The 115,343-nt window shown below is 57.4% G+C and carries 88 protein-coding genes (2 of these 88 cut by a window edge); 52 read left to right on the top strand and 36 right to left on the bottom strand.

Annotated features, from left to right (window positions below):
• Nucleotides 1-51: the final stretch of a methyl-accepting chemotaxis protein gene (locus RCJ00_RS10120; protein ID WP_316221745.1), read on the top strand. Its footprint begins 1,635 nt before the window's first position; the window shows 51 of its 1,686 coding nt (coding positions 1,636-1,686); its start codon lies beyond the left edge, outside the window; the stop codon is at nucleotides 49-51.
• Between the two features lie 34 nt (nucleotides 52-85).
• Here RCJ00_RS10120 and RCJ00_RS10115 read toward each other — a convergent pair whose 3' ends face one another.
• Complete coding sequence (locus tag RCJ00_RS10115) at nucleotides 86-1,228, bottom strand: carbohydrate porin (protein ID WP_316221744.1); 1,143 nt, start codon at nucleotides 1,226-1,228, stop codon at nucleotides 86-88.
• 187 nt (nucleotides 1,229-1,415) lie between these two features.
• Here RCJ00_RS10115 and RCJ00_RS10110 point away from each other — a divergent pair, with 187 nt between their 5' ends.
• Nucleotides 1,416-1,787: a hypothetical protein gene (locus RCJ00_RS10110; RefSeq protein ID WP_316221743.1), complete on the top strand. Its 372-nt coding sequence runs from the start codon at nucleotides 1,416-1,418 to the stop codon at nucleotides 1,785-1,787.
• A gap of 92 nt (nucleotides 1,788-1,879) precedes the next feature.
• Here the strand turns inward: RCJ00_RS10110 and RCJ00_RS10105 are convergent, their stop codons facing one another.
• The gene (locus RCJ00_RS10105; RefSeq protein ID WP_316221742.1) at nucleotides 1,880-3,169 is read right to left on the bottom strand and encodes a methyl-accepting chemotaxis protein; all 1,290 of its coding nucleotides are present in this window, start codon (nucleotides 3,167-3,169) and stop codon (nucleotides 1,880-1,882) included.
• Nucleotides 3,170-3,546: 377 nt separating this feature from the next.
• Between RCJ00_RS10105 and RCJ00_RS10100 the strand changes: the two genes are divergently transcribed.
• Nucleotides 3,547-4,509, top strand: a complete 963-nt coding sequence (locus RCJ00_RS10100; protein ID WP_316221741.1) for an alpha/beta hydrolase — start codon at nucleotides 3,547-3,549, stop codon at nucleotides 4,507-4,509.
• A 90-nt stretch (nucleotides 4,510-4,599) separates the two neighbouring features.
• On the opposite strand, the gene RCJ00_RS10095 is transcribed toward RCJ00_RS10100, so the two are convergent.
• Nucleotides 4,600-6,171, bottom strand: a complete 1,572-nt coding sequence (locus RCJ00_RS10095) for an alpha-N-arabinofuranosidase (RefSeq protein WP_316221740.1) — start codon at nucleotides 6,169-6,171, stop codon at nucleotides 4,600-4,602.
• 74 nt (nucleotides 6,172-6,245) lie between these two features.
• Entirely contained in the window at nucleotides 6,246-8,183 is a 1,938-nt protein-coding gene (locus RCJ00_RS10090) for an NPCBM/NEW2 domain-containing protein (protein ID WP_316221739.1), read from the bottom strand.
• Between the two features lie 449 nt (nucleotides 8,184-8,632).
• Between RCJ00_RS10090 and RCJ00_RS10085 the strand changes: the two genes are divergently transcribed.
• From RCJ00_RS10085 to RCJ00_RS10055, 7 genes are all read left to right on the top strand, one after another.
• Entirely contained in the window at nucleotides 8,633-9,286 is a 654-nt protein-coding gene (locus tag RCJ00_RS10085; RefSeq protein ID WP_316221738.1) for a response regulator, read from the top strand.
• Nucleotides 9,287-9,321: 35 nt separating this feature from the next.
• A complete protein-coding gene (locus RCJ00_RS10080; RefSeq protein ID WP_316221737.1) occupies nucleotides 9,322-10,644 on the top strand; it encodes an ATP-binding protein in 1,323 nt (440 codons plus the stop codon).
• Between the two features lie 318 nt (nucleotides 10,645-10,962).
• On the top strand, nucleotides 10,963-13,251 hold the full coding sequence (locus RCJ00_RS10075) for a TonB-dependent receptor (protein ID WP_316221736.1): 2,289 nt from the start codon (nucleotides 10,963-10,965) through the stop codon (nucleotides 13,249-13,251).
• 55 nt (nucleotides 13,252-13,306) lie between these two features.
• On the top strand, nucleotides 13,307-14,053 hold the full coding sequence (locus tag RCJ00_RS10070) for a phosphatase PAP2 family protein (protein ID WP_316221735.1): 747 nt from the start codon (nucleotides 13,307-13,309) through the stop codon (nucleotides 14,051-14,053).
• A gap of 109 nt (nucleotides 14,054-14,162) precedes the next feature.
• Complete coding sequence (locus RCJ00_RS10065) at nucleotides 14,163-14,777, top strand: PepSY-associated TM helix domain-containing protein (RefSeq protein WP_316221734.1); 615 nt, start codon at nucleotides 14,163-14,165, stop codon at nucleotides 14,775-14,777.
• Nucleotides 14,778-14,839: 62 nt separating this feature from the next.
• Entirely contained in the window at nucleotides 14,840-16,993 is a 2,154-nt protein-coding gene (locus RCJ00_RS10060) for a TonB-dependent receptor domain-containing protein (RefSeq protein WP_316221733.1), read from the top strand.
• A 22-nt stretch (nucleotides 16,994-17,015) separates the two neighbouring features.
• Nucleotides 17,016-18,020, top strand: a complete 1,005-nt coding sequence (locus RCJ00_RS10055) for a YncE family protein (protein ID WP_316221732.1) — start codon at nucleotides 17,016-17,018, stop codon at nucleotides 18,018-18,020.
• A gap of 98 nt (nucleotides 18,021-18,118) precedes the next feature.
• Here the strand turns inward: RCJ00_RS10055 and RCJ00_RS10050 are convergent, their stop codons facing one another.
• The 4 genes from RCJ00_RS10050 to RCJ00_RS10035 all read right to left on the bottom strand — a co-directional run bounded on the left by RCJ00_RS10050 (nucleotide 18,119) and on the right by RCJ00_RS10035 (nucleotide 23,829).
• Nucleotides 18,119-19,387: a spinster family MFS transporter gene (locus tag RCJ00_RS10050; RefSeq protein ID WP_316221731.1), complete on the bottom strand. Its 1,269-nt coding sequence runs from the start codon at nucleotides 19,385-19,387 to the stop codon at nucleotides 18,119-18,121.
• A gap of 145 nt (nucleotides 19,388-19,532) precedes the next feature.
• Nucleotides 19,533-21,830: a TonB-dependent receptor gene (locus tag RCJ00_RS10045; protein ID WP_316221730.1), complete on the bottom strand. Its 2,298-nt coding sequence runs from the start codon at nucleotides 21,828-21,830 to the stop codon at nucleotides 19,533-19,535.
• Nucleotides 21,831-22,117: 287 nt separating this feature from the next.
• Nucleotides 22,118-22,942, bottom strand: a complete 825-nt coding sequence (locus tag RCJ00_RS10040; protein ID WP_316221729.1) for an SDR family NAD(P)-dependent oxidoreductase — start codon at nucleotides 22,940-22,942, stop codon at nucleotides 22,118-22,120.
• A complete protein-coding gene (locus RCJ00_RS10035; protein WP_316221728.1) occupies nucleotides 22,939-23,829 on the bottom strand; it encodes an alpha/beta fold hydrolase in 891 nt (296 codons plus the stop codon). The genes RCJ00_RS10040 and RCJ00_RS10035 overlap by 4 nt, the downstream gene beginning before the upstream one ends.
• Nucleotides 23,830-24,105: 276 nt before the next feature.
• Between RCJ00_RS10035 and RCJ00_RS10030 the strand changes: the two genes are divergently transcribed.
• A complete protein-coding gene (locus tag RCJ00_RS10030) occupies nucleotides 24,106-24,798 on the top strand; it encodes a TetR/AcrR family transcriptional regulator (RefSeq protein ID WP_316221727.1) in 693 nt (230 codons plus the stop codon).
• Nucleotides 24,799-24,820: 22 nt separating this feature from the next.
• On the opposite strand, the gene RCJ00_RS10025 is transcribed toward RCJ00_RS10030, so the two are convergent.
• Entirely contained in the window at nucleotides 24,821-25,984 is a 1,164-nt protein-coding gene (locus RCJ00_RS10025) for an alpha/beta hydrolase (protein WP_316221726.1), read from the bottom strand.
• A 190-nt stretch (nucleotides 25,985-26,174) separates the two neighbouring features.
• Between RCJ00_RS10025 and RCJ00_RS10020 the strand changes: the two genes are divergently transcribed.
• From RCJ00_RS10020 to RCJ00_RS10000, 5 genes are all read left to right on the top strand, one after another.
• Nucleotides 26,175-29,099 carry a TonB-dependent receptor gene (locus RCJ00_RS10020; RefSeq protein WP_316221724.1) on the top strand — a complete coding sequence of 975 codons (2,925 nt, stop codon included), beginning with the start codon at nucleotides 26,175-26,177 and terminating at the stop codon, nucleotides 29,097-29,099.
• 78 nt (nucleotides 29,100-29,177) lie between these two features.
• Entirely contained in the window at nucleotides 29,178-29,708 is a 531-nt protein-coding gene (locus tag RCJ00_RS10015) for an RNA polymerase sigma factor (protein WP_316221722.1), read from the top strand.
• Nucleotides 29,708-30,667 (top strand): FecR family protein, encoded by a 960-nt coding sequence (locus RCJ00_RS10010; protein ID WP_316221720.1) that lies wholly within the window; start codon nucleotides 29,708-29,710, stop codon nucleotides 30,665-30,667. The genes RCJ00_RS10015 and RCJ00_RS10010 overlap by 1 nt, the downstream gene beginning before the upstream one ends.
• Nucleotides 30,668-30,833: 166 nt before the next feature.
• Nucleotides 30,834-33,566 carry a TonB-dependent receptor gene (locus tag RCJ00_RS10005; RefSeq protein ID WP_316221718.1) on the top strand — a complete coding sequence of 911 codons (2,733 nt, stop codon included), beginning with the start codon at nucleotides 30,834-30,836 and terminating at the stop codon, nucleotides 33,564-33,566.
• 115 nt (nucleotides 33,567-33,681) lie between these two features.
• On the top strand, nucleotides 33,682-34,737 hold the full coding sequence (locus RCJ00_RS10000; protein ID WP_316221716.1) for a Ca2+-dependent phosphoinositide-specific phospholipase C: 1,056 nt from the start codon (nucleotides 33,682-33,684) through the stop codon (nucleotides 34,735-34,737).
• A 266-nt stretch (nucleotides 34,738-35,003) separates the two neighbouring features.
• Here RCJ00_RS10000 and RCJ00_RS09995 read toward each other — a convergent pair whose 3' ends face one another.
• From RCJ00_RS09995 to RCJ00_RS09985, 3 genes are all read right to left on the bottom strand, one after another.
• A complete protein-coding gene (locus RCJ00_RS09995; RefSeq protein ID WP_316221714.1) occupies nucleotides 35,004-37,880 on the bottom strand; it encodes a TonB-dependent receptor domain-containing protein in 2,877 nt (958 codons plus the stop codon).
• Nucleotides 37,881-38,190: 310 nt separating this feature from the next.
• The gene (locus RCJ00_RS09990; RefSeq protein ID WP_316221712.1) at nucleotides 38,191-39,768 is read right to left on the bottom strand and encodes a DUF5597 domain-containing protein; all 1,578 of its coding nucleotides are present in this window, start codon (nucleotides 39,766-39,768) and stop codon (nucleotides 38,191-38,193) included.
• Nucleotides 39,765-41,462, bottom strand: a complete 1,698-nt coding sequence (locus RCJ00_RS09985; protein ID WP_316221711.1) for a DUF885 family protein — start codon at nucleotides 41,460-41,462, stop codon at nucleotides 39,765-39,767. Before RCJ00_RS09985 ends, RCJ00_RS09990 begins: the two co-directional genes overlap by 4 nt.
• 539 nt (nucleotides 41,463-42,001) lie before the next feature.
• Here RCJ00_RS09985 and RCJ00_RS09980 point away from each other — a divergent pair.
• Together RCJ00_RS09980 and RCJ00_RS09975 are read left to right on the top strand one after the other, a co-directional pair.
• The gene (locus RCJ00_RS09980; RefSeq protein WP_316221710.1) at nucleotides 42,002-44,110 is read left to right on the top strand and encodes a beta-galactosidase; all 2,109 of its coding nucleotides are present in this window, start codon (nucleotides 42,002-42,004) and stop codon (nucleotides 44,108-44,110) included.
• A 64-nt stretch (nucleotides 44,111-44,174) separates the two neighbouring features.
• Nucleotides 44,175-47,384: an alpha-L-rhamnosidase gene (locus RCJ00_RS09975; RefSeq protein WP_316221709.1), complete on the top strand. Its 3,210-nt coding sequence runs from the start codon at nucleotides 44,175-44,177 to the stop codon at nucleotides 47,382-47,384.
• Between the two features lie 118 nt (nucleotides 47,385-47,502).
• Here RCJ00_RS09975 and RCJ00_RS09970 read toward each other — a convergent pair whose 3' ends face one another.
• Both RCJ00_RS09970 and RCJ00_RS09965 read right to left on the bottom strand, forming a co-directional pair.
• The gene (locus tag RCJ00_RS09970; protein WP_316221708.1) at nucleotides 47,503-48,375 is read right to left on the bottom strand and encodes a nuclear transport factor 2 family protein; all 873 of its coding nucleotides are present in this window, start codon (nucleotides 48,373-48,375) and stop codon (nucleotides 47,503-47,505) included.
• An 83-nt stretch (nucleotides 48,376-48,458) separates the two neighbouring features.
• Complete coding sequence (locus RCJ00_RS09965; protein ID WP_316221707.1) at nucleotides 48,459-49,925, bottom strand: MDR family MFS transporter; 1,467 nt, start codon at nucleotides 49,923-49,925, stop codon at nucleotides 48,459-48,461.
• A gap of 290 nt (nucleotides 49,926-50,215) precedes the next feature.
• Here RCJ00_RS09965 and RCJ00_RS09960 point away from each other — a divergent pair, with 290 nt between their 5' ends.
• From RCJ00_RS09960 to RCJ00_RS09950, 3 genes are all read left to right on the top strand, one after another.
• Nucleotides 50,216-50,671 (top strand): hypothetical protein, encoded by a 456-nt coding sequence (locus tag RCJ00_RS09960; protein WP_316221706.1) that lies wholly within the window; start codon nucleotides 50,216-50,218, stop codon nucleotides 50,669-50,671.
• A 516-nt stretch (nucleotides 50,672-51,187) separates the two neighbouring features.
• Complete coding sequence (locus tag RCJ00_RS09955; protein ID WP_316221705.1) at nucleotides 51,188-51,709, top strand: YciE/YciF ferroxidase family protein; 522 nt, start codon at nucleotides 51,188-51,190, stop codon at nucleotides 51,707-51,709.
• A gap of 236 nt (nucleotides 51,710-51,945) precedes the next feature.
• Nucleotides 51,946-52,521, top strand: coding sequence for an NUDIX hydrolase (locus RCJ00_RS09950; protein WP_316221704.1), 576 nt, complete (start codon nucleotides 51,946-51,948; stop codon nucleotides 52,519-52,521).
• A gap of 98 nt (nucleotides 52,522-52,619) precedes the next feature.
• Here RCJ00_RS09950 and RCJ00_RS09945 read toward each other — a convergent pair whose 3' ends face one another.
• Together RCJ00_RS09945 and RCJ00_RS09940 are read right to left on the bottom strand one after the other, a co-directional pair.
• On the bottom strand, nucleotides 52,620-53,567 hold the full coding sequence (locus RCJ00_RS09945; RefSeq protein ID WP_316221703.1) for a magnesium transporter CorA family protein: 948 nt from the start codon (nucleotides 53,565-53,567) through the stop codon (nucleotides 52,620-52,622).
• A gap of 44 nt (nucleotides 53,568-53,611) precedes the next feature.
• On the bottom strand, nucleotides 53,612-54,088 hold the full coding sequence (locus RCJ00_RS09940) for a DinB family protein (protein ID WP_316221702.1): 477 nt from the start codon (nucleotides 54,086-54,088) through the stop codon (nucleotides 53,612-53,614).
• A 595-nt stretch (nucleotides 54,089-54,683) separates the two neighbouring features.
• Here RCJ00_RS09940 and RCJ00_RS09935 point away from each other — a divergent pair.
• The 3 genes from RCJ00_RS09935 (at nucleotide 54,684) to RCJ00_RS09925 (ending at nucleotide 56,870) form a co-directional block, all read left to right on the top strand.
• Nucleotides 54,684-54,986, top strand: a complete 303-nt coding sequence (locus tag RCJ00_RS09935; RefSeq protein WP_316221701.1) for a hypothetical protein — start codon at nucleotides 54,684-54,686, stop codon at nucleotides 54,984-54,986.
• A gap of 152 nt (nucleotides 54,987-55,138) precedes the next feature.
• Complete coding sequence (locus RCJ00_RS09930; RefSeq protein ID WP_316221700.1) at nucleotides 55,139-55,393, top strand: GlsB/YeaQ/YmgE family stress response membrane protein; 255 nt, start codon at nucleotides 55,139-55,141, stop codon at nucleotides 55,391-55,393.
• A 145-nt stretch (nucleotides 55,394-55,538) separates the two neighbouring features.
• On the top strand, nucleotides 55,539-56,870 hold the full coding sequence (locus RCJ00_RS09925) for an oxygenase MpaB family protein (RefSeq protein ID WP_316221699.1): 1,332 nt from the start codon (nucleotides 55,539-55,541) through the stop codon (nucleotides 56,868-56,870).
• Between the two features lie 309 nt (nucleotides 56,871-57,179).
• On the opposite strand, the gene RCJ00_RS09920 is transcribed toward RCJ00_RS09925, so the two are convergent.
• Entirely contained in the window at nucleotides 57,180-57,926 is a 747-nt protein-coding gene (locus RCJ00_RS09920; protein ID WP_316221698.1) for a hypothetical protein, read from the bottom strand.
• A 620-nt stretch (nucleotides 57,927-58,546) separates the two neighbouring features.
• On the opposite strand from RCJ00_RS09920, the gene RCJ00_RS09915 reads away from it, so the two are divergent.
• The 8 genes from RCJ00_RS09915 to RCJ00_RS09880 all read left to right on the top strand — a co-directional run bounded on the left by RCJ00_RS09915 (nucleotide 58,547) and on the right by RCJ00_RS09880 (nucleotide 69,474).
• Nucleotides 58,547-59,593, top strand: coding sequence for an efflux RND transporter periplasmic adaptor subunit (locus RCJ00_RS09915; RefSeq protein WP_316221697.1), 1,047 nt, complete (start codon nucleotides 58,547-58,549; stop codon nucleotides 59,591-59,593).
• Between the two features lie 6 nt (nucleotides 59,594-59,599).
• Nucleotides 59,600-62,713, top strand: coding sequence for an efflux RND transporter permease subunit (locus RCJ00_RS09910; RefSeq protein ID WP_316221696.1), 3,114 nt, complete (start codon nucleotides 59,600-59,602; stop codon nucleotides 62,711-62,713).
• Nucleotides 62,713-64,104, top strand: a complete 1,392-nt coding sequence (locus RCJ00_RS09905) for an efflux transporter outer membrane subunit (RefSeq protein ID WP_316221695.1) — start codon at nucleotides 62,713-62,715, stop codon at nucleotides 64,102-64,104. The genes RCJ00_RS09910 and RCJ00_RS09905 overlap by 1 nt, the downstream gene beginning before the upstream one ends.
• A gap of 39 nt (nucleotides 64,105-64,143) precedes the next feature.
• Nucleotides 64,144-64,905, top strand: coding sequence for a response regulator transcription factor (locus RCJ00_RS09900; RefSeq protein WP_316221694.1), 762 nt, complete (start codon nucleotides 64,144-64,146; stop codon nucleotides 64,903-64,905).
• Nucleotides 64,902-66,263 (top strand): ATP-binding protein, encoded by a 1,362-nt coding sequence (locus RCJ00_RS09895; RefSeq protein ID WP_316221693.1) that lies wholly within the window; start codon nucleotides 64,902-64,904, stop codon nucleotides 66,261-66,263. Before RCJ00_RS09900 ends, RCJ00_RS09895 begins: the two co-directional genes overlap by 4 nt.
• A gap of 488 nt (nucleotides 66,264-66,751) precedes the next feature.
• Entirely contained in the window at nucleotides 66,752-67,552 is an 801-nt protein-coding gene (locus RCJ00_RS09890) for a hypothetical protein (RefSeq protein WP_316221692.1), read from the top strand.
• A 63-nt stretch (nucleotides 67,553-67,615) separates the two neighbouring features.
• The gene (locus RCJ00_RS09885) at nucleotides 67,616-69,220 is read left to right on the top strand and encodes a DUF4331 domain-containing protein (protein ID WP_316221691.1); all 1,605 of its coding nucleotides are present in this window, start codon (nucleotides 67,616-67,618) and stop codon (nucleotides 69,218-69,220) included.
• 11 nt (nucleotides 69,221-69,231) lie between these two features.
• Nucleotides 69,232-69,474, top strand: coding sequence for a hypothetical protein (locus tag RCJ00_RS09880; RefSeq protein WP_316221689.1), 243 nt, complete (start codon nucleotides 69,232-69,234; stop codon nucleotides 69,472-69,474).
• Nucleotides 69,475-69,535: 61 nt separating this feature from the next.
• Here RCJ00_RS09880 and RCJ00_RS09875 read toward each other — a convergent pair whose 3' ends face one another.
• Complete coding sequence (locus RCJ00_RS09875) at nucleotides 69,536-70,378, bottom strand: DUF4198 domain-containing protein (protein ID WP_316221688.1); 843 nt, start codon at nucleotides 70,376-70,378, stop codon at nucleotides 69,536-69,538.
• 66 nt (nucleotides 70,379-70,444) lie between these two features.
• Between RCJ00_RS09875 and RCJ00_RS09870 the strand changes: the two genes are divergently transcribed.
• The gene (locus RCJ00_RS09870) at nucleotides 70,445-71,113 is read left to right on the top strand and encodes a HupE/UreJ family protein (RefSeq protein WP_316221686.1); all 669 of its coding nucleotides are present in this window, start codon (nucleotides 70,445-70,447) and stop codon (nucleotides 71,111-71,113) included.
• A complete protein-coding gene (locus tag RCJ00_RS09865; RefSeq protein ID WP_316221685.1) occupies nucleotides 71,113-71,610 on the top strand; it encodes a hypothetical protein in 498 nt (165 codons plus the stop codon). The genes RCJ00_RS09870 and RCJ00_RS09865 overlap by 1 nt, the downstream gene beginning before the upstream one ends.
• Nucleotides 71,611-71,612: 2 nt before the next feature.
• Here RCJ00_RS09865 and RCJ00_RS09860 read toward each other — a convergent pair whose 3' ends face one another.
• From RCJ00_RS09860 to RCJ00_RS09845, 4 genes are all read right to left on the bottom strand, one after another.
• The gene (locus tag RCJ00_RS09860; RefSeq protein WP_316221684.1) at nucleotides 71,613-72,161 is read right to left on the bottom strand and encodes a cupin domain-containing protein; all 549 of its coding nucleotides are present in this window, start codon (nucleotides 72,159-72,161) and stop codon (nucleotides 71,613-71,615) included.
• A complete protein-coding gene (locus RCJ00_RS09855; RefSeq protein WP_316221683.1) occupies nucleotides 72,148-72,756 on the bottom strand; it encodes an RNA polymerase sigma factor in 609 nt (202 codons plus the stop codon). The genes RCJ00_RS09860 and RCJ00_RS09855 overlap by 14 nt, the downstream gene beginning before the upstream one ends.
• A 193-nt stretch (nucleotides 72,757-72,949) precedes the next feature.
• Entirely contained in the window at nucleotides 72,950-73,267 is a 318-nt protein-coding gene (locus tag RCJ00_RS09850; protein WP_316221682.1) for a hypothetical protein, read from the bottom strand.
• A 321-nt stretch (nucleotides 73,268-73,588) separates the two neighbouring features.
• Entirely contained in the window at nucleotides 73,589-74,422 is an 834-nt protein-coding gene (locus tag RCJ00_RS09845; protein ID WP_316221680.1) for an outer membrane protein, read from the bottom strand.
• 491 nt (nucleotides 74,423-74,913) lie between these two features.
• Here RCJ00_RS09845 and RCJ00_RS09840 point away from each other — a divergent pair, with 491 nt between their 5' ends.
• The 3 genes from RCJ00_RS09840 to RCJ00_RS09830 all read left to right on the top strand — a co-directional run bounded on the left by RCJ00_RS09840 (nucleotide 74,914) and on the right by RCJ00_RS09830 (nucleotide 78,570).
• Nucleotides 74,914-76,062, top strand: coding sequence for a helix-turn-helix domain-containing protein (locus tag RCJ00_RS09840; RefSeq protein WP_316221678.1), 1,149 nt, complete (start codon nucleotides 74,914-74,916; stop codon nucleotides 76,060-76,062).
• Nucleotides 76,063-76,129: 67 nt separating this feature from the next.
• Entirely contained in the window at nucleotides 76,130-77,827 is a 1,698-nt protein-coding gene (locus tag RCJ00_RS09835; protein ID WP_316221677.1) for a serine hydrolase, read from the top strand.
• A gap of 101 nt (nucleotides 77,828-77,928) precedes the next feature.
• Nucleotides 77,929-78,570, top strand: coding sequence for a TMEM175 family protein (locus RCJ00_RS09830; RefSeq protein ID WP_316221676.1), 642 nt, complete (start codon nucleotides 77,929-77,931; stop codon nucleotides 78,568-78,570).
• 253 nt (nucleotides 78,571-78,823) lie between these two features.
• On the opposite strand, the gene RCJ00_RS09825 is transcribed toward RCJ00_RS09830, so the two are convergent.
• Together RCJ00_RS09825 and RCJ00_RS20665 are read right to left on the bottom strand one after the other, a co-directional pair.
• Entirely contained in the window at nucleotides 78,824-78,985 is a 162-nt protein-coding gene (locus RCJ00_RS09825; RefSeq protein ID WP_316221675.1) for a hypothetical protein, read from the bottom strand.
• 1 nt (nucleotide 78,986) lies between these two features.
• Nucleotides 78,987-79,298: a DNA polymerase beta superfamily protein gene (locus RCJ00_RS20665; protein ID WP_411267536.1), complete on the bottom strand. Its 312-nt coding sequence runs from the start codon at nucleotides 79,296-79,298 to the stop codon at nucleotides 78,987-78,989.
• A gap of 108 nt (nucleotides 79,299-79,406) precedes the next feature.
• On the opposite strand from RCJ00_RS20665, the gene RCJ00_RS09820 reads away from it, so the two are divergent.
• From RCJ00_RS09820 to RCJ00_RS09780, 9 genes are all read left to right on the top strand, one after another.
• Entirely contained in the window at nucleotides 79,407-80,144 is a 738-nt protein-coding gene (locus RCJ00_RS09820; RefSeq protein WP_316221674.1) for a glycoside hydrolase family 16 protein, read from the top strand.
• 109 nt (nucleotides 80,145-80,253) lie between these two features.
• The gene (locus RCJ00_RS09815; protein ID WP_316221673.1) at nucleotides 80,254-80,847 is read left to right on the top strand and encodes an RNA polymerase sigma factor; all 594 of its coding nucleotides are present in this window, start codon (nucleotides 80,254-80,256) and stop codon (nucleotides 80,845-80,847) included.
• On the top strand, nucleotides 80,840-81,775 hold the full coding sequence (locus RCJ00_RS09810) for a FecR family protein (RefSeq protein WP_316221672.1): 936 nt from the start codon (nucleotides 80,840-80,842) through the stop codon (nucleotides 81,773-81,775). The genes RCJ00_RS09815 and RCJ00_RS09810 overlap by 8 nt, the downstream gene beginning before the upstream one ends.
• A 73-nt stretch (nucleotides 81,776-81,848) precedes the next feature.
• Nucleotides 81,849-84,938, top strand: a complete 3,090-nt coding sequence (locus RCJ00_RS09805) for a TonB-dependent receptor (protein ID WP_316221671.1) — start codon at nucleotides 81,849-81,851, stop codon at nucleotides 84,936-84,938.
• A 229-nt stretch (nucleotides 84,939-85,167) separates the two neighbouring features.
• The gene (locus tag RCJ00_RS09800; protein ID WP_316221670.1) at nucleotides 85,168-88,014 is read left to right on the top strand and encodes a TonB-dependent receptor; all 2,847 of its coding nucleotides are present in this window, start codon (nucleotides 85,168-85,170) and stop codon (nucleotides 88,012-88,014) included.
• A 169-nt stretch (nucleotides 88,015-88,183) separates the two neighbouring features.
• Nucleotides 88,184-89,812, top strand: a complete 1,629-nt coding sequence (locus RCJ00_RS09795; protein WP_316221669.1) for a tetratricopeptide repeat-containing sulfotransferase family protein — start codon at nucleotides 88,184-88,186, stop codon at nucleotides 89,810-89,812.
• A complete protein-coding gene (locus tag RCJ00_RS09790) occupies nucleotides 89,809-90,414 on the top strand; it encodes an aspartyl/asparaginyl beta-hydroxylase domain-containing protein (protein ID WP_316221667.1) in 606 nt (201 codons plus the stop codon). Before RCJ00_RS09795 ends, RCJ00_RS09790 begins: the two co-directional genes overlap by 4 nt.
• A 4-nt stretch (nucleotides 90,415-90,418) precedes the next feature.
• Nucleotides 90,419-90,829: a protein-export chaperone SecB gene (gene secB / locus RCJ00_RS09785; RefSeq protein WP_316221666.1), complete on the top strand. Its 411-nt coding sequence runs from the start codon at nucleotides 90,419-90,421 to the stop codon at nucleotides 90,827-90,829.
• Nucleotides 90,830-90,844: 15 nt separating this feature from the next.
• A complete protein-coding gene (locus RCJ00_RS09780) occupies nucleotides 90,845-91,774 on the top strand; it encodes a sulfotransferase family protein (protein WP_316221665.1) in 930 nt (309 codons plus the stop codon).
• A 552-nt stretch (nucleotides 91,775-92,326) separates the two neighbouring features.
• Here the strand turns inward: RCJ00_RS09780 and RCJ00_RS09775 are convergent.
• Together RCJ00_RS09775 and RCJ00_RS09770 are read right to left on the bottom strand one after the other, a co-directional pair.
• Nucleotides 92,327-93,826 carry a tryptophan halogenase family protein gene (locus RCJ00_RS09775; RefSeq protein ID WP_316221664.1) on the bottom strand — a complete coding sequence of 500 codons (1,500 nt, stop codon included), beginning with the start codon at nucleotides 93,824-93,826 and terminating at the stop codon, nucleotides 92,327-92,329.
• A 214-nt stretch (nucleotides 93,827-94,040) separates the two neighbouring features.
• Nucleotides 94,041-96,893 (bottom strand): TonB-dependent receptor, encoded by a 2,853-nt coding sequence (locus RCJ00_RS09770; RefSeq protein ID WP_316221662.1) that lies wholly within the window; start codon nucleotides 96,891-96,893, stop codon nucleotides 94,041-94,043.
• A 1,201-nt stretch (nucleotides 96,894-98,094) separates the two neighbouring features.
• Here RCJ00_RS09770 and RCJ00_RS09765 point away from each other — a divergent pair.
• The 5 genes from RCJ00_RS09765 (at nucleotide 98,095) to RCJ00_RS09745 (ending at nucleotide 105,013) form a co-directional block, all read left to right on the top strand.
• On the top strand, nucleotides 98,095-98,670 hold the full coding sequence (locus RCJ00_RS09765; protein WP_316221661.1) for an RNA polymerase sigma factor: 576 nt from the start codon (nucleotides 98,095-98,097) through the stop codon (nucleotides 98,668-98,670).
• Entirely contained in the window at nucleotides 98,645-99,616 is a 972-nt protein-coding gene (locus RCJ00_RS09760) for a FecR family protein (RefSeq protein WP_316221660.1), read from the top strand. The genes RCJ00_RS09765 and RCJ00_RS09760 overlap by 26 nt, the downstream gene beginning before the upstream one ends.
• A 106-nt stretch (nucleotides 99,617-99,722) precedes the next feature.
• The gene (locus RCJ00_RS09755; RefSeq protein ID WP_316221659.1) at nucleotides 99,723-102,767 is read left to right on the top strand and encodes a TonB-dependent receptor; all 3,045 of its coding nucleotides are present in this window, start codon (nucleotides 99,723-99,725) and stop codon (nucleotides 102,765-102,767) included.
• Between the two features lie 102 nt (nucleotides 102,768-102,869).
• Entirely contained in the window at nucleotides 102,870-103,850 is a 981-nt protein-coding gene (locus tag RCJ00_RS09750; RefSeq protein ID WP_316221658.1) for an alpha/beta hydrolase fold domain-containing protein, read from the top strand.
• Complete coding sequence (locus tag RCJ00_RS09745) at nucleotides 103,847-105,013, top strand: pectinesterase family protein (RefSeq protein WP_316221656.1); 1,167 nt, start codon at nucleotides 103,847-103,849, stop codon at nucleotides 105,011-105,013. The genes RCJ00_RS09750 and RCJ00_RS09745 overlap by 4 nt, the downstream gene beginning before the upstream one ends.
• A gap of 92 nt (nucleotides 105,014-105,105) precedes the next feature.
• On the opposite strand, the gene hemN is transcribed toward RCJ00_RS09745, so the two are convergent.
• From hemN to RCJ00_RS09695, 10 genes are all read right to left on the bottom strand, one after another.
• Nucleotides 105,106-106,485, bottom strand: a complete 1,380-nt coding sequence (gene hemN / locus RCJ00_RS09740; protein WP_316221654.1) for an oxygen-independent coproporphyrinogen III oxidase — start codon at nucleotides 106,483-106,485, stop codon at nucleotides 105,106-105,108.
• Between the two features lie 108 nt (nucleotides 106,486-106,593).
• Nucleotides 106,594-108,789: a heavy metal translocating P-type ATPase gene (locus RCJ00_RS09735; RefSeq protein ID WP_316221653.1), complete on the bottom strand. Its 2,196-nt coding sequence runs from the start codon at nucleotides 108,787-108,789 to the stop codon at nucleotides 106,594-106,596.
• On the bottom strand, nucleotides 108,786-108,932 hold the full coding sequence (gene ccoS, locus RCJ00_RS09730; protein ID WP_316221652.1) for a cbb3-type cytochrome oxidase assembly protein CcoS: 147 nt from the start codon (nucleotides 108,930-108,932) through the stop codon (nucleotides 108,786-108,788). Before ccoS ends, RCJ00_RS09735 begins: the two co-directional genes overlap by 4 nt.
• Nucleotides 108,933-108,934: 2 nt before the next feature.
• Nucleotides 108,935-109,459: a FixH family protein gene (locus RCJ00_RS09725; protein WP_316221651.1), complete on the bottom strand. Its 525-nt coding sequence runs from the start codon at nucleotides 109,457-109,459 to the stop codon at nucleotides 108,935-108,937.
• Nucleotides 109,434-110,846: a cytochrome c oxidase accessory protein CcoG gene (ccoG, locus tag RCJ00_RS09720; RefSeq protein ID WP_316221650.1), complete on the bottom strand. Its 1,413-nt coding sequence runs from the start codon at nucleotides 110,844-110,846 to the stop codon at nucleotides 109,434-109,436. The genes RCJ00_RS09725 and ccoG overlap by 26 nt, the downstream gene beginning before the upstream one ends.
• A gap of 2 nt (nucleotides 110,847-110,848) precedes the next feature.
• A complete protein-coding gene (ccoP, locus tag RCJ00_RS09715) occupies nucleotides 110,849-111,745 on the bottom strand; it encodes a cytochrome-c oxidase, cbb3-type subunit III (protein ID WP_316221649.1) in 897 nt (298 codons plus the stop codon).
• A complete protein-coding gene (locus RCJ00_RS09710) occupies nucleotides 111,729-111,887 on the bottom strand; it encodes a cbb3-type cytochrome c oxidase subunit 3 (protein ID WP_316221648.1) in 159 nt (52 codons plus the stop codon). The genes ccoP and RCJ00_RS09710 overlap by 17 nt, the downstream gene beginning before the upstream one ends.
• Entirely contained in the window at nucleotides 111,884-112,648 is a 765-nt protein-coding gene (gene ccoO / locus RCJ00_RS09705; RefSeq protein ID WP_316221647.1) for a cytochrome-c oxidase, cbb3-type subunit II, read from the bottom strand. The genes RCJ00_RS09710 and ccoO overlap by 4 nt, the downstream gene beginning before the upstream one ends.
• 10 nt (nucleotides 112,649-112,658) lie before the next feature.
• Nucleotides 112,659-114,146: a cytochrome-c oxidase, cbb3-type subunit I gene (gene ccoN / locus RCJ00_RS09700; protein WP_411267535.1), complete on the bottom strand. Its 1,488-nt coding sequence runs from the start codon at nucleotides 114,144-114,146 to the stop codon at nucleotides 112,659-112,661.
• Nucleotides 114,147-114,182: 36 nt separating this feature from the next.
• Nucleotides 114,183-114,884 (bottom strand): sulfite exporter TauE/SafE family protein, encoded by a 702-nt coding sequence (locus RCJ00_RS09695; RefSeq protein ID WP_316221645.1) that lies wholly within the window; start codon nucleotides 114,882-114,884, stop codon nucleotides 114,183-114,185.
• A 458-nt stretch (nucleotides 114,885-115,342) separates the two neighbouring features.
• Between RCJ00_RS09695 and RCJ00_RS09690 the strand changes: the two genes are divergently transcribed.
• On the top strand, nucleotide 115,343 holds a 1-nt sliver of the coding sequence (locus tag RCJ00_RS09690) for a BON domain-containing protein (protein ID WP_316221644.1). It continues 665 nt past the right edge of the window; a 1-nt sliver of its 666-nt coding sequence is all that appears in the window; its start codon straddles the right edge of the window (only 1 of its three bases is visible, at nucleotide 115,343); its stop codon lies beyond the right edge, outside the window.

Below are 115,343 nucleotides of genomic sequence, written 5' to 3'. Positions count from 1 at the left end.
AAACTGCGCTATGAAATGGATACGTTCCTCGCCACCGTAAGAGCGGCCTGATAGAACGGCAGTCCCTAGACCGGCCGCCGCCGGTCTACGGACTGCCCAGACTGATGCGGCAGTTGAGGCCTAGCACCAGCGCATTGTGCAAAGCGAGATCGCCCGACGGATGCACGATATATTGCACATCCGGCTGGAGCACGACGCCAGGCTTGACCTCATAGGCATAAGTGATCTCAAGGCTGGTTTCGCGAGTGGCCATTTCATGAGTGGCGCGATAAGCCCGGCTAAATCCAACGCTGGCTATGGCCACGCCGATCGTGTCCTGGTCCCGTCCATGCAAGGGGCCATTGTATATCAAGCCGCCGCCAAGATAATCGCCGACCGAAAAAAGCTTGTCGTCTGCCACCCCGGCCCGAAGCCAGCCGCGCAACCCCACATCCTCTTCTTCGCCCTTTGGTATAAGCGTCACCAGGACTTGACCATAGGTTCCCGAGGGGCGTCGAGTCTGACCGGATTCGTCGATCATGTCTGCGGCGACCGTATTTTCCCAATGACCGATCTTCACGTAACCGCCCTTGAAATCGGATTCGACTTCAAATTGATATTGCAGACCTTCACTGCGTCGTAATTTCACGGCCACGAAAGATCCCGGACGATCCGGATCGCCACCGACTGCATCGAATACACCAAGCCGCAGTCGAAGGGTCTCGCTAACGTGCCATTCCTCGATAAGACCCAAGGCCGGCAGAGGTTTAGCTGAGGCGCCGGATTGTGCAAAATCGTAGCCAAAGCCATGCGACGCATTGAGAAACAGCGCGCCCGCGTCCTGGACATCGAAAACATCATTAAGGTTGATAAGGCCCACCGTAGTGGTTAATTGGTCCGCCAGCGCCGATTTGCGCAGCCATAACTCCCCCAGATGAGTCCCGGTCAAAAGATCTATATTGGACACCATCTGGAGGTCGCCTGAATAGTTGCCGGAGAAACCCCGTCCTTGAACGGCCTGAAGGTCGCCGTACGCACTCCAACCATTCTCACCTGTCCAGGTCGAGGTCAGTTCCAGATCTGACAGCAAAGCTGTACCCGTTTTGACCCCGCCGCCGACATTATCCAGAAGATGCCCTGTCCAGATGGCACCGAAGGCCAACGCAGGTGGAGTCGGTTCGGCCGCGTGACTTGAGACCGGTACGGTGAGGCCATAAATGACGGTAGCGATACTAAAAGCTCGACCCAAACATGACACCACGCGCACACATACTCTCCCTATATTTCGGAAGAGTCTAACCTAAAATAACTTTGTTATCGTAAACCGACGCGGTTAACGCCATATTACAGTCGTTTGACGGCATTCCCCTTGCATTGCTGTGATGCGAAGGTGCAAACTGTCTCAAAATCGATCTGCATCGGCGTGGAGCGACATTATGAAATTTGTCTGGGCTATACCCGCGGCACTGCTGATTGTGGCCGCCCAAGCCGGAATCGTGGGGGCCGCCGGAATCGATCAAAGCCGCACGTTTGCGCAGTGCCTCAGCGAGGCGCAATGGCCGGCGCGCGCCTCTTCCGCCTATAAAGACGCCGGCGCGACCCGCAAGCAGCAGATATTGAACGCCTATAACGCCGACATCTCTGCGGGCCGTACCCTGTGCAAACGTCTGAACACGGATGCACCAGGCGCCGTTACCGATGCCCATGCCTTTCTGAATACACAGGTCAAGCGCTATGGCCACGCGGCAGACAGTCACGTCGAACGCATGACGCAGCTATTCAACGCGCTTTCGACGCCTCACCCTTAAACCGCACCGACCGTCCCTGTCACCGGTATCTGAATGGACAATTCTAAGGGAGGTGGCCAATCCTACGAGGAGTTGGCGCACACGACAGCAGACTAGGCCGCTCTTACGTTTTGCAAAAATGTCTCGACGTCCGTTCTAAGCCGTTCAGCCTGTTGAGACAGTTCAGACGATGCGGACAATACCTGGTTTGCGGCCACGCCCGTGTCTTCGGCAGCCCGCGACACATCACCCATATTAGATGTTACTTCGGTTGTGCCCCGTGACGCTTCGGAAACTGAATTCACAATCGCAAGTGTCGCTGCTCCTTGTTGCTCGACAGCGGCAGATATCGAGGAGGCAGCGTCGTCGATCCGGCGAATTGTCTGGGAGATACTGCCTATTGCGGACACAGCGCTCTCGGTTGACGCCTGGATCGCGACGATCTTCGAGGAGATTTCCGTCGTGGCCTTGGCAGTCAGGCTAGCCAGTGCTTTGACCTCCGAGGCAACGACGGCGAACCCTCGCCCCGCCTCTCCTGCACGTGCAGCTTCGATAGTCGCATTTAAAGCCAGCAAATTCGTCTGGCTGGCCAGACCGGTGATGAGTTCAACCACTTCCCCGATGCTACCGGCGACTGTACTCAATTGGGCCACAATGTCCGCTGTCGCCTCGGCTTCCTTGACTGCATTTTTGGACATGATAGCAGAGTGTTCAACCTGGCGTCCGATTTCGGAAACGGAGCTCCCGAGTTCTTCGGCAGAACCTGCGACGGAAGACACGTGGTGCCCGGCCTTCGCCGAGGCTTCCGATACCACGACTGACTGCTGAGAGGTTTGTTTAGCGGAGTTTGCGAGTTGACGGGCGGTAACTTCGAGCTCGGTTGCCGCCCCGGATACCATTTGTGTCGTTGCTGACATTTCCCGATCAAAGGCCGCCGTTAGAGCACTCAGCGCATCAGCACGCTTTGCCGCCTTTTCGGCGGCTATCGTAAACTCGTGAATATCGACAAGAGACCCACAGGCGCGGATCGCTTTGCCATGCTGGTCATGAACCACTCCGCCGGTCGCGCGAAACCAGCGATAGTTCCCGTCCGCCGTCTTAAGCCTGTAGCTGACGTCATATAGTGACTTTTGCGATGTCTTTTTAAGCGCATTGCCAAACGCGGCAAACGTCGGTGCGACATCGTCAGGATGCAATTTGTCCGACCACGATTGACAAACGTTCGGGAAATCCGTCTCATTTCGATAACCCAGCAAACGACGAAATTCGTTCGTCCAGGTCCATTGGCTTTTTGGATGCAGGGCGTCTTCATTGACGAGAATGGCATCCCACAGACCTACTCCGCAGTAATTGCCCAAAACCTCGATCAACTCGTCACTCTTGCCTTTCGAACGGCTAAACATCGTCCCTCCACTCCTGCAGATACAATTTTATACAAGCAGGGTAGATGTCCTGCCTTTGAAGCCAAGAGGAACATAGTTACGGTTAATCGCAGACTAATAGGGAACTACAAATATTTGCCATCGATGGGTGAGCGTCAGGGTTGGACGACGAAGGAACCCATATCGCTCGACAACCACGGCAGTCGGATATTAGTCGCCCCCTTTGCTCTTGGCCTCATTTATGTTAGCGTTATCATGGCTGACACATAGTCCTGTGGCTGTAGGGGCCGTCTTCGGCGTTGATTTTTCGGAGCTCATTTACCCCCAAGAATCGCCCCTGCGCGGCAATGGTTTTCACCGTCGGCCGTTTATAACCAAATAAAATAATAGGAAACGCCATGATCTTGACTCCCAGGATGACAACGCACCCACTCCTCAAAACCGTAAGTACGGCAACCGCCGCGCTGGTCATCGCCCTGACATGCACTTTCGCCTCTTCGGCGAGCGCAGCAGATGACAAGATGACGCCGATCGCCATTCCAGCGCAACCGGATGCCATTGTGCTCGATACGGGCCCGCTACCTGGGGCAACTGCCAAGGAGGCGTGGCACAGCCAGTATGGCAGCGTCTTCGCCCGCAACGTAACGGTTGCCACCCTTACCCCATTCCTGCCCGATCCGGCCAAAGCAACCGGTGCCGCCGTCATCGTTGCGCCCGGCGGTGGCTTCATGACACTTTCAATGGAAAACGAAGGTTGGGATGTCGCCCGCGCGCTGGCGGCCAAGGGGGTTGCGGCCTTCGTGTTGAAATACCGCCTCAATCCGACCCCGGAAGATATGGCTGGGTTTGAGCGATCAATGACAGCCATGTTTTCAGGCGCGGCGCGGCCACGACCGGCAATGCAAGATCCTTCGGTCGCTCTGGCGCCTCAGATTGCCGATGCACGCGCCGCATTCGCCCTCGTTCGCGCCCGTTCCAAGGCATGGCACGTGGACTCAGATCGTATCGGAATGGTCGGCTTTTCCGCCGGGGCCATGCTCACCCTGTCAACGGCGCTCTATGGTCAGGATGCAAAGCCCGCCTTTATTGGTGACATCTATGGCCCTCTGACAGCCGTAAATGTGCCGGCCGATGCGCCGCCCCTATTCATTGCGCTGGCCAGTGACGATCCTTTCTTCGCCAACAACGGGTTCGGCCTTATCGACAGTTGGCGCGGCGCGAAGCGCCCGGTGGAGTTTCACCTCTATGAACAGGGTGGACACGGGTTCGGCATGTATCAAAAAGAAACCACGAGCACCGGCTGGTTCGATGCCTTCACGCGCTGGATGGGCATGCATGGCTTCCTGAAACCTAAAGCCTAAGGCGGAGCGGGTTTTTTTTTGGCGGGTCGTGATAAGCCACGACCCGCACTGTCAGAAACCCCGATATCCTGTTTAGAGTCGCTCTCTGGATTATGGTTCCAGCGATACGACCGTCACGGACGCTGGCGGCAGGGTGAGCACAACGGCACCATTCTTCAATTTGCCGCTAATTGGCTTGGGCGTGACCACGTCAGGATGTTCAAACGTATTTATGCTGTCGACCTTGGGCGCGCTCAGGGTCTGGCCGGTCGCCGACTTCGCCTTGAAACCTAGGGCGGCGGCATCAACCACAAGCGATGCATTCGGGTCCAGGTTGGTCAGGGACAGCCATATCTTGCCATCCACACCCTTTGCCGCGATGGCGTCCAGGCGCGGCAAGGTCGTGTCGCCATGAACATAACTGTTCGCATCATAGGTCACAGGGATAAAGGTTGCCCCTTGGAAGGGGACATACATCTTGAAGACATGATAGGTTGGCGTCAGCACCATTTTCGGCCCGTCCGTCAGGATCATGGCCTGCAGCACATTGATCATCTGGGCGATGTTTGCCATGCGCACACGATCGGCGCGCCTGGAAAAGATGTTGATGTTAAGCGCAGCGATAATGGCATCGCGCTGTGAGTTTTCCTGCATCAGGAAGGCTGGATTGCTGCCTGGCGTCGGCGCCAGCCATGCGCCCCATTCGTCCACGACCAGTGCAATTTTCTTATCCGGATCGTACTTATCCATGACGGCGGATTGCTTGTCGATCAGCGGCCCCATCTTGAGCGTTTCTTTCAACACATGGGCATAGGCCGATTCATCAAAGCCAGTCCCCGGCATATGCGGTGGCCAGCCGTCGTAAACCGTGTAGGAATGCAGTGACAGGCCTTGTATATCGAACGACCAGCCACGGCGTTCCTTCCAGGTCTTCATGACCGCTTCAGTCCACGCCGTATCTTCGGTTCCAGGCCCTACGGCGATTTTCAAGGTCGGTTGTTTAGAGTTGTAGCTGCCGACAAAACGGGCGTAGCGGCGCAGTTCGGCCGTATATTCGTCCGGCGTCATAAGACCGCCGCAGTCCCAGCTTTCATTGCCAATGCCCATCATGGCCACGCGATAAGGCGCCGGATGGCCGTTGGCTGCGCGTTCCTGGGCCAAGGTTGTTGGCTGGTCCGCCGTCATGTACTCCATCCAGTCCTGCGCCTCGGCGACGGTGCCTGCACCCACATCAAGCGAAACATAGGCTTCCGAGCCTATCTGGGCGATGAAGTCCATATATTCGTCCGTGCCGAAGGCGTTGGAATCGACCACATTGCCCCAGGCCGTATTGACCCGTGTCGTTCGCTTTGCACCGACGCCATCGCGCCAGTGATAGCTGTCGGCGTAGCAACCGCCCGGCCAGCGCACATTCGGCACCTTGATCGCCTTAAGCGCCGCCACCACGTCGTTGCGGATACCGCGTGTATTGGGGATGCTTGAGTCCTTGCCGACCCAGATACCGTCATAGATGCCGTGACCAAGCTGTTCGGCAAACTGGCCGAAAATATGCCGGTCTATTGTCGCACCCGGCTTTGCGGTGTCCACTGTAAGCTCAATCGTCTTATCCGCGGGTGCCGCCCCAGCCGGTATGGCAAAGGCGGTTGCCAGCACGCAGAGGCTGGCGGTCATCAAAAGGCGCATGAAGTAAATCCCTGTCTGGTTGATCTCAGTCAATTAAAATGTGTGCTGTTCCATCCGGCTTTCGTCCTAGGTGGCTATCGGATCAGTGCGGCGTCGCCCCATGTCACTGCCGTCGGCTGCACGGTATCGGCACCACCCCCGCGGGCAACCAGCTCCAAGATCTTGATCCCTTGAATATCAGCAGCCAGGTGCTCAGGCGCCTGTCCGAAACGCATGGGCTTGGATGCCTTCAGAAGTTTCCCGTCGCCATAGATATAGAAGGTGACTGGCTGAGAGGGATTTAAGGTCGAATCGTCAACTCCGACGCTGGTTTCGAACCGTCGCTCATCGGTGATACGGACCTCAAGGCGAGACCCCGCCAGAATGCCGATACCATTTTCGAATACATGTCCGGCGACTTGGAGAGTCCGGCCATAGGGTGTGGTGTCGGCCTGAGCGCCGCCCCAACCGGCATACATAGGCAGATCGCCCCGCCCCTGGGTACCGCCCCACGGACTGACCATACGGTGAATGAACGGATCGGCCTGTGGTACGATAACACCATCAACAGCCGGGTTTACACGTCCCGGCAATTCAGACAGGTAGGCCCCGCCAGCCAGGATATGCTTGCCCTGAGCATCGAAAATGAGCGTCTGGTGCGGTTCGACCCGCAGCTTTACCTCGCCCTTGAAATCAGGAAGCGGGGCCTTGGTCCACAAATCCTTGAGCCGGATGTCGCCGTCGGCCGCGTATTTCAGGTGCGCGGCAGTCAGATTGACATCGCGGGCGACATCGCCTCTATTGAATATCGCCACGGCCTTGTGCGCCGGATCCGTCCCCAGTGTCTTGACGAAAATCTGCACATCGTCGGTGTCATAGGCCAGAACAGCCTGGTTGCCGGCGGGATCCTGGTCGATGGCGATGATGTCGGTATTGCCGAAAATATCCATCAACTGCGGTGGCGCCTTGCGCAGATCATACCCGATTATCAAAGGCGCATTGATCATGGCCCAGAGCGCGAAATGGGATTTGGCTTCGGTCAGATGATGTTCGTCGAAATCGCCATGGCCAACGAACAACATGTCCGGATCGTTCCAGCTTCCCGGATGCGCATACAAGGCTCGGGTTGCGGCGCTGTCGAAATTAGTCAGCATGCGTGCCCAGGTCGGCGTCAGATCGTCGCTGGTCCGTGACAGATTGCCGACATTCTTGCCCCATGCCCGCACATCTGCCGATCCCCAGGCACATATGGAAAAGACAAAGTCGCCATCCGGATTGTCACGTTTCAGCGTGTCGGCGATCTCGGCATACAGCTTTTTGACCTCTGCCACGTCGGTACGATTTACCGATTGAAAATCGATCAGCGGCCCCAGGGCGCGATACTGACCGCTCTTCACCTTTTCCGACTCCGGTGTAAACGCCCGAACGCCACACCCATCCACCTTGATGAAGTCGAAGCCCCAGTCATCGAAGTAGAGCTTTATGTCCTGCGATATATGGCCATAGAGCCCAACCTCGCGCTCGGCGACCGAGCCTTCGGGCAGATTTGGTGTACCCGGCCCGCCATAGGCCTGCGAGCAAGAATTCCGGCCAAGATCGGAGTAGATTCCGGCCTTCAGGCCCATGGAATGGATTCGATCGGTGAATGGTTTGAAACTGGTTTCCTGCGCCCCCCCGACCTGGGCGGATGGGAATATCTGACTGCGGACCTGCATCCGGCCGTCCGTCTGCCGACGCTTTAGCCACCAACCGTCGTCAATATTGATATAACGATAGCCTTTAGCCGCCAACCCGCTTTCGACGATGGTATTGGCCGAGTCGAGGACGCGCGCTTCGTTGACATCCGTGCCGAAGGCGTTCCAGGAACTCCAGCCCATTGGCGGTGTGGCCGCACGGCCGGCTGTGTAGCCGCTCCACCGACCGGTTGGCGCCAGGGGATCGGATTTGGTCCCTTTTGCCTCGACAGACAGGGCCGACAGCGAAAAGGCAAGAGCGAGCACACAGCAAGAGCTTAGCAATGGCAGAGATTTCATAGGCACCACATTTCAAATTTTCGGAAACTTTAAAGCGAGTCACATCGGTCTCGATGGCGAGACAAGGCCTGCGGATGCTACCAGAGTACTGCGGCGCCTACGGGCATGACACCCCCGCCCCCATGACCATTGGCACATTGAAAATATATAAAACGGGCGATGAAAAATTCGCAAAACCCTTTGCTCGTATGAGAGCTCTTACGACTAGTCATATGTCCTACCTGTTTTTATATTTGTCCGACTATTGATAACGCTACCATGGATATATACGGCCTACAAGACTGATTTCGGACCTGCCCCCCTCATGGTCGGCCCACAGGGTAGACCGTCCCACTTATGAGTATTCCCGACGTTTCGTCTGAAATGACAACGTGCCGCCGGCTGTCACAAAACTGGAACATTTCGAGCCGATAGAGGACGTTATTCGTTCAGAGAGCGGCCTGTGGATCATGCGTATATTATTGGTGGAAGACGACCTGTTGCTTGGCCAGGCTTTGGAGACAGGCATCCAGCAGTTCGGATACACGGTTGACTGGGTTACCAGTGGCGAAAGCGCGCTTGAAGCCCTTGATCTCGTGCCGTTTTCGGCTGTGGCGCTCGATATCAACCTCCCCGACCTCTCCGGCTTTCGCGTCCTTAAACAAGTGCGACGCACCTCAAAAGTACCTGTCGTCATAATGACGGCGCGGGATGCGCTGGACGACCGGATCGAAGGGCTGGACCTCGGCGCCGATGACTATATCGTCAAGCCCTTCGACCTTAAGGAACTTCTCGCCCGCATGCGTGCCGTCGTGCGGCGTAGCCACGGCCGGGCCGAGGCCCGCCTGACCCACCGCGATATTGAACTCGACAGCAGTGCCCGCACGGTGAAGAAGGCGGGAGAATGGGTCCGGCTCACCGGGCGCGAATATCAGATTTTGGCCCTGCTCATGGAGCGCACGGGGCGGATCCTGAGCCGATCCGATATCGAAACTCGGATTTACGCCTGGGACAATGACACCGAAAGCAATACGGTAGAGGCGGCCATATATACCTTGCGCAAGAAGCTGGGACGCGACCTCGTCACAAATGTGCGTGGCGTCGGCTACGTTATTCAACCGTGATGGTCCGGTCGATCGGCAAGGCGCCCAGGCTATCGATGCAAATCATGAAAGGGGTCGGCGTCCTCGTAATGCTGGTCCTGCTGGCGGTCGGCACCCTGGCGTGGCTGACCGCCGATGACGAAATCGTTGAGATATACGATTCCCAGCTCGTCAATTCGGCGACGGTCCTGTGGTCCCTGACCCGCGACGGCGCGCCTCATTCCGCCGTCGCATTGGAAGAGAGCGGCCTGCCCCTGAATAAGGCCGATCGAAAGGCGCTGGACATCTATGCCAAATGGCGCAGCTTCAGAGTCTGGCGGGATAGCCGGTTGGTTCGACGCTCCGGCTATTTGCCCGCCCCCGCCGCCCAGCCCTTACCCGCGGGGTTCATAGACAGGCAGATCAACGGCATATACTGGCGCACCTATACCCTCTACGTCCCAGACGACAAGGTGATCATCGAAGTTTCAGAAATGGCCAGGGCGCGCAACGTCCTCATCGAAAGGGTCGTGCGCGACCTGCTCATTCCATTGCTTATTGCCTTGCCGTTGCTCATGCTGGCCATCTGGCTTGGCATAAAATGGGGATTGCGCGATCTCCAAGACTTTGCCCAGGCTGTCCGTTCGCGCTCGTCCCGGGATCTGTCGCCTATTCATTTCGTGAAAACGCCGGCCGAAATCATGCCTTTGGCGGCTTCGCTCAACAGCCTGCTCACCGATCTCGGTCGTTCGCTGGAACAGGAGCGGCGCTTTACAGACAATGCGGCCCACGAAATGCGCACCCCCCTGGCAACTTTGGGCGCCCAAGCCAATGTCATCCTGAACGCCCGCAACGCCACCGAAAGGACAACAGCGGCCATACAGTTGTCGAAAGGCGTCAAACGTGCCTCTCGCCTGCTCGATCAACTGCTCATCCTGGCGCGCATCCGCCATGCCCCAACGGCCAATATTCCATTCAATCTTTACGACCATGCCCGAGACGCGATCCGAGACATCTTCCCCCAAGCTGCAGAAAAGGGCATAGACCTGTCCCTGAGCGGCGACGAAGCGGCGATGTTAACGTCGAAACCGGCATTGCTGGCCATCCTGCTCAACAACCTGCTCGATAACGCCATCAAATATTCACCAGAAGGCAGCGCCGTTACACTGACCGTCTCGACAGGCAGCATAACCCTGTGCGATCAGGGACCGGGCATTCCTGAAGCCGAGCGGGACCTTGTCTTTACGCGCTTCTACCGCATCCCTGGCGCTACCCAGACCGGTAGCGGCCTCGGCCTGTCGATCGTCAAAAATATCGCTGAGTTGTTGACAGCTGACATATCGCTTGCCACTCCAGTCCATGGCGGCGGGCTGTGCGTCACGGTCGCGTTCAAACCTTAAGCGCACACGCTTCATTTTCCATTCAGTTTCGACTGCTAACGGAGGGCTACCTGCACAGGCCCACGCCGCCACCTCCGCACGCCTGTATATAAATTTATACACCGCTACAACTTCATGCGTTATTTGACGCGTGAAGCTTTTTTACTTTTATATACTTGAATATTAAAAGTAAAAACTTCCAAATTATTAATTAAAAACCAAACCGTCACACAACAATAACAGCACCGTCACAATCGATTGCTATTGCCCGCCGCAAGACACCGGCTGCCTCCTCCCCATTCGGGCGGACCAGGATGTCGTAACCAAGGGGCATTACACATGTACACGAACCTGCGTCACCGCACGCTGCGCACCGCTTTCCTAACCACCACCCTGCTCGCGACCGCCATGGGCGCACATGCCTACGCCCAGGAGGCCAAGCCTCAGGACAATACGGATGTTTCCGATGAACAGGTGAAGACCGTCATCATCCGGGCTGAACGGTCACGCGCCGCCGCGACGTCGCCCTCCAAAGCATCGCTCGATCAGGGCGAACCACAATCGATTGTTTCGCGTCCGTTCATCGAAACCTCCACTCCGGAAACCGGCGACTTCACTACGATCGCCAATATCACGCCGTCTGCAGCATCGGCGGGATCGAATAACGGACCAGGCTTCGGCGAAAGCAAGGTTACCCTGCGCGGGTTCAAGGACGGCAACTATAATGTGACCTTCGAAGGCATTCCCTGGGGCGACAGCAACAACCCGACTCACCATTCCAATTCGTTTTTCCCTGCCTCGACAGTCGGCGCGGTGATCGTCGATCGCGGCCCGGGCTCAGTCGGCGATATCGGCCAAGCCAACTACGGCGGCAATATCAAGATGTTTTCCAACAAGGTTGCTGATGACTTCGGCGTCACCTTGCGCGAAACGGTCGGCTCGTGGAATTCATGGCAAAGCGTGGCCGTTGTACAGACCGGCAAGATCAAGGCCCTTCACGACCTGGCTGGCTTCGTCAACATTCAAATGAACGGCTCGGACGGCGCGCAAACCTATTCATCCATGCATTCCGGCAATGCCACGACGAAATGGACGCTGCCCATCAGCGAGACATGGAATTTCACCGTGTTCGCCATGTATAACGCAAACCTGTGGCACGTGTCGGACAATCCGGGCAGCACCCAGGCCCAGACCGCTCTGTACTGCAAGGATTTCGCCCTCTCAAACGATCCGACCAAGGCGACCTATTACGGCTACAACCAGTTCAACAAGCACACGGTATTTTCCTACGCCAAGCTTGGTGGCGATCTGCCGGCGGGCTTCAAACTGGAAAACACCACCTATAATATTTACTACGACAACACGACCAATACCGCGACCAACCTGTCTTCGGCCGACGGGATCAACAACTCCGCCGCGGCGATTGGCGCCTACGTGACCAATTCCCTGACCGTCAACGGCGTTGCGACCAAGAACAAGCCATCGAATCCCAACGATATCCTGGGCTACGAAAAGAAGAACCACTACATGACGTTGGGGAATATCACCCGCGTCAACCGTGATTTCGGCTTTGGTGTGCTGCATACGGGTCTGTGGCTAGAAACCTCGTCGACCAACCGCCACACCTACGACTATGATGCCACCTTGGGCCGGACGGTGTTCGACTATCGTGAAAAGCCGGTCTGCCTGGTCTATAACGGCGTAACCTGCAAGACGACATCGACCGACGCATTGTTGAACTACAAGTCTTACGAGGAACGGTCATCCTGGTGGCAGGTCCAGACCTTCGCTGATTTCGAGTGGCATGTCACGGACGCCCTGACCATCACGCCAGGGATCAAGGCTGTGTCAATGAAGCGCAACGTCAATGCCGACGTGATCAAGTCGCCACGCATGGCCCAGAACGCCGGCAACAAGAATACCAAGACGCTGAGCAATTTGTCGGTGAACTACAAGCTGGCAAAGAACTGGTCCGTCTATGGCCAATTCGCTGAAGGCATGTATATGCCGGATATCGCGGCACTTTATGTCATCAATGCTGCGTCGAACAGCGCCTCGCCGTCCCTGTCCACCAACTACCAGCTCGGCACGGTGTACCAATCGCACCACGTCGCGGTCGACGTTGATGTCTACCGCATAGACCTGACCAACCTTCTGGCCGCCGACAGCGCGCAGAACACCTATATCAACATCGGTAAAGCCAAGGCCAGCGGTCTCGAAGGTCAGGTCTCCTATGCTTTCGATAACGGCGTCACCCTCTTCGCCAATGGATCGAGCAACCGCTACATCGACGCCGTGACCCGGTTGCAGGTGTCCGGTGCGCCGCTGACAACCACGGGTTTAGGAGCCCTTTACCATCGCGGTCAATGGTCCGGTTCGCTGCTCTATAAGCAGGTCGGCAAGCAATATGCCGACAATGCCCAGGCCGTTCCGATCAATGCCTTTGATACGGTCGATCTGTCGGTCAACTACGAATTTGGCCGCTATCGCATCAAGGCGCAGATCAACAACCTGATGGACAATCGCGACCTGACCGGACTCAAGACGGACAAGACGTCGGCGCTCCTTAATACCTACACCTATCTGGTCGGCCGCAACGCCCAACTGACCCTCATCGCCAAGTTCTAAACTCTCAACGCGACGCCGGAACTTTTCCCAGTCCCGGCTTTTTCAAGGACATCCCATGCGCCTGATTCACGCCTTAACCGTTTCGATACTCCTGAGCACGTCGGTCCTGACCGGCGCCGTCGATGCCGAAACGGCTGCCCCCGCCCCCGCGGTAAAAGCACCGCTCAAGCCGATCTTCATTTCCCCGGACCGTCTTGACCCGGCGCCCCTGCTGCCGCCGCCGCCGAAGGTGGATTCGGCGGAAAGCCACGCTGACCTCGAGATCGTTCGCGCCGTCGTCAAGGCCAGTTCGCCCGCACGCATCAAGCAGGCAGCCGAGGACGATGAAAACGAGTCGGTCAATCTGTATTCAAATGTCTTGCCTGGCTTTGACCTCTCCAAGCTGCCCGCCACGGCCCTCCTGTTCAAGCATGTCGAGAACGACCAGAACTATGCGACCAAAAAAGCCAAGACCTTCTTCGCGCGCAAGCGTCCGTTCGAAGTGGACCAATCCATCCCGACATGCGTCCCCTCGCCCCTCGGCAAGGCGCCGACCAGCTATCCGTCCGGCCATTCGACCCTTGGGTTCACAGACGGCATCATCCTGGCGCACCTGATGCCGGCGAAGGCCGATATTATTTTCGCCAGGGCGCAGGACTACGCCCACAGTCGCGTCGTCTGCGGCGTTCATTTCGTATCGGACACGGTTGCCAGCCAGGCCTTGGCCACCGGTCTAGCCGTGGAAATGATGGGCAGCCCGCAGTTCCAGCAGGAATTTGCGGCAGCCAAGGCCGAATTGGTCGCTGCCGGCCTGACACAATAAGCATGGCTTCAAACAGAATGGCGCAGATTCAGGCTGGATCTGCGCCATTTCATTTTGCCTTCAGTTTGGTCTGGCACCCCTGCTTCACCTCAACGCGTGACGATTTTTCATGGCCTCTCCTTCCGCACTCAAGCCTTGGCGTATGTACGTCCGGCAAATACACTGGATTACGGCGGCTTTTTCCGTAACCTGTCTGTGCCTTTACGCCCTGACCGGCTTCTTTCTGAATAACGAAGGCCTGCTTGCCACTGCGCCGGTGACAACACGCGTCGAACGCCCCCTATCTTCGGCCCTTGCGGCCGAATTGGGCGGCGTGACGGACGGGGCGATCCTGTCGGCACAGGCGACCGACGACATTGGCCATCTATTCGGAATGGACGCGCGGGGCGCCAAGGTCCGTGTCTCGGGTGCGAAGGTGACGATAAACCTCCCCGATCCGGGCAAACGCACGACTATCTCGGTCGATCCCGCCAAATCGCGGCTCGTTCTGGATCGAAGCGATCGCGGCGCTATCGCCTTTCTGACCGACCTGCATAAGGGCAAGAATGTCCGTCCGGCCTGGCGTTACTTTATTGATGTCTTTGCGATTTCGGTTCTGCTCTTTTCGATCAGTGGCTTCATATTGCTCGTCATCCAGGCGCGGATGCGAAAAATGACCTGGCCTTTGGTGGCTTTGGGCGTGGTAGTGCCGATCGCGTTCCTCATCCTCATTCTGCATTTGTAATGTCTCGCTCTGCTATCGTGCGTTCCGCAAGCTTGAGACGTCTGCCCGTGGCCTTGGGCCTCATGCCTGCAGTTGCGGCGCTGTCCTTCGCGGTGCTGCCTGCCTATGCTCAGGCTCAGGCTCAGGCTCAGGCTCAGGCTCAGGCAGCGAATACCGACACCGCCCAAACCGTTGTCGTCCAAGGCAAGCGCGCGCCGGTCGTGCGTCGCATAGACCGAAAAGTCTACAAAGCCGACAGCGATATCCAGAGCACCTCCGGATCGGCGGCGGACCTGTTGAATACCGTCCCATCGGTAGACGTTGACGCTGATGGTCAGGTCAGCCTGCGCGGTGATCCTGGCGTGACGATTCTGATCAACGGCAAGCCATCCAGCCAAGTAAAGGGCGCCTCCGGTGCCGACGGTCTTAGCCAAATTCCGGCGTCCGACATCGACCGGATCGAGGTCGTCACCAATCCATCGGCTGAATTCAAGGCGGACGGGTCCGCAGGCGTCATCAACATCATCCTCAAGACGGCACGTAAACCGGGAACAACCGGATCAGCGCTGGCATATCTCGGCGCCGGCGGCCGCCATAATCTGGGGGGGACAATGGCGATGAACACAGGCAAATTGAGCCTGTCCGGCAGCGCCAGTCTGCGGCACGACAAGCGGTTGCGTGAGATTATTGACGACCGCCACCAGATCGATCCCCTCACCGGGCAAACGGTAGTCAGCCATCACGACCTCGCCGAACATATCAGCCGTCAGATCGCGGCGCTCAAGACGACGGCGGCCTATGATGTGACCGACCGGGACAAGATCGGCGCCAGCCTGTCGTGGATGGAACGCCATGGCGATCGCTATTTCCAGCAACAGGACGAAGCCTACGATACCGCAAGCGTGCTCGATAAAGCCACGACCCGCCACAGCAACGGCAAGGAATGGCGGCTGGACCTCGATCAGGGGCTAAGCTACGACCGACGTCTGGCCCGCGACGGGGAAACCCTGAGCGTCAATCTACGGCGCACCATAACGCGTGAGCGGGAAAACTACGCTTACCGCAATGTCTACGCCCTGCCCACGGCCGCAGACAGCTATGACACCCTGCATCTGGGGCTGGATCTGGTGACAACCGACCTGAGCGCCGACTACGTGCGGCCCATGCCCGATGGCGGCACGCTGAAACTGGGTTACGATTTCACGCGTGACGATAACGGCTATGATAATGCGGGCACGCGCCTGGATTCTGTAACTGGTCAGTACGATACCGATCCCAGCATTACCAATCACTTTCGCTATTATCAGGCGGTTCAGGCCTTATACGCCACATACGAAACGCAATCGGGTCCGTTCGACGTACTCGGCGGCCTGCGTGTCGAAAGCGCGCGGGTACGAACCCATCAGATCACCGGCGACCTGGCCAATCGCTCCGCCTATACACATGCCTATCCCTCGCTGCATGTCAGCTACAGCTTGTCCGAGGCCGACAAACTGTTGGCCAGTTACAGCCAGCGCGTCGAGCGTCCAGACCCGGAAGACCTAAATCCCTTTTCCGACCATCAGGACACCCGTAACCTGCGCGCCGGTAATCCGGACCTCAAGCCCGCCGAAATCCAGAGCCTGGAAGGCGGCTACAGTCACGAAGCCCCGGCGCTGACCTACACGGCGACCGCCTTCTGGCGCGACACTCGCAACGCGGTCAGCGAAATCACCCAGGTCGTCAGTGATGACGTCATTCTGCTGACCAAGACCAATATCCCCCGCACCCGGGCCGGCGGTCTGGAAGGGACGGCAAACGGCAAGTTTTCGCCGAAACTCAGCTACAATCTGAGCGGTAACCTGTTCTACAACGAACTGGATGTTCAGGCCTTCGGCGCCGACCATCCGCGCTCCAATATCGCCGCCAATCTCAAAGCCAGCCTGGATTTCAAGCCGACCTCTGCCGATACGTGGCAGGTCAGCAGCAACTACACCGGCAAGCGGTTGACAGCACAGGGCTACCTCCTACCAGTCCTGACGGTAAATATGGGCTATCGCCGTCAGATCAAATCGGGCCTGGCCATGGTCGTAACCGTGTCCGACGCCTTTAACGGTCAGAAATTCCGGCGCGTAATTGACACACCGGCTGTACAGGACCGCTACACTCGCAGAATTGCGGGACAGGTGGTCTATGTCGGCATCACCTATACCGGCGCCGGTGCTAAAAAAGTCAAGACGGCCTTCGACTATGAATAACTCCCAGCAGAAAGATCCGCATATGATCAAGACATCCGGCCTTATCATCGGCCTGGCAGCCCTTCTATCTTCTACGCCCGTCACGGCTCAAACGTCCGGGCTCAAGGTGATTGACCAGTTCAAGATCGGCGGTGATGGCGGTTGGGACTACATCACCCAAGATGCCGCCACCGGAAAACTGTATGTCGCTCACGGCACCTCCATTTCCGCATTCGCCATGAAAAGCGGCCAGGCAACGCCTCACCTGGCGGATGCAAAAGGGGCCCATATCGCTCTACCGGTCAATGGTGGCGCCGATCTTTTGATCACGCACGGCAAAGCGGACATCGTCACGATCAACGACGCCAATACCGGCGCGGTGAAGGCTACCATCAAGACCGACACCAAGCCCGACGCCGCCATCATCGAACCCGTCACGGGCAAGGCGTTCGTCATGGCAAACGCCGGCGGCGCCATGGACGCTATTGATCTGGAAACCCAGACCCTGTCTGGTCGCGTGTCCGTCGGCGGCGCCGCAGAGGCCGCTGCCGTAGACGGTGAAGGTCTGGTGTTCAGCCACCTGGAAGACAAGAACGCCTTTGTCGTCGTCGATGCCCGAACCCTGACTCTTAAGGCAACCCATCTGATCAAGGATTGCGAGGAGCCCTCGGGTATCGCCTTCATTCCGGGTCAGCGCCTTATTCTCTCCGCCTGTCAAAATGGCATCGCGCGTATCAGCAAAGCGGATACAGGTGAAGAGGTCGCCACCGTTCCTGTCGGTCCGCGCCCGGATGCGGCGCTTTATGACGCAAAGGCCAAATTGGGCTATGTCCCCAGTGCCGATGGCAAGTTGACTGTCATCAGCTTCAATGGCGTGCCCCATGTCATTGATGTCGTCGACACCAAGGCCAGCGCGCGTACGGCAACCCTCGATGCGGACACCGGCCGCATCTATCTGCCTGCGGCGGACTTAGGCCCGGTTGATGCCAAAACCGGACGGCCGACCATTTTGCCCAACAGCCTTGTCGTGATTGTCGTCGGTCGCTGATCTACCCCGATTACAGCGTCCCGTCGACAAGGGGCCGGCCGTAGAGATACGGCCGGCCCTGCCTTTAAGAGCTGTGCGAAATGTGAACGCAGGCGCGCCTAATCCACCCAATCCTTTTTCAAGGTGCGAGAGGCCAGAAGCAGCAAGAGGGCGGCCAGCACGTAGAAAGCCAGTCCGCAAATAAAGGCGTATTTGATGGAATCCGCGCCGTAAGCCGGTTTGAAGAGGTCCGACATCTTGCCGAAGAAATAGGGGCCAACACCGAGCCCGATCAGATTGTTGATCAGTAGAAACAACGCGGACATCTGACTGCGTGAGCGGGCAGGTCCGAGATGCTGAACGGCGGTCAGCACGGGCCCAAGCCACATCAAGCCCAGGGCCTGGGGCACGAGGAAGAGGAAAAACGCATGTTCGGGGGTGACCGCCAAAACGCCCAGCGCATACAAGGGCGCCGAAACAATGAAGGCCGCTGCTGGAATAAGCGGATAGGCCGATTTCGATTTTTGACCCAGCTTGTCGGCGAGCCAACCGCCGGCCAACATGCCAATGACGCCGCCAACAAGGGTTATGGTCGCAATGAAACGTGACGCTTCCGGCAGGGCGAAATGGAAGGATCTCACCAGGAACGACGGCAGCCAGAACATCAGCCCGTAGCCGACAAGCGACGAACAGCCCGCACCGATGGCTAAAAGCCAGAAGGAAGGCTTGGCAAACGCAATGCGGGCGACGGTGAGGATGCCGGGGGCCTTTTCCAAGGCAGGAGCGGTCGCCGCGCGTTTGGGCTCACGCACCAAAAGCCGAAAAAAGGGTGCAACCGCGATGCCGGCAATACCGACCGTAATGAAGGCACGCCGCCAGTCCGAGGCCAGCAATCCGCCGACGAAGGTGCCGGCGGCCGCCCCCACAGGGATGCCCAATGAATAGATGGCCAGCGCACGCGCACGCGACTTAGGCGGAAAATAGTCGGACACCAGGCTGTACGCCGGGGCCACGCCGCCGGCTTCGCCCACCCCTACCCCCATGCGTGAAATAAACAACTGCGTGAAATTGGTCGCCAGGCCGCAAAAGCCGGTGAAGCCGGACCAGACGACCAACGCGCCAGTCATGATCCAGGTCCGTGAAAACCGATCCGCGAGCCACGCCGCCGGTATCGCCAGAATGGAATACAGAGACCCGAAGGCCAGACCGCCCAGCCACCCCATTTGTGTGTCGGTGAGGTTAAACTCGGCTTTGATCGGCACGGCCAGAATACTAATGATCTGGCGATCGAGAAAATTCAGGATGTAGACCAGGATCAGCATGAACAGGACGAAATAACGCCGCTTGGATGATAGTCCGGCGGATGGACCTGAGGTATCGTCTGACATGTCTTTCCCCTATCGCACCACGCCAGTCGTAGACACGACTTGTGGCAAGCTGATGCATACGTGATTTTCCGACCCGTGTGCCGTATAGCCATAACAGAAACGACGGCTCAGGCCATGCCCGAACCGCCGCTTCATGGATATTGACCTAGTATTTGTATTCCAGCGAGACCATGAAGGTCTTCGGCGGACCGTAATAGGCGGTCACCGAATTGCCAAAGCCTGCTGTCGGGAAGTTGTATCCGCCGACGCGATAGCGTTCATCGGACAGGTTACGTCCGTAAGCGCCGATCTTGTAACGGCCATCCGGCGTCGTCCAGCTGGCGCCCAGGTCATAGAGCCAGAAGGCATTCTGGTCGAGCGCCGGTACGGCAAACTCGAACATCTGCATCTTGGAACGGTAGCTGGCCTGAGGGGCAATCACGAACTGGCCGCCGGCAATCGTGGTGCGATAGGTAGCGCCGAAGCTGTTGGTCCATTTGGGTGTGTTCTGGAACGATGCGTTGCCGGCCAGATTGGTCGTCACACCCGTGGTCACGTTGTAGCTGAAGAACTCATCGTATTTGGCGTCGATGTAACCGATCGACGTCGAAACGCTGAGGCCGTTGGTGATGCGAAGCGTGCCTTCGAACTCGGCGCCCTTGATCGACGCCTTGCCGGCATTTTCAACCTGGGAGGCGACGGTCGTACCGACGGTCGTCTGGCGCGTGATCTGCACATCGGTATATTTCGATGAGAAGATATCCGCCGAGAAGTTCAGACGGTTGTCAAAGATCGAGCCCTTGAGGCCGGCTTCCTGGGTGGTGACATGCTCCGGCTTGTACCCGTTGACCGTCGACGGCGTAACCGAGGCGTCGCCGCGCATATCAAAGCCACCTGACTTGAACCCGCTCGAGACAGATGCATAGCCCGTTACGGCCGGCGTAAAGGCGTAGGACAGGGACAGGCGCGGCGTGAAGGCCGAGAAGGTGCGCTGATTTGTATAGTTCGTTTTCAGGTCCGGTGCCGCCGTCAGGAACACCGTGCCGCCGAATGCCGGGCTGTGCGGGCCATAATAATTGGCCTTGTAGACAGAGCCGGTCTTGTGATCTTCGGTGTAGCGCCCCCCGACCGAGAAGGACAGCTTGTCGTTGACCTTGATGCTGGAGTCGAAGAAGAAGGCCCAGGACTGGGTCCGCACCTTGCCTTGGGTCAGCGCAGTGAGGCCGTTGGCGAACTTCGCATAGACCGGCCCCAACGCGGCATAGGCGTCATAGGTGCCCAAGATCGTGTCGAAGGCGCCTTCCGAGGTCGAGTTGAGATAGAAGAGCCCGGCCACCGTGTTCCAGTGCTGACCGGAGTAGATGGTCTGCAATTCCTGCGTCACCTGAGTGTCGGCATAATAGGCCTGAACGTCGAGCGCGTTCTTCGGCGTCCCATCGAAGTCAATAAGGGTATCGGTACGGCCCTTGCGGACTGCAGAAATCGATTTGACGGTCCAGGTGTCGTTGAATTTATAGGCCAGGGTCGCCGAGGCGCCCTCATTGGTCACCTTGTTCTTGTCGCCAATGCCGGCATAGGTATCGTAAACGCTGGCGGTTGGCAGGCCGAGGTAGGCGTTCGCGCCGGTATAGAGGGTACCGCCAAAGGCATTCTTGGCCGTGACTTCACGGTGGCCCTGCTTAGGCGAGGAGTTGTCGGTGAAGTTGTCATAGGCCAGCCGCGCCGAAAACTGCTCGTTCGGATGATAATCGGCGCTGATGCGATAGGCAGTTACGTCCTTGTCATATTGCTGAGCGCCCGTGAGGAGGTTTTTACCATAGCCATCGTGCTTTTCGCTCGCCACAGCGGCGCCGACGGTCAGGCTGTCCGTCAGTGGCAAGGCTCCCGACAGGATCAGATCGCGCTGATTGTACGAACCGAGATTGACCTTGGCATTGAAGGTCGGCTTGCGTCCCAACGGACGGGTCACATACTTGACCGCGCCGCCAATGGTGTTGCGCCCGTATAGGGTGCCCTGCGGCCCGCGCAGCACTTCGATACGCTGCACATCATAGATATCCAGCACGGCGCCCTGCGGACGCGCAATATAAACGTCGTCGACATAAAGCCCGACGCCGGGTTCGAAGCCCCATAAGGGATCTTGCTGACCGACGCCCCGAATGAAGGCGATGAGGGTCGAGTTCGAGCCGCGCGCCACCTGCAAAGTCAGGTTCGGCGTGGTCTGCTGCAAGGAAGTAATGTCGGGCGCGCCGGTGCGGCCCAGTTTTTCCGCCGAATAGGACGTGACCGCGACGGGCACGTCCTTTAGCGACTCTTCGCGACGGCGGGCAGATACGACGACTGTCACGGTATCGTCGGCGGGTGCGGCGCTTGGGGCCGCGGCCTGCGCGAAAGCGGCAGGCGACAGAATGAGGCTGGAGGAGGCCACCCCAGCAAGCAAGGCAAGCTTGAGATTCGATTTCATGGTTCGGTTCCCTGTAAGCGGTGCGCTTCTCATGTGTCTCACCGCATATTTGTAAGGTGTATTCAGTTTTTCTTTGTGTAAAGATAAAACGTAATTTTAGAAACGATCGCCAAAACTATAGTAAATAAAGCGGCAATTTTACAACAACAGAGCACTAATTGATTTTACGAACGCAGATATACGTGAAAATACACGAGTGCATTTTCATTTCTACATTTTAAAAACGATTTTTATGCCACTAAGCTAATACGAAAGCAGTGTATTGCTACCAGCAAAAGGAAAAATGCTCACTGCGCGGTCCACCCCCCATCGATCGGAATGGCGGTACCGGTAATATTGTGCGCCAAAGGCGACGTCAGCCACAAAGACAACAGGCCAATTTCAGACGGCGCGGACAGACGCTGCGTCGGCTGCTTGTCGGCCAGCAAACTGGCGATGCCTGCAACCCGATCCCCACCAAGGCTTGCGGCCCGGCTGAGTATCTGGGGTTCGATCAATGCCGTTTCGGTCCAGCCTGGACAGATACAGTTGACGGTGACGCCACCGCTGTCACGCGTTCCGGCGCGGGCATATTCCAGGGCGGCAACCTTGGACAAACCGATCAGGCCGTGCTTGGCGGCAACATAGGGGCCCTTGTCGGTCGAAGCGACCAGTCCGTGAACCGAGGCAATATTGATGACCCGCCCGTATCCGCGCCGGGCCATTTGAGGCAATGCCAAGCGCATGGTGCGAAAGGCGCCGGTCAAATTGACTGTAATCAGATCGGTCCAGATATCATCCGTGATCTCCGAAAAACTGACTGTCTTTTGTATGCCTGCGTTGTTGATGAGGATATCGGGACCACCCTGTCCGCCCGTCCATTGCGACACAGCCGTCATGAGCCCAGTGATGGCGCCAGCGTCCCGCAGATCCCCAGGGAAAAAACGAACGTCGGGCGCGCCCGCCTGGCGCATGATCTCGATCGCCGCCTCGACCTGCTCAGGCGCGGCCAGGCCATGGAGGGCGACGCGTGCACCGGCCGTCGCCATAGCGGTGGCGATGGCTAGGCCGATACCTTGAACAGAGCCGGTGATCAGAGCGGTGCGTCCATTGAGAAAAGCTTGTGTATTCATGCGGATACTCGCAGCTCCGCAAGAAAGGCATCAATGGCCGCAATCGCTTCGGGCTCATCCAGCATGGGCGCATGCCCCCGGTTTGGAACAGTGACCGTCTTCAAGCCGTCATGACGCTGCGCCATCTTTTCCAAGGTCCGTGCGCTGAGCAGATCGGACAGCGCCCCGCGAATGGCCAGGATCGGCAAGCCAGCCAGCGCCTCCCACATCGCCCACAGATCGGGCGGCACCACAGGCGTTTGTGTATCGGTTTTCAGCCCTCCCGATATAGCCGGGTCATAGGCCAGAACCGGCACACCCTCGGCATTTTCCGCGTAAAGACGGTGAGCAAACGCCATCCAGTCGTCAGGACCATAATTGGGAAAGGCGACACCATTGGTCATTTTCGCCAGTTCGGCGGCTTGCGCCCAATTGGCGGCCGGCGGGGTCTTGCCCGTATAGCTGGCTATCCGCTCCAGTCCGGCGGGGTCGAGTTCGGGACCGACATCATTCATGACGACCGCCGCGAGCCTGGTACGGGCCGTCGTGCCCAGTATCATCGCCATCAGGCCGCCCATGGACGTGCCGATCACGATGACGCGGTCGAGGCTCAGATAGTCGAGCAGGCGAACCATATCCGCCGCGTAGATCAATGGCTGATAATTGGTGACATCAGGGTCCCATTGCGACCGGCCGCGCCCGCGTTGATCGGCGCAGATGACGCGGTAGCGCCTCTTGAGATGCATGGCCAGGTCATGGAAATCAGCGCTGTTACGCGTCAGACCGTGCAGGCAAAGTATAGCGGGCGCCGTCTGCAGCGACCCTGGCTGCGGCAGCCCGTAGTCGCGGGCGTAGAGCGGCAGGCGTCCATCGCTGCTGGCATAATAGATATCGGAAAAGTCCGTCATCCTGTTTTCACCCCCGACCTTCGGGATGAAAACGCCAAAGGCTCGGCGCTTACGCGCTGACCCGTTTCGAGCTTCCCGTCCCTATACCGGCTCTGTGTCCGGCTTTTTGTCGTTTGAGTATTTTTCAACAAGCGTTGAATGTCAACACAAAGTTCAACATCTGTTGAATTTGACGACGCTCGCCTATCCATGCCACACAGTCACAAAGACGTCGTATTTGACGACACTGAACCGTCGGCCGCACGCGTGTGGCTGAGTTCATAAGGAATTTTCGATTTGCCGCATGCCGATTCCAGTTTCCAGAAGACGCCCGCTGCCAGAAAAGTGGCGGCACCGAAGGAATCGCCGCAGCGCCGGCGTCGCTTGCTTGATGCGGCTGAGGAGCTGTTTTCATCGCGCGGCTTCTATGGCGTGACGGTGCGTCAGGTCGCCGAAATGGCCGAGGTCGATGTGGCACTTCCCAACTATTATTTCGGCTCGAAACGCGGCCTGTTCGACGCCGTCTTCCATCGCCGCGCCGAGGTATTGAACGAAGCGCGCGGCGCCGGCATCGACGCCGTTATCGCGGCAGCCGGCGATGGACGGCCGTCGGTCGAAGATATTCTGCACGCCTTCATCCAACCGGTTCTGGAGGCCCAGGCCAGCAGCGACCCAGGTTGGCGCAACTATTGCCGGCTTGTCGCCCAGGTCAATTCGTCTGCCGTGTTCGCCGAAATGATGAGCACCCATTTTGACGAACTCATAGCCAAGCTCATAAGCGCGCTCCGGATCGCTCTGCCCCATGCCAAGGAACGTGAACTCTATTGGGCCTATCATTTCCTGACGGGCGCCCTGACCCTGACCATGGCCGATACAGGCCGTATCGACCACCTGTCGCACGGCTTATGCCATTCTGCCGACGCCCATGACGCTTACCGCCATCTGGTCACCTTCTTTGCGCGCGGATTTACAGCCGCCGCCAACGACTAAACGCCAGGCGTCGCCCGCGTTTCTATCTGCAGGTCCGTCCCTTGGCAGGGTGGCGAACTATCTCGCCGAACCGATGCGCCGTCTCAGTGGCCGCGGCGGCCGCATCGGGCACGTAACCGGTGGTTTGCAGGAAGGCATGTATCAAGGTGCCGTAGGTCCTCACCTCGACCGGGCGTCCCTTGTCTTTCAGGCGCGCGGCAAAGGCCAGTTGCGAGCCGCTCAACGGATCGAACCCCGCCGTCACGATCAGGCTTTGCGGAATCGGACACAGGTCCGCCTGCATGGGCGAGGTATCCGCCGATGTCGTCGCCGTCCCCGCCGGATAGACCAGACCGGCCAGGTAGGCGAGCGCATCCGCATCCAAACCATAGCCCGTCCCAAAGGTCTTCATCGAAGGATAAACACCCTCGCGGTCGACGCCCGGGTAGTAGAGCAGCAGAGCCGATGGAACGGTCTTTTTCGCCTTCGCCGCTCGCAGGGCGACCGATATGGCCAGGGTGCCGCCCGCGCTATCTCCCCCAACCGCAACAGCCCGGGCGTCTCCGCCGAACGCACGGATATGCAAGCGCGTCCACTCATAGGCGTCTTCGGCATCATTCCAGGCAGCGGGATACGGATGCTCTGGGGCCAGCCGATAGGCAACGGACACAACCACAACCTGCCCTTCGTTGGCAATCAGGCGCATGGCGCGGTCCCAGCCTTCAATACCGCCGAACATGAAGCCGCCGCCATGGTAGTAGACTAGAACAGGCAGCCGCTTTTCGGTCGACTTCGGCCGGTAGATGCGCACAGCGATACCATCGCCAGCGCGGCCCGTGACACTCTCATCGGACACGCTCTGCATCGCGGCCGTCTCCAGGGTGCGCAATGCCCAATAGCGATCAAGCGCCATGCGTGCGGCGGTCCGGCCTTGCGGCGTGGCATAGCTGTTGCGCAGATAGGCCTGAACGGCCGGTGCAGAGGCGGGGCGGGTAACGGTTTCCAAGACATATTGGAGGCGCGCATCCAGAGTGGCGCCATTGGCTGCTTCGCGTGGCCCTTTCAGGTGCGAAACGAACCAGTCTTCCGGTTGATGCAACGCGTCCAGTTGCACCTGTTCGGCCGGCGTGGCCGCGATCGGTTCCGCCATTGCGCTCCCTGCCAGCCCCAGGACGGCCACTGCGGCCAATAGAACGGATCTGATCATTATCCCTGCCCTTTTTTGTGTTTACCTTTACGCATACGTCAAACGCCGAAAAAGGAAAAGCGGGTTTCACGAGATCGCCCCCCTAGATAAAGGCCAGCAGCGACCATAGGCGTGGCTTAAGTCATCAAACTGTCATCGCAATCTGGTTTGTCGCGCCAAGTAACTCCCTTGCGATTGGCCTGAGGTTCGCATGATGCGCAGATCATCGCTTAAGCGCTACGATCTCCCGTCGGTCCGGGCGCCGATGGCAGCAAAACCGAGCCTTCGGCATCTGGCTCTGCTAACCCTGAGCCTTATCATGGCCGCAGGCTCAGCCGCGGCGAAACCGACCGAACCAATGCCTGCCCGGCAGGACCTGGGGGCCGGCCTTATCGACTTAGGTATAGCCAATCACGTTCAGATCGTTTTTCAGCCCCACCTCGTCAAAGGGCTGACCTGCAAGCATGACAAAGTAGGTGGCCTAGACGACCGACTGAAATCCCTTCTCACGCCCTACGGCCTGTCCTACCGCCGCGTCGCGTCCGACGTTATCGTCGTCTACAAACCGCCATCTCAACCCGCCGCTGTCACGCCGCCACCGGAGCCGGACCTGCCGCCCATAATCGTCAGATCCTATCGTCAGAGCCTGGTCAGAGCGGGCGACGTCAAACGACGCGCCGACTACACGGTCGATGTTATAGATGCAGAAGACATCGCCAAATATCCGGCGCGCAACGTCGCCGAAGCCCTGCAACTGGTGACTGGGGTCAGTCTGGAACGCCAGCGCGGCATAGGTCTGTATGTTAGCGTCAGGGGCATGGGGCCCCAGTTCCAGAACGTCGAGCTCGACGGCCACACACTGGCCGCCACCGAATTGATTGAAAACGCTGGTGTGCGCGGCCGTGATTTTCGCTTCGACATCCTCCCCGCCGAACTCGTCAGCCGGGTCGATGTGGTCAAAACACCGACTCCGGACATGGAAGAAGGTGCCATGGGCGGCGACATCAACATGCATACCCTGCGTCCCTTCGATGTCGTTCCGCAAGGACAGACCTTCAGAGGGCTGACAAGCCTACGCATAAGTCACAATGATCGCGCCCGCGACGCTAGCCCGGCCCTCCAGCTCATGTCTGCATGGACGACACCTGACCGACATTTTGGCCTGCTGGTCAGCCTCATTACAGACCGCCAGAGGGTCCGCAACGACCGTTTTTACAGCTACGGCTGGAACCAGGATCAATTTACTTCGGTTCTGGGCCCTGGCATCTACACACCGACCCGCACGCGCCCGACGATTGAGATCGAGGACCGACGGCATAGCACTCTGTTTGGTTCTGTGCAGTGGCGACCCGATGAGCATAACGAAACCGAAGTCAGCTTTCTCGCGACCCGATTGGACGTCGCCTACGACGAAATGGGGCTGGACATCTATCCCGACGACCAAAGCCTGGCCACGCCGACCTTCGTGCCCGGCACCGCGACCATCGTCGACAACACGGCGATCAAGGGGCGTATCGACACGGTACGGTTTATGGCATCGCGCGAAACCAGCCTGAACCGGTTCGACCTGCTGCTGGGCCACATCAAACATCATTGGCGCTCGGGTAGCTGGTCAGCCAACATATCCGCCGATCTGTCGCGCGCACACAGCTATCATCCGCCGGGCCGAGGCACGGCGCGGTCACGCGTCGCCTTTTTCGCCCCCCTTACCTACGACTTTTCCGGCGGCGGCAGGACGGTGCCAAGCCTGCTCACGCCCATCGACTATACCGACCCCAAGGTCTATGTCGGACAGAGATTCGATTATGCCACAAAGGACGCGCTCGATAGCGACGAGGCATTGAGCTACGACCTATCGCGCAGTTTCGATGGCGCTTTAAGTCGCTTGCAATTTGGCCAGCAATATCATCATCATAACCGCGAATATACTCGTCGCGACTGGAAACTCTACGACCTGGTTGGCTTAGGCATTGATGCCTTGGGGGCTGACAGCTTCGATGCCGGCCTATCGCCAACCTTTCTCAAAAATATCCCAGGGGACACCCCGCGCAATTGGGTCGTTCCCTCGGCGACCGCCTTCTTCGATCGCCTTATGACACCCGACGTCATGGCTCAGGCGCCGACAGCGACAGACGCTACAGGTTCGTTCAGTGTGGATGAGCGTATCTGGGCCGGTTTCGTTCGTAGCGACTGGCGGTTTCAACTGTGGGGAAAGCCGGTTACGGGCAATATCGGCGCACGTCACGTCGATACCCTGCAAATGTCCGAAGGCGCCGCGCTTGTCGGTGACCAGGCCCTGCCCGTACGGTACCGCTTCCACTATAGCGCCACCTTGCCCAGCACCAACCTGCGTATGGTCTTAAGACCCGGCGTCATTATGCGGCTGTCAGCCGCTCGCGTCATGTCACGCCCCAATATAATCGACTCTGCCCCCCGCCTGACCATTTCCAACGATGCGGCAACCGGCCAGGGCGGCAATCCGTACCTGCGTCCTTTCCTGGCTACCGACGTCAGCACGGGGCTGGAATTGTACCCGTCGCCCTCCTCAGCCCTGACGGTCGCCGTGTTCGGCCGTCGCTTTGACGCCTACATCACGCGCGAAAACACCCACATTTCGATCCCCGGACACGGTGACATTCTCCTGTCAACCACGGTCAACGGTGGCCGCGCCAGTGTCGTAGGGATAGAAGGCGCCTATAATCGGACCTTCGACAGGCTACCCAAGCCATGGAACCACCTGGGCGTTCAAGCCACCTTTACCCTTTTAGACGTGAAGGCGGACTATGCCTCTGGCACCCTGAGGATACATGACGCGCTGACCGGCATGTCGCGGTCGACCTATAATCTGGTCGGCTTCTACGAAGACGACCGCCTGATGATCAGGCTTGGCTACTATTGGCGCGACCGCTATCTCAGTTCCGTCGGCAGCTCCATTCAGGCGCCTTCCTATACCGACAGTTTCGGGTCGCTTGACGGGTCCGCCAGCCTTGAAATCGATGCCCGCACCACCATCAACGTGGAAGCGGTGAACCTGCTGAATACAACGCGATATGCATTCGCCATGACGAAAGACCGGCCACAGGAAATCCATCAATATGGACGCACCCTCAGCGTCCAGCTCCGAAAGACCTTTTAAAGATTTAATTTCAACGCCATGGAGGAATTCGCGTCCAAACGCGTTCTTCTTCATGATGCCCATTGTAAACCCCGGCTGATGACGACACCAGACGCTTCCTCCTTGACACCTCCGACCCAAAGCTTTGACGCACTGGTGGTGCGTTATCGCGCGCCTTTGCGCGGCTATTTTCGCCGTCAGGGCATAACGGACGACGCCGAGGATCTGGTCCAGGAAGTCTTCATCCGACTGGCACAGGCCCATGCCCGTATGCATTGGGACAATCCGGATGGTTATGTCTTTACCATCGCCAGCAATATTCTGACCGATCATCGCCGAAAGGGGTCACGGCGCGGCGCGGGACAGCATGACGAACTGACCGAAGACCTCACCGCACCTGGCGACACGCCGGAACGTAGCCTTCTCAACCGCGATCGCCTGCGTCAGGTCGTGGCCTCACTTAAGACGCTTCATCCCAACTGCTATCATAGCTTTATCCTGCATCGCTTCGAGAATATGCCCCAAGCCGAAATCGCCAAGCGGCTGGGCCTGTCGGTTAGCACCATAGAAAAACATATAATGACCGCACTGCATCACCTGAATACAACGCTTGGGGAGGAGATGGCCTGATGACCTCCCCTGATCCAACTTCGCCAGAGGGCCTGACCGAACAGGAACAGCTCTTCCTAGCTAGCCTCACACGCCCCTTGTCAGCGGACGAAAGCGAGCGCTTGAAAGACGGCGATGCCGCCAAAAACGCCGAATTGACCGCGACTTGGCTGGCCATGGCGGCCTTTGCCGACACGGCTGACATCCAAGCCCTGCGTCGGGAAGCGCTGGCGGCGGGAAAACAAACTCAGCAAAAAAGACCCGGATTCCGCGCCTTAGGCTTGGCCGCAGCGGCATGTCTGGCTCTGGCCATCGGCGCGGGCGGCCTCATACTGTGGTCCGCCAGCCGCCTACAGACCTATACGGCACCCGACCGCGGCATAGGCCATGTGACGCTGGCAGACGGCACGGAGGTTACGCTAAGCGCCGGCGGCCAGATCCGCAGTCGGATCAGCCGCAGCGCACGAGATATAGAGCTGGTGCGCGGCGATGCCTATTTCGCCGTCCGTCACGATGCCGGTCGCACACTGACCGTAACAAGTGGAAACCATCGTGCCATCGACTTGGGCACGGAGTTCAACATCTCGCAAACTGACACCCTGTACCGCCTGACCCTCGTATCGGGTGCCTTGCGGGTGGAAAACACCAGAAGCGGATACAGGCGCGACCTCGTACCCGGCCAGTCATATCTCGACCAGGGCGGGACAGAGCATATTGCCTTGGAGACGTCGCAAAATGCCGCGCGGTGGGCCAAGGGGCAGCTTGCCTTCGACGACGCCAGCCTGGCCGAGGTTGACGCGGCGTTTTCGCGCTTGACCGGCCGACGCATCCTGTTCAGCACGCCCGCTCTAGCCAAACTGCGATTGTCGGGCACGATTAGTCTCGAAAAACCCGATCGCGCCAGCCAGGCCATAAGCGCTGCCCTGCCCGTAAACGCGACACCCACCCCCGCCGGAGATATAAGGGTTTCGGCCCGTTAAACTTAATCCGTAAACGGAGCATATCAACACAACTCCATGTAATGTCACAAATATTTCACGACAAATGCATGGATGATTTTGAGTTTCCCGACGTTTTGCCCCACGTAGTCGGATGACGGATCTTTCGTGCATCCAGCTGCTCATATGCAAAGAAACTGGGGCACTCATGTCAAAATTCAGATCACACCTCTCATACGGCCTCGGCGCCATGGCTGCGCTGGCCTATGCCTCGCTGCTGGCGCCGCACGCCATGGCGCAAACCCAAACCACCGACGCGTCCGCGCCTGTCGAAGCCACCCAAGAAGTCATTGTCACCGGCTATTCGAAAAGTGTGCGCGCGGCGAACATGACCAAGAAGACCGCCGCCTACAGCGTCGATGCGGTTAATGCCGAAGATATCGGCAAATTCCCCAATCGTAACGCCGCCGAAGCGTTGCAGCTCGTGACCGGCGTCACCATGGATCGCCAACGCGGCGAAGGTCTGAAGGTCAGCGTACGCGGTCTGGGGCCTCAGTTTCAGAATGTGACGCTGAACGGCACGACCATCGCGGTCAATGACCTGATCGAAAATGGTGGCGCGGAAGGCCGCAACTTCCGTTTTGAAGTTCTGCCGACCGACTCGATTGCGCAGATCGCCGTCATCAAGACGCCGACCGCCGATATGGACGACGGTGCACTGGGCGGCAATATCGACATCAAGACTTTGAAGCCGCTCGACGTCGGTAACCGTACGACCTTTTCTGTTCGTGCCGCCTATAACGACCTGACCGAAAAAACCGATCCGACCCTGTCAGGCCTCTTTAGCTACGTGACGCCCGATCGCAAGCTGGGCTTCCTCGTCTCCGCCATGACCGACCGTCGCCAGGTACGCAACGACCGCTTCATGAACTTTGGCTGGAACAAGGACCAGTTTACGAGCGTGCTCGGCGCCGGCTACTACACCCCGACGCGTACGCGCCCGACCATCGAACTGGAAGACCGCAAGCGCAGCTCCATCATGGTGTCCGGCCAATGGAAGCCCACGGCTGATCTCAAGACCGAAGTCAACATCCTGGCCACACGCCTTGACGTTCATTACGATGAACATGGCCTCGACATATATCCCGACGCCGGCGTCAGCTACCCGAACTTTGCTGCCGAAAGCGCGCTCTATCCGTCGCTTAGCGGCCTTTACAGCCAGGCTCAGGCGCAAGCCAATGGCGCCACCGTCTATGCCAAACCCACCTTCGTCGCCGGTTCTCAGGTCATCGTCGGCGATACGGTCGTTGCCGGCACCATCAATAATGTCCGCTGGATGGCGTCGCGCGAGACGAGCTTCAACCGTCACGATCTGAGCGCCATCAATATCAGCCAATCCTATACGCCGGGCGCCTGGACCTTTTTCGGCAATCTGGCCTATTCAAAGGCCCATTCCTATCATCCGGAAGGCGGCGCTACGACCCGCAACCGCATGTCCTTCGTGGCACCGCTGCACTTCGACTTCTCAAAGGGCTACAAGGAAATCCCGGTTCTGACGACGACGGTCGATTACAACAATCCCGCCAACTACGTCGGCCAGGCATTCGACTACACGTCAAAAGACTCGCTCGATACCGACAGCTCGGCCAAGATCGACGCCGCCCGTCGTTTCGATGGCGTCCTGACCAAGATCGCCTTTGGCGCCGCCTATCAACACCGTCATCGCGACTATATCCGCCGCGACTGGTCGATCAACCCGGTCTTCGGCATTCCGGTGACAACGCTCGGCGCAAATTTTTATGAGCCGCTCCCGTTCTCGAACTTCCTGTCGGATTTCGCCGGCGATAGCCCGCGCACATGGGTGGCGCCCTCCAGCACCGCCTTCTATAACCTGATCTACAATCCTTCGGTCGCCGCCCGCGCACCGGACGCCGCCAGCCTGCGCTCGTCGTTCCAGGTCGATGAGAAGATCACCTCGGCCTATGTTCGCGCCGATTTTGCTCACGATGTCCTGCAATTCCCCGTCACTGGCAATATCGGCGTGCGTTATGCCACGACCGATCAAGTCGCTTCGGGAACGCTGGTCAATGGGTCAACGCCTCAGGACGTCTCCTACCCGGTCACCTATCATGACTGGTTGCCCAGCTTGAACCTGCGTGTTGAGTTAACAGACAAGCTGATCGGCCGTTTCGGCGCCTCGCGCGTCGTCAATCGTCCGAACATCACCGACATCGCGCCGCGGATCACTGTTTCCCGCGATTCACCGACGGCGTCGGGCGGCAATCCGAACCTGAAGCCTTACCGCGCCAATCAGGCCGACCTGTCGCTGGAATGGTATTTCAATCAGACCGGCGCCCTGACCGGTGCCTATTATTACAAGGCGCTCGACGACTATATTACTGCCCAGAACACCATAATCCAGGTACCGGGCCGCGGCGACATCCTGCTGTCGACCACGGTCAATGGCGGCGAAGCGAAGCTTCAGGGCTTCGAACTGGCCTATAACCAGCTGCTCAACTTCCTGCCGGCACCCTTGGATGGCTTGGGGACCCAGATCTCGGTAACGACGACCGACGTTAAATCAAGCTATAACGCTGGTAACCGGACCCTGACCAACATGCTGCCCGGCCTGTCGAAGACCAGCTACAATCTTGTCGCCTATTACGAAAAGAACGGCTTTGCCGGTCGTATCGGCTACTTCTGGCGCGATCGCTATCTGTCATCGAACGGCTCGACGGTTTCGACCGAGTCCTATGTCGCCCCCTTCGGTTCTCTTGATGCCTCGCTATCCTACGACCTCAGCCAAAATCTCGTCATCGGTCTGGACACGATCAATATCCTGGACGCGAAGAAATATGTCTATGGCGCCAACAAGCTCCAGGCACGAGAGATCAACAACTATGGTCGCACCCTGACCGTCAGCCTGCGCGCCAAATACTAGGCGTTTTTCGTCCCCTTGGTGGCGCCGAAACCGGCGCGGCCAGCCTTAGCCCCAGACCGCCCGAATATCCCAGGGCGGCCTGGGGCTCTTTTCCTTTCCAACGACACGGTGTCAGATGCAAAACAACATTTTTCTGTCCGGGCTGACCGTCCTCACCTTTCTGACGGCGCCAACCGCCTTTGCGGCGAACGGCCCCAAACTCAACGAGATTCAGATTCTGGGCTCGCACAACTCCTACCGCCCCGTCCCCGATACGGCGACGCAGGCCAATCTGGACAGCCTTCCAAACCATGCTGGCCAGGGTCTGGAATACGGTCACCCGGATATCACCACCCAGCTTAATCTCGGCGTGCGTCAGCTGGAGTTTGATCCCTATGCCGATACAACCGGCGGCCTTTACGCCGGGCCTTATGACAAGACCGCACCGGACTACGCCACGATGGCCGCGCCGGGCCTCAAGGTGCTGCACATCCCAACGCTTGATTATCGCAGCCACTGCATCACCCTGCGAGCCTGCCTGACCCAGGTTGCGGATTGGGCGAAAGCGCATCCAGACCATGACACCATCATCCTGTTCATCAACACCAAGGAGGAACCCGTCAACGACCCGCGTGTCACCAAACCGGCCCTTTATTCCGAAGCCGATTTGGCCGAGGTAGACGCCGACGCGCGCGACATCCTGGGTGCCGACAAACTGATCACGCCGGACACCATCCGTGGCCATTACAAAACCTTGCGCGACGGGGTAATGGCCGGCAACTGGCCGCTGGCCGCCGACGCCAAAGGCAAGTTCATGCTGGTCCTGGATTCCAATCCGCGCATTGCCGATCTCTATCGCCAGGGCCACCCGTCGCTGGCGGGCCGCGTGATGTTCGGCCTTTATGCCGAAACCGACGCCGAAGCGGCCGTATTCAATATCCAGGATCCGCGTCCAGAAGCCGCGCACATCACGCAATTGGTCAAACAAGGCTTTTTCGTCCGTTCGCGCGCCGACGCCAATACAAGCGAGGCCCGCACACATGACCTGAAACGGTTCGACGCCGCCGTAAACGCCGGTGCGCAAGCCATCAGCACTGATTATTATGAGGGCGCGCCTGATCCGTACGGCTTCAAGTTCGTCGTTCGAATGAAGCAGGGGTTTAAACAGACGAACCCGCTGTTCCAGAAATAGCCGCTGCGGCCCATTCCTAGCGCTTTTTTGGGGTCTCGTGTAAAACCCCAAACGGGCGAGACTCCAAGAAAACGAGCTAACGGATTGCGCGAATAGAGCTGAGAGCGGCAATCTGTCAGGTTTCTTTACGAGATCCTCCTGTGAAGCCGCACCTACCTGCGCCGGTCCTTTATCCGATCGACTTCGAAGCGACCTGACAGCTTATGTTATGAAAAGAACCCCGCCGAATGGCTCCGGCGGGGTTCGTCATGTGTCAGGTCGTCACCTTAGTTTTTATAGCTCAGACGAAGATATCCGAACTGACCTTGCAGATCGTAAGCCGCGTCGTAACCACCGCAGGCCAGACAGATCGGCGCTGTCTTGCCGAAGAGGTTGTTGACGCCGATGGCAAACTCGTACTTGCCACCCAGCTTTTCCGGCGTCCAGCCGAACTGGATATCGGTATAGGTGGTGGCCTTCATAGTGTTGTTGTAGTTAGGTTCATCCAGTTCGCTGATATAGCGGCCCGTCAACGAGCCGAACATATTGCCCTTCTGCCAGGTCAAGGTCACGTTCGAGCGATTTTCCGGATAGGCTTGGCCGTTGTTTTCGACACCTTTGTAGTCCAACACCGTAGTCCCCGTCGCCGACGGCAGCGACGTTTGGTATTTGTCGAGGAAGGTGGCTTGCCAGATCAAGCCGAAGCGGCCAAGAGCCGTTTGCGGTGCCCGATAGTTGAGCGTCAGGTCGACGCCGGCGCTTTCCAGCGTACCGACATTTTGCAGTATCCCGCGGATCTGGGTGATTGAGCCGGTCGCACTGCGCGTAATGGCGCCACAACTCGTGGCGTCGAGCGAGGTGACGCAATTGTTGAGCAGGACGTCAGCACTGATCGACGTAATAGAGTTATCGACCTTGATGTCGTAGTAATCGGCTTCCAGCGATATGGCATCTACAAATGGCAGGCTCTTTGCCCAGCTTGGGCTGTAGGCAAAGCCCACAACTGTGCTTTCCGAGGTTTCCGGCTTCAGAGCTTTGTTGCCGCCGGTAATGATCGGCAACTGACCGTTAAGCTGGACGTAGCTGCCATCGGCGGGAACGCCGAGTGTGATACAGTTGGCCTTGATTGTGGCCGAAACGCCCGATGTGTTGAAACCAGAGCACGGATCGGCGACACCGCCGTCAAAGCGCGACGGGGCGCCATACAGTTCGCCTATGCTGGGCGCGCGGAAACCTTCAGACCAAGTGGCCCGCAGACGCAGGTCATTGAACGGCTTCCAGCTCAAGCCGGCCTTAGTGGTCGAATCCGAGCCACTGGTGCTGTAATCAAAATAGCGAATGGCGAAGGTTGCCTCCAGCAAACGCACACCGGGCAGGTCTTTGAGGAGCGGTACATCTGCTTCGGCATAGATTTCTTTGACATTGTAGCTGCCGCGCGTCGGCAAGGCGGGAATGTCCGATCCCAGGCCGGCGGCCACGACCGGGTCCGGATCGAACGAGCCCGCCAGACGACGGTACTCGACGCCAGCGGCGACACCCAACGGGCCCGCCGGCAGTTCAAACAACGATCCGGTAATATTGGCCGAGAAATCGACCATGCTTTGCTCGGACGCGTCGTTCTGTCGGAACAGGACGTAGTTGAGCATGTCCTGCGTCACAGCGCCTTTGCCGCCGAAGATGTTGAACGGCACACAATCGCCTGTACAGTCCGCCAGCGGCCCCAAGGCCTTGGCGAGCTTGGCGGCGTTAATATTGCCCGACATGGTCTGTGTGGCCTTGTTGGTCGAATATATTCCGCTGACGTCCCAGTACCAGGTCTTGCCGAAACCGTCGAAATTGCCATCGAAGCCGGCGTTGAAGTAAGCGGTATTGACTCTCTGTTCGAAGTGACGCGGCCCCGCTTCGACAAGGCGCTTGCCTATGAAGGCATAGTTGGCGCCAGCCCCACCCGCGCCGCCGGCGCTTAAGGTGAAGCCAAACGGATTATAGGGATTGGTCTTATCAATAGAGATGGTGTCGAGCAGATTGCCATTGCCGGCATCCGGACCGACGAACAGCGGCAGGGGCGCCGCCTGGTTCGCAGATGAGCGCTCGTTGTAAGTCGCTTTGAACTTGAAATTTGCCCGATCGCCCAGGGGCTGCACATAGCTGACAAAGGTGCCGACGCGCTTGTTGGGCGTCAGGATGTAATTGTATGGGCTGAAGTTGAAGCGATCGGCGACGGTGAAAGCTTTGTAGTCGCTATTAGGGCCGGTCGGGTCTGTCAGATCGATGAAGGGCTTTCCGGTCAGTACCGGCGCCTTCAAGGTGATGTTCATGCTTTCGCCGGTCAGCGGATTGGTAACGATGACGCGGGCATTGGGCGTGCCGGAGGAACAGTTGGAATCGCATTGGGTCGCACCGGGAGTCGGGAAACTGTAGAGCGCGCGGTCGGCCTTGAAGATCGATCCCTGACGCGCATAGTTGCCGCCTATGATCAGGCTCCCGCCAGTTGACTCAAAGGTGTGACCATAGCTGTAATTGTACAGCTCGGTGACGCCATCACCCTTATCATAGGCGCCTGTTTGGCCGCTGAAGGCCCAGCCCTCCTGCTTCGTCTTGGTAATAATATTGACGACACCGGAAATGGCGTCAGACCCATAAACCGCCGAGGCGCCGTCGCGCAGGATTTCGACGCGTTCGATCAGGCTTTCCGGGATGGCATTGAGGTCGACGGCGGCTGGCACGCCACTGGCGGCTGTACCATTTATGAAGCGCTGGCCATCGACGAGCACAAGCGCGCGCCTAGAACCCAAATAGCGGATATCGACTTCGGCAGAGCCGGCACCGACGCCGCCGCCGTCGGGTGGATTGCCATTGTTGCCGGAAGAATTAGAGCGCGAATTGATGCCGCCGGTCGTACCCGGAAGGCGCTGGAGGATGTCGGTCAGGGACGTCAGGCCCGTTCGTTTGATATCTGCCTGATCTAGGTGGGTTACAGGTGCCGCCTGGCGTACGGGGTCACGACGGATGCGCGAACCGGTGACAACGATTTCAACCGCATTATCGTCTGCAGACGGCGCCGGATCGGCAGTTTGAGCATAGGTAACAGCCGGCATAACACTGGCGATAACAAGTAGACTCGCTGCCAGTTTCAGACTCGAATTTCCGTATCGATACTTCATTCCGCACCTCCAAAAATGAACTCAGAGGGAAAACGTATACGAAATACGGTTGCGGACAACGTGAACTTTCACAAATTCGACACATATGTTGCGATGCGACAATTGTGTCACAATTTTACCGTATTTTGCCCGTTTTTTAGACTTTGTAAGAAAATAAATGCTGCGGCGCACACATTAAATAGGCGATTCTTTCTAGGGAATTTCTAAATATACGAGTCCAAATTGAGAATTTATTTTTGCGTTGCAACACAAAAGGGTGCGCTTTTGCACACCCCTTCCAATACTTAAAAATACTACCGTTATAAATTGTCTAGTAGGTTCCGAGTGTTACGCGGATCAGTTTCTGGTCTTTGCGAAAGTTGATACCGTAATCGGTTTCATCGCCATTGAGCCAGCGCGTCGATTTCCACACGCCGTTCTCGTAGCTCCCCTCCTCCACACGCGCCAACCGGCCATAAAGACCATCCTTCGTCACGCGCTTGAATTCGAAGCGTACGTCGACACCGCTGATCAAATAGGTGGTAGCGTCGAGCTGGATGACAAGCGCGCGACCCAGTCCATCTTTGGAATTTGGCACGATGGCCGGCAATTCTCCCCAAGGCGGCGGACCATAGGACAGATCGACCCGCCAATCGCCGAAATCGAGTGCCTGGCGGCCTCGACCGGGTTCTTCCACCGATGCTTTTAAGCGCTTGTTCAGCAAGGCCTGCCCGAGCAGGTCCTGAATCGGCGCCAATAGTTTGTAATTGTCGCCGTGCGCTTTCGCCGCCGCCAGATGCGCCTCCGACGCCGGATCATTGTCGATGCCGAAGGTTGAGAATCCGACACCGCCACGATCAAGCACATAATACAAAAACGAAGCTGTATTGGCGTCAAAACCCGTCTCCGATACCCACGACGGATTATCGGGACGCGCATACTGATCAAGGACTTTGCGATATTCGCCGGCATCGCTGGTGTAGATGTCGGTGCCGATGAAATCGATCGCCGGACTGACGGAACGCCAGATATCGAACACATTGAACGTCGCACCGCCACTGGGATAGTCGATACCAGGATACTTCTTATCCTTGTAACGCAGCCACGTGTTGACATAAAGCGGCAAGGGATAGACGGCCTTGCCGGCCGCCGCTACCTCGTTGATATAGCGCGCCGTCGACCAGGCGCCGAAAGCTTCATCGGCGTCCGGTCCAAAAACCTCACGCCAGGTGCCAGGTTTCAGGGAAAGTTTATCGAGGACCGCCTGTGGTACGGCACCGTTGAATTGGCTTTGCGCCTCCGCCCCGAAATCGCGGACCGAGCCGATAGCGCCGGGTTCATTCTCGACTTGCACGACGATGACCGTGTGCTGATCGCCATCCACCTTTTTGAGGTGGCGCATCAGGGCGGCGAAAGCACGCTTGTCGGCCTCGACATTGGTACGTACGTTCGGTGACAGGACGCTGACCGGCTCGCCGCGCTCATTCATCATACGCGGATAGGTCTTGCGATCGGCCTGCATCCATTCCGGTACGTAATGCATCTCACCGTTCTTCCAGGTGCCAAACCACAGAAGTGTCAGGCGGACATGGGTGGCGCGCGCCTTGGCTATAAGCGCGTCGATATTGGTCGTATCGTAAACGCCGGGCCTGGGCTCAAACTGCTCCCAGTAGACCGGGGCCTGAACGACATTGGGTGACAGGGCCAGCGCGGCCGGCCACGCCTTGTCGAGATGCGTCGGCCAGGCGCTGGAATTGTGCAACTGTGCGGCCATCATAAAGAAGGGCTTGCCATCGACCATCAGGGCAAAACGATCGCCGTGCTTGACAAAGGTCGGCATGTCTTCGGCAAATGCCGGAGAGACCAGGGCGAAAACGGCGGCAATGGCCAGCCACAGGCGCCGCATCATTGTGCAGACGCCTTGGTCTCGACGCGCAAGGGCGCTCTGATCATATCCGCCTCAATAAGCGGGAAAGGAATAACCCCCGACGCATTCATTTTCGTGAAAAAGTCCGGGAGACTGAATGGCTTACCCTCTTTTTCCATCTCGAAGCTGTATTCGCTCATCAGGCGGTCGAGCTCGAGTTTGCCGGTGATATAGCTGGTGCCGTAGCCGGGCTGACGCAGATATAGCAGCTGCTCGAAGCCAACCAGATCGCTATCGGGATCGGACCATTTACGCGGCGTCCAGCGGGCATGGAATTCGCCGGCCTCCCTCAAGGTCATATCGTTCGACTGAACATAGAGTGAAGCCAGCCCACGCGCGGCGCGATTGGCCAGCATGATCCAGACGATTTCGCGACTACGCGGCGTGTCGTCGTAAAGTCCGGCATGCAGCAAAAGCTCCTCCACCGCCGTCGCCATGCCTTCGGATCGGCTGTCGTACATGTCGTAGAGCGGCACATTGGCGCGAATCTGACTGGCATTCGGTTCATGTTTGCGGCGTGCCAGTTCGATCCAGTGATAGTCGTGCGAAAACAGGCCTGACGGATCGAGGGCCATGCCGTGCGAGAAGAAGTTGCGCTTTTCCGGCGGCGTGTAAGCGCCGACCTGGTTCGCCATGGCCTCTCGGTAATAGGGCTGGTCATCGACCAGACCGCCCTTGATCAGAAAGTCGGTCAAGGTCCGCATCTTGGTCTTAGCCATGGCCATATAGGCGTCCGGATCATTGACCGGATCAAGCTGCGGCAGGTTACGGTTACGATACTCTTCCAGCGCAAGCGATGCCCGCGACCGCTCCAGTTCGCGCTTCAACAGGGTTTCCTGCTCGGCCCAGGTGTAGGGCACGAGGTGAACGTTTTTCATATACCAGTCGTAATTGTCCTTGCCCACACCGGAAGGACCCGTCTTCGACGGCGCTTCTGCATCAAGCCACTGCTGGAAAGCGTCGGTCGCGGCCTTGGCCTTCGCCACCGCCGTGATCAGGGCCTTGTCGGCGCCCTTAAGCGAGCCATGTACCCGGCCTTCGAGCGTTCGCATATCCAGCGTGCCATCCTGCAGCGCCGCCAGGGTGGCGCTTTGCTCGCGGAAGGCGCGCGTGCCGTAAACCCACAGATCGCGGGCGTTGGAATCCCTCAGATTGATTTTCGCCTGCTCAAGGATCGCCGGAATGGCGCCGATCTGACAAGTCAGGGTTTTCTGATCGGCTTTGGAGAGGGGATATCGATAGGTCTGCAAGTCGATGATCGGGAAGATCGATGGCCCTTCATGTTCGGGCACGTCGCTGTCCTCGCCCCAGACACTCGCATAAAAGCTTGGATCACGCGCCCATGGCTTGAGAACGCGCAAATCGAAATCCATGCCGTTCATTTCGGCGGCGACGAGCTTGGCGTCACCGATTTGCGCAGTTGTCCAGCCCGCCGTATCGATGGCGGTGAGCTTTTGTTGGAAGTCGGCCAAACCCCTGGCTTTTTCTGCCATGGCGCTTGCGCTGTAATCTGGAGCGCATGCCTTGACGGCCGGCGGCTCAAATGTGCGCCACTTCGCGGACAGTTCCGTCAGTTGCCGGTAATCCGTGGCAGCGAAGGTTGCCGTCGCCGCACTGCTCATCAGCAGGCTGGATATGATCAACGGCAAGCGCCAGGTTCGTATACAAAAAGCCATAGCCATCTCCGAACCAAATTATACGAATAAATTATACGATATTTTGGAAGCCTTAACCTGTCAAGTTTGGAGAACGATGTAGCAATGAAGTGAGCGAGGGTCGATCCTTCGAACGTTTCCACACCCCTACTAGGATCGCAAATTGTACGTTAAATCGACTAAGAGACAGCGAGGTCATGGCGCGCTGGACAAGGCCTGAGAGGATTAAATCAACCTTATTCTAGACTTTGCCGCCGACGACCGTCCGGTGTTGAACAGCGTGCTTCAAGTCTTGCCTTTACATGTGAGGCGGTTTGAAATCCATACTTAATAGCCTATCAAACATTTGATTTGTATGAAATATTTATCGTTTCAATTCGCACCCCAACGCCCATAGTATGGATTTTTCGGCAAATCAGCTTATCGACTGAGCCATTTTATTACAAACAACTGATTGTGATAAAGTGTGATTATTAGAATTGACGAAATCGCTCTGAGGCAGGCATACAATCGTCAGACAATTTAAAGACAACAAATAGCCCAAAAGGGGGGATTCATCTATGCTGCGCCCTGTGTCTTTCATCCTCGCGCTCGCCGCCACCGCCCTTAGCCTGACGGTTTTGGAAGCCAGAGCCGCACCTAAACTGCCAGGTACCGTACTTTACGGCGTTGCCTATTACGACGAATACACGCCCGTCGACCGCATCGACGAAGACGCCCGCATGATGAAGGCCGCAGGTATCTCCGTGGTCCGTATCGCGGAATCCACTTGGTCAACCTTGGAGCCCAGCGATGGCGTTTTCGACTTTACGCATGTAGACCGCACTTTGGCGGCCATGAATAAGCAGGGCATCAAGGTCATCATCGGCACCCCAACCTATGCCGTACCGGCCTGGTTGGTGAAGGCCCATCCGAATGTGCTGGTAGTCACCGCCCAAGGCCGGGCCAATTTCGGCCCGCGCCAGAATATGGACATCACCGATCCCCAATACCGAAGAGCCGCTGAAAAGGTCATTGTCGCGCTGATCGACCACGTAAAGGATAATCCAGCCGTGATAGGCTATCAGGTCGACAATGAAACCAAGGCCTATGGTACATCTGGTCCAAATGTGCAGGCGGGATTTGTCGCCTCGCTGCGCAAGACATATCCGGATCTCAATATGCTGAACAAAGCATTTGGCCTTGACTACTGGAGCAACCGTATCAACGACTGGTCCGAATTTCCGTCCGTCAACGGCTCGATCAATGCCAGTCTAACCAATGCGTTTGCAGACTATCAGCGCGGCCTGGTCACCGATTATCTCGCTTGGCAAGCCGATCTGGTGCGCAAGCATGCCCGCCCCGACCAGTTCATTACTCAAAACTTCGATTTGGGTTGGAAAAATGGCTCGTTCGGTATCCAGCCGGAGGTCAATCACTGGGAGGCTGCCAAGGCCCTCGATGTGGCAGGTGTCGACATCTACCACCCCAGCCAGGACAAGCTGACAGGCGCAGATATCGCCTTTGGCGGCGATCTTTCGCGCTCTATAAAAAATGGTCAGAACTATCTGGTAATGGAAACCCAAGCTCAGGGCTTCCCGGACTGGACGCCTTATCCAGGTCAACTTCGACTTCAAGCGTTCAGCCATCTGGCGTCCGGCGCCAACATGGTCGAATATTGGCACTGGGCTACGACGGCCAATGGCGTCGAGACCTATTGGCGGGGTCTCCTGTCGCAAGACTATAAGCCGACCCCCGCCTACGAAGAGGCCAAGACGATCGGTGCCGACTTCAAGCGACTGGGGCCAAAGCTGGTCAATATGACCAAGACGAACTCGGTCGCGATTTATGTGAGCAATACTGCACTTAGCGGATTCGACGCGTTCAAGATTGACGCCGACGGCCGAAAAATAAGTTATAATGATGTGATGCGGACCTTTTTTGACGCCCTTTATCGGCAGAACATCGAAGCCGATATACTGTCGCCGTCATCGACAAAAAAGTTGAGCGATTACAAACTCATCATTGTGCCCGCACTGTACGCTGCCAGCGATTCAGACATCCAGCGCCTCAACGATTATGCCAAGGCCGGCGGCCACCTTGTGTACACTTTCAAGAGTGGCTTTTCCGACGAACATACCAAGGTGCGCTACGCAGAGCAGCCTGGTGCCATCGCCGAAGTGGCAGGAGTCCGCTACAACGCGTTTACTCTTCCCGACGGCGTCACCTTAGAAGGCGATCCCTTTAAGGTCGGCGTCCAGGACAACAAGGTCCGCTGGTGGATGGAATTCCTGATCCCGACGACGTCGAAGGTGATCGCCAAATACAAGCACCCCTCTTGGCCGGATTATGCCGCCATGACGCGCAACACCTGGGGCAAGGGCGAGGTCGATTATATCGGCTTCATGCCGACCGATGCCATGGCTGAAAGGATCGTGGCCGATGAAGCCCAGAGGGCGGGTGTCGCTAATCCCTTGCCGGGCGTGCGGTTCCCACTCATCGTTCGCTCTGGCAAGCTACAGAACGGCCATGCGGTTCATTATGTCATGAACTATTCCACGACGGCTCGGTCATTCACAGCGCCATTCAAGTCAGGTCAGGAACTGTTGTCCGCCAAGCCCTTAAGCGGAGGTACTTCGGTTGAGCTTGGCCCCTGGGATGTGAAGATTATCGAAGAGCAGACCCCCTGATTCATTCACCCAACTATCCATTAATCGCCTAAACACATAGGCCTAACTACTTTAGGAGCATTTCATGCGCCTCACCCGTAGATATGCCCTGGCCAGCGTCGGCTCGCTGGCTGTTGCTTCATATGGCGTCGCCAAAGCACGGGTAACGAAGGATAGTCTGCGCGTTGCTGGGCTAAGGGTAAACCAAGTCGAAAACCCCGTCGGTGTTCAAACTCAGGATGTGCGGCTGTCCTGGCAACTAAATACTACTGCCCGAGCGACCAAGCAGACCCTATACCGCGTCATGGCGGCTTCGACGGCGCAGAATTTGGCATCAGGACATTATGACCTTTGGGATAGCGGCCGCGTGTCAGGCGACGGCAATCTCGACGTCGCCTATTCGGGAAAGCCGTTAGCCTCAAGACAACAGGTGTGGTGGCAAGTTCAGGTGTGGGATACGCACGGGCGCACGGCAAGAAGCGCTGCTGCGACCTGGGAAATGGGTCTGCTCGCACCTTCGGACTGGACCGCCGAATGGATTGCCATTGAAAATCAAGAAATGTCGGCAGACCGTGCGACAGGCTTGTTCTGGATCACGGCCCCGCCTCCAGGAAAAGGAAATACCAGTCAATTTCGGCTCAATTTTAGATTGGACGGCGAGGCAGACGTCGATCTTCTGACCTTAGCCGATCAGGACTACCTAGCCTTTATCGATGGGACACCCCTGGATTTACCGCTTTGGATGCCTTCGGCCTTCGGTAAACGCCCGGTTGCCACCGTTTCACGGCGCTTGAATGCGGGTTCACACACCTTGGCCCTCACACCTGATATCGACGGCGGATCATCCCGCGAGGGTGTCGCGCTGAAGTGCGGTATGATGGTCCGTGTTCGATATCCCGACGGTCGGACGCGCCGCTATGGCGACGAATTGGCGCGGGTATCATCGCAAAAGCCGGAAGGCTGGACGCGCCCGGACTTCGATGATCATGGCTGGCTGCCGGCGCAGAAGGTCGAAGGCCGTGGCCAACCGCTGCCGGGCAACGGTGCCTTCCTGGTCCGGCGGGAATTTGGCTTGCTTGACCATATCAAGAGCGCCCGGCTGTATGTCACGGCACTTGGAGTCTATGAAGTCTACATCAACGGCGCCCGAGTGGATGACCACCTCTTGGCCCCCGAAAGCATGGATTTTCGTAAAACCGTGCGCTATCGCGTTCATGACGTGACCAAGCGCCTTCAGGCGGGGAAGAACGTTATCGGTGGCTTGGTCGGTGATGGCTGGTACGGCAGCTATTCCGCGCCGCTCGGGAGGTATGCCTGGGGCGATCCGCCTCTGCGCTTCCTGGCGCAGTTGGAAGTCACCTATGCCGACGGCCAGGTGGAAACTGTGGGTACAGATCCGCATTGGCAGATCAGTCCCGGACCGATTACCATGTGCGAGATTTATAACGGAGAAGACTACGACGCGCGTCTGGAACAACCGGGTTGGGCGAAGGCAGGCTTTACCCCCTCCAAACCCTGGTTACAGGCGAGCTTCATCGCCCCACCGCCGGGTGCCCTGGTCGGCGCGATCAGCGCGCCGATCCGTCGGAAAGCTGCTTTGGCACCTAAGACCGTCACCAAAATCCGAGAAGACTACGTCATAGACTTCGGCCAGAACTTCGCCGGATGGGTGCGCGTCTCCGCCAAGGGTAAAGCCGGCCAGACCCTTACTTTGAAGTACGCAGAGCTTCTCAACGCCGATGGCAGCATCGATCAGTCAAACCTGCGCGCGGCGCGCGCTACCGACACTTACACCTTCCGTGGCGATCCCAAGGGCGAAACCTACGAACCCCGCTTCACCTATCATGGCTTCCGATATGTGCAGATTTCGGGCCTTGCCGCGGCTCCGACCAAAGGTGACCTCGCTGGCATTGTCATTCATACGGACTTACCAGAGACAGGGCGGTTGCGCGTCGCCAACCCGATCATACAGCAGCTGTGGCAGAATAGCCTGTGGAGTCAACGCTCCAACTTCATGGGCATACCGACAGACTGCCCGCAGCGCGACGAGCGGCTCGGCTGGATGGGCGACGCCAACGTCTTCTGGGACGCCGCCTCGTTCAACATGGATGTTGCGGCGTTCACACAGCGATGGACCGCCGACATTCGGGATGCACAGTACGATAACGGCGCCTATAGCAACGTCACGCCAAACACGTTGGTCGACATCGCTAGCAACACCGCCTCTCCCGGTTGGGCCGACGCCGGCGTTGTCCTGCCGTGGACGGCATGGCGGCGGTATGGTGATACGGCCATTATTGACCAGAATTGGGACGCGATGGTTCTTTACCTGGACTATATCCAGGCCCACAGCGAGGACCACATCTGGAACAAGGGCCATGGCTGGGATTTCGGGGACTGGCTCGCCTTTGACGCCAAAAATCCAGACGACCCGACGACCCCAAAAGACCTGATCGGAACGGCTATGGCCAAACACTCGACCGAGGCCCTGGCCGACATGGCCAAGGCCACTGGACGTGCCGGCGCCGCTGAGACATATGCCGTTCTGGCGAATGACATTCGTTCCGCCTTTATTGCACGTTTCGTCAAGGCGGATGGCACGGTCGGCAACGATTCACAGACGAGCTACATTCTGGCGCTCGCCTACGATCTGGTGCCCGAAGGGTTGCGTGCGGCCAGCGCGGGCAAGCTTCTGGAAAACATTAAGCGACGCGGCAACATGCTGACGACTGGGTTCCTCGGCACGCCGGCCAGTCTCGATGTCCTTGCCAATTTCGGTTACGACTCGACGGTATATGACCTGTTGCTCAGGACCGACTATCCGTCTTGGGGCCACATGATCGTCGCCGGTGCCACCACCACTTGGGAACGGTGGAACAGTGACGCTGGCGATCGATCAATGAATTCGTTTAATCATTATGCCTTGGGCGCCGTCATCGGCTTTGTCTATCGTCGGATCGCAGGGATAGAGCCGATTGAACCCGGCTTCAAAACCTTTCGTGTCAATCCGGTGTTGGATCAGCGCATAAAAAGCGGCGGCGGTGATTATGACTCGCGAAATGGACGGATTTCAACGGACTGGTCCGTTGAAACCAACGGCGTGTTTTCGTTGCGCGTGACGGTTCCCGCGAATGCCACGGCGCAGATATACCTGCCGACAAAGGACCCGACCAAGGTTTGGGAGAGTGGACGGGCGCTTAGCAACCGTCACGATTTGAGGCTTTTGGGATCTGATGAGGAAAGGCTTATTGTTGAGGTAGGGTCAGGCACCTACAGCTTTAAGACACAAATATAGCCCTGACTCATTCCGCCAGACCGCTTTGATGATGCCCGTTGTGCGGGTATGATTTCGCCGATCTCACCAAGGATGTCCACGCGGATAAAATCGACGACGGTCAGTCGCTTACATGCCCTCAATATGGCGTTCCGTCCTTATGAACGAAACGCCAACGGCCATCTGCCAAGATCGCTTTCAGGTCATCATCGGGATAGGTCCCCTCGTCACCCGGACTCCGATCACCGACTTCCAGATAAACCACGACATCATCGGTGGTGTTGATCAGATGGTGCCCGTTGCCTGTCCCGGCCTTGAAACCCGCGCACATTCCAGGCGTCAAGCGTGTCTCGCCTTCATCCGTAAAAAGGGTTGGAAAGCCTGCCAGGATATATACGAATTCGTCCTGCTTCGAGTGGGCGTGGCGAAGGGCGGACATGGCGCCTGGTTTTAGTTCCGTCAGATTGACGCCGAAATTACCAAGCCCGAATATATCGCCCAATTGCCGTTTCGCGCGGCCAGCCATGCGCGACGCAAACGGCTCTGGATAATTCGACGGTCTAACACGTACCGGCACCTCGTCCGCGATGACCGCAACGGGCTTAACGCTGGGCGGCAAATCTTCAGGTCCATTCATGCGGGCACCTGTTGGGTTGACGACGTCCGGAGGATAAGTGCCGTGCCCTTCGATCACCCGGCCAGCCCGCAGGCGAAGAACCTCACTGACGCGCACGCCGGCCTGGTTGGTGTAGAGAATAACGAGGTGGTCGACGCCGGCAAATACAGCCTCCACGGTGAAATGCAAATCCGGTATCGCCTCGATACCTGCGCTCCAATAATCTCGAATTTCGGCCTTGCCTTGCAACCGTCCGCCACTGTCGGGGCGAATGCGTGTGGCAAACGGCGACGTAAAGATGGCATCTTCATCGAAATGGGCCAGCACGCGCTCAATGTCGTGCGCATTCCAGGCCGCCACCCAATCGTCTGCGAATGCCTTCAAATCAATATTCATGCCCTCTTCTCCTAGTCTGTAAGGCACTTGCGCGCGATGTCTGCGATTTCTTCTAGATAACTACCGGTTAGGCCCATCAGACGTCAGTGGCTTGCGACCGCACCAGGTGCAGGCCCTTCTGGTTTTCTGATGAAGAAGGCGGCAAAGACGGCGCCAAGCGAGATAATGGCACCGCACAGGAAGGCGGCCTTTATCCCACCGGTCGTTACCGCATGCAGATCGGCGCCAGCGGCGGCCAAGCCTGCGCTCTCCAGCGTCATAATGGCAACAAACAAGGCCGTGCCTGCGGCACCCGCCACTTGCTGTGTGGCGCCGAGCATGGCGCTCCCGTGCGAATACAAATGTGGCGGCAATGCCCCCAGGCTGACCGTAAATAGCGGTGTGAACATCAGGGCGAGGCCGACGCTTAGGGTCAGGTGGGCAATCAGTAACAGCCAAACTGACGTGTCCCGCTGGATGAAGGTTAGCCCCCATAAGGCAAGGCTGAGCAGAACGGCACCTGGAATAACCAGTGGCGCGGGACCATGCTTGTCAAACAGACCGCCAACGGTCGGCGCACATAGTCCCATGACCAGGCCCCCCGGCAAAAGCAGAAATCCGGTCTGTAAAGTCGTCAAGCCCAGGACATTTTGGAGATATATCGGCAGGAGGATGAACGCACCGAACATGGACATCATGAGAATGGCCATCATCGCCATGGCGATGGTGAACCGGCTGTGGGTCAATGTGCGCATGTCGAGTAAGGCGCGGTTCTCTCTCTCCAAAAATCTCTGCCGCATGATGAAGATCGCGATGACGGCGGCACCTATCAGCAAAGGAATCCAGGGCGATATGATGGGGACATGGAGCGCCGCCTCCCCTAGTCCGCTCAGGCCGTAGACGAAACCTCCGAAGCCTATGGCTGACAGAAAAATAGAGAGTATGTCGATTGGCGCCTTGTTCGGAACGGACACATTCTGGATCCGTGCCGCTCCCAAGGCCAGTGCACCCAAAGCGATCGGTAGCACGAGGAGGAACATCCATCGCCAGCCCAGGACCGAAAGGATCAGTCCGGAAATGGTCGGGCCAAGCGCTGGGGCAACCGAGATGACGATGGAAATATTTCCCATGGTCTTGCCGCGGGATTCAGGCGGCACAAGGGTCATGACAGTCGTCATCAGAAGCGGCATCATGATGGCTGTGCCCGACGCCTGCACAATTCGTCCGATGACCAAGATAACGAAGCCCGGCGCCAAGGCCGAGATCAATGTGCCGAAGCAAAATAGAGACATGGCCAGAATAAAAACGGGTCGGGTGTTCAGGCGTTGCAAAAGGAAGCCCGTGATGGGGATCACCACTGCCATGGTCAGCATGAAGGCCGTCGATAGCCATTGCGCAGAACTGGCCGTAACACCCAGGTCTTTCATCAGATGTGGCAGGGCCACAATCATCAGGGTTTCGTTCAGGATCACGACAAAGGCCGAGACCAGCAGAAGACCGATCACAAGCGTATTGCGGGCACCGTGGTCTTCAGTGCTCCCGACCGGCTCTGGATCCAATGGGGATTGCATGTCTGGGGTCATGAGCTTTTGAGCCGTTCTCGTTCACATAGGGTTGCCGCCAAGGGGAACCACTGCCTGCCTCTACCGAGCATTCGTGCCAAAAGGCGGCAGTGACCGCAAGCTTTTGACCATCAATTTTTGAAACTTGCCTCGCGACTGGCAGCCGTCAGGGTCAGGCGCCCTTACCCGTTCTTTGTGCATCTGCGAACAAAGCCTGCCACGCCATTATCTCAGCGGTGCTAATCGTAGGCGGCAACAAGCCTCTGTATGAAACGGAAGGCATTTTTCAGGAGACCCACATGTCCGATACAGCTCCCCACTTCATCGATAGCACGAAGACCGACGCTCAAGCCACATTTGACAAAGCTTCTGATGCCGCACGGCAAGGCGCAGAGACGATCGAGGCCACCGCAAAAGACCTTTCCAACCAAGCGTCCGACGCCCTACAGTCGGGCAGTGCCGCGGCGAGCGACATGGGTAAACGCACACTGTCGACGCTGATCGATGTCAACAAAACCATTACCGACGCCTACAGCCAGTCAGTGTCGGAGATGAATGCCCTCGCCCAGCAGGCATTTCAGGTTCGCACGGCCAAGGACATGATCGCCTTTCAGAGCAATGTGCTGGCGCAGTTTCAAAGGAACTTGGCCGCGGCAGCGAACATTTATTCCGCCATTTGGCAAACCACGACCCAGTCCGTCTCATCGGCCACGGACCGCGTTCGGGAAACGACAGATACGCTCCGCGCTGCTTAAGCTTGATCGGCGGTGCGGTCGGATTCCCAGCCGCCGTGCCGCCTTTTAACCGTTTATATTCCTTATCAAACTGGCCGCGCTATAGGCCATGCAGGTTTTTGGCCTTGCCGACTTCCGGGACGAATTGAAAGGCATTACCGTGCCCCCCCCTCATCATTCACGGCGATGCTGACGGCATTGTTCCCTTCGCAAGTTCGGGTGCCCGGACGCACAAGGCAGTCGCCCATAGCCAGCTTCATGTGATTTCTTGTGGTCAGGATCGACTCTGACCAGGTTCTCGGACGAGGTCATTATTTTGTTGCACCTGTGTCGCCCCCTTCTATGCGAGTTTTCTTAGAAGTAGATCGAACGCCACTTGCAGAACTTCGGGTAAATCAAACGGTTATACGCGACCGACATCCATAACTCGCGCCGGTTTATTGAGTCCCTACAAAGCGTTCCATCTCCCGCATCCGCTTTTTACCGGGGCCTTTCTACGATGACGGCTCCACCCCATCCCCAACTCTGGAGCCCACAATGCCCAAGATCACGACCTTAGAGGACGCCTTCGTCCATGAACTTTCGGACATCTACAGCGCCGAGAAGCAATTGACCAAGGCACTGCCGAAGCTGGCCAAGGCCACCACAAATCCCAACCTCGCTGCGGGTTTCACAACTCATCTTGAGGAAACGCAAGGCCAGATCGAGCGTATCGATCAAATCGTCGAGGAGCTCGGCATCAAGCTCAAGCGCATTAAGTGCCTGGCAATGGAAGGCCTGGTGGCTGAAGGTCAGGAAACCATTGACGAAATCGAAAAGGGGCCGGTCCGTGATGTGATGCTGATCGCCGGTGCTCAAAAGGTCGAGCATTACGAAATCGCCAGCTACGGCGCACTCATCGCCGTTGCCAAGGCACTCGGCCACAAAAATGCGGCCAAGCTCCTCGCTGAAACGCTCGCTGAAGAAAAGGCCACGGATACCAAGCTTAACGGCCTCGCCATGTCGGAAGTCAATCAGCAAGCACTCGACGCGGCGGCGGATCTTACACCCGCTCAGTAAGTCACATTTTACACAACTATCAGAAAAGGCGGCCCATGACGGGCCGCTTTTTTTGTATAAGGCATTGGTCGCCATTGTAAGCGCTGCCCTCATTCGGATTTTAGTTTTTTGCCTATGATGGGCTCGCGCTTTTTTGCGCGAAATGTCTCAGTCTACCTGAACGTCAGTCAGAGGTAAAAAATGTCCGACACGCCCTTCGATCCAAATCGGGATCCTGATACCCTGCCTAATTTTCCGTGGACCACGCTCGTCATCATTGGAGCGATCGGCGCAATCGTGATTTGGATGGTCTTCGCAGCCGGTACGTCTACCTGATTACCGGAGGATTTATGGTGGTGGTTCGCAGAAGCGCCGGCATTATGCTCTACCAAGTGGATCAGAACGACCTTAAAGTCCTTCTGGTGCATCCGGGCGGGCCATTTTGGGCGCATCGCGATCTCGGCGCGTGGTCCATTCCAAAAGGGGAATACGATGGTGCCGAACCGCCTGAGGAGGCCGCCAGGCGCGAGTTTGAAGAAGAACTTGGCACACCCTACTTAGGTTCGCTGCTTGATCTCGGCGAGCTGAGACAGAACAGCGGCAAGCGAGTAACGGCCTATGCCGGCAATGGTCCGTTTGATATCGCCGGGGTTCGAAGCAACGTCTTTGAAATGGAATGGCCGCCGCATTCAAGAAAGCGCCAAAGCTTTCCAGAAGTGGACCGAGCTGAATGGTTTTCCGCCGACGAGGCAAGGCGGCGGATCATACCCGCTCAAACGGTGTTTATTGACAGACTGTTGGCGCGTCTGGATCTGGCCTCATCCAAGGGCTGAGCGATCGCACATCCCCAGAATGCAGCCCTATCCGGTTCTGAGAGCTGACGGTCGCGCATAGGGGCCGACGTGCCGGAACAACTGCTGGGCAGCATCTATTAAAACCATCGCCGCCAAATCGCGACGATCACGATCGCTACGGCGGAACCCACCATCACGCCCGTAACATAGGAAAAGCCGGAGATGCCGGAATGGAAAAACGGCGTATCGAAATTCATGCCGAATATGCCCGCCGTCGCCCCAACAATCCCGGTAATGACCGTTACGATCGTCAGCGCTTTTACCAGCTTATTCGTGTCCTGAGCTACCCGGGTGGTGTAAAGATCAAAGCTGCCAATCACTGTCTCGCGGGCATTCGACACCGAATCCTGAAGACGCTCTAAAATGCGACCCAGGCCTTCGAAATAGGCCCGGTCTGACGCCTCGATGTGGGCAAAAAAGTCAGGCCGCGTAAGCGCGTGAATAGTGTTGGCCGCCTCCGCCAGAGATTTTCGTAACCTAGACACCTGACCTCGCAATTTCGCCAAGGTTTCGAGCAAAGTTTGCTTTTCATTGGAGGTGAAAATTGCGCTGTCAAGTTTGTCGATCTCCGTTTCAATCCGGGCGACCTCTTCCCGGTACACCTCAAGGAGTTCGGCCACGAGCGCGACCGCAAAGGCCGAAGGCGTCAGGCGTCCGTTCAGCGTTTCGCCCCGGTCTGTTTCGACAAAGCGGTCCATGAATTTCGGGCGTGTCTCAGATACCGTCAACAGCCAGCTTTTGCCGACAATGAAGACCAATGAAGCCGAATTTCTGCCCTTAGACCTGTATGGGCATGGCATAACAAACCTGTAAAACGTGTCGAAAATTTCCAGATTTCGGGTTCCGCGGTCTTCAGCCAGCGCGGCTCTCATATCGGGCGGCAGATGCTTAAAGCCCTCCAAATCAACGCCGGAACCGTCTACCCAGAGAAGCTGGTTCTTGCCGATACGTCTAGGCCGGCTTGTCAGCTCGATCTCTTCGTCATGACCTTCGGCGTTGTAGAGAAAGGTTCGTATCGACGTCATGGCCCTATCTGAACTTTCCTAACGGAATCTATTATTGATCAACGTTACAAGTCACCGCACCGGGCAAGAGACAGATGTATCATCGCCAAGCTCTCGAAATCGTGAGCGCAGAGGCTATGCACCAAACCTAGGACCGACATCTCGCAATCGTCGAACCTGCCGGTTCGGGCCCACTGGTCATCGGTCAAGTCGTTCAAAACGCTCAGTGTCCGGCCGCGCGCAGTCTCAAACGCTTCCAACAGCGGGTCCAGTTCATCCCCTTCTAGCTCCGTGTCCGAGGCATCTTGTGTCGTTTCAGACCTGCGAAGCGACAACGCCGGACGCTCTTCCAACAGTACGCGCGTCAGGTCCGACTGAAATGTCTGTATCTCGAAATCCAGAATGTGTTTGAGGTGTTCGATCGCGTCATCTGGCGTGGAGCCCTCGGTCGCCTGGGCCGTTGGAGCAGACACCAAGGCTTTGATATGAGCGGTTAGACGGTCCGGAAATTCAGCCCGGGCTGAAAAAGTCACGATGCGCATATGGGATGTGCTCGCCTATCGTGCCTTGTTTGGCCAGAGCACAAGGGCGGCAAGTATAATCCCCACGCCAAGGGCTAACGGCGTAACCGGCAATGGGGCGTTATGCGTCGCGCGTAAGACGCGCCGACCGGTGGCCTGAAGCCGCTTTTCTGCACGAACGACCTCCTTGTCGAGCCGGTGCCGACCTTGTACGGCTCTGGTTTCCACGTCCTTGAGCGCCCGCTTCACCTCTCTATGGACAAACTCCGATAGTAGAGGCGCGTCCTCTGATATAGCGGCATCAGGCCTGTCATCATGGTCGTGTGGCAGTGATTTTACGGCAAGTGGCATGATCCATCCCCTTTGGTGTCATGGCACTTTAAAGCCGGTCTTATTGAGAAGCAGCGCGCTTCTCTGGTCAGTTTTATAATAAATACATACGCGCACGGACTGTCTGGTTAATTGCGAACATTTAGAGACGAGACGCCTTACCCTTTTTTGATTTCCTAGCCCGTCTGCCGTCGGCGTTTCTTACAGGTCGGCTGGTACCCTCGACCACATAGGAAGGTGTTGCCTTTGATCAAAATCGCAGACCTGCGCTGAATAGGAGATATCCATGACGATAACTGTGGCCAAAGGGGTTGCGATACCAAGCGTTGTCAAACCCGGTGACACGGAACTAACCGACGCCAACGGTGTCCCGTTTACTAGTGAAACGCGCGACCAGCACGGCGCGGACACGGTGCCAACCGGTATAGATGACGCACCTAAACCATATAGCGGAGCCGGCGTTGATATCGACTCTACGGATATGCCTGATGACGGTGTCATCGCGGTTCATGATACGGACGACGACCTTCTCGCAGAAGAACAGACACACAAGATCAGCGACATCCCCTCTCCAGATGGAAAAGACTGACGCTCAGGCTGATCATAGGCCGGCACCTCATAGAAACAACGCGAGCTCACCGTCAAAACATAAGGAAGCTGTATTTGGGAACTTATAAAAGCACCTGTAAGTCTATGGTTCCGATCTGCCGCAAAGGCCGATCCTAAACCAGGATACATCCCATGAGCATTGAAACCATCATTATCTGGCTAGTCATCGGCGCCGTCGCCGGATGGATTGCCGGCGCAGTCGTCAAGGGCGGTGGCTTTGGTCTTATTGGTGATATTGTCGTAGGTATCCTAGGCGCGTTCATAGGCGGATGGCTTGCGGGCGTTCTGGGCATTCACATCGGTGGCGGGATTATTGGCACGATCGTCACGGCAACCGGCGGCGCAATCGTTCTGCTTCTCCTGGCACGTGTGATCAGGCGCGCTTGATTTATACCCACTCATAAATCAGAATGCCCATGGAAATGGCGACCGAAGTTTTTACGCGCGTCATCGCGATGAACGCGGCCGAGCTCAGTTGATTTCGGCCGTTACCACGCCGATCTATGAAAAAAGCGTCGAGCAAAGGACATAGATGGAGCGGCATTTTCATCAAACGCTTTGGAACCAGGTCGAAAGCCAGGCAACGCAGGTACCTGCTATTTACGGCGACATGGACTTCGCCACCCTGCCTGAACGGTTCACAACGAATCCGTCTGGAGACGGTCTCCAGGGCTTTGAAAAACTGATCCCCGAGATTATGGCCGATGCCTCTCTGATCGAGATGATGGCGGCCTATACCATGACCGGAGACCCACTGGCGGATGCCTATGCCGCCAGAATTCCGGAATTTGGCTTTCGTCAGCTGATCTCCTGGCTTACGACCGCGTGCGACAAAGGCGTGGAGGCGGTTCCGGACGCGCCTGATGAATTGCGCGCCTTTCTTGCCGCAATGGAAGCAAGACCTAAGTGGCTCGATATGAATCTGGTCCGCGAAGGTGCCCGGATTGAACGCAATCACTACGCCCATTTGGTACCCTTCGCTATTCGCGGGGCGTTTCTCGCCACCTTCATGAATAAATATTCTGCCTTGCCGATGGCACTGACTGGGCAATTGTCGGATCAACTGGCTGCCAAACGCGTGCATGAGACGGCGACCTTCTTCACCCTCACCGTCATGCCGGGCGCCCTTGAACGACAGGGGGCTGCGTTTAAAGCCGCTGCAATGGTGCGCCTGATGCACGCCATGGTACGCTTCAATGTCATGAAACACAAAGGCTTATGGGATACGCGCGTCTATGGCGTGCCTATTCCACAGGTCGATCAGATGCCAGCCGGTCAGATCGGTTCATTCCTGATCGCGTTTCGGGCGCTGAAGGACGGCCGGGAGCAGTTTACCGCAGAAGAACGCGCGCGGATCGAGATCGGACGGTATCGCTGTTTTCTTCTGGGCCTGCCCGAACCCTTGCTAGGCGACACGCCGCGCTCCGTCGCCAGGTTGATGCTGGCGCGTCAAGCCACCCTGCGCGGTGGTTATGATGAAGCCACATGCGGCACCCTGGTTCGAGGCACTATGAATACAGAACTCTCTTTTGACACCTCCTTGCCAGGCAAGATCGACCGGGAACTGGAGCGAAGCTTTTCAAAAGCGTTCTTCATCAAGCACTTCTTGCAGGGCGATACGAAGCGCGCCGCCCGTATGGGCGTTACCTATACGCTAAAGGACCGAAAACTGGCCCTGATCGCTGCGACGCGCATTTTCTCCCAGCTAAGAGTGTTTGGTTTCCTCGCCGATATCCCGGTGGTGCGCAAATTCGCGGATCGCCTCCTGGTGGGCAAGCTGGAAGGGTTGCTCAAACGCTACGGTCAGGCCAGCTTCGAGTCCGACGCGGCCTCATATAAGAGCGGCCAGCGCGCGCATAATTGATCCCTCATAGTCTTATTCGCTAAACTTCCAGTTGGCGGAACTGCAGTCGGTAAATAGAATTTCGTCGCAAACGTTTCTCAACTGAGTTGACGAGGGCGTTCGCCATGCGTGTCGCCCTCCGAGCCGACAACCCTCATAAAATAGATCATCGGTTTCACAAATCTCGTTTTTATTCAGTTATAAAGAGATATTTTCTAATACGAAATCTTAGCTCTTAGTTGTGGTATGTTCCGCTCGATCCAAGCGTTAAAATAACAAGCCTCATCAATAGGAAGTTGTCCAATAGTACTGGACAAACAAGGCAGTAGATTATCTCAGCGGGGGCACGAAGCGTGCAGAGGGGTTACCGACAAAGTTATGGCTACCGACATGTGTCAGTTTGCCCACCGTATCCAGCCAGATTTCGCCGCCAATATCACGCCAGCGCTGGCAGAAAGCAAAGTCTTCACTAAGATACAGACCGCTTTCCGGATCAATCATGCATTCAAACAGGGCGTATTGCGAATCCGGCGTACTTTTGACGCGCGGATACGCATGGATATGCGAATAACGCAGAGTCGGATAGGCGGCGATCATGCTGACGATGACTTCACGCCGGATCAAGAGAAAGCCTGTACCGGCATAGTCCGCGGTGGCGAAATCGCCATCCCATTTCGCATTGTCGGCGGGATTGCCAACGTAGTGCAAAGCTTGCTCTTCGGGCGCTTCAGTCGTCTCAGCACGTGCCACCCGCTCCCAGTCCAGCGTCTTGAGTGGATAAATCCCGCCAACAACGTCCTTATTGGCCTTTAACATACGGATGAGCTGCTCCGGCTCAAAGGTGATGTCGGCATCTATGAACAGGAGGTGAGAGCATTCAGTGGCATTAAGGAACGATGAGACCAGCGAGTTGCGGGACCGGGTGATCAGCGCATCATTTCCAAGAAGCGCGAGAGTGAGTTGAATGTTATGCGGCCCAACGTATTGCATCAATGCAAGAACCGATTGCATAAACCCCTGGGTCACCAGCCCGCCAAAACAGGGCGTAGCAATGAAAACGGAGCGAATTTCGGACATGGCTGATCTATTCTGAAAGAGGTTACAAAAATTCACGAAAGATCAGATGGCGCGGCATTTAATTGTTCGGCATATGTCGAGATGCTTACACTGCCAGTGCCCATTTTTGTGCACGCTAGAATGGGCCGAAATCGACTAATTTATTGGCAAAGCCGCTCAAAACGACACTAAAACCATCCGTCTCAAGGGTGTGCTACGCCCAAAAATGAGCCATCAACTGGCCATGATTCCAGCTATTGTGTCGCGCCGGACATTTGTCACGACAAGCCGATACATATGCTTACACTTGCCGAATGTTTGGCTCTGCGTTGACAGTGTAAGGAAGACGCCTCGGCGAATAAGCGCCCCTCACCTTCGGGAGTGTTCGTTTTCGTCACAGGAATGATCGAGTAGGCAGCTATTCAAGCGTTCAACAGCCGTTGCTGGACATGTTATTTGGCTGCTTCTTCAGATAATGCGCCTATCCCGCTTTCCAGCTCGCACCTGTGGTTGATCTTGAACACACGCGAAACTCTTCTTTCGAGGCTTCAGTGTTCAAAACTACGTCCTTGGCGGTCACCTCTCTCGCCGCCTTTCTATTGCTCGCCTGCGCAGCCTGCTCACCTAAAGCCCCTCCCGGTATGCCTCAGCGGCAGGTGGAAGTCGGCTATGTGACGCTGAGCACTGAGCCGGTAACGCTGACATCCGAACTCACCGGCCGAACGACGGCCACGAAGACGGCCGAGGTGCGACCGCAGGTCGATGGCCTCATTAAGGCACAGCTTTTCGAGGAAGGTAGTATCGTCAAAGCCGGACAGCCACTCTATCAGCTTGACTCGCGGCTCTATACCGCATCGCGCGACCAAACCCTGGCCCAGCTTGAAAGTGCCAAGGCCACGGCGGCGACCGCCGATGCCAAAGTCGCGCGCTATCAACGCCTGGAAAGTGCCGACGCCGTCGCCAAACAGGATCTCGATGACGCCATCGCCACTTCACGCGAGGCCAGGGCGAGCATTGCCCAATATCAGGCCGCATTACAGACGGCGAATATCAATCTTGGCTTCACCCAGATCACTGCGCCGATCTCCGGGCGGATTGGTCGATCCACCTACACACAAGGCGCCCTCGTCAATGCGCAACAAAGCACGGCCCTGGCCACCATCCAACAGATCGATCCCATTTATGTCGATATCCAGCAATCTGCGGCCGACCTTCTCAATCTGCGTGATCATTTGGCCAGCGGAGACCAGACAAAAGGCGACGCCTCCGTTAAGCTGCGGCTGGATAACGGTACCATATACCCGCTGACCGGTAAGATCGAATTCGCAGAATCCTCTGTAAATGAAACCACTGGTATGGTCACGGTCCGCGCAAAATTCGCCAACCCGAATGGTATATTACTGCCGGGCATGTTTGTTCGCGTAGAGGCGGCGCAATCGGTCGTGCAAAACGGCAGACTGGCCCCGCAACAGGGAATTACGCGTGACAGCAGAGGTGGCGCAACGGCTCTGGTCGTCGATGCATCGGGCAAGGTCGCCCTGCGCCAAGTGACCGTCACTCAAGTCATCGGCAACAAATGGCTGGTGAGCGCCGGACTGAACGCGGGTGACAGGCTAATCGTCGAAGGTACTGACAAGGTCAGGGCGGGCGATAGTGTCAAGGCCGTCGCCACTCAGCTGAGCGAGTAAAAAGTTATGAAATTTAGTCAGTTTTTCGTTGAACGCCCGGTCTTCGCCTGGGTGATCGCCATCGCCATCATGCTCGGCGGGCTGGTTGGCCTGACCTCCCTGCCTGTCGCGCAATATCCAGATGTGGCCCCACCGTCGATCCAGATACGCGCCACCTACAACGGTGCTTCGGCTGAGACACTGGAGACCAGTGTCACCCAGATCATCGAGCAGCAACTGACCGGCCTTGACGGCATGGAGTACTTCAGCTCCTCGTCGGATTCCTCCGGCAGCGTGTCTATCACCGTCAACTTCAAAAAAGGCACGGATCCTGACACCGCGCAGGTGCAGGTTCAAAATAAGGTCTCGCAGGCTGAGTCACGCCTGCCCTCCGCTGTTACGGCACAAGGCATAAGCGTCACCAAATCGAACGCTGACTTCCTGATGATCGTAGCGCTCTATGACAAGACCGACAAACACTCAGGCAGCGAAATTTCTGACTATTTGCTGACAAATTTCCAAGACGAAGTCGCCCGCGTCGACGGCGTCGGCAGCACGTCCATCTTTGGCTCGCAGTCCGCGATGCGCATCTGGCTCGACCCCGCCAAATTGACGGCGCTGTCGCTAATGCCATCTGACGTCCAAAGCGCTATCTCCGCGCAGAACACCGACATCTCCGCCGGTCAGATCGGCGCTCAGCCCGCTGTCAATGGGCAAATGCTGAACGCCACCGTGCGCGCGAAATCACGCCTGACCACGGTTGATCAGTTTAAAAGCATTATCGTAAAGGCCTCGGACGACGGCTCGGTCATACGCCTTGGTGATGTGGCCCGGGTCGAACTCGGACAGGAAGGCTATACGACTTCGGCACAAATGAACGGGCACCCAGCCTCTGGTATCGCCATTCAACTGGCGACGGGCGCCGACGCACTCAAGACAGCCGCCGCGGTCAAGGCGCGGGTCGCAGAACTGGCTGCCAATATGCCTGAAGGCTACACGGTCGCCTATCCGCGCGATAACAGCGACTTCGTCAAGCTGTCCGTTGAAGAGGTTGTGCAGACGCTCATTGAGGCCATTATCCTCGTGGTGATCGTCATGTTCATCTTCCTGCAAAATTGGCGCGCCACACTGATCCCGGCGATTGCTGTGCCCGTCGTGCTGCTGGGGACGTTCGGTATACTGGCGCTCTTCGGCTATTCAATCAACACGCTGACGCTTTTCGCCACGGTTTTGGCCATCGGCTTGCTAGTCGATGATGCGATCGTCGTGGTCGAGAACGTTGAGCGGGTCATGGCCGAAGACGGTCTGTCCCCAAAGGAAGCGACGATCAAGTCAATGGACGAGATCGGCTCCGCCTTGGTCGGTATCGGTTTGGTTCTGTCGGCTGTATTTCTGCCGATGGCCTTTTTCAGCGGCTCCACAGGGGTGATTTATCGCCAATTTTCAGTGACCATCGTCGCCGCTATGCTGCTGTCGGTTCTGGTCGCGCTGGTCTTGTCACCTGCGCTTACCGCAACCCTCCTCAAGCCCGGCAACCATGATCCGCTAAAGCGCCGCGGTCTGTCAGGACGCTTCAATCGCTGGTTTGATCGTACCACCACGTCCTATGTGTCGGGCACAAAATCCGTTATTCAGCGTCGCTTGCTACATCTGGGCATATTTGCCGCCCTCACCATCCTCATGCTCCTGTTACTTAATCGCCTGCCGACCAGCTTCCTTCCCACGGAAGATCAGGGGCAAACCATGGTCATGTTCAACCTGCCACCAGGTGCCACGGCGGAGCGGACTGAGGCCGTGCGACACAGTGTGCAAACCTATTATTCCACCCAGGAAAAGCCGAACGTCGTTGACGCCTTTACCATCACTGGCTTTGGTTTCAGCGGTTCCGGCCAGAATACCGGCATGGCCTTTGTCACCCTCGCGCCGTTCGGCGAGCGTAAGGGCGCAAAAAACACAGCTTCTGCCATCAATATGCGCGCCATGCAGGCCTTTAGCAGCTTGCGGGATGCAACCGTCATCTCAATGACGCCGCCAGCCATTTCCGGTCTTGGCCAGTCGAATGGTTTCACCTTCGAACTTCTCAATACGAGCGGCATGTCGAGAGAGAAATTTATAGCCCTGCGGGACAAACTGATCGCCGCCGCCAACAAGAGCGACAAGCTTTCACAGGTTCGGGCCTCGACCCTGGCCGACACACCGCAGTTGCGCATTACCATTGATGACGCCAAGGTCGCAGTTCTCGGCCTGTCCGAAAGCGACGTATCGAGCGTGCTGTCAACCGCCTGGGGTGGGGCCTATATTGGCGATTTTGTCGATAGTGGTCGCGTCAAGAAGGTCTACATGCAGTCCGATGCCCCCTATCGCATGCAGCCCAGCGATCTCGACGCATGGCAGGTGCGTAATTCGCAAGGGGTCATGGTGCCCTTCTCTGCTTTCGCCACCACCTCGTGGGAAAAGGGTCCAAGTAGCGTGTCGCGCTTCAACGGCCAGTCCGCTTACGAAATTCAGGGCGAGCCGTCTTTGGGCGGCAGCTCTGGCGATGCCATGGCCGAAATGATCAAGCTGCAAAAGGAAGTGGCGCCCGGTACCGGCTATGCGTGGTCGGGACTGTCATTCCAGGAAAACCAGTCCAGCGGGCAGGCGCCTATTCTCTATGGTATATCCATGCTGGTGGTTTTCCTCTGCCTGGCCGCCTTGTATGAAAGCTGGTCGGTGCCTCTGGCCGTTCTCATGGTCGTACCCCTCGGCATTATCGGCGCCGTTTTGGCCGTCACAGTTCGCGGTCTGGACAATGATATCTATTTCCAGGTCGGACTGATCACCACCATTGGTTTGGCGGCCAAGAACGCCATCCTGATTATCGAGTTCGCCGAAGAGGGCCGTCGTAACGGCAAGCCCATGCTCGATGCCGCGCTGGACGCTGCGCGGCGAAGACTACGCCCGATCCTGATGACTAGCCTTGCCTTTATCTTCGGTGTGATGCCGCTGGCCTTGGCTTCTGGCGCTGGCGCCAACAGCCGCATTGCCATCGGCACGGCCGTTGTCGGCGGCATGCTGACGGCAACCGTCTTGGCCATCTTCTACGTCCCGATGTTCTTCTACGTCGTCTCCCGCCTGTTCCACCGTAAGGAGGCCAAATAATGAAACGACGTCTCATAGCCCTGCTATTATTGACGACGACGGCATTGAGCGCCTGTAGTCTGGCACCCAGCTATGTTCGCACGACCACGGATTTCGTGGCGCCGCAATGGCCAACTGGCGCGGCCTACCCGCAAGCGTCAGAAGCCGAAGCTGGCATGACCTGGCGCGAGTTAATAGAGGATAATCGGCTCAGGCAGGTTATCGATCAAGCGTTGACACACAATCAGGATCTGGCGGCCGCCATTGCCAACGTTGCTTCGGTTCGGGCGCAATATCGCTCGCAAAAATCATCTCAGCTTCCATCGCTGACGGCGGGCCTCGACGCCAATCAGGTAGAAAGCAAATCTGAAGACAGTACGTCCACACAGAAGAGCTTTTCTGCATCTATAGGCATATCAGCGTTCGAGCTTGATCTGTTCGGTCGCCAGCGCAACCTGTCGAAAGCCGCCTTTGAACAGTACCTATCGAGTGAAAGCGGCGAACGAGCCAGCCGTCTGACGATCATCAGCGAAACCGCCACCGCCTATGTTACTCTGGCGGCCAATATGGCGTTGCTGGAAACGGCACGGGCCCAAGTCACGAGCGCGCAGCGTACACTCACCTTGACGCAGGATCTGCATAAGCGCGGCCTGATCAGCGGCAGCGATGTCGCCAATGCCGAAACGACCTTGGCGCAGGCGCATGCGGATATCGAAAGCTACACAACGACGGTTGCACAGAACCGCAATGCGCTTGAGCTTCTGACCGGCGGGCCGGTCGCGGACGCACTCCTTCCCACTTCGCTCGATGACCTCGATAAGGCGATCAACAAGACGCCCGCCGGCTTATCTTCCAGCGTCCTTCTCAACCGCCCCGACGTTATTGAGGCCGAGCATACACTTAAGGCAACCTATTCCAATATTGGCGCCGCGCGTGCGGCCTATTTTCCGACCATTTCTCTGACCAGTACCCTTGGGACAGCGTCTGAGGCCCTGTCTAGTCTCTTCTCCGGCGATAACCGGACATGGACCAATGATATCAGTGCCAGCATGCCTATTATCGGTGGCAGTACAGGTGCAAATGTCGCTTACAGGAAGGCCCAGCGCGATTACTATCTCGCGCAATATCGTAAGGCGGCGCAAAACGCCTATAAGGATATTAGCGATGCTCTGGCCCGCCAAGGCACCCTCACCCGCCAACGCGCGGCGCAGTCGGATAGCCTGGCATCGGCAACGCGCAGTTACAAGATTGCCGACGCACGCTATCGCGAAGGCGTCGATAGTTTTCTGCCGGCATTGGTCTCGCAACGTACACTTTATTCGGCGCAACAGGCCTCCATCTCGCTGATGCTGACAGATCTCAGCAATCGGATCGCCGTCTATCAGGCGCTTGGCGCGGACAATTCGCTGTAGGGCAGGTAAGGCGGTTACATGTGGCAGACTGGACTTAACATGGCGGAACACGTAGTTTCACAGATGCCTGCGAACCTCATCGAGACATCGTTCATGCCGTCAAGAGACACACCCGCCCACCTCTTGATCGTGGATGATGACGCCGAGATCCGCTCTTTGGTCGTCAGCCAGCTATCGCGCGAAGGCTACATTCTGTTCGAGGCCGGGGATCTTGCCACCATCCGACATCATTTGAATAGCGCCCCAATCGACCTGATTGTCCTCGATCTCACTCTGCCGGATGGTGATGGACTGGTTTTATGTCGCGAACTCCGTGCCGAAGGTCACCACGGCGCCATCATCATGGTTACGGCACGCGACAGTGCTATCGACCGCGTGCTGGGGCTTGAACTGGGCGCAGATGATTATCTGACAAAGCCATTCGAACCACGGGAACTGACTGCGCGGATACGTAATCTCCTGCGGCGCACCTTGCCTGTCAGCCATCATTCAGCCCGGTTCGCCTACTTTGGCGAATGGACGCTCGATTTGACGAAGCGGCGGCTGATTGCTGGTGATAACAGCGTTGTTATGCTGTCAACGACAGAATATGAAATCCTGGACCGCCTTGTTCACAACGCACGAAAGCCGCTCTCCCGTGAGGCTCTGCTCCCGCAGCGCTCCGCCACGGTCGCCTTCGACCGGACGATCGATAACCAGATTAGCCGCCTGCGCCAGAAACTCCAGCCTGACGGTGAGGACCTCATCCTGACGGTGCGATCACAAGGTTATCTGCTTGCCTCAGACGTCGACTTCAAATGAAGCAGCTCTGGTCCTCAGTTATTAATTTCGTCTCTTCGCTCAAGGGACGCCTCACCTTGATACTGGTCATCGGCATGTCAGTCGCCGCCGTTGTTGCGCTCCTTGCGGCAGAAACCGCGCGGCAACAAGACTATCAACGCCTGTATAGCGAGAAGGTATTGGCCAGCGCCGCGGACGTGGCCTCGCGCCTGCAAAGCGATGCAGAACGCACGAAGCACAGTTTGCAGACGCAGCAAATCGTTGGCGCGCAGTTGCTAGAATTGCCGACCGACAAGATTATCCGCGACGATACCCTCACCCGGCAATTGACCGATCGCATTGGCGTCACCATGAAACCCGGTTTGTATCATCTGGAATCGGCGTCCTGCATCAAAGGGGACCCGTTTTGGGTCAAGTCGCATACCGCAGGCATTCTCGACATCAGGCCGCCGGACTGCTGGCTTCTGACGCTTGAAGATGCATCTGGCAAAATGAATATTGGATTGTCCCTGCCCAATCTCGGCAAGCCTCCCAGCGCCATAACCAGTCCCCTGTTCCTGACGCTTGTTTTCGCTTCCAGCCTCATCCTCTCACTTTTGACAGCGCGTCTGGCCAGCGCGCCATTGAGGCGCCTGTCACAAGCCGCCGACGCCTTCGCCCATTCGATCGATGCGCCTCCGGTCGTTGAAACGGGCCCCTCGGATGTCCGCGCCGCGTTGACGACCTTCAATTTGATGCAGGAGCGTGTCCGCGAAGGTGTGCGCGAACGCACGCGCGTGCTGGCGGCAATCAGTCACGATCTCCAGACACCGCTCACGCGCCTGCGATTGCGTTTAGAACTGGTAGAAGATGAGGCTCTGCGCACCCGGCTTATCAACGACCTGTCTGCCACACTTGCCATGGTCAAACGCGGCCTCGATTTGGCGCGCAGCGGTGAGAGCGCCGAGGACTGGACCCTTATCAATGTCAACTCCTTGCTGTCGAGCCTGGCCGATGACGCCGCAGATATCGGGCACAAGGTGCGCTTCATCGATGGCCCGCCCATGCGCGCAAAGGTGCGTCCCGATGCTCTTCACCGCTGCCTTATGAATCTTATCGACAATGCCGTAAAGTATGGCGGTGGCGCGGAACTATCGTGCGTCCGCCAGGACAAAACTGTGCGTATAAGCATCCGTGATCATGGGCCTGGTATGTCGCCTGAACTGCTGGCAAGAGCGTTTGAGCCATTCGTGCGCGGAGATACGAAAATTTCGAGCGGAGATGGCACGGGGATCGGTTTGACGATCGCCAAAGCCCAGGCGGCAGCAACTCGAGCTACTCTTATAGTGGAGAACCATCCGGCAGGTGGACTAAGTGCGTGTGTCATTCTGCCTAATTAGTGCACATCTAAGCCGCACGAGGAGTATTCGTGCGACGAGCAATCGCGTCCCTTTGTTCGGCGAGATTCACCCCGTCTTCAAAGTCAATGAGGCAGCCCCATACGGTGCGGGTTAGCGCTCAACATATGAACTTCGAGTTCGATGAACAGCCTTTTCTCGGTGTCCGAGCTGCAAGCGGTTCAGTCCTCCCCTCGCCGCCTGAAGACCCTGCCTTAAAAAGTCCTTGAAGGAACTTTGCGCGGAAAGCCTGCAGGTCATTCTCGACCGCGCAAGAGACTATGCCCTTAAAGCTGTCTGGGCTCTCCATTTTTAATGCTAACGACGCCATATCTCGTCCAGCCCAAAATCGCATGCCATAAACTGGGTTAAATCGCGGGGGCAGCGTGCCCTAAAACACGGCGCCGTGGCACGATACTATAATTGGGAATGCATCTTTTTCTGAAGCTTACGCGTAACCGACTTTAGGCTTATTAGATGCCGGAATTCGCATGATGCTCCAATTGCCGTCGTCACGACTTTTGTCGTCTCGCCCCGTTTTTGAATGGGTATGGATTAGCTGTGCCGTGCTTGTCGGCCATGCGTTATTGTTAGTCCTGCTCTGCCAAATGGGACAAACTCCCGTAGCGCCTGTTGGCGGCAATGCTTCTACCGAAGTGGTCGTGAGCTTGATAGCGACCGCGCCCGCAAGAGAGGCTGCGGTTAAGTCGCCTTCGATTTTATCTCTTGCCGTAAAAAAGATCAGCACGTCCGAGCCCGCATCGGACCAGGGACTAGAACCGCCAAAGATTGAACCAGAAGTTGCCCTCAATCCTGATAACGCCGAGCCGCAGCTGTCTGCCGCCGATGCCGTGACACTTGACCAGTTTAACCCAGCATCGACAGGCGCACCTGGTGTGCCTTGCGATCTGACGGCAACTCTGGCCAGTATTTTCGCCCAAAGTCCGGAAGTCCGCCAAGGACTCGAAGGTGTACCGACCTCGCAAAGATCCGTAGCCAATGCTGTTATGTTGTGGGATGGTCATTGGCCAGAGACATCGCTATCCGGCGGACAGGGGTTGCTTCGTGCCTTGCTGGTCAAAGCTGTCGGTCATGCGCGCCCAGAATGTTTGACACAGACCAACCGCGGCCCCGTCTTGTTTCTGGTACCAGAAGACCAGACGACTGTGGTCTTGGCGATCGGGTCTGGTGAATGGCGTTGGGGCGACCTTTTAAACAGTCCGGTAGACTCGGTCATCGCATCCAGAAATATTTTCATTCCCACTGCATCTGTCATTCAGCCTGCCACGTAGGGCTTTTAAGGGCCTAAAATAATAGACATGCAGTTTGATCGCACAGCGATCAGGAGGGTTTTCGTGAACATTCTGAAACGCGGTGGCATCGCCATCCTGACCACAACCAGTGTCATCAGCTTGATGGCAGGGACACTCCCCACCTACGCTTCCAGTCACCGTGAAGCGCCTGGCGTTACCAAATCACCCAAGGTCGACTCGACCGATTTCTACATGTTCCGCAGCTATGAGCCAGGCCGCGAAGGCTTTGTGACCCTCATCGCCAATTATCAGCCGCTGCAAGATCCGGGCGGTGGCCCGAACTATTTCACAATGGACCCGGACGCGGTCTATGAAATTCACGTCGATAATGTCGGCGATGCCAAGGAACACCTGACGTTCCAGTTCAAGTTCAGCAACGCACTGGCCAATGACAAAGGCATTCAACTGAACATTGGCGGCACCACCAATTCGATCGCGCTGCGCGATGCCGGCATGATCAGCCAAACGCCAACTGACCCGAACCTCGGTGAAAGTGAAAGCTATACCCTGACCTTGATTACCGGTGATCGCCGGCTTGGCACGCGCGCTGCGGTTACCAATGTCAGCGGTGGCGGCACCACGTTCGGCAAACCCTTTGACAATGCGGGCCGCAAAACCTTCCCTGACTACGCCACCTATGCCAGCAAGTTCATCTATAATGTGGCCATTCCCGGCTGCAGCACGGCCGGCCGCGTCTTCGTCGGCCAACGCGCCGAAGCCTTTGCCGTCAATCTCGGTTCGGTATTCGACCTGGTCAACTTCGTGCCTATCGAAGGTGACAGTGCGCCCGGCGCGCATGATGGCGGGGGTTTCCCCGGCGGTATTACCCAAAGCCGGGCGAATGACGAACTGGTCGGCAAGAAGAACGTCACCAGCATCGCACTGGAAGTGCCGATCTCGTGTCTGGTCGGTGCAGGAAATGGCGTTATTGGGGGGTGGCAAACGGCCAGCCTGCCCCAAGCCCGTCTCCTCGATCCCAGCGCCACCTATAAGCAACCGTCGGTGTCTGGTGGTGCCTATGTTCAGGTTTCCCGCCTCGGCATGCCGCTGGTCAATGAACTGGTCATCGGACTGCCGGACAAGGACAAGTTCAATGCGTCAGAGCCTTCTGGCGACGCACAGTTCGGCGCCTATGTCACTAATCCAACCTTCCCGGCGATCCTGAATCTGCTGTTCAAAGCACCGGTCAATGCGACGCTTCACACCAATATCGCTGACCTGGCGCCCAACAACTTTCCGCGTAACGATCTGGTTGCGGCTTTCTTGACCGGCGTGCCGACCTTGAACCAACTTAAAACCGTCACGGCTTCGGAAATGCTGCGCCTGAATACCGGCGTGGCCGTGACCCCACGCGCTACGCAAAAGAACCTGGGCGTTGCCGGCGACGATCTGGCCGGCTATCCCAATGGCCGCCGCCCGGGTGATGACACGGTGGATATTACCTTGCGCGTTGCCATGGGGGCGCTGTGTTACCCGGTACCGATCAACGGCACGCCAACCAACCTGGGTGTCTGTACACCGGCCAACGCCCCGGTCGGTAACGTGCCCTTCACCGATGGTGCGCCGATCTCTGCCACCGATCTGCAAAACGCCTTCCCGTATCTGAACACGCCGCTGCCGGGCTCACCGCTCAGCGAACACCGCTAAAGGAACCAGATATGAAAAAGCTGATCATGCTCTCTGTGGTCGTTGCCCTTGCCGCAGGTCTTAGTGCCTGTGGTGGAGACGGTGGCGGCAAAACGGTCGTTATCACACCTGGTGCGCCTGCCGATTCAAACACAAAATTTGGTGCCAAGTTCGCAGCGGATTTTAAGGCCGATCCGAATTCGGACCCGGCATCAGTCTCCGCCAGCGACGTAGTTCCGGTCGATCCTACCGCCAAACCATCGCCTGTAAACTAGCCCACCTAATGATAGAAAAAGGCCCGCCTCTAACCGAGGCGGGCCTTTTTCTATTGGATGACTAGGCCGGACTGAAACCTAGGGTCAAGCTGGAAAACATGGTTTCAAAATCCGCCTTCGGGTCGCTGATCGACCGCGTCCAGATAACGTTCAACTGCCAGAAGCCGTTCTTAGGCAAATGGAACGTAACGCGACCGCTGGCATCGGACAACATGGTTTCAACCGGACGTCCATCAAAATCGAGATTATTGAGGTTGACTTTCGCGCCGGCCAGCGGCTTGCCGTAGTAAAAGATGCGTACCGGCAGATCACCCTTGAACCCTGGCGCATAGGGATTGATCTCGGGAACGATTTCCAGAGACATGCCGATAGCCTTGCTGGCTATGGCGTCATCGGCTTTTGTGTAAGAACCGACCTGAATCAGTGCCTTGGCGCGACGGCTATAAACCTCACGGCCTGGCTGGTCGGTTTGCTTCAGGCGGGCACGCTGCGCAATGGCCGGCGTCAAACCCTCGACTTTGGCGTAGTCGTTGAAACGAATACTAGGCAATTCGCTGTATGTGCCGTTGGTCTCAAAAACGAGTAATTGCAGTCCCGTCTTCGGAAATGCCATCGTCGTATCGACATTGGCATCACCAAGGCGCAGTTCTTTGCGACGATCGACATGTCCGCTGTGGCTGAAGGAATCGAAGCGTGTCACACGGTCGGCCGTCATCAACGATGTTTGCCGCGCTGTGCCGTGGCCGACCTGCAAGGTCATGGTCGTTGTACCCGGCGCTTTCAGATTGAAGGTCTTGGGCTGTACCCAGAAATCATGCGCGGATGCAGGTAAGTAAACGGCCAGACTTGCCACAGCCGCCAGACACAGCCCCAGATAATTGCGTCTGGTTCGCCGAATTTTCATGATCCCTGTCATCTCTTCTCCTGCTTCGCGCGTATGTATCTCTGGATAGCCAGGACAGGAAACCGGATGTCATTGCTCACACCCCGCACACGTCCTTTGATCTATACGGACAAAGCGGGCTTCTGGTCGCATGTTGGTATAAATTTTCCTGTGCATCTTGCCGCAGCGATGGTCGTGACGCTGGCCGCCGTCGCCATGCCAGCAGACGCCCATGTCGGAACCGGGCTGGCCGGGGGCTTCGTATCGGGTTTCCTGCATCCCTTGACCGGCTGGGATCATTTGCTAGCCATGGTGTCGGTGGGACTGTGGGGCGCTATCCTGGGGCGGCCGCTCATTGTCGCCTTGCCAGTAATCTTCCCATCTATGATGGTGATCGGCGCCTTTCTGGGCATGCTCAACGCCCCTATGCCGCCGGTCGAAATCGGCATTGCCCTGTCGGTTCTTTTGCTCGGCGCGGTTATTGCCTTCGGTTACAAGGCGCCGTCCTGGATGGCCTGCATAATCGTCGCCATTTTTGCTCTGTTTCATGGCTTTGCTCACGGTAAGGAACTGCCATCCGCCGCCGATCCTGTCGGATATAGCACGGGTTTTGTGTTGAGCACCGGCCTGCTGCATGTCTGCGGCATCATCATCGGTCTTATCAATAGTCGTCCGAAAGGCCGCTGGGTGGTCAAGGGACTGGGCGCCGCCATAACCCTCGCCGGCTGCGTATTCATGGCCCAGGCGGTGATGTAATGCGCACGGCCGCTCTCCCCGACGCTTTGCTGGCAGCGGCTATCGGACTGGCCTTGAGCTACGCCCACCCGAAAGTGGCACGTCAAAGCGCCATGACCATGATCGTGACCGCCCTGACGACCGCCTTCGTACCGATGACGGGTATGTCCGATGATCTGGCTTTCAACGGTTGCTGGGCCAGCATTATAATTGCTGCTGCCGCCGTGCATGTTCCGGTCGGCTGGTTATCCGAAATGCAAATGTCATGGCTGTGGCGTGTGTTGGCGTTCAATGCCGGCTTGTGGGCCGGACTGGTAACCCATGTCGAAGGCGGCGCCCCGGCGGTGATTGTTGGGCTGCCCCTGGCTTTGCTATTCATCCCCGGTCAGATCTTCGTCAAACGCAACTGGGGAATTGCCATCAAGGTGGCATGCAGCTGGCTGATCGCTATCGCCGTGCTCGAAGTCGGGCTCAACCTGGTGCCAACACCGGGCTACACACCTGACCACATGGACTGATATCAAGCCTGGATTTGCAGATCGCCGCGAATATAGACGACGGCGCCGTGGCGGCTGAAGAGAGGTCCATGTCGCGACCCGGGCAAGGCGACATGCAGATCACCCGGCCGAATAATAACGCCGGCGATATCGATTTCGCCTTCGATGACCAGACATTCTTCGATGAGCGCGTGACCGTGATTGTCGACGCTGGCGCCAGCCGCAACCTTGTACAGGACGCCGCTTGTCGCCGTCGCCTTGTCAACGAACAGGATCTTGCGTTCGACGCCAGGTATGAATGGCTCCCAGGCCATATTGGAACCGCGCACGGTATCGGTCTCTGGCGCTGTTTCGATATCAGTAATGGACTGCTCAATACGGGCCCATACGGATGATGAAGGGGCCATCGGCAGCAAGGTCATATCCAGCCGGGTGAATATCTCGTCGTAAAATGCAACTTTTGACGCAAAATCCGGATCGCCATCCAGCCGAAGTTCTGCCGTGGTGACTTCGATCAGATCGGCTACGCCGAGGGCGTAACGGACCGCCAGGAAGTCATCAGGTTCGCTCATATTCGTCTAAAGCGTCTTTCAACTGCGCCAGGCCACGGCGGACCCAGCTCTTGGCGGTACCCACCGGCACCTTCAACTCGGCGGCTAACTCTTCATGAGTAAAGCCAAACTTGTAACATAGTTCTAAAGCCCGGTTAACATCCGGTTTTAGAGTCATCATGCAATGGCGTACCGCCATATGAACTTCGGTGTCGTTCCAGCCAGTATATATATCCGATTGTGGCTCCAACGTGGCTACATCTTCGGTCAGCCCAATAACCTCCCTGTAGGATATGCGTAACCGGTCGATCGCTTTGCGGCGAGTCATCGAAAATAGCCAGGCTTCGGCATTGCCGCGGCGTGCATCGAATTGGTGCGCCTTACACCACACCGTGACGAACACGTCCTGAAGCAAGTCTTCGGCAACTTCCCGCCTTCTGACCATACGCAGCAAAACGGAAAACAGACGCGCGGAAATCAGATCGTAGAGTGATTTCAAGGCCGGTTTGTCGCCGTTGGCGACGCGCTCAAGCAGGAAGTTGAGATTGACGAGTTCAACCACGCGGACACGCGGTTTCGGCGGGGAGACAACTGCTGGTTCCAGTACGCTGATCATTCCCGACCTCCCGACTTGCAAGCGCCATTTCCGTTGCCGCAGCATAAGGATTCAATGTGGGGGCACTGAGCTTTGAATTGCGCGACAATGTCATGATTATAAAAACTCGATAAAACGCGAACAGATTCAACACACAACGAAAAACGCCGTTATTTACAGCAACGCACTTTGTTGCGCGTTTTGGATGTAGCGCTCAAGGTAACGCGGAAAGAAAGGTTGCCGAATACAGATGACTGTCAATTCTTGCCGCTAATGCTGCAAGGTCGTCATAACTCAAGCCCATATTTCCGCTGGCCAAACTAACGACATGACAGATACGCAAAAACACGCGGACAGGATTTGCCGCGCGCGATAATTTTTTCATTATTTTCCAAAAGTTTACGCTGGCGTAACGCTGCCCGCGTGCTGTGGTTGTCTCAAGGTCAGCCCAGTGGAATACGCAGCGCATCCGAACCGTACGTGGCTCGAAGGTGTGGAAGGATGCGCTGCCGGCATTCGAGAAATCGCCCATCTCCAGGCCGAGTAAGAACTACCGATTGACATTGGTATTTCCGGAACGGTGTGCCTGCCACGACATCGACAACTCACCTGGCCGCGTAAGATTAAGATCTGTGAACTTGGCAAACGATACCATGGCCTCGCTGACGGATTCGGCAACGCCGATATCATTGCGTCGTTTGCCGAAGACGAAGATCTCGGTTGCCTAAAGCCAAGACCGGGAGGCATGATTTCTTCGCTCCTCACCCAAGCCTATGCCGACACCCTCAGGCACGGGAGTAGGCTCAGCCACAGTAACCAACGGGTGCGAGTCGGTTTCATTATCTCAATCTGATTACATGCCGCCAAAGCGGTAGGTCACGGTGACTACCAAGGCGTCGTTCTCAAACTTGTTATCGGTGCGCTTCATATCAGTGCCCATCGTATTGGCAATCAGGAACGGGTTGGAAGCGAACGTGTTGGCACTGGGGCCGGCGCGCACAACTACGCCGTCATCATTCAGCGACGTATGCAGATACTCGACGCCCAGCAACCAGCGACTATTGATGTGGGTCTCGACACCTAATCCAACCTGATAGCCCTTGCCATCATCGCCATCTGTCGCTTTGAAACTGTTCAGCGTGTTGGTGGTGGCAAAGGTCCGGTCGATATCGGCCCAGGCATAGCCAGCAGTGGTATAAAACAGATACTTATTATAGGCATACCCGATGCGCCCTCGCACAGCTATCAACGAGTCAATCTCACGCGTGAAGGTATAGGCCGCAGGCGTGGTCGAAAAGCCGGTAACGCTGTCGCTCAGGTCAATGCTGGCGATCTCGGCCAGCACACCATATACCCATTGACCGCCTTGCCAATCATAACCGACACGCACGCCAAAGCCAACCTGGCTGTCTTCTTTTCGGCAACCATCGACCGGCGTGGCTCCCTGCGGCTTGCCATCGCAGAAACCTGGCGAAAAGGCATTCACCCCACCGGCTGTGTTGACAGTATCGCCGTACTTTCCGTCCAGGTTGGCATCAAATGTCAGGGTTTCATCATGGCCTGGCAAGCGTGTCGAATTTACATATCCACCAATATAGGGACCGCTCCAATTCTGGGCAAAGGCAGTCGAACCTGCGCCGGCAAGACCAACCGTGATAAACACAGCTGCCAGATATTTCTTTGTCATGTGAATCCTTTTGGGCCGTAATGTCGGGTGCATAACTCAGCGTACTGTAGACGCTACGGGCGAACTCAGGATTCAGATGCGCTCGGAGTGGATATAGTGAACCTGCCTCACCACCCGCGAACGCCACGCCGTGATCGCTGCGTACCCACGACCTGCTTTGATAGCGAGGGGCGCAAATTGCAGGCAAAATGGGAATACAAAAACGCCCTAAGAAATGCCTATTGCACCCTGCTGATATCGCCTGACAGGTGCCGACATCCTACACGCCACACACCCGGACCGCGGGAGCCAACACTGTTTCCAACGACTACGAAAAACTCTTGACGAGTTATGGCTTTGTCATATCCATGTCGGAAAGGGCAATTGTTGTCACATGGTCGAGACCGTATTCAAACCCTGAAATTCGACTTGTTAGCGGACGGTGTACAAGACCCTAACCCAAATCATTCTCCACTCTCCGTGCAAGTCCAATTGAACATTCAGGATTTAGAATGACGCTCGAGACAATAATCAATGGCTTGGGCCTTGTATCGACGTGCGTCTGCTTGTTGCTGGTGGCCTTCCTCCTTTCCGCAAAATCGAAAATCCGAACCGCCAACTTGTTTTTGGCCGGCTTTCTTTTCCTTACAGCGATCGATCTGAGCAGTTGGTTCACCTACGTGATCGTGCCGCTTCCGGCGCCGTATCGCATGCTGCGTACTACGCTTGGTTTTTTGCAGATGCCTCTGTTTCTTGGGTATTTTGCATCTGTGTCCTTCGGCGACCTCAAACCCCGAGCCGGCTGGTCTCTGCATCTTTTACCTTTTATTCTGGCGACACTTTTGTTGCTTCCGCGCGTTTACCTCGGGCTTTGGGGAGGCACACCGGCACCAATTAGCCGGAGTTCCGAGTTCCTCGTGATCGAGATTGGCCTAGAAGCGCAGTACTACGCTTATGCAATCGGGGTCGCCCTAATGTTACAGCGATTTCGAGCCCTGTTCCTTGAGCGCTATTCCGGCGCACAGTCACAGACCATTGTCTGGCTCACGCAGCTCTTGGCCGTTTCGTTCGCCGCCCATTCGCTGGTGGCGGTGAAGACCTACATGATCTTGGATAACTTTGGAGACAAGGTTCTTATTTTAGAATGGATCGTGGCGGGAACTGCGCTTTCAGTGACCGTCTGGATAACCCTAAAGGCCCTTAGGCATCCTGACCTTTTCCGAGGCATTGACGGGCGGCTCAAGCGCGTTGCGCAACTCCCAGACGCGATGATGGACACGGCGGACGAGGACATGCGGCGGTTGAAGGCGTTCATGGAAAAAGAGGCGCCGTATGTCGACCCGGACCTTAGCCTGGAGATGCTTGCTAAAAAGCTGCAGGTTTCTCCTAGAAACCTTTCAGTCCTCATCAACCATCATATGGCGACCCACTTTTTCGACTTCATCAATAGCTTTAGGATCGCACGCGCTAAGGCGCTCCTGCGCACACCGGCCGCACGCTCAAACCTGACATTTGTGATGCTGGAGTCAGGGTTCAATTCCAAGTCGTCATTCAATACCGCCTTCAGGAAGCATGCCGGAATGACGCCTAGCCAATATCGCAAGCTCCAAACAGAAATCTCACCCGAAACAAGCGTCGAAAAAAAACGACCGACTTCATGAACTCGGTCGCACGATCCTTACAACAGAATTAGTGGCGAGTACCCACCACTACAAAAGGATCACTAGCATGCTGACATCCACACGCCGTACGGCGCTCTTTGGCGCATTGGCAGGAACGGGGTTTCTTGCGGCTCGCCCATCGTCTTCGAAAACACCGCTGGTACGATCAAGCGGCCCCCAATCGGACGCGATGGCTCAGCTGATGGCGCGATGGACCAGGCCAGGCAAGCCTGGTGCCGCGATTACAGTTTCTTTGGAGGGCGCGTGCGTCTTTTCAGAGGGCTTCGGCGCTGCCGACCTTGAGAACATCGCCCCTGTTACACCAAAAACAGTGTTCCATGTGGCATCACTATCGAAGCAGTTCACGGCCTATGCCGCATTGATTCTGACGGCGGAAGGCAAGCTTTCGCTGGATGAGAAGGTCCTCAAATACCTGCCCGAGGTGAGGGGCGCGGCGCGTGACCTCACGTTGCGCCATCTACTGCATCACAGCGGTGGCCTTCGTGATGCGTACACCCTGTTGGAGGCAGGCGGTTGGCGTAGCGACGACGCAGTGACTGACGAGCAATTGCGGCGCATGGTGTACCGGCAAAGCGGGTTGAACTTCAAACCAGGTGACCGTTTCCAGTACAATAATAGTGGCTACTTCCTGCTCGCACAGATCGTTGCGCGGGTCTCGGCACAGCCCTTTCCCGACTTCTGCCTTGAGCGTATTTTCATCCCGCTTGGTATGACCGACACCCGGTTCAACGACGACAACCAGCGAATTGTCACGGGTCGTGCCAATTCGTATTTTTCGAACGGAGAGGGTTTTGAACGTGCCATTCTGAATTCCATGGCGCTTGGGCCGACCGGCCTTTTGACAACTAGCGAAGACCTATGCCGTTGGGCCGTCGCATTTGAGGGTAAACCCGGCCAGACCTGTGCGATGAAGGCAATGCATGAGCAACTGGTGCTCAGCGATGGTACCAAACATTTTTACGCGATGGGACAGGAGCGGCACCTTTACAACGGTCTGGACACGTGGAGCCACGGGGGACGGGACGCGGGCTTTCGCGCCTTCCTGTTACGTGTTCCGGATCAACGGTTCTCAGTCGCGGTCCTCAGCAACACCTCGGCCTTTGACGCTTCTCGTATAGCCTTTGCGGTGGCCGACATCTATCTGGTCGATAAGCCGGGCTTTGTGCGTCCAGTTGCCGAGCAGGGCGAGCCTGATGCAGCGCGTTTGCAGCGGTATGCCGGTGCCTACGAACTTTTTCCGGGACTAATCATGCTACTGGCGACTGACGGAAAGACGCTTTCTACGACCTGGCTAGGAGACAGCCATACTCGTCCGTTGAAAGCACTGTCACCGACAACGTTTCTTTTTGATCCAGAGGCCAACATCACGCTTGAATTCGATCCGGCCGAACCCGGCATACCGAACGGACTCAAGTATCGCATAAGCCGTAACGGCGTGCTCGATGTTCGACGTTTGGACCTGACTGAGTTTGACGCTGCATCATTAGATTTATCCAGCTATGTCGGACTTTATCGCTCCGCTGACCTCGCTACGGAATACGAGTTGCTTCTCGATGGAGGACGGCTGGTGGCGCGTCACCAGCGCCTATCCGATATTGCGCTTTACCCTTATCAAACTGACCTGATGCATTCATTCAAGGCCGTTTTTGGCCGTCTAGCGTTCCAGCGTAATATGGCGGGTAAGATCACGGGCTTCAACATGTCGGGGGCTGTTGCGGAAGACCTATGGTTTGAGCGCGTCTAGAGCATATGTCGATCAAATTTTCGAGGGCGTCGTTCGATGCTGACGCCTTGACAGACAAAGCCAACTCAGGCTGATTTTACCTCTCAGTAAAGGGACACCGCATGAACGAGCACGACACACCGGAAAAGAATTACGATCTCGAACGCCTGCTATTCTTTTCCGACGGAGTCTTCGCTATCGCCATTACGCTGCTTGTCATCGAAATGCGTCCTCCCGAACACTGGGATGGGACATGGAATGGACTTTTGATGCACATCCTCGGTAAGCTAATATTTTATATTATCAGCTTCTTCTCGCTGGGCCTCTTCTGGATGGCGCACCGCTTCATCTTCCGTTACACGCAGAAATTCGACGAGGTCACAGCCTTTCTGAATCTGATCTTCCTGTGCCTAATCGGCTTGATGCCCTTCGTCAACGCCATGGCCAGCGAACATGGCATGCCATCGGTCGTGTTGCAGATGTATCTGGGCGAAATGGCCGCAGTTTCACTGACCACCGGCTTGATGTGGTTTTACATTGCCTTCATCGCCCGACTGGCCAATCCGCGCTTAACCACCGGCTTCAAATGGTATGCGACCGCGCGCCTTACCCTCATGCCCCTGCTGATCGCCAGTGGTTCGCTATGGATCGGGATGCAATTTGGTATTTTGCCGTCCATCGCATTCCTGATCGTGGCCTTCTTCGTCACCAACCGATTGCACCTGCACCCGTTCGAACCAGACAAAGCCAAGCCGGCAGCATAGACATTACTTTCCTTTCGGCCAGACTATAATCGGGAGGCGCTGGCGTAGTGTGCCCGTGGCACGACCGGGTAATGTAGTCCCAGCACAATCACTCTTCCCGACAGGACAGCTGTCATCCATCTCAACGATCAATTCGACTGGCTTGCCGGCCTTGAAAGCGGGCTGGTGAGATCGATGATGTGCAATTTCTATTAACGACAACCCCGGCAGAGACCGCAGTTGAGCCTTTAAGCACCGATGAACCCGATTAATTTCAATATAAATTAGAAAGCAGCCAATCTGCCCGCTCGATGCTGTCCCGCCCAACATCGATTTGGCTGGGGCTGCCGGCCTTTTGATTCAGTGCTTCAGCAATCAGCTTGTCGAGAACCGGTCGTCTTTCAATCAAATCACTCTCGCCGCCAATGTATTTCATCTCAAATAATTTGGATAAAACGGACGCGAGCGGCTTCTCTACGTCCCCGCAACGAAGCAACATCCATCCGCGGCAAGCCGTTGTCTTTTGATAGCCACCGCAGCATCAGGACCGGCCTCAGCGCATAGCAATATCGTTTCACCTGTACGTGCGCGGGGTCGGTCTCTACTGCGAGGCATGGAACAAGATCGTCGATCAGCCCTGGCGCATCATGTCGATCGGCACACAACAATGGGCCATTGAGTTCTAAGCCGCGCCGGCTGGTATGAGACGGCTGCCGGCAAGTAACGACTGCCGCGTCGCTCACGGGCATGCCTGCTAGATAAATCCCTTCCCAAGCGACGGAAATGGCAATCACAATCCTCTATACCGTTGAGGCCGTTCGCAGGGCTCGCCTATTTCGCAACTGGGGAGAGGTAGTATGAATTTCACAAAGACCGTATGCGGCTGGGCGCTGGCCGCCGCGCCGCTGTTATTATGCGGTGGGGCCGCGTCCGCCGCAACATTGCAATTCGCAGGGCATACCTGGACAATTCGCCCGGACGGGGTGGGTGGCCCGAGGGACAACACTTGGTGCCAGGCGAACGCCTTCGTGGACGCGTCCGGCTACCTTCATCTAAAGCTGACGCAGACCGCGACCGGCTGGTGTTCGGCGCAGGTGTCTTCGACGGACCGCATGGGCTTCGGAACCTATCAGTGGGAACTAAACACACGGGTCGACACGCTCGACAAGAATGTTGTCTTCGGCTTGTTTCACTATCCGACTGCCGACGTTGGGCAGGACGGCACAAACGAGATCGACATCGAATTTACGCGATGGGGTAATGCGTCAGCCAACGGACTGAACTACACCGCCTTCCCGACAACGACCTCGGTGGCCCTGACCACCCAGAACTTTCCTATATCCATGAGCGGAGACTACAGCACCCATCGTTACGTCTGGGGGGCCAGGTCTATTCATTTCCAAGGGACGAACGGTCACTACGACACCAACCCTCTGCCCATCGCCGACTGGACTTACGCGCCCTCCGACTATACGACGCGGATAAGCCAGTCGCCAATGCCGGTCTACATGAACCTCTGGATCACGGCGCCTCCATCAGACGGAAACCCAGTCGAGATGATCATATCGAGCTTTAAGTTTACGCCGGCGCCTTAAAGGCCTTGGTCCGTCGGATCGAAAAAAATTCGGCGCCGTGACGGAATCGGCGGCGCCGATCCTCTATGCTGTCGACGCGGCCCTAATTACTGGCCGGCAGGAGTGCGATTTGGCGCAGACGCGTAGCGATATTGGCGTTTGGGTGGGAAGCAATATTGTTCCCCATGAGGCGCACCTGCGCGCCTGGTTGCGCGGCATGTCACTGTCGGAGGACGACATCGGCGACATCGTCCAAGACGCCTATGTGGCCATCGCGCGCCTGTCCAGCGTCGATCATATACTCAACGGCAAGGCCTATCTTTTCCAGACGGCCAAGTCTGTACTCATCCACAATATCCGGCGGGCGCGTATCGTGCCGATCGGCCAGTTGACGGAATTGCAGACCTTGGGCCTGAGCGACGACAACCCTGATGCAGAACGGCAACTGAGCGCGCGTCAGGAGCTGGCCCGCGTCCAGGCGATCATTGCCGGCCTGCCCGATAGGTGCCGCTCTATCTTCGAGATGCGGCGTATCCAGGGGCTGCCGCAAAAAGAAATCGCCCGCCGTTTGGGCGTAAGCGAAAACGTAGTAGAGATGCATTCTGTACGAGGGTTGAAGATGATCCTCAAGGCGCTGGAAACGGACGGGACCGCAGCTGTCCGAGGACGGCGTCGTGGAACGGAGACTCGCGGTGACAATGCCAGAGGGCCCACAAATGCTTAGCGCGCCGGAAAAGGATGCGGAATACTGGGCTATTCGCCTGGAGAACGGCCCTCTCGACGCGAGCGAGGAGGCCGAGTTCGACGCATGGCTGGAGGTGGATGAGCGCCGCTCCGGCGCGCTCCTTCGTGCTCAGGGCGCCCTCGCCTATCTCAATCGTGGCAGAGCCCTCCATTCTGCCCATGCCCGCCAGCACCGGCCCGTCGTCACCCGCCGTGGCATCCTGGCTTTTGTCGGCGGCGGCATAGCTGCCGCGACAGCAGGTGCCTTTCTCTTGTTCGACAGGACACAGTCGTTTACGACCCGGATCGGCGAGGTCCGCCAGGTTGCGCTGTCGGACGGGTCGACAGCAACTCTCAACACCGATAGCCGCCTTCTGGTCGATTTCCATGGCCGCGAACGGCGTATCGCCCTGGCGTCGGGTGAAGCTTGGTTCCAGGTCGCCCATGACCGCACGCGGCCCTTCATCGTTGAGACCGGCAAGGTACGCGTGCGTGCCGTCGGCACGGCATTCTCAGTCCGCCTGCGCAACGGCAGTGCCGACGTGCTCGTCACCGAAGGCGTCGTCGAAACCTGGATCGAGGGCCATGAGGCTGAAAAGGTACGGTTCGCCGCTGGCTGCCGGGCGCAGGTTACCGACGGTAGTGGCGGGGTGGTGACCGCGCCTGACCCGGCCAGGGTTGGCCGGGCGCTGTCGTGGCGCGGCGGCCAGTTGGCGCTTGACGGCGAAACTGTGGACTTTGCCGTCGAAGAGATTAATCGTTACAACAGAAAGAAGATCATCGTCGATTCTCCCCGGCTCGGGCACGAGCCCCTGGTTGGGTATTTCCGTACTAACGAGCCCGAAAAGTTCAGCTCAGCGGTAGCCGCCTTGACCAATGCCCATGTCATCGATGATGGTACGCAAATTCACCTGGTCAGCGCTGATTGACCTCTCACGAAGCGACAAGGCAGTGACAGATAACGCAGGCTGGGCAAGACACATATCGGCGGGCAGTTAACTCATGGCGTACAGGGGGGCTTTGCGGATAGATGGATGGCGTCCCTACCTTCTCGCCTCGGTGACGGTCGCCGCCTTGTTGGCCGTCAAGACTCCAGCGTGGGCACAGGCGCCTTCCTACGCCTTTAGCGTCGCCGCCCGGCCGGCCCGACAGGCGATCCCCGAATTCGCCAGGCAGGCGGGCGTGCAGATCATCGCCAATGCCAACGATGTCGAGACCGCTCGGCTCAACGCGGTCACCGGCCGGCACAGTGTCTCCGAAGGGCTCGACGTCCTGCTGCGGGGTACCGGACTAGAAGCGGTCGGGTCCGCACCAGACATCATAGTCATCCGCCGCAGCACTTTGCCAAGCCCAGCCGTGGCCGAGCCGGAACCGGTTATTATCGTATCGGTCCAAAAACGCCGCGAACCATTGCAAAGCGTCCCCGCCTCCGTCCAGGTCGTGGCCGGCAGTCGTATCGACGATCATGCCGCGAATACCTTCAAGGACATCATCCAGCTTATGTCGGGCGTGACGGTTCGCGAACATTCTGACCCGCGAAATGTCGGGCTCATCGTGCGCGGGGTGGGCTCGAACCAGTCCTTCACCGGCATCGAGCCTGACGCTGCCGTCAATGTAGACGGCGAGGTCATGTCGCGCAGCTCGGTCCTATATAACGACAGCAACGACATCGATTCGGTCGCCATCCTCAAGGGCCCACAGGGCACACTGTTTGGCAAGAATTCTGTCGCCGGCGTCCTGCAGATAAAAACCCGGCGCCCCTCGCTGAGCGAAAACAACGGGACCTTCCGGCTTATGGCCGACCAGGGCACGACCGAACTTTTAGGCCAGGTTAACAGCGCATTCACCTACAACCAAGTGCTTGACCGGGACTCGGCGATCCGTCTCAACCTGTTTGGCAAACGCGATTCCGGCTGGGTTAAAAATGTTACCGGCGGGCCGAACGGCGGTTCGGGCAACGGCTCGGGCGCCCGCCTCCAGTATCTGCGCCGGTTCGGCGAAGACACAGACCTCCTGCTGCGCGGTGACTTCCAGACGTCGCGCTTCGGCCCGAGCACGCGCGTCTACCTGCAACGCGACGATTTCGTCGTCGGCAACGGCTTCGGGCAAATTCCACAGTCGGCAATCGACTCGCTCAATCTGTCGCCTGCGGCGCTGCGCGCCCTGCTGACGACCAGCCTGCACCGCCTGTCGCAAACCCCTGCCGGGCCCGACAATCACGAAACGTCGGCGTCAGGCACGCGCGACTACGGCGGCACCCACTCGCTCGGCCTATCGGGCGATGTCGTCCATCGCTTCGATGGCTATGAAATCGACTGGTCGGCCTTCTATCGCGACGAGACTCTGACCAGCAATGACGACAGTCTCGCCACTTGGGTCAATGCCTTTCCGTTGAACTTTTCCGGCCCTGTGCGCAGCCGAACCTATCAGTCCGAGTTGCGCATCATCTCACCCATCGGACCGCGCTTCGACTATGTCGCGGGCCTATTTTACCTGCACTCGAAAATCCATCGCAACCAGCGCGTCCTGGCCTGCCAGGATCCTGGACTCGACAATTCGACGATTGACTCCGATGGCAATGTCGTCACGTGTGGCGGCTACACCTTCGGATGGGGGATTAGCAATCCGGGTGTGACAGGTCTCGACGACCTGATCTACAACCGTGAAATTCGAAACAACGACTTGGTCACCGACAATGCAGCCATGTTCGCGCAAGGTAATCTGCACCTTAACCCGCGTTGGACGCTGACGCTCGGCGGGCGGCTTCTTGACGAAAGACAGCGCTTCAGCTTGGAAACGCGCGACGACGGCCAGCCCAATATCGATACGCGGCCGAACCTGCTGTGGATCTACGACGCTGCCGGCAACCGCATCGACATCGGCGGTAGCCGCATCGTCGTAGCAAATCCGTTCTACGGCATAGTCAGCCCCAATCCGGCAGTGAATGGCGACATCCGCGATCCAAATGCCCCGTTTACGCGTGCGGTCAAGAGCCACCACGACAACGCCTTCACCTACAAGGCCGCCCTGCTCTACCGGCCGACTCCGTCGGTAATGACATATGTCAACTATTCGACCGGATACAAGGGGGTGGCCTGGTTCACCGATTCCGATGTCAACCAAGCCATGCTGGACAGTCACTATCCGATCCCGCCGGAGACGTCGAAGAATTTCGAGCTGGGCCTGCGCGCCCAGGTCTTTAATCGACGGCTGACTGTCAATGCCACCCTGTTCGACACCACCTTTCACCACTATCAGGACCGGCTGATGACGCTCGACTACAGCGTTTGGCCGATCATCAATGGCGGCCTGCAAAACATCGCCAACGACCCGGCCGCCTCAGGTCAGCCCATACGCACATATGCGATCGTCGACGCCGGCAATCTGACCACCAAGGGGCTGGATCTCGACATCGACTGGAAGATATCGGACCATTGGCGCGCCACTACCCATTACAGCCATGTTGATGCGCGTTTCGGCAAAACCAACGTCCTGATCACCTGCAGCGCCGCGACGCGCAACGGCGCCGACGTGTCGACCTGCACGACGCCAATCAATTACGGCGAGTTCTTCGACTACACCTTTCCGCGCCGCGGACAGTTCTTTTCCCTGAATGGCGCGGAACTGGCGAACGCGCCCAATGACACGGTCACGACGGACCTGGAGTACGGCTTTGCGGTCGCCGACTGGCGCGCGTCGGCGCGCTGGAACTACCGCTTTACGTCCGAGCAATATACCAATCACGGCGGCAAGGCGAACAACGACGCCTCCACCACCACCCCGGCCTACGGCCTGCATAACCTTTTCCTGGGCGTCAATTCGCCGAACGGCAAATACCGCTTTACCCTATTCGTCAAGAACGTCTTCGATAAGCACTACTACGTCTACAAGACCAATTACGGAGACGGGCTCAACGAACAGGCTGTCGGCGGGTCGTTGACGACAGTGCCGCAGCTGGTCGGCATCGCCCAGGCCTATCCAACCTACGGAGCCACGCCCAACGGCAAATTCTTCCGTCAGCGCGCCGAAAACGGCAATGTGCTGCGGGATTTCAGCCGTTATGTCGGCGCTACATTCGAGATGACGTTCTAAATAGAACCAATTTTATACCTTTATAAAACCAATCAAAAAAATTGCGCCCAATGTGACGGAACCATGACCGTCGCGCCTCTATTGTTCCGGAAGCGACACACGCTTCGGGGACGTTGGGGCGTCACGCTTCGGGGCAGCCCGAAATCACGCTCCAACTTTGGCTTGGTCGCGCAATTTTACCAGAACGTGGTGCCCACTTTCGGATTGCGCTCATAGGGAGACACTATTCATGGGGGCTTTTCGCAAACCCGCACTGCGTTCCTGGTTGCTCGCGTCTACCGCCCTGGCGGTTTGGGAGGCTAGCGCCGCGTCGACTCTGGCGCAGACCACTACGACCGCGCCGAGCGACGAAACTGTGGTGGTGGTGACGGCGCAGAAGCGCAAGGAACCGCTGCAAAAGGTCCCAACGTCGATCCAGGTCGTGTCCGGGGAAAAGATCGACCAGCAAGCTATCGACACCTACAAGGACGTGATCCAGATGATGTCGGGCGTGACGATTCGCGAGCACAGCGACCCGCGCAATGTCGGCCTGATCATCCGTGGCGTCGGCTCAAATCAGTCCTTCATCGGCATTGAGCCCGACGCCGCCGTCAATCTCGACGGCGAAGTGATGTCGCGCAGCTCTGCTCTCTTCGGGGACATAGGTGACACCGATTCGATCGCTGTCCTCAAAGGCCCGCAGGGAACACTGTTCGGCAAGAATTCGGTCGCCGGCGTGATGCAGATTAAGACCAAACGCCCCTCGCTCAAGGGCAATGAGGGCGCTTTCCGCCTGCTGGCCGACCAAGGCATGACTCAGACCTTCGGTGAAATCAACGCATCGGGCATGTACAACTACGTCATCGACCCGGATTCCGCAGTGCGCATCAACCTTTTCGACAAGAAGGATTCCGGTTGGGTCGAAAACGTCAAAGGCGGTCCCAACGGCGGCGCCACCAAGGGGTACGGCGGTCGCGTCCAATACCTGCACAAGTTCGGTGACGACACCGACCTGCTGCTGCGCGCCGACTACCAGAAATCGACCTTCGGCCCTTCGACACGCGTATATTTGCAACGAGATGACTTCACGATCGGAAATGCCTTTGGCCAGATTCCACAGTCGGTGATCGACAGCCTGCACCTGTCAGCGGCCGACCTGCAAAAACTGCTAACGACTAACCTCCAATATCTGTCGCAGACGCCCTCCGGCCCTGACAATCACAAGACTTCGGCCTCTGCCGTGCGCGATTACGGCGGGACTCATTCGTTCGGCCTGTCGGAAGAACTGACCCATCGTTTCGGCTCGGGCTATGAGCTCAACTGGGCGACCTTCTATCGCGACGAAACGCTGACCAGCAACGACGACACTTTATCGACCTGGGTCAATGCCTTCCCACTAAACTTTTCCGGTCCGGTCCAGAGCAAGACCTTTCAGTCCGAACTGCGCCTGGCCTCGCCGATCGGACCCAAGTTCGACTATGTTGCCGGCCTGTTTTACCTGCATTCTAAGGTGCGCCGAGACCAAAGAGTCCTGGCCTGTCAGGATCCGGGGCTCGACAATTCGACGATCGACGCCAATGGCAATGTCACCAACTGCGGTGGGTATGCCTTCGGCTGGGACGTCGTCAATCCGGGCGTCACGGGCTTAGGCGACCTTATCTACAATCGCGAAATTCATAACAACAACCTGATCACTGACAATGCAGCGATCTTCGCCCAGGGCAATTACCACTTCACAGACAAGCTGACCCTGACGGTCGGCGGCCGTCTGTTGCAGGAACATCAACGCTTCGCCCTCGACATCCGCGACGACGGCATTCAAAACGTCGATGTTCGCCCGACGCTTTTGTGGATTAATGACGCCAATGGCGATCGTATCGTCTTCCCTGGCGGACGTTTCAACGTGCCTAACCCATTCTATGGCTTGCCGAGCAACAACCCGGCGACCAATCTGGATGTGCGCAACCCGAACACGCCGCTGCGGACCGCGTCGAAGAGCAGCAACGACACTGCCTTTACCTACAAGGCCGCCTTGCAGTTCCAGGCGACGCGCGACGTCATGACCTACTTGAGCTATTCGACCGGCTACAAGGGCGTGGCATGGTTCACAGATTCGGATGTCGGCCAACAAAAGCTCGACACCGAGTACCCGATAGCGCCGGAAACGTCGCAAAACCTCGAACTGGGTGTTCGCTCGCAATGGTTTAATCGCCGTCTGACCTTCAACGCCACCTTGTTCGATACGACGTTCTATCATTACCAGGACCGTCTTGTGACGCTCGACTATGATCTGTTTCCGATCGTCCACGGGGGTTTGCAGAACATCGCCAACGATCCGCTGGCGTCCGGCCAGCCGATCCGCCGCTTCGACATTGTCGACACCGGCAACCTGAATAGCAAGGGCGTCGATGTCGAAATGAATTGGCGGGTTCTAGACCACCTAACACTAAGCGCTAACTACAGCCATGTCGACGCCCGGTTTAGCAACACCAATGTGCTGATTACATGTAACGCCGCCATCTCCAACGGAGCTAGCGCTTCGGCCTGTACGGCACCACTGAATTACGGCGAATTCTTCGACTACACCTTCCCGCGCCGCGGCCGGTTCTTCAGCCTAAACGGCGCTCAGTTGGCCAATGCGCCAACGGACACCTTGGCCGCCGACGCAGTCGTCGACTTCAAGGTCCATGGCTGGTCATCCTACCTTCGCTGGAATTACCGCTACGCGTCCGAGCAGTATACTAACCACGGCGGCAAGGCGAACAACGACTATTCCACGACTACACCAGCTTACGGCATTCACAACCTGTTCCTGGGTGTGGCGTCGCCTAGCGGCAAGTATCGCTTCAACGTCTATGTCAAAAACCTGATGGACAAGCACTACTACGTCTACAAGACCAACTACGGCGACGGCTTGGCCGAAAACGCCGTCGGAGGGTCATTGACGACCGTGCCTGAACTGGTCGGCATCGCTCAAGCCTATCCGACCTATGGCGCCGTGCCCAACGGCCAGTTCTTCCGTCACCGTGCGGAAAACGCGGATGTGCCGCGCGACTTCGGCCGCTATGTCGGCGCGACATTCGAGATGTCGTTCTAAGCTACATTGCGTCCAAAGATTGTGGCCGTCGCCACCTAAACCGGCGGCCACAGCGTAGGCCTTAAGCTGCGGAAACGGTGCTCCCGGCTTTCCGCAGCCTGGCGTACCTCCTGCGTTGCCACGTGTTTGTTCCGTTTCCAAGCGTTCGTTTTAAAGATAGACTGCCTTCATGTCCGAACAAAGCCGTCTTCAATCATCGTCTCGGCGCGAGCTTAGCCCGCTGCGCCAGGAACGACGGCTTGCGCGCGCCAGGACCCTTGCCGACAGCGAACCCTTCGAGGCTCTGGACGAGGTTCACGCCCTGCTCGATGCCGGGGTGACGAGCGCGCCGGTCTATGCTCTGCAGTCCGAACTTCTGACCGCCCTTGGCTGCGGCACGTTTGCTGCCGTCGCCGCCGAAAACGGACTGGCGGCCGGCGGCGACCGCCTGACGTTTTTGCGCCTGCTGCTCAAGGCGCACCTGACCGCTTTCAACCGTAAGCCGGCAAGCCGGGTGCTGGACAGCCTGATTGCCATGACAGGACCGGACGGCGCGCCGCTCGATCGGCCTGTGCGCGAAGAGGCCGCCTTCGCCGCCCACGAACTGCATCGCTACGACCTGGCCGAAGCGCTTTATAGTGAGCTCCTTAGGGAAAATCCAGACGACCCCAAGGCCTCCATCAATCTCGCCTATGCCCGCCACAAGACCGGGCGGCTGGACCAAGCCAGGGACTTGTATACCCATGCCGTAACAGTCCGGCCCGAGGCCACCAACGGCCTGCGTCTACTGGTCGATTCCCGCAGGCAGACGCCGGACCATAATGACAAGGCCCTGGTGCTCGACACGCTTGGCCGGCTTTCGCCCGGCTCAGAAGACTTCGCCACGGCCAGCTTCGCGCTCGGCAAGGTAGAGGAAGATCTTCAGCAGTACGATGCCGCTTTCGCCGCCTTCTCGGCGGGCGCGGCGATTATGCGTGGCCGAATGCCCTATACGACAGAGGCGTCACGGTCCACTTTCGAGACGACCAAACGCTGGTTCGACCGGCCGCAGCGCACAGTCTTGGCATCACCCATGGGCCCGAACCCCATATTTGTCCTGGGCATGCCGCGCACGGGATCGACGCTGATCGACCGCATCCTGTCGAGCCATACCCAAGTCCGCTCCATGGGGGAGCTCGGGTGTTTCAAGGAAGCGATGAAGGTCGTCACGGGTTACGGAGGAGGCGACGGGTTCCACGAACATTTCTACAGCTGCCGCGACCGAAAGATCGACCTTGACGCGCTGGGACGGATATATATCAACGCCGCCTCGCCCGCCGATTTCCAGGCCTGGTATTTCATTGACAAGTATCCGATGAACTTCATGGACCTTGGGCTCATCGCCCAGGCGCTGCCGAACGCGCGCTTCATCCACACCTTGCGCCATCCACTCGATACCGTCTTCGGCAATTTCAAGCAGCTCTTTACGCTGGGTTTCTACCACTATTCCTACGATCTCAGGGAAGCGGCCGAATATTACCTGCTCTATCGAGACCTAATGGCTTTCTGGCGCGACCGCTTTCCCGGTCGCATCCTTGATATCGTCTACGAGGATCATATCGCCGACCCGTACGGCACCGCCCACACCCTGCTCGATCATCTTGGCCTCGATTGGGACGACCGCGTCCTGCGTTTTCATGAAAACGCCGCGCCGGTCGACACCGCCAGCCTCAGCCAGGTCCGCCGGCCGATCTATAAAACTGCCGTCGGCCACTGGCAGCGCTATGAAAAGCACCTCGGGCCGGCCATAGACGCCCTGGCGGGACAGGTGCCGCTATGAATATCCGTGACGATGCCCTCCGCCTCGGCCAATTCGATATCTCGGCCCTGCAGGCGCGGGTCGATGCCTTGACTGAGGCCGACTGGATTGCCGACACCAGCCGCCAGCAAATCTTCGACGCGCATGCGCGCACCCATACCATCCGCCTAATCTTCGACGCCGACTATCGCCACACCGACCCAACCATACACCCTTTTTTTCACGCGTTCGCGCCGCTGTTGGCCCCGCTGATGAGCCACATTCGCGGTTACTATCTCCAGTCGCTGCGCCAACGTAGGGTCGCTGAAAAGCATGGCGACGGCTATTTCGTCCGCATCATCCTCACGCGTCTGGCCGCCGGCGCCGAGATTACGCCTCATGTGGACGACGGCCAGTCACTGCGCCGCTGCCACCGCATCCACGTGCCGCTCTTTACCCATCCTGATTGCCAGTTCACTGTTGGCGCCAAAACGTGGAACATGCCGGCTGGCGAGATGTGGGAAATCAACAATCGGCGCATCCACGCCGTCAGCAATGCCAGCGCGAAACCGCGCGTCCATCTCATTCTCGACTACGTCCAGCCGGGCGAAACCATCTTCGACCTCGAACCCCTTACCGCGTGAGACAATGACTCAGGAATTCAGCATCCGCCGCCTCTATGTCAAGGATATCTCGTTCGAAGCGCCTGGCGGCGCGCACACTTTCACTAAGGCTTGGGACCCGGAAATCAAGGTAGATGTCGACGTATCCAAGGAGCAATTGGGCGAGACGACGCACGACGTGACTCTCATCTTGACAGTAGTGGTGCGCAATGCCGGCGAGGTCGCTTTCATGCTCGAAGTCCTGCAGGCTGGTATCTTCCACGTCACCGGCTATGACGGCGAAATGCTGCATCGGATCCTGCATACGGTCTGCCCGAACGCTCTATTTCCCTATGCGCGGGAGGCGATCGACAATATCGTCATCAAGGGCAGCTTCCCGCCCCTGATGCTGGAACCCGTAAATTTCGAGGCCATCTATCTCGACAACAAGGCTTAAAGCGTGGACGTGCACGTGCACAAGCGCGTTCGACGCCTGGCGATGCGTTTCGGCGATGCCGAAGTTGCGGCGGCTTTAGGTGACCCCGTCTTCATCGTCTCTGCGCCCCGCTCGGGCAGCACGCTGCTGTTTTCTCTATTGGGAAACAGTCCGGATATCTGGACGATCGGCGGCGAAAGCCATGTCATATTCCAGCAGTTCCCGAAACTTAAAGCCGCAGATGACGCGTTCAGTTCCGGCGCGCTCGGCGCCGGCCACGCCGATGCCGCGACGGCGGCGCAAATACGCCGCTTCTACCTCGCCTCGTTGTGCAATGTTCGCGGCGAAACCACATATGATCGTATAACCTCCGGGTCCCCAAAGGAAGGCGTCTTCGTCGAAAAGACGCCGCGCAATGCGCTCAACATCCCATTTCTGCTTGGTATTTTTCCGACGGCGCGCTTTATCTTCCTGCACCGTGATCCGCGGGCCAATATCGCGAGCATAATAGAAGGCTGGCAAACCGGGATCAGGACGGGCCAATTCGTCACCTATCGCGACCTACCCGGCCGGCCCGGACCTTGGTGCTTCCTACTGCCGCCCGGCTGGCAGGCCCACGCCCAAGCTCCGCTTGCCGAAATCGCCGCCTTCCAGTGGCGCGCGGCCAACGAAGCCATCCTCGACACCTTGCCCACAGGGCGCTGGATAAGCCTGGCCTATGAAGATTTGATCGCCGATCCCCGTACACAGCTGCGCCGGCTGTGCGATTTTTGCGTCGTGGCTACAGGCCCCGCGCTCGACCAGGTGGCGCACCTGCCGTTGTCGGCCTCGACAATATCCGCGCCGTCGCCAGACAAATGGCGGCGCTTCGAACATGAGGTCCTGGACCAAGAGGCGGAATACCGTCCTGCCGAAGTCCGATTGCTTGGCCTGCCAGGCGCGAGTAGAGGCCCGTGCCCCTCCTAGGCAAATTACCTCTTTTAGGATGGAATTGCTCTAGGGGCTGCCTCCATGTTGCACACTTTTGGGGCATGTATATCGAACGAGCGATCTACTTCTCACCTTGGCCGTAACCCCCACTGATCACTGCCATAAGATGTGGCATCTGCTGCGCTGGGTTAATCTTAGCGGTGGTTCTAACCTTTGGGATACTTCTGCAGGCGCGAGGTGGACGACCATTCGTTGGGTTTACGCCAGAAAAAGTCAATTACATGGTTGATCTAACATCTTGATGAGCTTATCGCTGATCCGAGTGAATGTTCAGAGGTCAGCTATACAGAACTTATTCAGTTTGCTTTGAATGAAATGTCAATATTTTGAAGTGCGGCCGCTTGGACATACGAACCGCATTCAGAAGTGCCCGCTCAGCCGCCCTTTCTGACTTTAGGTGCGCAGATTCCTCGGCACTACTAGCGACTATAGTTTCGTTCACGTTTCCTAACGGGGAGAAGCTGACTTGAAGCGCTACGTTGCTTGAATTCTAGGTTGATAGGCGATCCCAGCAGGGCTTCTTCACTGTTATTTTTGAGCGGCCGTTCGTATTCTCGCGAGTACGTCTTCATGTGTCGGAAGGGCATCGGCGCCGTTGCGAATAACGGTGCGCATGCGTTGCAAACTGGCGCGCACCTCGTCTTCGGGCAAGAGGTCGGCTTGAGGATCATAGCCTCTTGGCCATAGCCCTTGCCCCAGCATGACCGCAACCCAGCTAGTCTCCTTGAATAGCTCTCCCGGATCCAGAACCAGGCGCCCCATATTGGTAAAGACCGCCATGCGATTAGCAAGACTTTCCGGAATATCCATGTTGCGAACCTGACGCCAGAACGGTGTGTCTTCGCGCTGCGTTTGCTTGTAATGCAGGATAACGAAATCCCTGACCGCCTCGTATTCCGTTGCCATCAACCTGTTGTACAGGTCCATTTCCGCCTGATCGATTCCCTGCGCGGGAAAGAGGGACATCAAGGTCGCGATGCCGCGTTGCACCAGGTGGATGCTGGTGGATTCCAAAGGTTCGATGAAACCCGATGCCAACCCCAGTGCCACCACATTCTTGTTCCAGGACAGGCGGCGTCGGCCAGTGGTAAATCGCAGGGGTCTGGGTGTTGCGGATGCCGGACCGTCTAGGCCGGCCAGCAAATCTACTTCGGCTTCATCGTCGCTCATAAAGTCGCTGCAATAGACGTGGCCATTGCCGATGCGATGTTGCAGAGGAATACGCCATTGCCAGCCCGCGCGTCCTGCCGTCGAACGCGTGTAGGGTTGGGCGGGGCCGGTAATGGCACTCGGCACAGCAAAGGCCCGGTTCATGGGTAGCCAGTGAGACCAATCGATATATCCGGTCTTAAGAGCGTCTTCTATCAACAGGCCGCGGAAGCCTGAGCAATCTATATAGAGGTCCGCCCGAAGAACACGCCCGTCCGATAGTTGCAAGGTGTCGACAAACCCCGTTTCACTATCGAGATTAACGCCGTCAATATGCGCGGAAATGTGGTTTACACCGTGCTGAACTGAGAGTTCGCGAAGAACGCCGGCATAAAGCGTAGCATCAAGGTGTAAGGCGTAAGACATTTTAGATAGAACGTTTCGCGGGTCGTCCGACGGCCGGCTAAATTTCCCGGCATAGGCTGCCACCGTGGGCATGGAGTAATCGGAAAGTGCGCCTTCACGTGTTCTCAGCCAGTGATGATGAAACTGCACACCGGCGAGATTGGCACCGTGGCCGCCGAAGGGATGGAAATACCGGTCCCCCAAGGCGCCCCAGTTAAGAAATTCGATGCCGAGCTTATAGGTCGCTTTCGTCTTGCGCACCAGCTCGTCTTCGTCCAATCCGAGCTTGGCGTTGAGCTGTAGTATTGGGGGGATTGTCGCTTCGCCAACACCGACCGTGCCGATTTCCGGCGACTCCACCACGGTAACGGAAACGCTATGCGGCGCGATACTGGTCGACAAGACGGCCGCCGCCATCCAACCGGCGGTACCACCGCCGACGATGATGATATTTTTGACGGGCTGCGCTTGCATCCTTGTTCCCCGTTATTCCTGATTTGCAGTAGTTTAATGAGCGGGGACCGCACCGATGGAAACGTCCAAAGGTGGTGTACCCATCCACATACCACGTTTTTGGGTTTGGTTTGGGACGAGACAGAACGCCCACGTTTGGTACGCAGGCGTTCTGACGGCGTCAGAAGACGTCGGTGTTAGGCAACCGGCCGAGCACGCCCGGCCGGTCCCTCTATCAATACTTCAAACGAATGCGAGCGGATATGCGGCGATCGTTGATTTGGTAGTTGCGCAGGAGTATTTCCCTGCCCTGATAACTCTTTTGGACGGTGTCCGTCAGATTTTGCCCATCGATTGTGAATGAGACATGTTCATTCAGATCGTAGCTGACCGACGCATCGAGCGACCCGTAAGCCTTGAAGTAGATTGGCAGCGAAACAGCGCCGGTTTCATTCACCGAGTCAAGGTAGTCAGAGCGCCAGTTGTAGGCGACGCGAGCGTTCCAACCGTACTTGTCGTAAAGCACCATAAAGTTATAGCTGTTCTTCGACAGGTTAACCAGAGGCACCGCAAACGCCGCGCCGCCGATCGTTTGAGACGCGACCGTGCCCGCATCACTGTCAGCCAGGGTGTAGTTTGCAGCAACGCCGAGGCCTGACCATGCGCCAGGGAGGAAGTCAAAGAACTTCTGTCCGGAGATTTCGAAGCCCTTGACGTAACCACTGGTCACGTTCGTCACTGCGGTCCCATCGAACCGCACGACACCGACCGTTGGGACGGTTTCGGTAATCGAGTACGGCCGGGAGTCAATCAGATCGGCGATATCCTTATGATAGAAGTCGATCGTCAGGCTGCCGTCTTTGGCGAAATACCATTCCAAGGAAGCGTCATAAGATGTCACGCGCTCAGGCTTAAGGTCCGGATTGCCCGGTCGATTGACGCTGCCCTGATAGGGGTTGGTCGTGGCATTATATGGCTGGCCAGGATTCACAGTATCCGGCGTCGTGTTGTTACCCGTATAATTGGGGTTGATAGTGTAGGTCGGATTGAGTTGCGAGAAGTCTGGCCGATAGATGTTCTTGGAGAACGCAAAGCGGGCCTGGAGCTTGTCAGTCAGGTGTACCCGGAGATTGAAGCTGGGTAATAGGAAGTTGTATTTGTTGCCGCCGGAATAGGGCGTCTCGACTTTTGTCTGGGTCGTTGTCCCGTAGGTGAGCGTCTTGTAACCCTCTCCCGTTTCTTCCGTCTCGACATAACGAACGCCAGCGTTCCCGTCGAAATTAAATCCAGCCAGTTCAGAGCCAAAGGTCGTTTTCAGATAGACCGCTGTATCGTCCTCTTTGATGGGACTAAATGATTTGTGGAGTGGATCGTTAAAGTCCGGAAAGTCGATCGTATTACCCGTGAGCGTCTTATAGTGTGCAAATGCATCTTGAGGGTTCTTCGAGTCGCTTTGTAGCCACCCCAGAACCGGACCAAAGACCGACGAAGTCCCGTCGCCGCGCAAAATCGTTTGCTGCTTCGGGTTCACCTGAACAAACGCCGGATTCGCGGCAACAGATTCCGATGTCGATGAGAAGCCATTCCAACTGCTGGCATCACGGTTGATCGCATTCTTGCGGCTATACCGCACGCCGCCACTGACTTGCCGGAAAAAGCCGTTGTCGAAATCCCAGGTCAGATCGAGCTTGATGGCATCGGCGGTCGCGGTATTGCGGGTCGCGGTTGGTTGAACCGCTCCATAATTATAGTTCGCCGGGTTTGCCAGATAACCCGGTGTGTCCGTACCCTGAACCGGGAATTTGCCCGTATTGTCGAAGACATAGTTATAGCTGGCTCGGGTCGAGTTTGAAAATAGGTATTCATTCGCGCCCTTCTGGTTGACCTCGGAATCCAGATGTTCGTAATCCGCCGCTAAACGCAGGTGCGGCGTCACGTGCCATTTGAAGCCAGTGGTGAACTCAGTCGTGCTCGTCTTACGGTTTGTGCCGAAAACGCCGGAGAAAAGACCTGGGTTGGCAAGGCTACCCGCGACGGCCACGCCGTCCTCGACCTTAAAAGTCCCGGTTGGCTTGGCGCCACCATCTGAGACGAAGTAGGAATTGCCTAGAGTTTGGAAATTGTAGGTCGAATTGAACAGCTCAGCATAGGCTTCAAAATTTTCATTCGGCCGCCACTGGAATGAGAAGTTTTGGCTACTGCGCACTCTGGTACCGTTTTGGACGTTAAAGCCGCCGCCCTTAGGAACCAGGACATTCTCGGTTTCATGACCCTGGACGGGCGTACACTGCACTGCCGAGCCATCCGGGGTGGCATGTACCGGCGTACCGTTCGTATTACACGGCCCCCAATATTGATAGGGCTCGACCTGATCCAGATCCTGGCGGAAGGCGGTTGTCTGATACGAGGCGTTGGCTAGGAAGCCGACTTCACCGATACTTGTCGACCAACGGTTACTATACAGGGCAGAGACGTTCTCTCCCGTCTTCTTAGCCAGATCGTAGTTGGTAACGGAGGCGGTTGCCGACATCACCTCTCCCTTGGCATCGAAAGGCTTGCGGGTAACAAGGTTGATCGTGCCAGCCAGAGACCCTTCGATCATATCGGAAGACGGGTTCTTATACACATCGAGGCGTGCCAGCAAATCTGGGCCGACTTCATCATACGACAGGCCAACACCGCCATTTGCCGAGAATATATCATGGCCATTGAGTTCGGTCCGGACCTGATTAAGTCCGCGAATTGCTACTGTGCTTCCGTCGCCCAGATTACGTTGAATTTGGATGCCCGGAATACGCTGAAGCGATTCGGCAATGTCCACGTCGGGAAACTTTCCAATGTCCTGCGCCGTGATCGAATCGACGATTTGGTCGGACTTTTGCTTGACTGCCTGCGCAGTCGCCAGGCTGTTACGCAAGCCCGTAACCACGACGACTGTGTCGTCAGTGCTCGGCGCTGTGTTGTTTGTTGCGGTGGTGTCCGGCGCGGCCTTGTTGTCTACGACTTGCGCGAGGGCTGATGTAGCCATGCAGACAGTTGCGAGTGCGATAACTGACGCGCCCGCCAGCGAACGTGACGTTTTTGCCATTTTAGTTTCCTTCCTAACATAATCACCCGTCTTAAATTATGCGGGCTGAGGACGGCATAAACCTTACGGCCACAAATGGAAATATCTTTCATATAGGAAAGTATTACTTTTGAAAGAATGTGCCCTTTTGGTATCACCTATGCAACAGATTGGTACTCTACGCCTACGCGCGCCGGACAGATGTTTAAATGCATCTTTGATCAAATGGGTACGCCAACTGTTATTTCAGGCAGTCCTACTGGCGGGAAATACGGCAAAAAAATCCCCTTGCGCTGCGGTGCAAGGGGAAATCAATGACATTGATCGCATTTGAATCTGGGAGAAAAAATTCGCGCCCAACGCACAGCTCATAAAACCGCAGCCATAAACTTCTCAGGTCTGAGCTATTATCACACAATAACAACCGGCCATTTTGCTGTCAAATATAAAATATGGTTTTATTTGCTTAAACGTACTCACGGGTATCGAGCGCATCAATCTGCTCAACTATTGTTATGGGACACACGCCGCGGCGTTTTCAGCATGCGGAAATTGCCTTACGTCGCACCACACTACCTTGTCGAAATTGAGCATAAGAGTTACCAAATTCCCAATTCCAGGTCTTCTTCCTTGGTCGAGGCGCGATGCTGCACGCCATCGATGCTGGCGGAACAATGCCAGGTTTTATTGATGTGGTGGTAAAGCTGAACATTACCCCCCAAGATTTGATGACTAGCTATAACCGTGACCTCATAACTACCTCTATGAGGGCGGGAATTTACAATACAACTTTATAGCCAAATTTTTGCCCTGTTAGAGTTAGGCGATTTCGGCTTTAAAACGCAAAAGGACCTCCCGCGGGGAGGCCTTTAATGTGCTGTATTCGCTATAGTTTGGTTGCGAGGTCAGATTTGAACTGACGATCTTCGGGTTATGAGCCTGAGCGCCTACTTGCTGGCCTTCTTTTTGGCAGATAACATAGCTGTGAGTATGCAATCCCCTCATCCTCGTGGATCGTATTTCCACATCCCATCTATAATCACTCTCATTCAGATAGTTACCAATCGAGTTGGATTTCTGTCACCGGAACAATCGCATCAACCCCAAAAACGGACTGGATCTTAAAGATGCCAGCGCTTAGGTCCGACACTTTCCGCAACAAATTACACATTCTCTTTACGGAAACGCTCGCCTCACGCATCCTATATACAGGAGGGCCTTCATGGATTCGGCGCCGGGTCACATTATTGGGTGGGTGGGATCACATATTCTGCCGCACGAATCCGACGTACGCGCCTGGCTGCGTCGGGCGCAACTGGGGCATGAAGACATAGAGGACATTGTCCAGGAGTCCTATTGCCGCATGGCGGCCCTAAGCAGCGTCGATCATATCGCGTCGCCACGAGGTTACTTTTTCACGGTCGCAAAGAATATCGCCCTAATGCGTGTCCGCCGCGCCCGGATTGTGCGCATAGAAAGCGTGGACGAGATCGACCGCCTCGACGTCATGAGCGACGCCCCGTCTCCCGAGCAGATAACGGTCGGACGCTCGGAACTGGCCAGGTTGAAACGGCTGATCGCCTCACTGCCCACCCGGTGTCGCCGCATCTTCGAGATGCGCAAGATCCAGGGCCTGCCCCAGAAAGAAATTGCCCGGGTCATGGGCGTGAGTGAAACCATTGTTGAAAATGAGTCAGCCAAGGCCCTCAGGCTGATCATGCGGTCCATTGCTTCCGAAGAAAGCCATTTTCAGCCGCAAAAGGAGTTGAAGCGTGACACCGACGCCAATCGAAACTAGCGAAGAGATTGAGCGCGCGGCAAGCCTGTGGGCGGTAAAGGACCGTCCGCTTAGCCCCATGGACGACGCGTCTCTACGTGAGTGGCTGGCCGGCGATCCCCGCCGACGCGGCGCCTTGCTGCGGGCGCAAGCCACTTGGTCATCGCTGTCTCGGGCTCGGGCCCTTGGCCCCTCCGCTCGTTGGCAGGGCATCCAGCCCAGCATAATCGCGACGGTGTCGCGGCGCAGGCTGCTGGCTGCGACAGGCGCGTTGGGCGGCCTGATGGCTGCCGGCGTGGCGGGTCTGATTATCAATCGCTACACAAACGAGACCATCACGCGGAAGGGTGAAATCCGCCGCCTGCCGATGAGCGACGGCTCGATCGCGACCATAAATACCGAGAGCCGCATCAAGATCGACATGACCGATACCCAGCGTCGCGTCGATCTAATCAGTGGCGAAGCCTGGTTCAAGGTGGCCAAGAACAAGGAACGCCCGTTTGTTGTGGCGGCCGGCATGGCGCGGGTTCAGGCTGTGGGGACGGCCTTTTCGGTAAACCGGCGGGATGGCGGGGCCGAGGTGCTCGTAACCGAAGGTACCGTCAAAGCCTGGCTGGATGGAGCGGATCAGCAAGCTGTGCTGCTTAAGGCGGGCGACCGCACCTTCATGGGGCAAAAAAACACGATTACGATCGAACACGCGCCTGAAGCGATCGACAGCGCGCTGGCCTGGCGTGAGGGCCAGATTGCGCTTAATGGAAAAAGCCTTTCAGAGGCGGCGGCGGAATATAATCGTTATAACCAGATAAAGATCGTCATCGATGATCCGGATCTGGCCAGCGAACGCCTGCTGGGCCGGTTTAGCACCGATGATCCGGACGCCTTTTCCAGCGCCGTCGCCCAGGCCTTCGGTGCGGAAATCATCCGGACCGATAAGGCTATATATATAGGCATGAAAAAAAAGTGATACAGACCGTACGGAACTGAAACGGCCGAACATCGTTTAAAAGGAGGGGCAATAAGTCCCCTCTCTATATAAGGTGCCACAAGGCGCCATACACAGGAGGAAATCGATGACGAACCCATGCGTGCGCCTGGTCAATGGCCCGTTACTGCTTGCCGGCACAACCTTGCTTATGGTCTCTGCCATGCCGGTCCAGGCCCAGACCCAGGTCAAGACCTTTAATGTTCCCGCCCAGGCCGCCCAACAGGGCATTCCGCAATTTGCCCAACAGGCCGACATTCAGCTTTTGGTTCCTGAAAAACTGGCGACCGGAAAGACCACGGCGGCGGTAAAAGGCACCATGCCAGTGCGCGACGGGCTGGCACGCCTTTTAACAGGTACAAATTTGACACCGGTTACCCAGGGCAACGGTGTGGTTATTCTGGCTGAGGCACATTCCTCGACGGCGTCGTCAAGCGCCAGCTATCCCGTAACAAAAGCCGCTATCACGCTGACCGACGCCAGCCCCGCCGCGGCACCGGCCCAAGACACTGTCGATGCCCCTCCCGCAGGAAACGACGTTGTGGTCGTCGTAACCGGCATTCGCGGCGCCCTGAATAAGGCGCGCGATATCAAACGCAAAGCCGCGAATTCAGTCGAAAGCATTGTCGCCGAAGATATTGGCAAGATGCCGGACCTGAACCTGGCCGAATCCATTCAGCGCGTGCCCGGCGTCGCCATGTCGCGCGAAGGCGGGGAAGGCCGTAACATCACCCTGCGCGGCTTTGGACCGGACTTTACGCGTACGACCTTGAACGGCATGGAAGTCCCGGCCAGCAGTGATGGCCTGGATAGCGGCGGCGTCACCCTCAATGCCGGTCGCGCCTTCGATTTCCATCTGTTCGCGTCCGAACTGTTCAATCGCATCGATATAGAGAAGACCCAGAAAGCGTCCACCGAAGAAGGCGGCATTGCCGGCACGGTCGACCTCTATTCTGCCCGTCCTTTCGACTACCGTGACGATTTTACCGTCTCTGCTTCTGCGCAGGACAATTACAACACCCTCACCCAAAAGAACGATCCGCGCCTGGCCTTTCTGGTCAGCAAGAAGTTTGCGGACGGAAAATTCGGCGCCCTGTTCTCCGCAGCCGTGTCAAATCGCACCGTTCATCAGGAAGGCTATGCCAGCGTGCGCTGGACCTCGCCGTACGTAAACGGCGACTCCTGGGCCAACACGAATCCGACCGTAACCGGAACCCCCTCTGCCGCCTGCGGTGCCGCAAATCCGCTCGATTGCCTCTGGGCCCCTCGCCTGCCGCGCGCGGATTTCTTCGGCAATGATCAAAAGCGCGTCGGGTTCACCGGTTCGTTGCAGTACAAGCCATCCGACAACGTTCTGATTACGCTCGATGCCCTGCATTCAGACCTGACTAATGATCGCTACAGCTACAACTCGATGGAATGGCTGCTGACACACGGCGTCGCCGGCAACTATACCGGCCAGACCCCGCTGTCCTTTACCGTCGGACCAGACGGCAAGCAGTTAATCGCGGCCAGCTTCAACGACGTCACCTCCTGGTACGAAAGCCGCCATCAGGAATCCAAATCGGCGTTTAATCAACTGGTCCTGTCGGGCAAATTCAAGGTCACGGATCAGTTGACCATTGATGCCATGGCCGGCACCGCGTCGGATGACGCGGACCGCACCGAGCTGCGCTTCTATTTCCGCTCTATTCCGCACTTCTATTCCTACGACTACAGCAACAACCCATACGTGCCCGTCGTTAATTTCGGCAATTACGATCCCAATAAGGCCAGCAATTACGTAAACGCATTGACGGCCGCCAACCGCATCAACAACGTCAAGAAGGAAAATGCTTCCGCTAAATTTGACGTGACCTACAATGCCGACACGTTTTCCATCAAGGCCGGCCTGAACTACAACGACCGCAAGGTAAAATACAGCGAAGGCTATGGCGACAGCCCGAGCTTCGATCCGTCGGCCTACACCAAGCCGTTCCCGATTTCGAACTTCGGCAGTGGGCTGGATGGCGCAACCCTTGACAAATTCCGCGTCGCCGATTTTGACGCCATTGCCGCAGCCGGCATCGTAAAGCCCGGTTATACCGACAATACGGGCGCCGACTGGACCGTTGGGGAAGAAACGCTCGGCGGCTATGTCGAGTTGAACGCCGAATACTATATCGGCGACATGCGTCTGCGGACCAATACGGGCCTGCGCTACGTCAAGACGAATGTGACGTCTGAGGCGTTGGTCAGCAACACGCCGGTTCAGGACAAGGTCTCCTACGACAACTACCTACCGTCGATTAACCTGGCTCTGGATGTGCGCGATAACCTGGTCGTGCGCGCCGCCTATGGCCGCAGCATGACCCGGCCGGGGCTCAGCTCATTGAATATCGCCGGCCCAGTTTTCGGCTATACGACACGGACCGTCGGCAATGTCGGCAACCCGGAGCTGAAACCCTACGAATCCAACGACGTCGATCTGAGCGTCGAATGGTATTTCGGCAAGGAAGGGCTCCTGTCGCTGGCTGTCTTCAACAAGGACATCGTCAGGTCGCTGAAAACCGATGTCGTCACCAAGATGATCGATCCGTCATTCTGGCCGGCGATTTACGCCGACCCGCAATATGATCCGTCCTATAATGCCGATCCGGCCAAGGTCCCATACACCTTCACCATCCCCGTCAACAGCGATCAGGGCAATAGCGTGAAAGGGTTCGAACTGACCTACAATCAGCCCTTCAGCTTCTTACCCGGCCTGTGGTCCAAGTTCGGCATCGCCTCGAACTACACCCACGTGTCGGCAAAGGACTCGACGGGCCTTTCGCCCAATTCCTACAACGCCACCCTCTACTACGATACGGGTCGTTTCGGCGCGCGCGTTTCGGTCAACAAGCGGGACGATTACCTGTTGAGCGAGCCCGGTGGCAACGGTCACGTCCAGGAGCGTAAATACGGCCCGACCCATGTCGATTTCGCCTCCTTCTACAACGTCAACAGGAACCTCACCCTCACCTTCGAAGGGATCAATATCACCGACGAAGTGGAGCGTATCTATGGCACCGGCGATACCGGCGACATGGATTTGACGCGCGAGTATAACCACACTGGCGCTCAATGGATCCTGGGACTGCGCTACAAGTACTAACCCAAGTTGACGGCGGGTCGCCGGTTCCGATGATACGCCACCCGGCGTGTCATGGGCGCCGGCGATCCATATAGATAGTTCACACCCAGCCGGAGGTCGAGAATGCAGAAGCTCTTTACGGCGATTGCAACGATAGCGCTCGCGGTCTCCTGTTCCGCAAATGCCGGAGACCTGCGGCCGACCGATGATAGCTATACCATCGCCCAGCGCTACAATGGGTACAAGGACACCTATCCCGGCCTGACCTGGCCGGTATCGGAATTCCACGGCGGCCAGACGGTTCTCTTCGACCGGCTATACAAGACCATAGGCAACCGCGACCTCCATATCGACGTGTTTCTTCCTGTTCCCGGACAGGCCAGACAACAAGGCATTCTCCTGGTTCACGGCGGTGGCTGGCGGTCGGGCAGCAAGTCGCACTTCTATGCCATCGCCAATCTGCTGGCCCAGAAGGGCTATGCGGTCTTCCTGCCGGAATATCGCCTGTCACCGGAAGCGCCCTACCCTGCCGGTCTGATCGACATTAACGACGCCATCGTCTGGGCCAAGGATCACGCCACGGAATTTGGTATTCCTGAGGCCAATCTGGCGCTTGGCGGCGCGTCCTCTGGCGGTCAGATGGCGGCGCTTCTTGCGTTTACGGCGGACAGCAGTACCTACAAGACCCATGCAACCGACGACACCCGCGTGAACGCGCTGATCGATATCGACGGCGTGCTTGATTTTACCACGCCGCTCGCCCTGCGCTATGAAAATGCCGCAGGCAGCGCTTCGGTGGCGGCCTTGTGGCTAGGCGGATCCATGGAACAGGCACCTGAGCGGTGGCGGGAGGCCAGCGCTGCCAACCATGTCGGTGCACAGTCGCCGCCAACCTTGATTATTAGCAGCGGACAAACGCGGTTCACCGCGGGACAGGACGAGGTTATGACCGGCCTGGCGCGGTTCGGCATTCGTCGCCAGTTTTTCACGTTCGAGTCTGCACCACATGACATCTGGCTTTTCGAACCTTACCTTAGTCAAATTGTTGAAAAAATGGATTTATTTTTGCAAGCGCCGACCGAAGTAAAGGACGCCCGTCAATGATCGCGGTTCGAACCGATGTGAGCCGCCGCTTCACCGGCCTGCTGGCGCTGTGCGCCATCGTGGGGATGGGTTTGACGGGTTGCGTCACTGGGCCAATACCGTCGTCGCCAAAACCCATCCACTATTCTGTGAGGCCCAACTGCGAACAGCGGCCACGATGCTTCACGACAATACAGTCCGCAGTTGACGCGGCAGCCAGTGACAAGACGGATCGCTGGGTGATCGTCGATATCGCGCCTGGCAACTATTATGAAAAGGTCACCGTCGCCAGGCCCAGGACGAAGCTGCATGGACAAGGGCAGGCAACCACCCGGCTCTATTTCGACGCCGTGGCGCAAACTGCCGGCCATTACCATCGCAACAAATGGGGTACCCCAGGATCGGCGACCTTAACGATTGATGCCGATCAGGTAACCGTGGACGGCCTTACGGTCGAAAACACTTTCGACTACCTCGCCAATGACGCCTTGCCCGACACGGACCCGCGCAAGATCGGCAATTCGCAAGGCGTGGCCGTTCTGCTTGATATTCACAGCGACCACCTGATGTTCGACCGGTCTGCACTGGTGGGATATCAGGATACCTTGTTCGCCAATGGCGGGCGCGTCTTCGTTCGCAATAGTCACATTTCCGGGAATGTGGACTTTATTTTCGGCAACGGCCAGGTTCTGATCGAGGACAGTGTGGTGCAAACCCGCCGCCGGGCACCGACAAGCGCCCCCGAAACCTTTGAATCCTTTATCGTCGCGCCCTCAACCCAGCTGTCTCAGAAAATCGGCATTGTCATCTACCGTTCCCGTCTCACGCGGGAGGACGGTGTGCGCGACGGCGCGGTGGCGCTCGGCCGCCCCTGGCATCCGACGACGACCTTCACCGACGGCCGGTATGCCGACCCGAACGCCGTCGGACAGGCGAGCTTCATAGACTGCTTCATGGATGCCCATATCCACCGCGACCATTGGGCCCCCATGAACGGCACCGCCCGTGACGGCACAAAAACCGCCGTCTTCTACCCGCAAGACTCACGGTTTTCGGAAACGGGGTCTTACGGTCCGGGCGCCGCGCATTCGGACATCGGTATTCGTTGGCAACAAACCCTGACCATTGACCAGATCCATGGCCTGTTCTTCGACGGCTGGCCCCAATCCAGCCGTCACCACTGACACCCGCCTCTCCACGGCCCTCTGCCCCTGCAGACGGAGCGTGACCTGAGCTGCCTCACGGGGTGAGGCAGCTCCTTTTTTGTCTGTCGCCGTCAGGCGACTTTTGAATAGCGGTTACCGCCTTCTCCTGCGGCGTAGGTATCGAATACACAGGCGACAGATCTTACCAGCATCTTCATCGGCGATTCAAAGCGCACAATGCGATCATCGATTGTAACAATTCCGGCCGCCACGAAATCCGCCAAACGCTGAATATCCTGATCCAGATAGTCGACCGTGTAACCATGGCGCTGCAGAACCTCAGCCACATTGCATTCGAAACGACACATGAGGTCCGAAATAACCGCGCCACGTACCTTGTCATCCGACTGATAGGCCCATCCTCGCACCGTAGGCAGACGGCCTTCCTTGATGAGTCTCTGATAGGAAGTGCTTTGTGGGATATTCTGAGCAATCCCATCGTCCAGTTGGCTGATGGATGAGGCGCCGAAGGCGATCTGACGGTCGTTTGGCAGGTCCGTATAACCCATGAAGTTGCGCCGAAGGGTGCCGTCACGGGCGGCGATGGCTAGACCGTCGCTAGCCTTGGCGAAATGGTCGATGCCAACGGCGGCATACCCCGTCGCGCGCAACTGCGTATCGATCTGGACATACTGGAGCACCTTTTCGTGGATATCGGGCAAGGCCGCTGTATCGATCAACTGTTGATGCTTTTTCATCCACGGCACATGCGCGTACGAAAAGGCACTGATGCGGTCTGGATCAAGACGGGCAATATCGTTCAGCGTCGCCGCGAGGCTATCGGCGGTTTGATGCGGCAGACCATAGAGCAGATCGATGCCAATCGATGTCAGCCCATGATCGCGCAGCGCCGCTACGGATTGCGCAATGACGGCAAACGGTTGGTGCCGATTAATGGCGGCCTGGACCTGCGGCTGAGTGTCCTGGACCCCCAGGCTGACCCGGTTGAATCCCAGGGTGGTATAGGTTTTCAACTTCTCATTCGTAATCTGGCGCGGGTCGAGCTCGATGGAGATCTCGGCATCCGCTTTCAAATCAAAGGACCGGGTCAGCGCCTCGAACACGCGCGTCATGGCTGCCGGTGACAGAATGCCCGGCGAGCCGCCTCCAAAATGCAGGGCGTGCACCGAAGGCCGGAACGCCAATTCCCGTCCGACCAGGGCAATTTCCTCGATCAGGCATGCGACATAGGCCTCAACCGGTTCCGCGCGATGCGTGATCTGGGTATTGCAGCCACAGAACCAACACATCTGTTCGCAGAAGGGAATGTGAACGTAAAGCCCTATGCTCTCGTCGCGAGGCAACGTCCTCAACCACCCGGCGTAGGTTTCCGGTGCCAGAGAGGTAAAGTGATGCGCCGAGGGATAGCTTGTGTAGCGCGGCGCTTCCCGGCCCAGATAGGCCATCATATCCTGATCCTGCCAGGAACGCGGGGGATTAATGTCTTGCATGGCGCAATCCTTCTACAGGGGCGTTGAAACGAGAATGAGAGGCGAACGACAACAGGGCGGCATGATACGCGGCCCGGCCTGATGACGCGAAATTGGGGTGCAATCGGGTCATAGGCGCGACACACGCCCCAGACGCAAGGCGTTGAGGACGACCACCAAAGACGAGGTCGACATGGCCACGGCGGCGATGAGTGGGGTCGCCAGGCCAAGCACTGCCACGGGAACCGCAATGAGGTTATATGCCAAGGATATCCAGACATTCTGCCGGACCAGGCGCTGGGCGGCACGGGCAGTGTCGTAGGTGGTCAGGATGGGCGAAAGCCCTTGATCGCGATAGACGAAATCGGCGGCCGTCTGGGTGACGTCCACGCCGCTGGCCGGCGACATGGAGACCGAGGCGGCAGACAGGGCCGCCGCATCGTTTAAGCCGTCTCCCACCATCAACACACGGTGCCCCTCAGCCATCATCGCTTCGACGGCGGCCACCTTGTCTACCGGCGACAGGCCCGAGCGGACGTCGGAAATGCCCAGGTCCATAGCCACTTTTTGAGCCACCTGATCCCGGTCACCCGACAACATGCTGAGCGTCAATCCGCGCGCGCGTAAACCGACGATCACCTGACGCGCGTCCGCGCGCACCGCGTCGGCGAACAGAAGACGGATCGCTGGCCCCTGCGCCCGCTGAAACCACAGCTCCATCTGGGCATCGCCGCTGGCCGGAACGCCCAGCCAAGACGCCTTGCCCATCCAGACCAGGTCCTTGCCCACGACGGCTTTAAGTCCCTTCCCGGGATGATCGGTCACGACCATCCCGGGAACCTCGCCGATCGCCCCTCCCCGGGCGATGGCTTGGGACAGCGGATGTTGACTTTGCCGGGCCATGGCAATCGCTATCCGCCGGTTTTCACCAGTAAGAACGTCCGGGTTCATCCAGCGTGGCGTGCCTTCGGTCAGGGTTCCCGTCTTGTCGAAAACGACCCTGTCAATGCGCGCCATCGCCTCCAGTCCCTTGGCTGATTTCAGCAATATGCCCCGCTTAAACAGGCGCGAAGAGGCCAGAACATGGACCACGGGCACCGCCAGGCCGATGGCACAAGGGCATGTGATGATCAAGACGGCTACGGCCTTTAACAAAGCGTCTTCCCAGATCATGGCGCCGTGCAGGGCACCGTAGATCATCCACCCGACAAAGGTCGCCAGGGCGAGGCCATGGACCACCGGCGCATATAGCCCCGCCAAGCGATCGGCCAACCGGACATAGGGCCCTTGCGAGCGTTCGGCCTTTTCCATGAGGCCGACGATTTCCGACAGCAGGCTATCATCCGCCGCGGCACTGACTTCGATCAATAGGGGCGCCGACCGGTTGATCATGCCCGCATAGAGCCTTTCACCGGGGCCCGCAGTTCGCGGAAGGGTCTCTCCGGTCACCAGTTGCGTGTCGATATCGGACTCGCCCGTAAGGATCAGGCCGTCGGCAGCAATCTTTTCACCGGCGGCGACCAGAAGGTGCTGACCCGGCGCAAGGTCACGTATCCGGACCGATACTGTGCGTTCGCCGTCGACAACCGTCGCGGTCCCTTCAAGCATGGCCAGCAGCCCTTCGGCCGCTTCGCGCGCCTTGCCCCTCGCCTTGAGGTCGAGGTAGCGGCCGATCAGCAGGAAGAACAACAGCATGATCGATGCGTCGAAGTAGACGTAGCGACCATGCGTCACGGTTTCATAGACAGACAAGGCGTTGGCCATGATAACGGCCAAAGAAATCGGCACGTCCATATTGGTGCGACCGTGCGTCAGGGCCTGCCAGGCCGAACGGAAAAAGGGCCGTCCCGACCAGATTGTCGCCGGCAGAGCGATCAGGCTCATCATCCAATACATGAGGTCGCGCGTCGCCCCCGTGACGGCACGGGCCGGCAGGAACCACAAGGGATCGACGAACAGCATGATGGCGCAGGTCGCGAACCCGGCTACCGCCAGGCAACTGAGCAGGTCGCGCTCTTCCGCCTTAGAGGCCTGCAACCGGCTTTCGGCGTCGAACGGTGCGACGTGGAAGCCCAGAGCTTCAACCTCGTCGGCGAACTGATTGGCATTGTCATTGGCCGCCCCGGCATCCAACGTCTTTGGCCAACTTATACGCAGCCTTTGCGTCGAAAAATTCACCCGCGCTTCCACGCCGGGATGGGCCTGTAGGCTTTGCTCTATCTTCCACGCGCAACTGGCACAATGCATGCCCTCTACCTGCATGTAGAGAGACACCCGGTCAGCTTCCTCGCGGGCAAAACAACGGAAATCAACAGCCCGGCTCATTCGTCATCCTCCGGCTGGAAGATTCGGATCGCTGGATCGTCCAAATCGTCGAACTGTCCGGTATTCAGCGCCCACAGGAAGGCCGCCAGACAGGCCAGTCCAAGCAGGAACGCCAAAGGGACGAGGATGAGCAGGATGGCCATGACTATTCCACTTCCACCGTCGTCACCGATTGATACTGCCGTCCGGTCTTTTCCGCCGTGACATGAACCGTCCACACGCCCTTAGCCGGCAAAGGGGCATCCGCTGCATATCTGCCTTCGCCGTCGTCACGCAGATCAAAACTGCGGTCTTCAACGGCATTGCCTGGATGAACGAACCACGCCTTGACCCGAGCCGCAGCTATCGGCTGACCGGCATGGTCCGTCAGATTGAAGTGAAGCCGCCCGGCTGTATAGTCGATATCGGACCGCCAGCGGAGTTGCGCCTGCGCCCCGGCCTTGGCGAGGGTATCGTTATAGGCCAGCCCCTTGGCATAGGCGTCCTCGGTCGTCTCCGAGGGCGGATGGGCATAGGCGATAAAGACAAAGCCGATAAGGGCAGACATGAAGGTCATATAAAAGGCCGCAATGATCCACGGTACGAAGCGACCGCGCCGGCGGTTGAGCGCTTCCATGTCCGGACCATCCAGAGCTTGAGAAGCCTTAAGGTCGGATGAAGTAGCTGTCATGGCTGGCTGCCTTTCCCGTGGTGCGATCGGTAAGTGTGAAATGGACAGGGACGCGGGCCGACGAATCCGGCTCGGTCACGACTTGCACGCGGAATTCGCCAACGCTGTTGGCCGGTACCCGGAGAGACGGCACGGCTACGTCTCCGGCCCCTACCAGCTCGACGCGGCGCGTGGTTAAGCCGTCGATTTTGACGGTGTAATCGCGGTCGGAATGGGTCTTGTTGAGCACCTTGATCTGGTAATTGTTGCGAATTGTGCCGTCGGACAGGCGAACATATAGCGGTGATCGGTTATGGATGATGTTCAGTTCCGTCTCGGTCCGCAGTATAATGGCGCCCAGCATCAATGCGCCCACCAAACAGAGGATGGCGGCATAGAAAACGGTGCGGGGGCGGATCCATTTCATTCGCCCGCGGGTGGGGACCCCCTGGTGCGCGATCTCGTCGGTGCGCCGCTGTTGATTGTTTTCCGTGTCATAATGAATAAGCCCACGCGGCAGTTTCAATTTCTCCATGACGTTGTTGCAGGCATCGACGCATAGTCCGCACGAAATGCACTCGTATTGCAGACCATTTCGTATATCGATGCCCATTGGGCAGACGACGACGCAAGCCGTGCAGTCGATGCAATGGCCCCTGCCTTCCCAGCTGGTGCCGATCTTATGCTTGCCCCGGGGCTCACCCCGTTCGGCGGCGTAGGATATGATAAGCGTATCCCGGTCGAACATGGCCGACTGGAACCGGGCATAGGGGCAAGCGAACTTGCAGATATTCTCACGCGCATATCCCGCCATGAAGTAGGTCGACAAAGTCAGCGCGATGATCCAGACGAGGGTCAAGCCGGGCAGGTCGAGATGCAGGATACCGTCAAGCAAGGTCGGAGCGTCATTGAAATAAAAGACCCACGCCCCACCGGTGGCCAGCCCGATCAGCAACCAGATGGCGTGGGTAAGTAACTTCTTCCAGATCTTTCCCAAAGTCCAAGGCGCCGCATCCAACTTCCGGCGCGCATTACGATCGCCCTGGATCAGATGTTCCACCAGGACGAACAGATCGGTCCATACCGTTTGCGGACAAGCATAGCCGCACCAGACGCGCCCGAGCAGGGAGGTGGCAAAAAAAAGCCCGATGGCCGCCAGAATAAGCAGGCCAACCAGCAGGTAGACCTCCTGGGGCCAGATTTCGATGCCGAAGAAATAGCCGCGCTGTCCGACCAGGTCGATCAGGATGGCCTGATCCGGCACGTGCGGGCCACGATCGTAACGCAACCAGGGCGCGGCATAGTAAATACCCAGCAGGACCACCATGGCCGCCCACTTCAATGTGCGGAATAGGCCATGGGTGCGCTGAGGATATATCTTCTCCGCCTTGGCGAATAATTGAACCACGATTATTCGCCACCCCCCAGGGAATGCACATAGAGGGCAACCATGCGCTGGTTGTCGTCGCTGAGGCGATGCTTCCAGGTCGGCATGACGCCAGCGCGGGCATTGGTGATCGTCTCGACGACGTCGGCGCGACGCCCGCCATAGAGCCAGATCGCATCATTCAGGCGCGGCGCACCCATGTCACGATTGCCGACACCGCCTTCCCCGTGACAGGATACGCAGTTTGCCGCAAACACCGCCTGACCGCGTACCCAAGAGGCGCTGGGGTTTGCCGGTGTGCCATGGGACAATTGCAGCACATAGGTCGCCACATCCTGGATCTCGTCGGGCTTCAGAATGGCCCCAAACTTCGGCATCTGGGTCGCGTGAGTGTCGGGGTCGGTGGACCGCGACCCAACCTGAATCGTGTGATAGATTGTGTCCACCTTGCCACCGAACAGCCAATCGTCATCATTCAGATTGGGATAGCCTTTGCGCCCTTCACCGCCATTGCCATGGCAGGCCGCGCAGTTCTCCTTGAAGACCACGGCGCCGCCGGCGCGGGCAAATTCATATACGGCGGGATCGGCACGAACCTGATCGAAGCTTTCGCCGTGGAAGCGCGCCAGATACGCCCCTTGACGGTCGGTGATTTCCTTCTGCTCCGCCTTGAGCTCGGTGTATTGCGTCCAGCCGAACAGGCCTTTGGTATGCCCGCTGATGGAAGGCCAGGCCGGATAGACCACCCAGTATCCGATAGCGAAGACGATGGTGATCATCCATACGGTCAGCCACCATCGGGGCGCCGGCGTGTCCAGTTCCTTCAGGCCGTCCCAGTCGTGGCCGGTGGTTTCCGTCCCGCTGATCGGATCGACCTCAACGTTCGGATCGCTGTTATTCCCCTTAGTTTTCTTCGACATTGTCTGTGTCCTCCTGGAGGGGAATAAGGCCGTAGGATTGCAGGCGCTGGCGGTTGGCGGGCCAGTACGCCCAGATGCAGATGGCGAAGAAGGCCGTCGAAAACGCGAGTAAAACGGCCATGCCTATATGTGTGTGGTTCATTTCTTCACCGTTTTGGGCTCGGCTGCCGCGGCGGCATGCAGTTCAAAATCGGGGTCATAGGTCGTAAAATCGACTTGGGTGCCCAGTTGTTGGAGGTAGGCGATCAAGGCGTCCATTTCGGTCGGGCTTCCCGGCGTGCCGCCAAAGGCCTGAGGTATGACCTTGGCGCCATACCGTGCCTGTAATCCCGACGCATCCTCGTCCGGCAGGGTCTGCAAGGCGGCATCCTGCTGGGCGTTGGCGATATCGTCCTTTGTATAGGGCACGCCCTCGAAGCGAAGGACCTTCATGCGATCGCCCAGATCCCAGGTCTGAAGGTAGGTCTTCGCCAGGAAGTCGTAATTGGGCATGATCGATTCCGGCACGACGCTACGGGGATTGGTCAGGTGCTCGACATGCCAGGTATTGGAGTACTTGCCGCCAACGCGGGCCAAGTCGGGCCCCGTCCGTTCCGAGCCCCAGACAAACGGATGGTCGTACATGCTTTCCGCAGCCAGAGAATAGTGGCCGTAACGCTGGACTTCATCGCGTAGGGGGCGGATCTGCTGGGAATGGCAGACGTTGCAGCCTTCGCGGATGTAGATGTCCTGCCCCGCAAGCTCTAGGGGTGTGAGCGGACGCACCCCCTTAACCGGTTCGATTGTCGTCTGCATCCTGAACAATGGGACGATTTCAACAATGCCGCCTATGGAGACGGCGATGACCGCGAAGATCAGCAACAATATGGAGTTGCGCTCGAGTTTCTTGTGACTTTCCAACATGACGCGTTCCTTATTCCGCCGCCGCCAAAGCGGGTGATGGTGCGGGTGTTTGGCTGTTGGCAGGCAGGGCGTCCGGCGACTGGATCGTTTTCCAGATATTCCAGACCATGATCAACGCGCCGACTAGGAACAAAGCGCCGCCGACCGCGCGGATGATGTAATAGGGGTGCATGGCCTGAACGACCTCGACGAACGAGTAGGTCAGGAAGCCCATCTTGTCGTAGGCACGCCACATCAGGCCCTGCATGATCCCTGCGACCCACATCGACGTGATATAGACGACGATGCCGACCGTAGAGATCCACAGGTGCAGGCTGATCGCCTTGGTCGAATACATGCCCGCTTTTTTCCACAGATGGGGAACCAGGTAATATATGGCTCCGAAAGAGATATAGGCGACCCAGCCCAGCGCACCGGCGTGGACGTGACCGATGGTCCAGTTGGTGTAGTGTGACAGGGAGTTGACCGTCTTGATCGACATCAGCGGTCCTTCGAAGGTCGACATGCCGTAGAAGGACAGGGCAATGATCATGAACTGAAGGATCGGATCGTCCCGCAATTTGTGCCAGGCGCCCGACAGGGTCATCATGCCGTTGATCATGCCACCCCACGACGGCATCCACAGCATGATCGAGAAGGTCATACCCAGGGTTTGCGCCCAGTCCGGCAAGGATGTGTACAGAAGGTGGTGCGGCCCGGCCCAGATATAGATGAAAATCAGAGACCAGAAGTGAATGATGGACAGGCGATAGGAATAGACCGGACGCTCCGCCTGCTTGGGGATGTAGTAGTACATCATGCCCAAAAAGCCGGCAGTGAGGAAAAACCCGACCGCGTTATGCCCGTACCACCACTGTATCAGCGCGGACTGAACGCCGGCGAACAGGGAATAGCTTTTGACCGATACGGGCGAAATGGGAATGGCCAAACCGTTGACGAGGTGCAGGATGGCAATGGTGACGATGAAGGCGAGGAAAAACCAGTTGGCGACATAGATGTGCTTTTCCTTGCGCAGGGTCAGCGTCATCAGGAAGTTGATCAGGTACACCACCCAGACAACGGTCAACCACAGGTCGGCATACCATTCCGGCTCCGCATACTCCTTGCCCTGGGTGACGCCGAACAGGTATCCCAACCCCGCCAGGAGGATGAAGGCCTGGTAGCCCCAGAAATGGAACCACGCCATCTTCGTGGAAAACAGACACGTGTGACAGGTCCGCTGGACCACATGGTAAGATGTTGCGAAAAGAATATTACCGCCAAACGCAAAAATGACGGCAGAGGTATGCAGCGGCCGCAGGCGACCGAAGTTCAAATAGGGTTCAATGTTGAACACGGGGAAGGCCAGCTGAATCGCAAGCAAAAGCCCGACCGCAAAGCCGGCGATCGCCCAGAACATGGACGCGATGGTGAAATATTTGATCACCAGCTCCTCATAGCGTGGCGCCGGACGCGGCGGCGGCGCGGGTGCCGCCGGTATCGGCAGGTCGGGGTTCAGGGTTTGCACAGCTCTCTTCCTCCTTTTGTCACGTGCTCAACCGACCGCCAGGGCCAGCAGGATCACGCCATTTACGCCAAGTGCCGCCAGGGTCAGGCCATCCTGAAGCCTGGGGCTCGTTTTCAGTAGATTGCCCGAGGCGAAGCTCAGGCTCATAAGTGCCGGTGTGGTGCCCAGGCCAAACAGCAGCATTCCCACGCCACCTGCCAGCGGACTGGCCGTGGTCGCCGCAGCCAGCAAGGCTGTGAAAATCAAAGGACAAGGCAAGAAGCCCAGCGACACCCCCAGAAGGTAGCGCCGCCCAGTGTCCGTCGTCGTTGCCAGCCGTTTCAAAGCGCCGAGATCGCACGCACCTGGCAGACGGAACGGCAGGACTATACCCAGTCGCCGTAACAACCGCCCGGCAAACAGGGCCAGGAACAGGATGGCGACAAGCCCGAGCATCAAATGACGCAACAGGGCAAACCCGTTCCAGGTCGAAATGAGATGAAAGCTGGCGCCGGCCGCCAAACCCAGGCCAGCATAGGTGGTGACACGTCCGGCGTGATACGGCAGCAGCAACCGCGCCAGCTTTCCCTTGGTCGCCACGCTGCTAACCTGCGACAGGACAAATCCCGAACACATGGTCAGACAATGTGTGACGCTCCCGCCTAGGCCGGCAAGAAACAAAGAGAGGAGAATCGGCCTCTGGGATGCGGTTATGTCACCGCATATATGCTGCCAAAACGCCTCGCCCACTGCCCTGCCCACGCTAATCGGTTACTAAATGACCGCAGTCTGACTGTGCAAGTGAATGCGCAGACCAGGCCGAGCCAATGACTGGTGAAAAGAATCGCAACCAGCCCTTGTCATTGCCAGACCACAACCGGGCACGTCTGTATTTGATCCAAATCAAATCGACGGAGAGACTGTTGCCGTTAGTCATTGAATTATAAGGATTAGCGACGATTTGACGCGGGGGAATGAAGGACGGTGTTGGCCGCGACCGTCTCTACGGCGTCCGTTGCTGGCGTTTCGGCGGGCAAATCCGATATTTCGCGAGCAAAGCGGCATTTTTCATAATCCGCATCAACGACATCTGGTTTTACCCGCCATGGGTGCGACCTTCTGTCCGTCCCACATTTGATCGCGGTCAAACCGATTTAGTCCACTAACCGCTACCGAAGAGCATCCGAAGCAAGCTCAAGGAGCAGGCCA

It is taken from the genome of Asticcacaulis aquihabitans, from assembly GCF_032490435.1.
GTDB lineage: Bacteria > Pseudomonadota > Alphaproteobacteria > Caulobacterales > Caulobacteraceae > Asticcacaulis.
The sequence above is the reverse complement of the archived record's forward strand: the minus strand, read 5'-3'. Positions and strand labels throughout refer to the sequence as shown.

Excerpts from the sequence above, each read along its gene's own strand:
- RCJ00_RS09790 (WP_316221667.1), top strand. The coding sequence starts at position 89,809 with ATGAATATCCGTGACGATGCCCTCCGCCTCGGCCAATTCGATATCTCG.
- RCJ00_RS10005 (WP_316221718.1), top strand. The coding sequence starts at position 30,834 with ATGTCAAAATTCAGATCACACCTCTCATACGGCCTCGGCGCCATGGCT.
- RCJ00_RS09985 (WP_316221711.1), bottom strand. The coding sequence starts at position 41,462 with ATGGCTTTTTGTATACGAACCTGGCGCTTGCCGTTGATCATATCCAGC.
- RCJ00_RS09980 (WP_316221710.1), top strand. The coding sequence starts at position 42,002 with ATGCTGCGCCCTGTGTCTTTCATCCTCGCGCTCGCCGCCACCGCCCTT.
- RCJ00_RS09745 (WP_316221656.1), top strand. The coding sequence starts at position 103,847 with ATGATCGCGGTTCGAACCGATGTGAGCCGCCGCTTCACCGGCCTGCTG.
- RCJ00_RS10070 (WP_316221735.1), top strand. The coding sequence starts at position 13,307 with ATGCGCCTGATTCACGCCTTAACCGTTTCGATACTCCTGAGCACGTCG.
- RCJ00_RS09775 (WP_316221664.1), bottom strand. The coding sequence starts at position 93,826 with ATGCAAGCGCAGCCCGTCAAAAATATCATCATCGTCGGCGGTGGTACC.
- RCJ00_RS10025 (WP_316221726.1), bottom strand. The coding sequence starts at position 25,984 with ATGATCAGATCCGTTCTATTGGCCGCAGTGGCCGTCCTGGGGCTGGCA.
- RCJ00_RS10000 (WP_316221716.1), top strand. The coding sequence starts at position 33,682 with ATGCAAAACAACATTTTTCTGTCCGGGCTGACCGTCCTCACCTTTCTG.
- RCJ00_RS09915 (WP_316221697.1), top strand. The coding sequence starts at position 58,547 with ATGCCTCAGCGGCAGGTGGAAGTCGGCTATGTGACGCTGAGCACTGAG.
- RCJ00_RS10015 (WP_316221722.1), top strand. The coding sequence starts at position 29,178 with ATGACGACACCAGACGCTTCCTCCTTGACACCTCCGACCCAAAGCTTT.
- RCJ00_RS09940 (WP_316221702.1), bottom strand. The coding sequence starts at position 54,088 with ATGCGCATCGTGACTTTTTCAGCCCGGGCTGAATTTCCGGACCGTCTA.
- RCJ00_RS09905 (WP_316221695.1), top strand. The coding sequence starts at position 62,713 with ATGAAACGACGTCTCATAGCCCTGCTATTATTGACGACGACGGCATTG.
- RCJ00_RS09765 (WP_316221661.1), top strand. The coding sequence starts at position 98,095 with ATGGATTCGGCGCCGGGTCACATTATTGGGTGGGTGGGATCACATATT.
- RCJ00_RS10040 (WP_316221729.1), bottom strand. The coding sequence starts at position 22,942 with ATGAATACACAAGCTTTTCTCAATGGACGCACCGCTCTGATCACCGGC.
- ccoP (WP_316221649.1), bottom strand. The coding sequence starts at position 111,745 with ATGTCGAAGAAAACTAAGGGGAATAACAGCGATCCGAACGTTGAGGTC.
- RCJ00_RS09955 (WP_316221705.1), top strand. The coding sequence starts at position 51,188 with ATGCCCAAGATCACGACCTTAGAGGACGCCTTCGTCCATGAACTTTCG.
- RCJ00_RS09875 (WP_316221688.1), bottom strand. The coding sequence starts at position 70,378 with ATGAAAATTCGGCGAACCAGACGCAATTATCTGGGGCTGTGTCTGGCG.
- RCJ00_RS09810 (WP_316221672.1), top strand. The coding sequence starts at position 80,840 with ATGCTTAGCGCGCCGGAAAAGGATGCGGAATACTGGGCTATTCGCCTG.
- RCJ00_RS09965 (WP_316221707.1), bottom strand. The coding sequence starts at position 49,925 with ATGCAATCCCCATTGGATCCAGAGCCGGTCGGGAGCACTGAAGACCAC.
- RCJ00_RS09805 (WP_316221671.1), top strand. The coding sequence starts at position 81,849 with ATGGCGTACAGGGGGGCTTTGCGGATAGATGGATGGCGTCCCTACCTT.
- RCJ00_RS10105 (WP_316221742.1), bottom strand. The coding sequence starts at position 3,169 with ATGTTTAGCCGTTCGAAAGGCAAGAGTGACGAGTTGATCGAGGTTTTG.
- RCJ00_RS10080 (WP_316221737.1), top strand. The coding sequence starts at position 9,322 with ATGCAAATCATGAAAGGGGTCGGCGTCCTCGTAATGCTGGTCCTGCTG.
- RCJ00_RS09900 (WP_316221694.1), top strand. The coding sequence starts at position 64,144 with ATGGCGGAACACGTAGTTTCACAGATGCCTGCGAACCTCATCGAGACA.
- RCJ00_RS09920 (WP_316221698.1), bottom strand. The coding sequence starts at position 57,926 with ATGTCCGAAATTCGCTCCGTTTTCATTGCTACGCCCTGTTTTGGCGGG.
- RCJ00_RS09895 (WP_316221693.1), top strand. The coding sequence starts at position 64,902 with ATGAAGCAGCTCTGGTCCTCAGTTATTAATTTCGTCTCTTCGCTCAAG.
- RCJ00_RS10090 (WP_316221739.1), bottom strand. The coding sequence starts at position 8,183 with ATGAAATCTCTGCCATTGCTAAGCTCTTGCTGTGTGCTCGCTCTTGCC.
- RCJ00_RS10050 (WP_316221731.1), bottom strand. The coding sequence starts at position 19,387 with ATGTCAGACGATACCTCAGGTCCATCCGCCGGACTATCATCCAAGCGG.
- RCJ00_RS09710 (WP_316221648.1), bottom strand. The coding sequence starts at position 111,887 with ATGAACCACACACATATAGGCATGGCCGTTTTACTCGCGTTTTCGACG.
- RCJ00_RS09735 (WP_316221653.1), bottom strand. The coding sequence starts at position 108,789 with ATGAGCCGGGCTGTTGATTTCCGTTGTTTTGCCCGCGAGGAAGCTGAC.
- RCJ00_RS10060 (WP_316221733.1), top strand. The coding sequence starts at position 14,840 with ATGCCTGCAGTTGCGGCGCTGTCCTTCGCGGTGCTGCCTGCCTATGCT.
- RCJ00_RS09845 (WP_316221680.1), bottom strand. The coding sequence starts at position 74,422 with ATGACAAAGAAATATCTGGCAGCTGTGTTTATCACGGTTGGTCTTGCC.
- RCJ00_RS09800 (WP_316221670.1), top strand. The coding sequence starts at position 85,168 with ATGGGGGCTTTTCGCAAACCCGCACTGCGTTCCTGGTTGCTCGCGTCT.
- RCJ00_RS10055 (WP_316221732.1), top strand. The coding sequence starts at position 17,016 with ATGATCAAGACATCCGGCCTTATCATCGGCCTGGCAGCCCTTCTATCT.
- RCJ00_RS09890 (WP_316221692.1), top strand. The coding sequence starts at position 66,752 with ATGATGCTCCAATTGCCGTCGTCACGACTTTTGTCGTCTCGCCCCGTT.
- RCJ00_RS09840 (WP_316221678.1), top strand. The coding sequence starts at position 74,914 with ATGACGCTCGAGACAATAATCAATGGCTTGGGCCTTGTATCGACGTGC.
- RCJ00_RS10045 (WP_316221730.1), bottom strand. The coding sequence starts at position 21,830 with ATGAAATCGAATCTCAAGCTTGCCTTGCTTGCTGGGGTGGCCTCCTCC.
- RCJ00_RS09935 (WP_316221701.1), top strand. The coding sequence starts at position 54,684 with ATGACGATAACTGTGGCCAAAGGGGTTGCGATACCAAGCGTTGTCAAA.
- RCJ00_RS09830 (WP_316221676.1), top strand. The coding sequence starts at position 77,929 with ATGAACGAGCACGACACACCGGAAAAGAATTACGATCTCGAACGCCTG.
- ccoO (WP_316221647.1), bottom strand. The coding sequence starts at position 112,648 with ATGTTGGAAAGTCACAAGAAACTCGAGCGCAACTCCATATTGTTGCTG.
- RCJ00_RS10035 (WP_316221728.1), bottom strand. The coding sequence starts at position 23,829 with ATGACGGACTTTTCCGATATCTATTATGCCAGCAGCGATGGACGCCTG.
- RCJ00_RS09855 (WP_316221683.1), bottom strand. The coding sequence starts at position 72,756 with ATGATCAGCGTACTGGAACCAGCAGTTGTCTCCCCGCCGAAACCGCGT.
- RCJ00_RS09930 (WP_316221700.1), top strand. The coding sequence starts at position 55,139 with ATGAGCATTGAAACCATCATTATCTGGCTAGTCATCGGCGCCGTCGCC.
- RCJ00_RS09870 (WP_316221686.1), top strand. The coding sequence starts at position 70,445 with ATGTCATTGCTCACACCCCGCACACGTCCTTTGATCTATACGGACAAA.
- RCJ00_RS09990 (WP_316221712.1), bottom strand. The coding sequence starts at position 39,768 with ATGATGCGGCGCCTGTGGCTGGCCATTGCCGCCGTTTTCGCCCTGGTC.
- RCJ00_RS09880 (WP_316221689.1), top strand. The coding sequence starts at position 69,232 with ATGAAAAAGCTGATCATGCTCTCTGTGGTCGTTGCCCTTGCCGCAGGT.
- RCJ00_RS10110 (WP_316221743.1), top strand. The coding sequence starts at position 1,416 with ATGAAATTTGTCTGGGCTATACCCGCGGCACTGCTGATTGTGGCCGCC.
- RCJ00_RS09725 (WP_316221651.1), bottom strand. The coding sequence starts at position 109,459 with ATGACAGCTACTTCATCCGACCTTAAGGCTTCTCAAGCTCTGGATGGT.
- RCJ00_RS10020 (WP_316221724.1), top strand. The coding sequence starts at position 26,175 with ATGATGCGCAGATCATCGCTTAAGCGCTACGATCTCCCGTCGGTCCGG.
- RCJ00_RS09795 (WP_316221669.1), top strand. The coding sequence starts at position 88,184 with ATGTCCGAACAAAGCCGTCTTCAATCATCGTCTCGGCGCGAGCTTAGC.
- RCJ00_RS09945 (WP_316221703.1), bottom strand. The coding sequence starts at position 53,567 with ATGACGTCGATACGAACCTTTCTCTACAACGCCGAAGGTCATGACGAA.
- RCJ00_RS09860 (WP_316221684.1), bottom strand. The coding sequence starts at position 72,161 with ATGAGCGAACCTGATGACTTCCTGGCGGTCCGTTACGCCCTCGGCGTA.
- RCJ00_RS10065 (WP_316221734.1), top strand. The coding sequence starts at position 14,163 with ATGGCCTCTCCTTCCGCACTCAAGCCTTGGCGTATGTACGTCCGGCAA.
- secB (WP_316221666.1), top strand. The coding sequence starts at position 90,419 with ATGACTCAGGAATTCAGCATCCGCCGCCTCTATGTCAAGGATATCTCG.
- RCJ00_RS09820 (WP_316221674.1), top strand. The coding sequence starts at position 79,407 with ATGAATTTCACAAAGACCGTATGCGGCTGGGCGCTGGCCGCCGCGCCG.
- RCJ00_RS09925 (WP_316221699.1), top strand. The coding sequence starts at position 55,539 with ATGGAGCGGCATTTTCATCAAACGCTTTGGAACCAGGTCGAAAGCCAG.
- RCJ00_RS09960 (WP_316221706.1), top strand. The coding sequence starts at position 50,216 with ATGTCCGATACAGCTCCCCACTTCATCGATAGCACGAAGACCGACGCT.
- ccoS (WP_316221652.1), bottom strand. The coding sequence starts at position 108,932 with ATGGCCATCCTGCTCATCCTCGTCCCTTTGGCGTTCCTGCTTGGACTG.
- RCJ00_RS09755 (WP_316221659.1), top strand. The coding sequence starts at position 99,723 with ATGACGAACCCATGCGTGCGCCTGGTCAATGGCCCGTTACTGCTTGCC.
- RCJ00_RS09825 (WP_316221675.1), bottom strand. The coding sequence starts at position 78,985 with ATGAAATACATTGGCGGCGAGAGTGATTTGATTGAAAGACGACCGGTT.
- RCJ00_RS10075 (WP_316221736.1), top strand. The coding sequence starts at position 10,963 with ATGTACACGAACCTGCGTCACCGCACGCTGCGCACCGCTTTCCTAACC.
- hemN (WP_316221654.1), bottom strand. The coding sequence starts at position 106,485 with ATGCAAGACATTAATCCCCCGCGTTCCTGGCAGGATCAGGATATGATG.
- RCJ00_RS09850 (WP_316221682.1), bottom strand. The coding sequence starts at position 73,267 with ATGGGCGATTTCTCGAATGCCGGCAGCGCATCCTTCCACACCTTCGAG.
- RCJ00_RS20665 (WP_411267536.1), bottom strand. The coding sequence starts at position 79,298 with ATGCCCGTGAGCGACGCGGCAGTCGTTACTTGCCGGCAGCCGTCTCAT.
- RCJ00_RS09750 (WP_316221658.1), top strand. The coding sequence starts at position 102,870 with ATGCAGAAGCTCTTTACGGCGATTGCAACGATAGCGCTCGCGGTCTCC.
- RCJ00_RS09865 (WP_316221685.1), top strand. The coding sequence starts at position 71,113 with ATGCGCACGGCCGCTCTCCCCGACGCTTTGCTGGCAGCGGCTATCGGA.
- RCJ00_RS10010 (WP_316221720.1), top strand. The coding sequence starts at position 29,708 with ATGACCTCCCCTGATCCAACTTCGCCAGAGGGCCTGACCGAACAGGAA.
- RCJ00_RS09995 (WP_316221714.1), bottom strand. The coding sequence starts at position 37,880 with ATGAAGTATCGATACGGAAATTCGAGTCTGAAACTGGCAGCGAGTCTA.
- RCJ00_RS10085 (WP_316221738.1), top strand. The coding sequence starts at position 8,633 with ATGCGTATATTATTGGTGGAAGACGACCTGTTGCTTGGCCAGGCTTTG.
- RCJ00_RS09910 (WP_316221696.1), top strand. The coding sequence starts at position 59,600 with ATGAAATTTAGTCAGTTTTTCGTTGAACGCCCGGTCTTCGCCTGGGTG.
- RCJ00_RS10095 (WP_316221740.1), bottom strand. The coding sequence starts at position 6,171 with ATGCGCCTTTTGATGACCGCCAGCCTCTGCGTGCTGGCAACCGCCTTT.
- RCJ00_RS09770 (WP_316221662.1), bottom strand. The coding sequence starts at position 96,893 with ATGGCAAAAACGTCACGTTCGCTGGCGGGCGCGTCAGTTATCGCACTC.
- RCJ00_RS09975 (WP_316221709.1), top strand. The coding sequence starts at position 44,175 with ATGCGCCTCACCCGTAGATATGCCCTGGCCAGCGTCGGCTCGCTGGCT.
- RCJ00_RS09835 (WP_316221677.1), top strand. The coding sequence starts at position 76,130 with ATGCTGACATCCACACGCCGTACGGCGCTCTTTGGCGCATTGGCAGGA.
- RCJ00_RS09970 (WP_316221708.1), bottom strand. The coding sequence starts at position 48,375 with ATGAATATTGATTTGAAGGCATTCGCAGACGATTGGGTGGCGGCCTGG.
- RCJ00_RS10100 (WP_316221741.1), top strand. The coding sequence starts at position 3,547 with ATGATCTTGACTCCCAGGATGACAACGCACCCACTCCTCAAAACCGTA.